This window comes from Vibrio sp. R10-SG3-ISO10 (genome assembly GCF_059834185.1).
In genome coordinates this window covers 57,672-170,847 of record NZ_JCBDHG010000018.1, presented here as the reverse complement: position 1 = coordinate 170,847, position 113,176 = coordinate 57,672, and the positions used below count along the sequence as shown (strand labels likewise).

Here is a 113,176-nt window from a genome sequence, read left to right as displayed (position 1 = left end):
CACCCGACAGCGGAAACTACTACTCGACTGGGCATGATCTTTTAGATCAAAAGCTGGAAGGCGGCTTTCCTAAGCATGGGGTTGTCGAGCTGCAAGGTGACGCCAGTATTGGTGAATTACGCCTACTTTTGCCGCACCTAAAAAACACCAGCCAAGAGAGGTTATCTGTTTTCATTCAGCCTCCTGGTTACCTGTGTGCTGAGCAGATTAATAATGAAGGTCTAGATAACAATAAAGTCCTCCTCATCTACCCACAAAATGATAAAGAAGCACTTTGGGCTGCCGAACAATGTTTACGCAGTGGTGCATGCAGCAATGTATTGCTTTGGCATCCCGAATTAGAAGTTCATCAAGCAAGACGCCTACAGGTTGCTAGTGAACATGGAAACTGCCTGCACTTTATCTTTAAAACGGCCCAAAAGAGTCTGTTTTCACTGCCTGTCAGTTTAAGTATGACACTCCTTCCACACGCATTGGGAGTAGAAATTACCATCACCAAACGTAAAGGTGGTTGGTCGCAAGGCAGCTTTGTGATTGATATGAGTGCAGCTTGGCCTAGCCTGACATTACAACCTAAACCGCCTGTAATTATCCCTTTCCCAATTCGTCAGCAAGGGTAGTTATGCAAAGCTGGATCTACCTACACTTTCCAACTCTACAACTTGATGCACTTTTCTCAGAGCAGGCATCTTTGCCACTGGCGATTGTTGAATCTAAGCGCTTTAAGATCGTCCAATGTAATGAAATCGCCCGTCAACAAGGGGTACAAACGGGCATGGGTTTAGGCAGTGCGAGTGCGATGTGTCACCAGCTTCAAGTTCACCCTTATGATGAAAAGGTTGAGCAACAAACTCTGCTTGATATTGCCCAGTGGCTATATATGGTCACCTCAGATATTTGTCTGTTGCCACCGCAAGGCGTGTTACTCAAAGCCACCAATATGTTGTCACTCTACGGTGGGCTAGAACCCTATTGGCAGCGCGTTTCACAGCATTTAACGCAACTTCAGCTTAACTACTCTTATTCGAGCGGCTTCTCTCCTTTCTCGGCTATCGCCTTAGGAAAAGCCAATGCTGCCCTACTGACTCTAGAGAAAGAGCAACTCATCCAGATCATCAAACCTTTTCCTCTTAGTGCAACCGAGCTTGATAGCAAGACGGTGGAAAAGCTCCAACGGGTTGGCATCACGACACTCAGCGATTTGCTCGACATCCCAATCAAAGATCTCGCTCGACGCTTTGATATTGATTTGGTCAACTATGTGGGCAAATTGATGGGGCAGTTTAAGCACCCTATTGATTTCTACCACCCACCAGAGCACTTCGAAAACTATCAAGAATTACTCTTTGATATTGAAAACATTCAGTGGCTAGAAAAACCGCTCGCTAAACTACTCACCAAGCTGGAATGGTTTCTGACACTACGTAACCAAGTTGGCTATGAGTTAGAGCTGATCTTACATCAAAGAGACAAAGACGATGCGTCGGTGACATTTTACTCTGCCAGTGGCGATTACCTTGCTACACGTTGGATGACGCTCTGCCAACTCACAATGGAATCATTAAAGCTCGATGCTCCCGTGCAGGGGCTGACGCTGCGTTTGATTCGCAGTGGAGAGCTTGAGTCCACCAGCGCAGATCTATTTAAAGGCTTTCAAGGCGAGCAAACTGAGTTAGAGCTAATTGGCTTACTACAGGCAAAATTGGGCAAAGATAAGGTGCGTAAAGTGGCGCATAGTCACGACCCTCGTCCAGAAAAAGCCACCTTTCTCTGTGACCCTACCCTGCCTATTCCAACCAAGGCAGCAAGCCAAAGACTGCGACCGAATATTGTTTTGCCTACGCCAGAACCTTTACAAGAGAAAGTCTCCATCATGCAAGGCCCTGAACGCTTCGTAACAGGCTGGTGGGACGGTGATGATATGACCCGCGATTACTTTGTCGCTCGTAGTGAGCAAGGGCGCTGGTTATGGGTATTTCGTAATCAAGACAAGCACTGGTTTGTCCATGGATTGTTTTGTTAGTCCGGAGCGAATGTGATGTCTTACGCTGAGCTTTTTTGTCAAAGTAACTTCTCTTTTCTCACTGGCGCCTCACATGCTGAAGAGCTGATCTTGCAAGCAGATTTTCTGCGTTATCACTCCTTAGCGATCACAGATGAATGCTCAGTTGCTGGTGTGGTACGTGCTTACACGGCAAGCAAGAAGCATCAGCTTAATATTGAGCTTATTGTCGGCAGTATGTTCTGGCTTAACCAAGAGTGTCAGGTCGTGTTGTTGTGCCCAAACCGAGAGGCTTACGCTGAGCTCTGCCGTATCATCACCAATGCGAGAAGGCGTTCCGAGAAAGGCAGCTATCAACTTTCTGAATGGGACTTAATGTCCGCCAAGCACTGCCTCATCCTCTGGTTACCCAGTCATACATCCAGTGACCATAAATGGGGAAACTGGCTTGCTCAGCATCATCAACACCGACTGTGGCTAGGTATTCAGCGCCACCTCAAATCTGATGATAAACAATACCTTGAACACTGCGAGCAGCTCGCTCAAGAGATACAACTACCGATTAGCGCCTGTGGTGGCGTGCTCATGCATACTGCAACCCGTTTGCCTCTACAGCATACGCTGACCGCTATTCAGTCCGGGTGTAGCGTTAATGAATTAGGCGAACAGCGACTAACCAATACAGAGAGAAGCCTGCGTAGTCAGGAAAAACTCGCCAAGCTATTTAAACCTGAATGGCTGCGAGAGAGCGTAAAAATCGCCGAGCGCTGCGAATTTAGCTTAGGTGATCTGCAATACGAATACCCTAGCGAGCTGGTTCCCGATGGCTATACTCCAATGAGCTACCTCACCGCTTTGGTCGAATATGGCAAGAAACTGCGCTTTCCTGAAGGCGTTCCAAGCGATATTCAGGCAACAATAGACAAAGAACTTAAGCTGATTGATGAGCTTAACTACCCGTTTTATTTTCTCACCATCCACGACATTGTGATGTTCGCTAAACGTCACCGAATCCTCTACCAAGGGCGCGGTTCTGCGGCCAACTCCGTGGTGTGCTATTGCCTTGAAATTACCTCTGTAGACCCTAGACAGATTTCGGTGCTATTCGAGCGATTTATCAGTGCCGAACGCGATGAGCCACCCGATATTGATGTCGATTTCGAGCATGAACGCCGTGAAGAAGTCATCCAGTACATTTACCAAAAGTATGGTCGAGAGCGTGCGGCTCTAGCCGCAACCGTGATCTCTTATCGCTTCAAAAGCGCGGTGCGTGATGTAGGCAAAGCGCTAGGCATTGAAGAGAGTCAGCTCGATTACTTTATTAAAAATGTTAATCGCCGTGACCGAGCACTCGGTTGGCAAGCTCAAATCGTCGAACTCGGGCTACAGCCTGACTCTCTCAAAGGCGAGCAGTTCATCAACCTAGTCAACGAAATTCTTGGCTTTCCTCGTCACCTTTCACAGCATGTCGGCGGTTTTATCATTGCTGCTGGGCCCTTGTATGAACTGGTTCCAGTCGAGAATGCGTCAATGCCCGATCGCACCGTCATTCAATGGGATAAGGACGATCTCGAATCGCTCAAGCTGCTTAAAGTCGATGTACTGGCTTTAGGCATGCTCACTGCGATTCGTAAGTGCTTTGATTTAGTTGAGCGACTGCATAACCAAACACTAACGATTGCTGAGATTACTCGCCGCCAAGATGACGAGCAGGTGTATAAGATGATCCAACGTGCAGACACGGTCGGCGTGTTTCAAATAGAGTCACGAGCGCAGATGAGCATGCTGCCACGCTTAAAACCCGCCACTTACTATGACTTAGTGATTCAAATCGCCATTGTCCGCCCAGGCCCGATTCAGGGGGACATGGTGCACCCATTTCTGAAGCGGAGAAATGGAGAAGAAGCGGTCGATTACCCTTCCGAAGAGGTTCGTGCCGTGCTAGAGCGCACCCTTGGCGTACCTATTTTCCAAGAACAAGTGATCAAGATAGCCATGGTTGCTGCCGGTTTTAGTGGCGGTGAAGCGGATCAACTGCGCCGAGCGATGGCAGCTTGGAAAAAGAGTGGCGACCTAGTCAAATTCAAAACCAAGCTGGTAGAAGGCATGCTCAGCCGTGGCTATCAACTGGAGTTTGCTGAACGCATCTTTGACCAAATCTTAGGCTTTGGTGAATATGGCTTTCCAGAAAGTCATTCCGCTTCCTTTGCCGTGCTCGCTTATTGCTCTGCCTGGCTCAAGCACTATTACCCTGAAGCTTTTTACACTTCACTGCTCAATAGCCTACCGATGGGTTTTTATAGTGCCTCACAGCTGGTACAGGATGCGCGGCGACATAGGGTCATCGTGTTACCTGTTTGCGTTAATGCTTCCATGTACGACCACCAAGTTGTCCATCATCAAGATAAACTGGCTATCCGGTTGGGTTTAAGACAAGTGAAAGGACTCAGTCAGCAGAGCGCACAGCAATTATTGCACGCCAGAGACAAGGGCCAATTTACCCATTCAGGACAGATCAAACATATCGGCTTATCAAAGCGAGATGTCGAATTGCTCGCTTCAGCCAATGCCATGCATATGCTCAGCCATAACCGTTATCAGACTCGCTGGGCAATGATGGATTCGCTTTCGGATTTACCTCTGTTTCAAAACATCGAAGAGCCTGAAAGCCAAATCATTGCCACCCCCTCAGAGAGCCAAACATTACTTGAAGATTATGCAGCCACTGGATTGTCACTCGCTAAACACCCCATAACTTTGCTCGATGACGCCGGTGAGCTGGGGCGATTTACACGGATGAAAGATTTGATACAAAAAGATCACCAATCTTTGGTCACAGTGACGGGGGTGGTAACAGGGAAACAGGCGCCGGGAACCGCCGCTGGCGTGACATTTTTCACGCTAGAAGATGATACTGGCAACATCAACGTTGTGGTGTGGAAAGCGACAGCTCGGGCGCAAAAGGAAGCCTATCTAACTGCCAAGATCTTACAGGTAAAAGGAATATTGGAAAAAGAAGGCGAGGTTCATCATGTGATAGCAGGAAGGTTGATTGATATGACAGATAAATTGCAGGGGCTTAGAAGTAAATCACGCGACTTTCACTAAAGCCATGTAAGCAAAAAAGGGAGCACAGGCTCCCTTTTGAATTAACGCTGACAAGTTACAACTCGTCTTCAGCTTCCATACTTCTTTTCTTGTATTCCCTGTACAGTAACATGCATAAGGTCATAACAACCTTAGACGTAAACCATATCATGAATAGAAACAACCTTAAGATTCTGATGAACAGTTGTATTTAATCGTTCTAGTCATTTCGCACTGCAAAATAACTTGGTTACTATAGCAGCAATGCAATAAATAAGCATCAGCAATAAGTGTTAACAAGTATTATCAGGATAATATATCTCTTAATCGATCCTGAGCGACTTCTACAAGCAAGTCTGGCTGGAATTTCGAGATAAAGCGATCACAGCCTACCTTCTCTACCATCGCCTCATTAAAGCTGCCACTCAGTGACGTATTGAGCGTAATGTAGAGATCTTTCATTCTTGGGTCTGAGCGCACTTCATGAGTCAGCTTATAACCATCCATTTCTGGCATTTCGGCATCTGTGATCATGAGCAGCAATTCTTCAACCACATTCTTCCCTTCATCACTCCAAGACTTAAGCAAATTCAGCGCTTCAAGACCATCTCGGCATTCAATGATATTCAGCCCTAACTGTGAAAGCGTGCCCTTAACCTGAGAACGCGCCGTTGAAGAATCATCAACGATAAGGACATTACGCCCCACCATCTCATTGACTAAGTTGTTGTCTAAAACACCTTCAGAAATTGAAATATCGTAATCAATAATCTGTGCGAGTACTTTCTCTACATCAATAATCTCGACGATTTCAGAGCCTTTGCCATCTTTAATTTGCGTAATTGCAGTGAGATAGTTCGCTCTTCCTGCTGTTTTCGGCGGCGGCTGGATCTCTGTCCATGCAGTATTGATGATGTTTCGAACCTGACCCACAAGAAAGCCTTGAACAGTACGGTTGTACTCAGTGATGATGAGGTTCTCTTCTTGGTTATCAAGGCGAGATGGAGGGAAACCAATTGCTGCACGTAAATCAATCACAGGAACAGAAACACCACGCAAAGAGGCAACACCGGTGATATGGTGGTGGGAGCCTGGCATTTTAGTCAGTGGTGGAACTTTAATGACCTCACGCACTTTAAACACGTTGATGGCGAAGACCTGTCGGCTATTCAAACTAAACAGCAACAACTCTAACCGGTTTTCACCGACAAGATTAGTTCGCTGATCGACGGTATTTAATACTCCAGACATACTGCTTCCCAACAAATGTGTATATAACAAAAATAGTCTATAGCAAGACTAAGATAAAAATAAACCCATATATCATTCAAGATTATATGGGTTTACTAGAAAGATAAAGGAGAGCAACAGCTCAGAAAACACTATCCTTCTATTACTTTCATCAATAGCAGGCCGTCATACAAGGCTTGCTTAATCAATGCAGCGCCAGGCATAGTAGCTTGCTTGTAGAAACGCGACTCCACCAGCTCTAAGTCTTGATGGTAAACGGGTAAACATTGCTCTTCGATGCAAGTTTGAATCGCAGGATAAAGCACCTCTTTGGCCTGATTAATCGCGCCGCCGATCAACACTTTCTCAGGGTTAAAAAGATTAATCACAATCGCAATCGCCGATCCTAAGTAACCACCGAGTTTTTCAATCACATTGACCGCTAAAGGATCGCCATTTTCAGCAGCTTCACAGATATCTTCCACCGAAATTTCTTCAATGTCAGACAATGATGAGGCTTCCCCCTGAGCGATTCGTTCAGCAACTTCATTGCGAATCGCTTGCGAACTTGCCACCGTCTCCAAACAGCCACGATTACCGCAGTGACACTGCTTACCATTAGGATCGATCTGGATATGTCCGAGTTCGCCAATATTACCATGGCGACCTTGCAGAACACGTCCATCAAGAATGATACCCGCCCCTAAACCATGGTGTATTGAGATGAGAACCGAGTTTTCGTTCTCTTGAGAATGCCCAAATAAACGCTCTGCTAGTGCCCATGCGCGCGTGTCGTTAGCAATAAAGACCGGAAGCCCGGTCGCTTTATAAATCTCAGGGCCAAGTGGTAAGTTTTCGACATTGTAGTGAGGCATTTGCAGCACAACCCCACTTTCCGAATTGACCAAGCCAGGGAGCGTGATTGCAATACTGGTCACACGGTCAAGCTGCTCAGAGTAAGTTTGGAAAAACTCATCGATTTCATGCAATAGGCGGGCTAACACATCGTCTTGGTCGACTTCATGGATATCGATTTTGGTATCAATCAGGACATCACCACCAAGTTCGTGCAGTGCAATCGTCAGATATCCGCGCCCCAGACGCATCGACAAAAACTGCCAACCTTCGTTATTCACTTGTAAACCGACAGCAGGACGGCCACGACTGGTCGCTTCCTGAACCGTCGTTTCATGAATAAGGTGTGCCTCAATCAGCTCTCGGGTAATTTTAGTAATACTTGCAGGCGCAAGCTCACTCTGCTTCGAGAGATCGATACGAGAAATTGGGCCTTTTTGATCAATGAGTTTATATACACGGCCAGCATTGACCTGCTTGATATGATCAATATGGCCAGGTTGAGCCATGTACATGGAGTGCTCCGAATATCAACAACATGGTAATTTTTTTACTTTGCGAAGTAATTGTGAAGAGCTTTGATAGATTGCCGTGACAAGTGTCACGTATAAACATGTTTGTTTGTGTACCTAATCAAATAGCGAAGGATTTATCACAAATCCATTCCTATTTTTTTGCATAAATAAATATGTCTTCCATCACCTTTTCAAAGTCGTACACAATATTGTCATCTGAATTATCAGCACAGATGCTAGGCCTGTATATACTTAATACTAATGCATTTGGGAATGGAAACTGAATCATAATACCAATCGGGATAAATAGCTGATCAGATAATTGCGCAGGAAAAATCGCTTAGAGCAAGGTATAGATTGCAGATAGCTAGTTGCTCTACCTACAAAATCTATAACACCGCTATCAGTGATTTTAACCAGCAAGAATGACCAGATATTTGTTCTGGTTGGTATAAATGCCGCATACAATTCATCTTGCGGCAACATCAATCAAGGAGCTCCGAATGACCTCAATCCAAAGAAGAACAAAAATTGTCTCTACTCTTGGACCTTCTACCGATAAACCTGGTGTACTTGAAGCAATTCTAGAAGCTGGCGTCAACGTGGTGAGAATGAATTTCTCTCACGGAACCGCAGATGATCATAGAGAGCGCGCTACTCGAGTTCGTAACATCGCCGCAAAATTGGGCACTCATGTCGCCATTCTTGGCGATCTGCAAGGCCCCAAAATCCGCGTCTCTACTTTCAAAGAGGGCAAGGTTCAACTCAGCATCGGTGATATTTTCACCCTAGATAATAAACTCGAAGCGGGTCAAGGTGATAAAGATGCTGTCGGGCTTGACTATAAAGAGCTACCGAACGATGTATCTGCAGGTGATATTTTATTACTTGATGATGGCCGTGTTCAGCTACAAGTCATGGGCGTTAACGAGTCGCAAGTAAGAACTAAGGTGATTATTGGTGGGCCTTTGTCGAATAACAAAGGCATCAATAAAAAAGGTGGTGGCTTGTCCGCGGAAGCCCTGACCGAAAAAGATAAAAATGACATTAAACTCGCGGCTGAAATCAAAGTTGACTATTTGGCCGTCTCTTTCCCACGAAATGGCGAAGACATGAAATACGCGCGAAGGCTCGCGACAGACGCAGGGCTACAAACGCGCTTAGTGGCGAAAGTAGAACGCGCAGAGACCGTAGAAAGCCAAGAGAACATTGACGACATTATTCTTGCCTCAGACTCCGTGATGGTTGCGCGCGGCGACTTGGGGGTAGAAATTGGTGACCCAGAACTTATCGGGGTGCAGAAACAGCTGATTCGCCGCGCACGCGCCCTCAATCGAACTGTCATTACCGCAACACAGATGATGGAGTCGATGATGGAAAACCCTATGCCGACTCGTGCAGAGGTTATGGATGTAGCCAACGCGGTATTAGACGGCACTGATGCAGTGATGCTCTCTGGTGAAACGGCAGCGGGTAAATACCCATTAGAAACAGTGCGCTCTATGGCTGAAGTCTGCTTAGGTGCAGAAAAGATGTCGGCGGTTAACCGCTCTGGTTATCGTATGGACTCCGTGTTTGAAACAGGCGAAGAGACCATTGCCATGTCAACCATGTTTGCAGCCAACCACATGCGCGGAGTCAAAGGGATTGTCACTCTCACCGAATCTGGCCGTACCGCGCTAATGATGTCGCGTTTAAGCTCTGGGCTACCTATCTTCGCTCTTTCTCGTAATGAGAGCACGCTGAACCTCTCAGCGCTTTATAGAGGCGTTTTCCCAGTGTTTTTTGATGACAAGTCAGATATCGGATTAGAAACTGCGGAAGCGGCTGTGGCAACCTTAAAACAGAAAGGACTTCTTGATGATGGCGATCTGGTGATCATCACCCAAGGAGATGTGATGGACGTCGTCGGCTCGACTAACTGTATGCGAATTCTTGCAGCGTAAGTTAAGGCCTCAAGACAACAAAGGGAGCATTGTGCTCCCTTTAGCATTTTAGGGAGAAAGTGGATTTAGCAATACATTGGGAAAAGGTATCGACGAAACGAAAGCCTGCATCGAGCCCAATTTGATAATCATGGAGCAAATCCTCTCGTTCACTCATCAAGGAACTAGAACGCAAAGGTTGATCGGGTTTAATCTGGATGATGAAACAATCATCCGGCGGTGAGTGCAAAAAGTCTTGAGTCAATGAATAAGTCTGATAATGCACCATCAGCATATCTGCTAATCCCGAATCAAACTTATCTCCCAGCAGATGACTCAAGCGATAAATATCATCAGCACCAAACAACCAGCGTCCACCGTTTAGGGCTTCTAAGTGCGTTTGTTCAGTTTTTTCCTGCCGAGACTTCTGCACTTGATCGCTAAAAAACGAACTCCAGTCTTGCTTCCACCGAGTTAATTTTTCTTGCCAGTGATCTTGGATCACATTGAATGAATCACGCAACCACTCGACGGGAGGCTCTTGATTAACCTCAAGCGTATCCGTCGTCAAATCTTCTCCCTCGGTACGAATCACGACAATACAACGGGCTTCTTTTCGCCATGCCTCCTGAACAGGGATCGAAGCAGAAACACCACCATCTACATACTCCCCATGAGCAAACCGTACAGGTTGATCGTACAAACGGGGAATCGCACAGGTAGCGATCAGCACTTTTTTCCAGTCATCTTGCAACATAGGGAGGTAATGGTCAGACAGCCTATTGGTCTCTGTGACTGCAGCATAAGCCTGACGATTAGCGAGCACTTTCTTTCCCATGTCAATGTCAAGTCGATAGGGATACTCGCAGATCTTATCGAGTGCCCAGTCTAACCCCATGTATTTTTTATGTCGGATATAACGAAACAAATGGAAGAACTCTGGATCTGTCGTAAGATCAAGAATAAAGGATTGCCCTATTCCTCTTTGGCGGCATAGGAATGCGCACAAGTTAAGAGCACCTGCCGAAGTGCCATAGAAAGAATGAAATGGGTCAAAATTAGATAGAAGGAATGCATCAAGCACACCAGACGTAAAAATCCCTCTTTGGCCACCCCCTTGAGCAACCAATGCATTTTTACCGCCGGTGTACTTTTTTAGTCGTTGAGCGTCAAGTTGTACAGCAGCGTTGGTAATAACACCGCAATTCTTCATTGATAGGCTACGCAGTAGTAATTGCTGTAATACCAAAACCTAGCAAAACAGCAAAGATAACAGCCGTAATCACTAGCGCAAATTTTAGATTGTGTTCCATAGACACCTCCTTATTGTGTAACAAAGTAATAACATCCTTGTGAGATATCTTCAATTAATACCTATTTTTCGTGCGGAATTATGACGTTAGCGTCACAATTAGTAGCATATGGTTACCAAATGAAGGATAAAAAATGAACGCTATGAAAATAATACCTTTGATGTTGTTTTTGTCTGTCCTTAGCACTTCTGCAGTTGCAGAGGTTTACCTTTCCCCTTGGGTTGGATACACAGCAGGTGGTAGCGTTGAAGACCAAAATCAACAAGAGCTCGACCTGAAAGGCTCTGAGAGTTTCGCGCTCTCGGTTGAAACTGATTTTGACACAGGACGACTTGGCTTATTCTACTCAACGCAAAGCACAGACGTAGAAAACACCAATGCGAGTAGTACCATCCATTACTTACATTTTCAGAGTAGTGTTTACTACCCCATCGAAGATAAGTTTTCTTCTTACTTAGGGATTGGTTTGGGGGGATCGTATATCGACGCAGATTGGATTGATAAGGAGCTAGGGTTTTCAGCGAGTATATTTGGCGGCTTTGAATACAAGTTCTCAAATACTGTAGCACTCAATACCCAGCTTCGCTGGTTGGGGACGGTCGTTGACAACGACACCAGTGGTGTATGCAATTTGACAGCCGGAGAGAACTCGTGCGTGATCAAATTCAAAACTGACTGGATGAATCAGTTTTCTGCAAACCTAGGCCTAACAGTCCGCTTTTAAGTTTCCTATCATCCGACTGTTAAGCCTAAGCTAGGCATAGCGATTAAAACGAGTATTTCACACCTAGTGCACCACCAATTTGCAGCTCTGGGCCGCCATATAGGTTTAGTTCTGGGTGCACTTGGCCGTACATGTTCCAGCCTTTGCTCAAATTCCAATTCAATCCTAGCGGGACGCGAGCACCAAACTCTTTACCATCCCACTCACTCCAGGCACCAGCACCAACATACCAAGTCACAGGGGTATTCGCATCGAACTCGCCGCGAGCAAGAATGTAATCAAATGCACCTCCGTCATTACCTGCAATAAAGCGGTACTGATTATCTAGTTCTACAACAACACTCAAACCTTGGTCCAAGGCCATACCTACCGACAGATCTGTCGATTTAGGCTCTTCCGCCGCTACAGCAACACCACTCACCATCGCTATAACGCCAACTAAACTGGAGATTCCATATTTCTTCATGCTTATGCCATTTACTACAAAATAAAACAGCGTGCAATTATCCGTATTTGTAGGGAAAAGATGTCAGAGAAAGGTGAGGATAAGGACAGAAGGTGAGATGCGGGATGCGGGATGATTTTGCTATTCAGGAATAGTTAGTGTCAACAACTTGAGATAAGACACCAACAACCTCCTCTCGGAGGACGAAGTCCGTTCCCAGTTCTCGAAACGCAGTGTTCTCGCAGGGCGAAGCCCGTTCCATAAGCGAAGCGCTCCCGTTCCAAAAACAAAAAGGAGGCCGAAGCCTCCTTTTTCAAATTAGATGAGTCAGTGGGAATTAACCGTGGTTACGGATCCACTCATCCATTTCAGTTTTCAGGTTGTCAGACTTAGTACCGAAGATAGCCTGAACACCACCTGCTACAACTACTACGCCTGCAGCGCCTAGCTGTTTTAGTTTGTCTTGGTCAACAGCTTCTGTATCAGCAACTGCTACACGTAGACGAGTGATACATGCGTCTAGGCCAGTGATGTTTGCTTTGCCGCCGAATGCTGCAACAAGCTCACCTGCCATGTCTGAACCAGCAGCAACAGCAGCTTCTTCAGATTCGTCTTCACGACCAGGAGTCTTAAGATCCATTGCTTTGATTACAGCGCGGAATACTACGTAGTAGATTGCAGCGTAAACAAGACCAACAGCGACCATTAGGCCCATTTTCTGAGAGTTACCAGACAGAACTAGGAAGTCGATTAGACCGTGTGAGAACGAAGTACCGTGTACAAAACCTAGAGTGTTAGCAACAACGTATGCAGAACCCGCTAGAAGAGCGTGGATACCGTATAGTAAAGGAGCAACAAATAGGAATGAGAATTCGATTGGCTCTGTGATACCTGTTAGGAATGAAGTCAGTGCAGCAGAAGCCATGATACCCATTACTTTCGCGCGGTTCTCTGGTTTAGCAGAGTGAGCGATAGCGATAGCAGCAGCAGGTAGACCGAACATCTTGAACATGTATCCACCAGCTAGCTGACCGAAGCCATTACCAGCAGCACGAGATGCTTCATCAGCAACTAGGTAACAAGTAAGTACGCCGTTTTGAGTTTCGCCTGCAGCGTTAACACAAGTACCCGCTTCGAAGAAGAATGGTACGTTCCAAACGTGGTGTAGGCCGAACGGGATTAGAGAACGCTCAACGATACCGTAGATACCGAATGCAACTTGTGGGTTCTGGTGAGCAGCCCAATCAGAGAAAGATGCAATCGCGCCGCCAATTGGTGGCCAAACGATAGAAAGAACGATACCAAGACCGATAGCAGTGAAACCAGTGATGATTGGCACAGCACGCTTACCAGCGAAGAAACCAAGGTATTCTGGAAGTTGGATTTTGAAGAAGCGGTTGAATGCCCAAGCAGCCACACCACCGACAAGGATACCACCTAGTACACCTGTATCGATTTTTTCAACACCCATAACACCAGCCATAACGCCTAGCGTTGCAGTCATGATGCCGTAACCAACAATAGCAGCAAGACCTGCTACACCGTCGTTGTTAGTAAAACCAAGTGCAACACCCACAGCAAATAGCAGTGCCATTTGACCGAATACTGAACCACCCGCTTGTTCCATTAGGTTCGAAACGATCTCTGGAATGAAGCTTAGGTCGGCAGCACCGACACCTAGTAAAATACCTGCAACTGGTAGAACCGATACTGGTAGCATCAGAGCTTTACCAACTTTTTGCAGGTTAGCAAAAAGATTCTTAAACATGTTTATGCTCCTGAAAAGTTATAAGAATTATTGGGCTCTAACGGCACACCCCCGTAGCCTTAAATGTTAGCACCCAGAAAAAATGTAACCACTTATGTCACTATATTTTCTGCCTCTAAATATATCTTGTTGGTGATCAATCTTTCTACCGAGTTACGAAATTTAGTTTCAAACTAATAGCTAGATCACAATCAAAAGCGCTGTCTGAAATGCATTTCAATTCTTCAACATACTGTTTTTATTGATAATATTAAATCTATCGATTAATTTTGATGGGTAAATAAAATAGATACAGTTGTTATTTTATGTAACAAAATTACATAGGTAGTTTTTTTAGCTCTCAACTTCAACATTTTTAGTAAACAACGGCCAAAAAACGTTTGCCTGTGACGCTGATTACAAAAAAAAGGAGCCGAAGCTCCTTTTTTATACAAAACTCATTTTCTATCTCAAAAAAAGATTTCTAAAGTTATCGCTGGTCTTTTCTCCAACTTCGCCCAATGAACACCCTTTAAGCTGTGCAATGTAGGCGGCAACCTCGACAACATACGCAGGTTGGTTCTGTTTTCCACGATGAGGCACGGGTGCGAGATATGGCGAGTCAGTTTCAATAAGCAATCTTTCAAGCGGTAGTGCTTTTACCACTTCTTTCAGCTCTGTAGCTTGCCTAAAAGTGACAATCCCAGAAATCGAGATATAAAAACCAAGATCCATCGCAGCTTCAGCAAACGCTAAGTCCTCTGTAAAACAGTGGATCACACCGCCGCATTGGTCAGCTTTACCATTTTTGAGAATATCCAACGTATCTTGTCGCGCGTTACGCGTATGTATAATCAGCGGTTTATTCAGCTTAACCGCCAATTCAACTTGTTGCTCAAACCTCAGCTTTTGCAGCTCAGCCGTTTCAGGCTGGTAATGGTAATCGAGCCCAGTTTCACCAACCGCCACCACCCTTGGATGTGATGCATACTCGTGTAGGCGATCGAGAGCGAAGTCACTCTCTACATCTAATGGATGGACACCACAAGAAGCGTAAATGTTGTCATAAGGCTCTATCATCTCCAACATATTAGGAAAAGAGTCCAGAGTAACACCGACTGAGAGCAACTCACTCACGTTAGCTGCTTTAGCTTTAGCAACTACATCGTCAATACCTTGGTGAAGATCATGATAGTCTAATTTGTCTAGATGACAGTGAGAATCTACAAACATGTTTCCCCGTTAAATTTGAAAAGCCAATCCAAAATCAGAAGCTCAGCATTTAGCCCGGTATGTGTTCTTAATTGTTCGGAGAGTTTTAATAACTCCTGAGACTGAACATACATAGATTGGTAACCCACAACCTTCGCTAACTGCGCAGCACCAGGCGTAAAGAAGGGCATCGCCAAACCGTAATGCACTTTCTGCGCATCAGTGAGCAGGTACCATAACCAACTTAAGTATTCAGTCGGCTCTGACGCTAACTCTTTAGCAAGCTTAGTCACATCCGCTTGATTCTGACAATGTGCGATGAGCTGCGATTCTATTGATAGATACTGCGACACTTTATCTTGATTAACGAAATCAAGCGTGGCTAACGGGGCATTACCATTTATGTGAGACGCGTAAGCAGGCACTGGCTTATTTGCTTGCTCACTTAACCAACCAGCCACCAATGAAGACTCGGGCGCAGTAAGGTGCCATTGTTGGCATCGGCTAGTGATAGTTGGCAGCAAGGCGTTGTTACGGTGGGAGACCAGCAAGAACATACAGGTTGCAGAGGGCTCCTCAAGCGTTTTCAGCAAGGCGTTCGCAGCCGATTCGTTCATGGCTTCTGCAGGTTCAATAACAAATAACCTTAACCCGGAAAGCTGTGAAGATTCCTGAGCGATTCGATTACACTGGCGAATTTGTTCGACTGTAATAGCCTTACCCTGCTTCTCTGGTTTAACAACATGGAAATCTGGATGACTTTCAGATTCCATCAGTTGGCAACCATGGCAAAAGCCGCACGCTTCTGCGGGATAGTTCTGACACATCACCGCTCGGCTAAAATGCTCTACTAAGCGCTCAGAACCCATCCCTTCTTCAGAAATCAATAAAGCGGCATTTGAAAACCGATCCGCTTGAAGGTTTGATTGCCACTCTGTCCATAATGGAGAGAGCCACGGGTATAGCTCATTCATGCTATGCGCTCACCCAATTGCTCACTAATGCCGAGATGTCTGCAGCGACCTTGTCAATACTTTGCTCTGCGTTGACCACAACGACTGACTCATCATTCTCTGCAAGTTCAAGGTAACGCTCACGCGTACGGTCGAAAAAGCTCATGTCCATTTTCTCTATGCGATCCAATTCTCCGCGACCACGAGCACGTTCAAGGCCAACTCGCGGATCAAGATCAAGATAGATCGTTAGATCAGGCTTAAATTCACCTAAGGTCGTTTGCTTAAGCGCAGTCATGGTTTCACGCGGGATCTGACGCCCGCCGCCTTGATAAGCTTGCGAAGACATATCGTGTCTATCCCCCACAACCCAACTACCAGAAGCAAGTGCAGGTTTAATCACGTTCTCAACTAGCTGGACTCGCGCTGCGTACATCAGCAGCAGCTCCGTCATATCTTGCAGCTCTTCACCTTCGTGCTCTTGTTTAACCAAAGTACGTAACTGTTCAGCCAAGGCCGTTCCACCTGGCTCACGTGTATTTTGGATGCGCTCAACACCGGCATTTGTTAGCGTTTCAAGTACCGCCTTAATCGCTGTACTTTTACCTGCGCCTTCTAGGCCTTCAATGACGATAAATTTGCCGTTTTTCATTTCTTACTTCTTAATTGCTTTAAATATGCTCGAACTGCTCGATTATGTTCAGCCAATGTTTTAGAAAATACATGTCCACCATTACCACTTGCGACAAAGTAAAGGTAATTACTGTCTTCTGGGTTAAGAGCAGCTTGAATAGAAGCTTCCCCTGGCATTGCGATAGGTGTTGGTGGCAAGCCGAAAATCGTATAGGTATTGTATGGTGTTGGCGTTCGAAGATCTTTCTTACGAATATTCCCATCGTACTTATCCCCCATCCCGTAGATGACGGTTGGGTCGGTTTGTAATCGCATCCGTTTGTTTAAACGATTAACGAATACTGCCGCAACACGCTCACGTTCAGACTCTACCGCGGTTTCTTTCTCTATAATTGAAGCCAAGATAAGCGCTTCATATGAGGATTTTAGTGGCAACTTCTCTTGGCGAGTTGCCCAATGCTCATCAAGCACCATTTGCAGTTTGTCAGCAGCGCGCTTCAAAATATCGAGATCAGATGCACCGAAGGTGTAGTGATAGGTTTCTGCTAGCAATAACCCTTCTAACTTTTCGTGTGGCACGCCAAGTTTTTGCGCAATCTGAGCTTCACTTAATCCATCTAACTCATGCTCCAAATATGGTGCATTGTCGATGATTTGCTGCCACTCTTTAAACGTAGAGCCTTCGACGAAAGTTATCGAAAATTGGTGTTCCTTACCCTGCTTAAATTGCTCTAACGTCGATTTGAGAGTAGAACCTGAGTCCAATAAATAGGTTCCGGCGCGTAATTGTGTCAGTTCAGGGTGGAATCGACGAACAAGTTTAACCACATCACTACCAGTGACCATTTTAGACTCGGTAAGCTGTTCCAGGACACGATTAAAGCTCGTTCCGGAAGCGATGGTAAATATCTGTGACTGCTCGATTTGAAGAGGCTGGTTTACGTACTGCTCTACTTGTTTAGCGACATACACATAGCCGCCCGCTGCCAATGCAGCCACTAACAACAAAAAGAGCGTGATTTTTTTAATCACGAGTCGATCATCTCCTGAATTCGTTTAGTTGTTTTTCCAATATCAAACTGGTGTGAATCAATAGCACAAATCGGCGCTGCGCCTAAGATGGAATTGGTCATAAACACTTCATCAGCATTACGTAAATCAGAGAGTTTATACTCCCCTATTTGAGTCGCAATCCCCTCTGCCTGCGCCCATTCCAATACAACGCGTCGTATAACTCCGCTGACACCTGCTTTATCTAAGCTGGGGGTAAACAGTGTTGCCCCCTTTACCCAAAATAAGTTTGCCATGGTGGTTTCAATCACGTTGCCATCAATATCAAGCGCGATCCCGTCAGCAAACGAATGCTGCTCTAGCTCAGCTTTAAGTAACACTTGCTCAAGACGGTTGTTATGTTTGTGCCCCGCCAATAAGGGGCTATGACCAAGTCGTCGCTCACAGATACCCAGTTCAATTCCTTGCTCACTCCATTGTTCATAGTAAGCAGGATAAATAAAGTCGCTAATAGTAACATTTGGTGAGGCTACATGAGTAGGGCTATATCCCCTTCCCCCTGTACCGCGACTGATATGCAGTTTTAACCCCGCTTTTCGGTCGTTGCGAACTGCCTGAGCCAACCAACTTTCAACTTGAGTCCAATCAGGGCGGGATATCTCTAACACATCCAAACAAGCATTCATACGGTCAACATGCTTTGACCAATGAGCGATGTGCCCTTCTCGTGTCAGCATAGTGGTAAAACAGCCGTCACCATATTGAAACGAACGATCTGTCACCGCGATTGACTCACAACAGACACCATTGACTATGAACATGCGAAATCCTTTTTATCACCTATGCTTGAGCGCCAAGTTTTAAGAGACCATTAAATAACAAAACGGCTTAATGCCAAAGCATTAAGCCGTTTATTTAGTCTAATTCAGGCGCTTGTTTAGATTTTTTTAAACACTAGTGAGCCGTTAGTACCACCGAAGCCGAATGAGTTACAGATAGCGTAATCCATTGAAACTTCTTTAGCAGTATGCGGAACTAGGTCAATATCTAAGCCTTCTTCAGGGTTGTCTAGGTTGATTGTTGGTGGAACCATTTGATCAACCAGAGACATCACCGTAATGATCGCTTCTACAGAACCCGCAGCACCAAGCAAGTGACCAGTCATAGACTTAGTTGAAGACACTTTAACTTGCTTAGAACCTTCTTCGCCTAGCGCACGTTTAACGCCTTTAATTTCAGCGACATCACCAGCTGGTGTAGAAGTCCCGTGAGCATTCACATAGCCTACTTGAGTACCTGTGATACCTGCATCACGCATTGCCGCTTCCATAGCTAGTGCACCACCTGAACCGTCTTCACTTGGAGACGTCATGTGGTAAGCATCACCAGACATACCGAAACCGACAAGCTCAGCGTAGATTTTTGCACCGCGAGCTTTTGCGTGCTCGTATTCTTCAAGAACCATCATGCCTGCACCATCACCAAGAACAAAACCATCACGGTCTTTATCCCATGGACGAGAAGCTTTTTGTGGTTCGTCGTTACGAGTAGAAAGTGCTTTCGCAGCACCAAAGCCTGCCATACCTAGAGGTGTAGATGCTTTCTCTGCACCACCTGCAACCATAGCTTCTGCATCACCGTATGCAATCATACGAGCCGCATGGCCGATATTATGTAGACCTGTTGTACACGCCGTCGAGATCGCGATGTTTGGACCGCGAAGACCACGCATAATAGATAAGTTTCCTGCAACCATGTTTACGATGGTTGATGGTACGAAGAACGGGCTCACTTTACGTGGACCTTTCTCAACAAGCGCAGTATGGCCTGCTTCGATAAGGTCTAGGCCACCAATGCCTGAACCGATTGCTACGCCAACACGAGCAGCGTTTTCTTCGTTAATTTGTAAACCAGAGTCATCTAGAGCTTGGATACCAGCTGCAATGCCGTATTGGATAAATAGATCCATTTTACGTGCATCTTTTTTAGACATGTATTCAGTACAGTCAAAACCTTTTACTAGACCCGCAAAACGAGTAGAAAAGTTTTCAGCATCAAAGTGCTCGATATTCACGATACCGCTTTGACCTGCTAGCAGGGCTTTCCAAGATGATTCTACGGTGTTGCCTACCGGTGACAACATACCCATGCCAGTGACAACAACACGACGCTTGGACACGATATTATTCTCCGGAATTGAAATGATTCTATGGAAGGATAGAAGGGTTAAAGAGAACACAGGCGGCCAGAAGGCCGCCTGGGAGAGATATTACTGAGCGCTGTTTACGTAGTCGATTGCAGCTTGAACAGTAGTGATTTTCTCAGCTTCTTCGTCTGGAATCTCAGTGTCAAATTCTTCTTCTAGAGCCATTACTAGTTCAACAGTGTCTAGAGAATCAGCACCTAGATCGTCAACGAATGAAGCTTCGTTCTTAACTTCAGCTTCGTCTACACCTAGCTGTTCAACAATGATTTTCTTTACGCGTTCTTCGATGTTGCTCATTTTTTCTTTTCCTTTACAGATTTCGCCTAATGCGATGATTCAGTAGTTTATTCGAACTACCAAAAGTTGCAAGAGGGACCTTGCTGGTCAAACCACAATTTTAGCGATTTTAACCGAAATTCAATACATTTTTGACTTAAATCATGCACAAATCTTGCGCACGTTCATATCAAGAATCTCAAACTATAGGCCATTTTAATGACAATAAATAGCCAAGTTGGTGACATTAAGTGCAAATTCACTCTGCCCGCAGAAATTTGAATGAAATTTAATGAAAAAGTTCACTAATTCTGCAAGGTAAGCGATTTACACCATGTACATGCCGCCATTTACATGCAAAGTTTCGCCAGTAATGTATGCCGCTTCAGGAGAAGCAAGGAATACTACTGCCGATGCAATTTCACGTGGATCACCTAAACGACCTGCAGGGACTGCAGAAAGAGTCGATGCACGTTGCTCTTCGTTTAACGCTTTAGTCATGTCTGTTTCGATAAAGCCAGGTGCAACGGTGTTAACAGTTACACCACGAGAAGCAACTTCGCGTGCCATAGATTTAGTGAAACCAATTACGCCCGCTTTTGCTGCAGCGTAGTTTGCTTGACCCGCGTTACCCATAGTACCAACAACAGAACCTACGTTGATGATACGACCAGCGCGTTTCTTCATCATACCGCGAAGCACAGCTTTAGACATACGGAAGATAGGCGTTAGGTTGGTATCAATGATGTCATCCCACTCTGAATCTTTCATACGCATCAGTAGGTTATCACGAGTAATACCTGCGTTATTCACTAGGATATCAATCGCACCAAACTCATCGTTGATGGTCTTTAGTGTCGCTTCAATCGACTCAACGTCAGTAACGTTAAGTGCTAGACCTTTACCATTTTCACCAAGGTACTCGCTGATTGCAGCCGCGCCGCCTTCAGAAGTCGCAGTACCGATTACTGTCGCGCCACGCTCAACCAATAGTTCAGCAATTGCACGACCAATACCACGGCTTGCGCCAGTGACTAGAGCAATCTTACCTTCTAGGTTCATCATGTTCTTTATTCCTATGTTCTTTAATTACTTAGCAGCTTCTAGAGATGCAGCATCATTCACTGCTGCGCCACTTAGTGTCTTAACAATTCGTTTTGTCAGGCCAGTTAGAACCTTACCAGGGCCAAGCTCTAGTAACTTCTCTACGCCTTGCTCGCTCATCAGTTGCACGCTCTCAGTCCAACGAACTGGGCTGTGTAGTTGACGAACAAGCGCATCTTTGATTTTCGCAGGATCAGTTTCCGCGGCTACGTCAACGTTGTTGATAACAGGGAATTGAGGTGCGTTGAATTCAATCTCTTCTAGTGCCACTGCTAGCTTGTCTGCTGCAGGTTTCATCAATGCACAGTGAGAAGGTACTGAAACCGGAAGTGGAAGCGCGCGCTTAGCACCGGCTTCTTTACATAGTGCGCCCGCGCGCTCTACTGCATCTTTACTACCTGCAATCACAACTTGGCCAGGCGAGTTGAAGTTTACCGGTGAAACCACTTCGCCTTGCGCTGCTTCTTCACAAGCTTTTGCGATAGCGTCATCATCAAGACCGATGATCGCGTACATTGCACCTGTTCCAGCCGGAACCGCTTCTTGCATTAGTTGACCACGTAGTTCAACCAGTTTGATCGCTTGCTTAAAGTCAATCACGCCAGCACATACTAGTGCAGAGTATTCACCTAAGCTGTGACCCGCTAGATTAGCTGGTTGCTCTAGGCCTTGCTCTTGCCATACACGCCAGATCGCAACAGATGATGCCAGCAGTGCCGGTTGAGTACGGTGTGTTTGGTTTAGATCTTCTGCAGGGCCATTCTGAACTAGAGCCCATAGGTCGTAGCCTAGTGCTTCCGATGCTTCTGCAAATGTTTGTTTAACGACTTCAAACTGTTCGCCAAGTTCAGCAAGCATACCCACAGCTTGTGAGCCCTGACCTGGAAATACGATAGCAAACTTGCTCATTTTCTTTTCCTTAAAACCGTTTCTTTATTAAAAGAAGAAAGAAAAGATGCCTATCAAGGCATCTTAATTTTGAATTCTATAACTTAGAACTTAACGAGAGCTGAGCCCCAAGTAAAGCCACCACCAAATGCCTCAAGCAACAGTGTTTGACCACGCTTAATTCGCCCATCACGTACCGCTTCATCAAGTGCTGTTGGCACTGTTGCCGCAGACGTGTTGCCATGGCGATCCAATGTAACGACTACTTGTTCCATCGGCATCGCAAGCTTCTTAGCTGTCGCGGAAATAATACGTAGATTTGCTTGATGAGGAACTAGCCAGTCTAACTCTGACTTGTCCATATCATTCTCTTTTAGTGTTTCTTTTACTAGACGAGAAAGCTGAGTAACGGCGACTTTAAATACTTCGTTACCAGCCATATGCAGCCAGCTGTTGATATCTTCGCTATGCTCCGACTCACTTGGCACTTTCTCATGGCGGTCTGGGAATTTGAGGCTTAATAGCTCACCAAAACGGCCATCAGAGTTAATCGTTGTTGATAAGATACCTGGTTCTTCACTCGCACCAACGACAACGGCACCCGCTGCATCCCCGAAAAGGATAATCGTTGAACGGTCGTTAGGATCACAGGTTTTAGACAAAGCGTCGGCACCGATCACTAGGATATTCTTACAGTGACCTGTTTTGATGTACTGATCAGCAACAGACAAGGCATAAACAAACCCTGAACATGCCGCAGCCATATCAAACGCAGGACAATGCTTAATACCGAGAAGCGCTTGGACCTGACATGCTGCTGATGGGAAAGCGTGAGAACCACTAGTCGTCGCTACAAGAATCATATCGATATCGTTCTTATCGATACCTGCCATCTCGATAGCATTTTTGGCTGCTTGATAACCCATGTCTGCAACTGTTTCGTTTTCAGCTGCAATGCGTCGCTCTTTAATACCCGTACGAGTTACAATCCACTCATCACTTGTATCTACCATTTTCTCTAAGTCTGCGTTTGAACGCACCTGAGATGGCAGGTAGCTGCCAGTACCTAAAATTTTGCTATACATGAAGACTAATAATGCCTCTCGAGTAAAACCGCTTCCAAACGATCGCTAATACGGCTTGGTACTTGTCGTTTGACCTCATGTAGTGCCTCACCAATTGCATTGATGACTGCGTCTACATCAGCACTTCCGTGGCTTTTTATGACAATGCCGCGCAATCCTAGCAAACTTGCGCCGTTATACTGGTCGGGGTTCAATGTTTTTAGTTCATTAAATAGTCCGGAAAACAATTTTCTTGCAATCCAACCCTTTATAGATGAGGTCATCATACTCGATTTCAACTTATCGATAAAAAGTTGCGCGGTGCCTTCACATGCTTTTAGACAAACATTGCCCACAAAACCGTCACAAACAACAACGTCTGCGGCATCATGGAGTAATTGGTTACCTTCAATATAGCCAACAAAGTTCACCGAACGAGTATTTTCCAACATTTCTGCACAGCGCTTGACGAGGTCATTACCTTTTATTTCTTCAGCGCCTATGTTGAGAATGGCTACTCGAGGTGGCTTGTCCACATACTGCTCTACAAGCGCACTGCCCATTACGGCAAATTGAAACAACGAATCCGCATCACTTGATACATTGGCCCCTAAGTCCAACATCCAAGTTCTACCACCTGAAGCGGTCGGTAATGCAGAGATAAGCGCAGGGCGTTCTATACCCGGTAACAGTTTCAACTTAAATCGCGATAAGGCCATCAAAGCACCCGTGTTTCCACAGCTAACACATGCATCGGCTTGACTGTCGGCGACAAGATCAATCGCCATGCCCATAGAGCTGCCTTGATTGTTACGGAGTGCGAGGGAAGGTTTTTCTGTGTTGGAAATCACTCGGTCAGCGTGTTCAATACTCAAACGAGCATCTGGCTGGTAACCAAGAGAAGATAATTGAGATGTGATCGCGTTTTGATCACCAATAAGGATCACTTTTAGCTCTGGGAAATGCGACAGTGCCTGCACGGCGGCAGGCACTGTGACGCGAGGACCGAAATCCCCGCCCATTGCATCAAGTGCAACGGTTATATTTTGCAAAGGTCAACCTTACTTGTTGATAACCTTTTTGCCACGGTAGTAACCTTCAGCAGTTACGTTGTGGCGCAGGTGAGTTTCACCTGAAGTTGCGTCTACAGAAAGTGCAGCTGTAGTTAGGGCATCGTGTGAACGACGCATACCACGCATTGAACGAGATTTCTTGCTCTTTTGTACGGCCATTGACCCTACTCCTATGTAAGTATTAAAGAATTACTTCTTTAAGCTTTTTAAAACGTCAAATGGATTCGGCTTCTTTTCTTCTTCCACAATTTCTTCTGGAAGTTCACCAAACACCATATTATCTGAATCAACGCTACAGTCCGCTTCATCGTGCATTGCTATTTGAGGCAAGTTTAGAATGAACTCGTCTTCAACTAACTGTATTAGGTCTAACTCACCGTACTCGTTCAGATCTACCAAATCGTACTCTTCCGGTGCTTCCTCTTCAGTCTTTTCACCTTTGTAAGGTGTATAAGTGAATTGGACCTCGCACTCATGTGCGAAAACCTCATTACAGCGCTGACACTCTAAGTCGACTTCGATGTTAGCTTTACCAGAGATAACAACGAGTCGCTGCTCATCTAAGTCAAATGACAGTGACACTTGGGCGTCGCGTTTAACGCCTTCAACTGATTCATCTAAGCGCTTGAAGAGACTAACTTGAATAATACCTTCAACATCTAGTCGCTTCTGAGCAGCGCGTGACGGATCAATCGTACGCGGTATTTTTACCTTTTGCATAGGGCGCGAATTCTATCTTCCAAATCGTTTATAGTCAAAGAAAAAGGGCAAAAAAATGTACTTTTTTTCCTTATCAGCTTGAGAGCTAGTATCTAAGACGTAATATACATTAAGCTCTCACCAACTCTTGTTTTGATTGTAAAGAAAAATGCCGAATTACCAACTAGTTTTAGCCTCTACATCGCCATATCGTAAACAACTGCTCAATAAACTAGCAATAGAATTTGAGACAGCTTCTCCCGCTTTCGATGAAACTCCGTTAGAGAATGAAGCGCCAATTGAGTTGGTTAAAAGGCTAGCCAAGGGTAAAGCCGAGTCTTGCTCAGTGAGTCAGCCAAGTTTAGTCATTGGTAGCGACCAGGTTTGCGTAATTAACGGCAACATCATCGGTAAGCCTCATACACGCGAAAAGGCGATTGGTCAGCTGCTTGATCAAAGCGGTCAATCTATTCAGTTTTATACCGGCTTAGCTCTGCACAATACTCATACCGGGCTCACCGACATCAAGGTCGATACCTTTACGGTCCACTTTAGAGCTCTAAGCAAAAAGCAGATCGAAAATTATGTAGATAAAGAGCAACCTTTTTACTGTGCGGGAAGCTTTAAAAGCGAAGGCTTAGGTATCGCTCTGTTTGAACGATTGGAAGGTAAAGATCCAAACACCTTAGTTGGACTGCCACTGATTGATTTGATTGATATGCTCACAGCACAAGGAGTTGAGGTGCTTTAGCGAGATGCGAGATGCGAGATGCGAGATGCGAGATGCGAGATGCGAGATGCGAGATGCGAGATGCGAGATGCGAGATGCGAGATGCGAGATGCGAGAAAAGTTTAAAGGGTTGGCACATAGCTTCAACCCATTATTTTAGTTTTAGATTATTACGCTAAAACAGAAGCCAACACTGTCAGCAACTCTCGACATATTCGCCACGAAGGAATCTCGAAGGACGAAGTCCGCTCTCGATTCTCGAAACGCAGTGTTCTCGTAGGGCGCAGCCCGTTCCCATTCCTATAGCTTACGCAGCCCCGCTAGCGCTTTTTCCAACTTTGGCTCCATCGGCGCATTAATTTCCATCCACTCATCATTTGATGGGTGTTGGAACTTAATGTTAGCCGCATGAAGGAATAAGCGGTCTAAGCCAACTTTGCCCATGTAGGCATCAAAACGTCGGTCGCCATAGCGATCATCCCATGCAATTGGGTGACCCGTGTATTGGGTATGAACGCGAATTTGGTGCGTACGACCTGTAATCGGACTCGCCTGAATCAGCGTTGCATTGGCAAACTTCTCAATGATCTTAAATCTTGTTTCCGAAGGTTTACCGTTGGGGTTTACTCGCACAATACTGTTCACTTCGTTCTTAAGCAAAGGGGCGTTAACCTTTTTACAGCTCGCTTTCCATTCGCCCATCACCAGTGCAAAATAGTACTTCTGTACTGTCTTTTCACGAAACTGGGCTTGCAAATGACGCAATGCCGAACGTTTCTTTGCCACCAGTAAAATGCCAGACGTGTCTCGGTCAATACGATGCACTAATTCTAGAAACCTTGCTTGAGGGCGCAGAGCACGAAGTGCTTCAATCGCACCAAACTTTAATCCGCTACCACCGTGAACGGCGGTTCCTGAAGGTTTGTTAAGGATTAACATATGGTCATCTTCATGGATGATCATATTTTCAAGCTCTGCGACCTTATTTAGCTTGGTACTCGGTGCAACTTCTTCAGGCTTATCTTCAATAGTAACCGGTGGAATCCGGACAAGATCGCCAGCCTGGAGCTTATATTCCGCTTTTACGCGCTTTTTGTTCACTCGTACTTCGCCTTTACGCAAAATACGGTAAACCATACTTTTAGGGATACTTTTCAATTGGTTGCGTAAGAAGTTATCAATACGCTGCCCTGCCATGTCGTCGTCAATGTCGACGAATTGGACTTTTGTTCTAATTTCACTCATGAACTTATTCTAACACTCTAAGTTGCGCAGATTCACATTTTCTTCGCAACAAAATGGAAAATTGCTCGATAAGAGTGGATTCAAATTCTGCTACGAATAAAAATCCATCAGTTTTATTACAATTTTCAAAAATATCTCTAATTAAACCTATAAAACAGTTACTTACAAAAAATAAAATCAGCTTTTTTAGCGTTTTATTATAAAGCAGATTGCTGAGTTTAGTGGGTACTGCTATAGTTCACACCTGCAATATATGATTTGGTTGCATTTTATACAAACCACCTCATATTTGAGCAATAAATTGAGTAGCCCGTTAATTTACCAAAATGCAGCACACGGCGTAAGACATTTTCGAGATTAACAAACTTGTCACCCTACTCGTCGCTCATCATGTTGAGTGTTTACCGCCGCCGATGCGGCGCACAAGCTGAACGAGAAAAGTTTGTGAGACTGAAGTGCCCCAGAGCATCCCTCCAGCCGGGAGGCTGCACCGATTAAGCCATGGGATCAGGCACCTTGAAAGCGATCGAAGTGACAAGAAAAACAAAAGAATGACAACGAGATTTATCAATGAAAAGAATGTTAATTAACGCAACTCAAAAAGAAGAGTTGCGTGTTGCTTTGGTTGATGGTCAGCGCTTATATGATTTGGATATCGAAAGCCCTGGACATGAATCTAAAAAAGCAAATATCTACAAAGGACGTATCACTCGCATCGAACCAAGCCTAGAAGCGGCTTTTGTTGACTACGGTGCAGAAAGACACGGTTTCCTCCCTCTTAAAGAAATTGCCCGCGAATACTTCCCTGAAGGTTACACCTACCAAGGCCGTCCTAGCATTAAAGAAGTGCTAACTGAAGGCCAAGAAGTAATCGTACAAGTTGAGAAAGAAGAACGTGGTAGCAAGGGCGCAGCTCTAACTACGTTTATTTCTCTTGCGGGTAGCTACCTTGTTCTTATGCCTAACAACCCTCGTGCCGGTGGTATTTCTCGCCGTATCGAAGGCGACGAGCGCACTCAACTTAAGGCAGCTCTAAGCACATTAGAACTACCTCAAGGTATGGGTTTGATCGTACGTACTGCAGGTGTTGGTAAAAGTGCCGAAGAGCTAGAGTGGGATTTAAACGTACTTCTGAACCACTGGGGCGCAATCAAGCAAGCTTCTGACTCAAACGCTGCACCTTTCTTGATTCACCAAGAAAGTAACGTGATTGTTCGTGCAATTCGTGACTACCTACGTCGCGATATTGGCGAAATCCTTATCGACAGCAACACAATTTACGAGCGCGCACTAGACCATATCCGCCTAGTTCGTCCTGATTTCGTAAGCCGTGTGAAGAAATACGATGGTGAAGTACCGCTGTTTAGCCACTACCAGATTGAAAGTCAGATCGAATCCGCGTTCCAACGCGAAGTTCGCCTGCCTTCTGGTGGTTCTATCGTTATTGACCCAACAGAAGCCCTGACTTCTATCGATATCAACTCTGCCCGTGCAACTAAGGGTGGCGATATCGAGGAAACCGCTTTAAACACCAACCTAGAAGCAGCAGAAGAAATTGCTCGTCAACTTCGCCTGCGTGACTTGGGTGGTTTGGTGGTTATTGACTTCATCGATATGACGCCAGTTCGTCACCAACGTGAAGTTGAAAACCGCTTACGAGATTCTGTTCGTATGGATCGCGCTAGAGTACAAATTGGTCGAATTTCTCGTTTTGGCCTATTAGAAATGTCTCGTCAGCGTCTAAGTCCATCCCTAGCAGAAGCGAGCCACCACATCTGTCCACGTTGTAGTGGTACTGGTGTTGTTCGTGACAACGAATCTCTGGCACTTTCTGTACTTCGCTTGATCGAAGAGGAAGCACTGAAAGACAACACAGCGCAAGTTCTTGCTGTTGTGCCTGTGCCGATTGCTTCTTACCTGCTTAACGAAAAACGCCGTTCGGTTAACCATATTGAGCGTATCCAAGAAGTTAAGATCACGGTTGTGCCAAACTCAGACATGGAAACACCGCATTTCGATGTGATTCGTGTCCGTGAAGGCGAAGAGTTCGACTTACTTTCTTACCTACTTCCTAAGAAGCTAGAAGCGATGAAGGAAGCAGAAGGTAAAGAGGTAGCGGTCGAAACTGAAGCCAAACCTAAGAAGATTGAAGAGCCAGCTCTGAAAGGCTTTGCGTCTCCAAGCAACTCTGCACCAGCGCCTGTTAAACCAGCGCCGAAAGCACCAGAGAAGAAGAAAGAATCACAAGAACCTCAAGCAGGTCTCGTAAGTCGATTCTTCAAAGCTCTAGGTGGCTTCCTATTTGGTTCTGCTAAAGAAGAAGAGAAGCAAGAAGAGCAAAAACCGAAAGAGCGTAAAGAAGGTAACCGCAACAACCGCAATCGTCGCAACCGTAACGATAACCGCCGTCGTGGTAATCGTGACAACCGCAACGACAATCGTGAAGACAAACGCGATAACAAGCGTAAAAACACGCGTGATGAAGCAGCAACTGAAGCGAAGCCTAACGAACGCAAACAGCAAAATCGCAAACCTAAGCAAGATCGCCGTAATAAGCGTGACGAAGCTAAGCCTAGCAAGGTAGCTGAAGAAGGTCTTAAGTTAGCGGCTGACGCTCAGCAAGGCGACAAACCTGAAGCACGCAAAGAGCGTGCGGAAGAAAAAGCGGCAAAAGTAAAAGAGCGCCGTCAACGTCGCAAACTGTCTAAGCAGGTTCGAGTTAAAGACCAAGCTGCAAAAGCTAAAGCTGATGAAGAAGCAAAGCAAGTTGCAGTAGAAGCTAAAGCAGAAGCGGTTGAAGAAAAAGCACTGGATACTGAAGCGGATAACGCTGAAGAACAGCCGAAACAACGCCGCAACCGTCGTTCTCCACGTCACCTACGTGCAAGTGGTCAACGTCGCCGTCGTGGTCGTGATCGTCGCCCTAACCCATTCCGCCTACGTAAAGGTGGTGTTGCATCTCCTGAAATGGCGATGGGTAAAGTGATGCCAAGTTACGGTATTGCTAAACCAGCACCGAAGCAGCAATCAAAAGCTGACAAGGTAGAAGCGCCAGTAGAGACTACAGTGACTTCATTGGGTGGTTTTGCATGTCCAGAAATGGCGATGGGTAAAGTGATTGTCCGTCGTGAGCAGCCTGTCATTGAAGAACCAGTAAAAGAAACTGCAGTAGCAGCTCAACCTGAACAAGTAGAAGTACCACAAGCGGCAGTTGTCTCAGAGCCTGTTGCAGCGGTAGCTGAAACCGTTGAGCAACCAGTTCAAGCTGAAGTTAAAGTTGAAGCACCTGACGTTAAGCAGCCTACTGAAGAAGTAAAAGCTGAAACTTCAGACATTGTTGTTGCACAGAGCTTTAAAGGTCACGCGTCTGCCGCTATGGCAAAAGCGCCTGGTAGTACAGAAATGAAAGAAATCACTGTAATAGCAGCTCCGTTTAAAGCACAGCGTTACGAGTCTCGCGGCGCTGGTAGCCAAGTCGCTCGCAACCAAGCTGGTGCAGCAATGACTAAACCTCAGTTTTAGCCATTCGCTTTTCGAATAAAAACAGCCTCCTCGTGAGGCTGTTTTTTTATGTCTATTTAAAACAATTAAGTAAACACACCGTTATCACGCTGCTAGTTTTATTGAGAGCAATTATTTGTCACAAATATTAGTCAATATCTGTATCAATCTTGAACTTAATCACACTTTTCGGTAGCATGCGCCGACTCGATCTGAATTGTTATATCGACTCCCTCTGCTCTTTTACATTGCATTTTTGCCCGGTGGCGACTAAATACAATTCAGAATACTTTTAAACACTTAGCCAAACTGAGCAAATATGTTTGAATTTCCCCAATTTTCTAAACACTCTGTGAAGAACGATGTGTTGTCAGGTTTGACCGTTGCACTCGCTCTCGTCCCTGAAGCCGTCGCTTTTGCCTTCGTTGCTGGCGTTGACCCTATGGTTGGTCTGTACGCAGCATTTATTGTAGGTTTAATTACCTCAATCTTCGGTGGTCGCCCTGGTATGATTTCAGGTGCAACGGGTGCCATGGCTGTAGTTATGGTGTCACTGGTTGCTTCACATGGCGTACAGTACCTGTTTGCTGCCATCATGCTTGCCGGTATCCTTCAGGTCGCTGCAGGTATATTTAAACTGGGTAAGTTCATCCGTATCGTGCCTCATCCGGTTATGATTGGCTTCGTTAACGGCTTAGCGATCGTTATCTTCCTCGCTCAATTGGGCCAATTTAAAGCACCAGACTTAACTGGCGCATTAACATGGCTGCCAACAGACCAGATGATGCTGATGCTGGGTCTCGTTGCTTTAACCATGGCAATCATCCACTTTTTGCCTAAGTTCACGACTGCTGTACCGTCATCTCTTGTCGCTATCGTAACCGTCACCGCGCTAGTGGTTGGTTTAGATCTAGAAACTCGTACGGTGGTTGACTTCCTACGCACTATGTCCGGTGACGAGGCTGCAACACTTGCGGGTTCACTGCCTACTTTCTCTATTCCTACCGTTCCACTAACACTTGAAACGCTACAGATCATTCTTCCGTACGCGATTATTCTTGCTGCAATCGGTTTGATTGAGTCTCTATTGACTCTAACGGTGCTTGACGAAATGACTAACACTCGTGGTCAATCGAACCGCGAATGTATCGGTCAGGGCATGGCAAATATGACGTGTTCTGTGTTTGGTGCTATGGGTGGTTGTGCGATGATTGGTCAATCAATGATCAACGTAAACTCGGGTGGTCGTGGTCGTCTATCTGGTATCGTTGCCGCTGTGGCACTACTGATGTTCATCTTGTTTGCCTCTTCGTTGATCGAAATGATCCCTCTGGCAGCACTAGTAGGCGTAATGTTCATGGTCGTGATTGGTACCTTTGAGTGGGCAACATTTAAACTGGCACGCCGCGTACCAAAACAAGATTTCTTCGTTATTGTTCTAGTAACGGTAGTAACGGTTCTTACCGACCTTGCTATTGCCGTATTTGTTGGTGTTATTGCCTCTGCACTTATGTTTGCATGGCAACACGCTAAGCACATCTACGCAGATACCAGCATCAATGAAGAAGGCTCAAAAGAGTACAAAATCCATGGTCCAGTTTTCTTCGGCTCGGTTGCTAACTTCTTAGAGATCTTCGATGCACACGGAGACCCAAGCGATGTGATTGTCGATTTCGCTGATTCTCGCGTAACTGACCACTCAGCCATTGAAGCGATTGAAACACTTGCAGAGCGCTACTCAGCTCAAGGTAAGACACTTCACTTGCGCCACCTAAGTCCAGACTGTCGCAAGCTACTCGACAAAGCAGGCAGCTTAGTAGAAATTAACGTTAAAGAAGATCCAAGCTACAAGGTAGCGACTGACGTTCTAGCGGGTTAATTTGACCGAACATAAAACGGGCTTCCAATTGGAAGCCCGTTTTTTGTTTTCTAGAGAAGCTTGTTTAGCTTTTCACCAAACAGTTCTAGTCGCCAGCTTTGCATAACATCGGGTAGCTTGGCGGGATCTCTGTCTTTTTTCCACACCCAAGTCATTAGCTGATTAAGCTGCTTCTTAGAAGCTAAGAACTCTGTGGCTAACCCGCTAGCCTGCGAAGCGCGTTTTACTTCATCTTTTAGCACTTTGAATTTCTGTTTGTAACCCGGCATATCCATTAGGCGTTCAATCTTCTCTGGATACTCATCGACGGGTGTCTTCTTGGCCGATTTTACGATCGAGATAATGCGTGCGCTGTGGCGTTGTACCGAGCGATAATCCATGCCCTCTTGTTCCATCTGGCTATGGTTTTGAATACCCAAACGCGCAACAGTGAGTAGGTCGTTTTCTTTAAAGATAAAGTTAAGTGCTAAATCTCGACGTAATGCTTCTTTCAAACGCCACGTAGCTAAAGGCTTAAGAATTGAAAGCTCTTTTGGCTTGAGTTGCCAGGCGCCCTTCACATCAAGATACGCCATCTCTAGGTTGACAGTTTTAATGCGTTTGGAAGCGAGTAAATCACTCTCTTGCTGCGCGGCATCCCACCAGCCAGCTTGAGTAATTTTCTCAAACAGTTGTTCATACAATGGCTGTAAGTAGTACACATCCGCAGCTGCGTATTCGAGCTGTTTATCAGTCAGTGGTCGCGCCAACCAATCGGTACGAGACTCACTCTTATCTAGCTCAACACCTAAATAGCTTTCAACTAAAGCCGCAAAACCTGTCGATAAACCATGACCAAGGAAAGCAGCCATAAGTTGGGTGTCGACCATAGGATATGGCAAACACTCAAAGCTGTTATGGAACACTTCTAAGTCTTCACCACAGGCATGAAGCACCTTTAATACGGACGTATCTTTAAGCAGTTCAACAAACGGAGCCATATCTTCTATTACCGTTGGATCGATAAGAGAAAGGTTCTGTCCATCAAAGAGCTGAATAAGACCAAGCTGCGGATAGTATGTACGGGTACGGACAAACTCTGTATCCAACATAACAACATCAGCTTGTCGTGCACTTTGACAAACGGTATCGAGCTGCGCCGTTTGAGTAATAATCTGATAATTCACTAACTTCTCACCATGAGCGATTTCTTGCGGCCATAAAAAATGCCGACTAAGTATAGTCGGCATTCTACCATCAAACACTTAACTGTGCTTAACTCTCATCGAGTTACTTTGACTTGGCTAGGTTTGCGTCGTTTTCTTCACGCAATACGCGGCGCAGGATCTTACCAACGTTGGTCTTCGGTAAGTCTTCTTTAAACTCGACAAGTTTTGGTACCTTGTAACCCGTTAAGTGTTCACGACAGTGAGCAATAATCTCTTCTTTAGTTAAGCTAGGATCGCGCTTAACTACATAAATCTTAACTAGTTCACCCGACACTTCATGTGGCTGACCGATCGCTGCCACTTCAAGGACTTTACCGTGAAGCGCGACAACATCTTCGATCTCGTTTGGATAGACGTTAAAGCCAGAAACAAGAATCATATCTTTCTTGCGATCAACAATGTGGAGCAAGCCTTCGTCGTCAAACTTAACAATATCACCCGTAGATAACCAACCCTCAGCATTGATCACCTCTTTAGTCGCTTCTGGACGCTGCCAGTAACCTTGCATAACTTGCGGACCACGAACCTGAAGTTCACCCACTTCGGTATTTGCCACTGGATTACCTTCGTCATCAACAATACGAACTTCGGTAGAAGGAACCGGCAAGCCAATTGCTCCCGTGTAGTCAGTAAGATCGTACGGGTTACCTGTAACTAATGGAGAACATTCTGTTAGCCCGTAACCTTCAAGTAAGTGAATCCCTGTGGTCTTTTTCCACTGTTCTGCGACTGCACGCTGCACAGCCATACCACCGCCCACAGAAAGTTTGAGTTTGCTGAAGTCGAGCTCTTGGAAATCTTCGTTGTTCACAAGTGCATTAAACAGGGTATTAACGCCGGTAATTGCCGTAAACGGGTATTTCTGTAGCTCTTTAATAAAGCCAGGAATATCACGAGGGTTAGTGATCAGCAGGTTCTGCCCACCCATCTCAATAAACAGCAAACAGTTTACCGTCAGTGCAAACACATGGTAGAGCGGTAATGCAGTAACAACCAGTTCACGACCTTCAGATAGAACAGGGCCATAAGCGCCTTTTGCTTGTAAAACGTTAGCAATCATATTGCGATGAGTCAGAATCGCGCCTTTTGCGACCCCTGTTGTGCCACCGGTATACTGCAAGAAGGCGATATCATCACCAGACATGAAAGGCTTTACATACTGTAGACGACGACCATTGTGAAGTGCCTTACGCATGGAGATTGCGCCAGGTAGGTCATACTTAGGCACCATGCCTTTAACATACTTAACGACGAAGTCGACCAAGGTCCCTTTTGCACGAGGCAACATCTGCCCTAGACTGGTTAACACCACATGCTTAACAGGCGTGTTATCAACAACTTGCTCAAGCGTATTGGCAAAATTCGATACTATTACAATCGCTTTTGCGCCGGAGTCATTTAGCTGATGCTCTAGCTCACGCGGGGTGTATAGCGGGTTCACGTTGACCGCAATTAAACCTGCACGTAGCACACCAAACAAGGCAACTGGATATTGCAGCAGGTTAGGCATCATCAAAGCGACACGATCACCCTTTTGTAACTTCAGTTCATTTTGCAAGTAAGCTGCAAACGCTCGGCTACGCTCTTCCAGTTTGCGAAATGTCATCACCGAGCCCATGTTCATAAAAGCAGGCTGGTCGGCATACTTTTGAACTGACTGTTCAAACATTTCCACTAATGATGGGTATTGATCTGGGTCGATATGCTCTGGCACATCTTCTGGATAGCGTGATAACCAAGGTTTATCCACGGTAAAACTCCTCGAAATTAACTGGCTGTCATCTGAGTGAAAAGCTCTATTTTCAACGTCGTCTATTACAGCACAGGCGAAGCCCTTGAGCACGAAAGTCTCAAACACTTGTTTAAATTTTGTTAACTAAACCAAAAATTAGGTTAGATACTCTAGAAGGAGCTTGCAGATGACAGTGATGACCCCCTTCGATCATCTCAAAATGAGTGGAATCTGAAGCATCATGCTGAAAAGACTGCAAATAAGAAAAACCTTCGTCACCAAGGATGACAAGTTGCGGGCAAGTCACTTGTTGGCGAAAAGACTCGGCATGTTCAAATGACATTCGATAAAGAGACTGGCTTTGCAGCTTTACATCGTGCCGCCATATCCAGCCAGACTGATGAGATTCAAGCCCACGCAGTATAATTGGAGCAATTAACTCAGAATCTATCTGATTTACCTTTGCTCGCCTCTCTATCGCTTCTTGTTCGGACAACATAACGCGAGTTGGCTTTCTACGAATTCTTTGACGACTCAGCACGCCTTCTCTTAAACGAGAAACCGTATCTTGCGCTTTTTCAGCCAAAGGTCCGTATCCTTCTATCTGAACCAAGCCACTGACTTGTTCAGGAAAGGCGGCACTATAGCAACTTGCAATCAAAGCACCAAGAGAATGCCCTACTAGCACCAGTCTGTTTGGTGATAAGTTAACCAAAAACTGATAAACATCGTCAATATAGTCGTGAAAAGGATAGAAATTACTGGCTTCCTTGTGACTAGAAAGGCCGTGACCAGGTAAATCGATTGCGCATAAATGACAATCGGGATTGAGAGCGTGAAGAGAGGCCATCACGGATTCAAAACTCGCCGCGTTATCTAACCAGCCATGCAAAAAAACGACCGAAAGTTCGGCCGTTTCACTGTGTCCATATTCAATTGTAGCGATATGTCCATTAAGGATCTCGCGTTTTCGTTCGTCGCGCATTACTTCACTTCTTGAATCACTTTGCCCTGTCTGGTTCCATAACGAACATCGCTACAGTAGAGACCGCGACAAGGATAGAGGTAGCTGTCGAAATCATGGACTATGATACGCTCTTCAATACGCCATAAATGAAAACCACTCGCCTTCATTACTGGGAAGTCATAAGAATAGTCACCAACTTTACCTTGTTCTCGGCCTTGGCTTTTTCCAAGTAACGAGATAAGACGTCCCTCAGACAATGTCACTGGATCAGCAAAACCGTCGACATACGCGACAAAACGGCCTTCAGGCTCTTGGTTGATATCCGGCTTACCCGCAGACCCAATAGGTAGGTTGACCACTTCAATACGGGTTTGATCTTTAAGATTCTTTACATCAGCGATCAATCCACCAAGTCTTACTTCAGCGTTGGCTTGAGCCTCTGGTTGCCACTCTTGATAACGGGTGACAACATCTGGGTTTTCGGTTTTGAGGTTTTCAGGTAAAGAACTGCAAGCGGAAAGCAAAACTACGCTAGCCAGCGCACACAAAAAGCGAAAAGGTCGTTGAGTCATAACGTCACACAAAGTCTTAATTTAGATATAGATATCGACACCCAGCAGCTGTGAAAGTTCCTCGCGCTTAGCTTGGTTCATCACGTCCATATACTCTTCCATCGCTTTACGGCTGCGGCCTTCAGGAAGATCATATTGGACTTGCGCCTTATGAATCTCAGACTCATTGACATGACGGATAGAATGCGCCACCGCGTTAGCCACCTTAGTAGGTTGGCTAACCGCAGCTTTATCGCCAGATTTTTTAACCTCGTTCTTCTTATTGGCTTTGTTGGCCCTATTTGGTCCAGGAACCGAAGGAGGTAATCCGTTGATTGATACCATACTTTCCGCTTATGCCTTATTTATCCTGTATGAACTACTCTCTACCTGGTAGTTTTTTCCAAGCAACCGTATCACGCAGATAGACTGGGCTCGCCTCTTCCGCATCAACCGTATTGCCTTTCAATAGTTCAAACTTCGCCAGTTGAACAATGTCTTCCGCGTCTGGGAATAAAACATCACTCTTCTCTGTCGTAAATTTTACGCCAGCAAGTTGTTCTGTATACGCATCCCAACCTGTACCTGCCGTCAACCATTGCTGGTCATCCGCGGCGCTGTTGTCCGAAACTAATTGAGGGGGAGTGACACATTCAGCATCTACAGCATGCCAAGTGCCATCTTCTTGACGAGTAAAACGTCCCCAGTAAACCTCACTCATTCGCGCGTCAATCGCTGTCGCGACATGGCTTACACCGTGTTTTCGGTATACACCTTGTGCCATTGCTTCCAACGTAGACACGCCAATCATTGGTAAATCTGCACCGAACGCTAAACCCTGTGCAATACCAATGCCAATTCGAACACCCGTAAAGCTGCCAGGACCGCGACCAAATGCGAGCGCGTCCAAATCAGTAAGGTTAACCCCAGCTTCTTTTAGTACTTCATCCACCATCGGCAGTACTTTTTTAGTGTGGTCTCTAGGTGCGACTTCACTGCGCACGTAAACTTTATCGTCAACTAAAAGAGCAACAGAACAGTTCTCGGTTGCTGTATCTAGAGCAAGGATCTTTACACTCATTGATATCTCTGGTTATTCGTTTGTATTGGTTGTCAGCTTGTGGGAACAAACGGCTCAAGCGAGTCGTTAGCTTGTCACAAACCATCATTGATTATGTTCGAGAAAATCCTGCACCAAAGCTAAGTCTCGGGTACGAGGTATCGGTGGTAAACTCGCTAGGAAAACGCCACCGTATTCACGGGTCACTAATCGATTATCGCAGATAATCAGTGCACCTTTATCGTTCTTATCTCGAATGAGTCGCCCTACTCCCTGCTTCAAAGTGATGACCGCATCCGGAATTTGAACCTGAGAGAACGGGTCACCGCCTTTAAGCTGACAATCTTCAATTCGCGCCTTTAACAGCGGGTCATCAGGAGCAGTAAACGGTAATTTGTCGATGATAACACAGCTCAGCGCATCACCTCTAACATCAATCCCTTCCCAAAACGCCCCCGTCGCAACAAGCAAAGCATTACCTAGTTCCATAAACTCAGCGAGGGTTTTCTGTTTGCTGGTTTCCCCTTGCATCAATACAGGAACGCTTAAGCGCTCTCTAAATCTTTCTCCTAGCTCTTTCATCATGCTGTGGGAAGTACAAAGGAAAAAACAGCGTCCTTGGTTTTGCTCAATCACTGGCGTCAGCATATTAACCAGTTTATCCGCCATACCCGGACTATTAGGCTCTGGGAGATACCTTGGTACACATAAGCGCGCTTGAGTTTGGTAGTCAAAAGGGCTTGGCAGTGACATTTGCGCCTGAGGTTTCAAACCTAAACGGGACGTAAAATGGCCGAAGTCATCATTCACAGCAAGCGTCGCCGAAGTAAATACCCAAGCCCCCTGCTTTAACTCAATCTGTTCATGGAACTTATCGGCAACCGTAAGCGGCGTAATGTGTAAGGTGAAATGGCGCGGTGTTGTTTCGTACCAGTATGAATATCCTGTAATGGAGACGTCACATACTCTATCTAGTCGTGCCTTAATGGTATTGGCTCTTTCAAAAGCGCTATCGAGTAACTGGCTACGACCAAGAGCGAGTTTGACTACTTCAATAACAAAATCGAGCGAGTCTTCTAAGCGTCGTAACTCACGTCCGATAGATGGAGAAGTGACCGCCTCACGCCAATTGCCACGAAATCCAGGCTCTCCCAGTACGATTCTCAAATCCATTGCGGTTTGATAAAGCTTTTCTCCCGCTTTTTGCAATTGACGCATGTCTTTTGCTTCCGTGCGATAAGCAATTTCAATATCTTTGCATAACTCTTGAATCTGGCGGCTAGACAGCGACTGACCGAAGTACTGGCTGGCAATATCCGGGAGCTGGTGCGCTTCGTCGAAAACAAACACTTCAGCTTCAGGAATCAACTCACCAAAGCCGGTTTCTTTAATCGCTAAATCTGCAAGAAACAAGTGGTGGTTGACCACAACTACATCAGCATCCATCGCCTTTTTTCTCGCTTTAAGCACAAAGCAATCTTGGTAGCTCGGGCAATCCTTACCTAGGCAGTTGTCGTTGGTTGAGGTAATGGTTGGAATAACCGGACTGTCTTCAGCAATGGCATCACAATCACCAAGGTCACCAGTTTTTGTTTCTGACGACCAACTGCGCACCTTTACCAATTGACTTAGCAATGTCGGATCCGCGCTTTGATTGTGGCTTTCAACCATCTGGCGACTCAAACGGTCTAAACAAAGGTAGTTTGCGCGACCTTTCAATAACGCGACCTGACCGTAAAAACCTAACGCATTGGTCATTAACGGCAAATCACGGTGAAACAGTTGTTCTTGGAGGTTTTTCGAGCCCGTGCTGATGATGGTTTTCTTACCACTTAACAAAGCTGGCACTAGATAGGCAAAGGTTTTACCTGTCCCTGTTCCGGCTTCAACGACCACCTGACTTTGGCTTTTGATTGCACTTGCCACCGCTTCAGCCATATCGAGCTGAGCTTGACGCGGTTGAAAGCCAGGTATTGCTTTACCTAGCGCTCCCTCAGAGGAGAAGGTCTTTGAAATCATGCACAACAGAGAGTTAATAAAGGGGGGAGAGATTATGGCAGTTTTTGCACCAAGGCGCGAATGAGATTTTCGCGCCTAAGCAGCCTCAGATATTAGCGTTTATTGAGGTAACGGTTTAACCAAGCAGGTCCAGAAAAGCCATCTTGTTGGTCATCCATCATGGCACGTGCAGCTTCACTTGGGGAGGCACGGTTTTCCCACATTTCATCTAAGATTTCTTCGTCTAGTTCTTTTCCGCCAGTTAAGGCGCTTACTCGTTCAGAATACAATTTACGGGCTAGAAGCTCTTTATCCATACATACCACCTAAAAGACACGCTAAGAGAACAAACACTCTTCAAATAACCTCAGCCAATCGGTTAACTCAGATTATTTGTTGAAACCAACTCGATATTAGTTTAATTGTAGCTTCAATACTGCGGGTGAGCTCACCGTTCGGTTGCCCGTAAAAATTTCACAATACAAAAAAAATAATTCACGGAAGTTTGAACCTAATGGAAAAGAAAACACTACTGACACACTGCACTGACGCCCCAGGTCTTATTTCAAAGATCACCAACATTTGTTACAAACACCAACTCAATATTATTCACAACAACGAGTTCGTAGATAACACAAGCGGTCACTTCTTTATGCGTACCGAGCTTGAAGGTTACTTCAATGATCAGACCTTTTTAGCTGACCTCGACCAAGCTTTACCTGAAGGTGCTAAGCGTAAATTGATTGGTTCAAATCGCAAACGAGTCGTCATTCTTGTCACCAAAGAGGCACACTGCTTGGGTGACATCTTGATGAAAAACTATGACGGCAGCTTGGATGTCGAAATCGCTGCTGTCGTGGGTAACTACGACACTTTACAAAGCCTAACTGAGAAATTTGATATCCCTTATCACCACGTTTCTCATGAAGGATTGAATCGTGAAGAGCACGAAAAGAAAATGCTGGAAGTCATCGACCAGTACCAAGCGGACTACTTAGTTCTTGCTAAATACATGCGCGTATTGACGCCATCATTTGTCGAGAAGTACCACCATAAGATTATTAATATTCACCATAGTTTCTTGCCTGCTTTCATTGGTGCTAAACCATACCAGCAAGCTTATGAGCGCGGTGTAAAGATCATTGGTGCCACAGCACACTTTGTAACTAACGATCTCGATGAAGGCCCAATCATCAAGCAAGACGTTATTCCTGTTGATCATAACTTTAGCGCCCAAGATATGGCACAAGCGGGCCGTGACGTTGAAAAGAACGTATTGAGCAAAGCTCTCAACAAAGTGCTCAATGATCACGTCTTTGTTTACGGCAATAAGACCGTAATCCTTTAAGACGCACAGATACGAAAAAGGTCTCTTCGAGAAGAGACCTTTTTTATGATAATCAGATCGTAAATTACAACTTAACTGCCAGTTCTACACCTTGCTTAATCGCGCGCACCGCATCCAGCTCACCAGCGTAGTCAGCACCACCGATCACATGGAGTTTATCGCCTAGCAGATGCCATTGATTCTCGAACGGTCGAACTGATTCCTGACCTGCACAAATAATCACAGTATCCGCATCGAGCAATTGCTGCTTGTCATCTACAGTGATATGTAAGCCTTGTTGGTCTATTTTGTCATAGCTGACACCGCCTAGTAGATTCACGCCACGTTTCTCTAATGTACGTTTATGTATCCAACCTGTGGTTTTGCCCGGCCCTTTACCTACGCGACCTTTGCGGCGCTGGAGCACCCAAACGGTTTTATCACTCATTGAGTCAGGATAAGGGAATAGTCCCCCTGGGTGAGAAATCTCTTTATCAATACCCCACTCATGCAACCAATCATCCAGATTATGTCCAGCAGGTTCAGTCAACATGGTCGCCACATCAACACCGATACCACCAGCACCAACAATCGCGACTTTGTCACCAACATAAGTTTTTTCTTTAATCAGAGTTTGGTAATCGACCACTTTTTCTGGCGTTTCGATACCATCAATATTTACTTTACGAGGCTCTACCCCTGATGCCATCACCACTTCATCATATTCAGCTAGAAGATCATAGTTTGCATCCGTTTCTAGGTGTAGCTTCACCCCTGTTTCATCAATTCTATTGGCAAAGTAGCGAATCGTTTCTCTGAACTCTTCTTTACCCGGAATCTGCATCGCTAAGCGGAACTGGCCACCAATTCTGTCATTACGCTCAAACAGATCTACATGATGCCCTCTTTCAGCTAATGTTGTCGCACATGCCAAGCCTGCAGGCCCTGCACCAACAACCGCAATATTCTTTTTCAGATCGGTAGGGATAACCGTCAATTCAGTTTCTCGACACGCGAGTGGATTGACTAGACAGCCTGCACGTTTGCCTTTAAACACATTGTCTAGACACGCTTGGTTACAACCGATACACGTATTAATCATTTGAGAGCGATTTTGCTCAGCTTTAATTACAAAGTGAGGATCCGCAAGGAACGGACGTGCCATCGAAACCATATCAGCATGGCCACTGGCGAGAATATTTTCGGCTTCTTCTGGAGTATTAATACGGTTACAGGTCACGATAGGCACATTGACATGAGGGCGTACCTTTTCTGTTACCCATGTAAAAGCCCCGCGAGGTACCTGGGTAGCGATTGTTGGAATCCGTGCCTCGTGCCAACCAATGCCCGTGTTGATAATCGTCACACCTGCATTTTCTAGCTCTTTTGCCAGCATAACCACTTCATCAAAAGTACTGCCTTCCTCAACAAGATCAAGCATGGAAAGACGGAAAATGATGATGAACTCTTTTCCTGCTGCTTGGCGTATCGCTTTCACCACTTCAAGAGGGAAACGAATACGATTTTCATAACTACCGCCCCATTCGTCATAACGTGTATTAGTACGCTTACAAATGAACTGGTTCAGCAAGTAACCTTCTGAGCCCATGACTTCAACGCCATCGTAACCTGCTTGCTGCGCAAGGGCGGCGCTGTTGGCGAATGCATCAATGGTCTTTTTGATTTGACGAGTGCTCATTTCACTTGGGGCGAAGCGAGCAATTGGGGCCTTAATCGAAGACGCGCTTTGGGCAAAAGGATGCATCGCGTATCGGCCCGCATGAAGTAACTGAAGCGCGATTTTACCACCATGTTGATGCACGGCTTCAGTGACAACTTTATGTGCTTTTGCATGTTTCGCTTTACTAAACTCAGCACTAAATGGATGTAATCGACCACGTAGATTCGGTGAAAATCCGCCAGTTACAATGAGCCCTACACCACCCTTCGCACGTTCTGCATAAAAGGCTGCGAGCTTACCCAGTCCTTCTTTATGTTCTTCTAATCCGGTGTGCATAGAACCCATTAGCACTCGATTGCGAAGTTGGGTAAATCCTAGATCCAATGGCTGAAGTAAATTCGGGTACATGGTAGACATCACTTTACTCTTTTATTGTTGTGGTCTGACCACAATATGAAGAGCTTCAACAAAAATCAAACACCCGTTTACATTTTTGTAACACCGATCAATCTTCTGGTTGTTTGGGTATACTAGTTTAAGTAGGATGGAACTTATCTGAACTTAAATGCTCATAGAGCGGATAAGCCTTAATCTGCGGTTTCCGTAGCGGAGAAAAAATGAAAAAAATATTTAAATTTGTTGGCCTGTTTTTTAAAGGGATTTGGAAGCTCATCACTTTCATTCGACTTGCCCTAGTCAACTTGATCTTTTTGGCGAGTATCGGTGTCATCTATTTCATCTACACCAGCGCTGACACCCCAACGCCTACCGTGCCAAAAGAGTCGGCACTGATTCTGAATATTTCAGGGCCAATCGTTGAGCAGCCAACCTACGTTAACCCTATGGACTCGCTAACAGGCTCTTTCTTCGGCCAAAGCCTGCCTAAAGAAAATGTCTTGTTCGACATTGTCGATACCATTCGTCACGCCAAAGATGACAACCAAGTGAGTGGTATTGTCCTAGCACTGCGTGATATGCCAGAAACAAACCTCACTAAACTGCGTTACATAGCTAAAGCATTAAATGAGTTTAAAGCCTCAGGCAAGCCTATTTATGCTGTCGGCGATATGTACAACCAAAGCCAATACTACCTTGCAAGCTACGCAGATAAAATCTACCTCGCTCCTGACGGCGCTGTAATGCTTAAGGGCTACAGTGCCTATACTCTGTACTACAAAACCTTGCTAGAAAATCTGGATGTGAATACACATGTCTTCCGAGTTGGTACTTACAAATCAGCTATAGAACCGTTTGTCCGCGACGACATGTCTAAAGAAGCCAAAGCTTCAGCCTCGCGTTGGCTTGGTCAACTTTGGGGAGCCTATGTAGATGACGTCGCAACAAATCGTCAGCTCTCTGCTGATGCGCTTACTCCAGATATGGATGAGTTCCTAGCTCTACTCAAAGAAAACCAAGGCGACCTTGCTGCTCTTTCATTAAACGTCGGCTTAGTTGACGAGCTCGCAACACGCCAGCAAGTTCGTAAACAGCTAATCGATGTCTTCGGTAGCAATGGAGAAGACAGCTACAACTACGTTGATTATTACGAGTATCAATCAACCATGAGCCCAAGCTTTGACCTAGCAGCGGACGACATTGCTATTGTTGTCGCAAGTGGCGCTATTATGGATGGTTCCCAGCCACGCGGAACCGTGGGTGGTGACACGGTTGCGGCACTTCTGCGCCAAGCTCGTAACGATGACAAAGTTAAAGCCGTAGTGCTACGTGTAGACAGCCCTGGAGGCAGTGCATTTGCCTCTGAAGTGATTCGTAATGAAGTTGACGCGCTCAAAGAAGCAGGCAAACCGGTTGTTGTATCGATGTCTAGCCTTGCTGCCTCTGGTGGTTACTGGATTTCGATGAGTGCTGACAGCATTGTTGCACAGCCAACCACGCTAACCGGCTCTATTGGTATCTTTAGTGTTATTACTACCTTTGAAAAAGGGCTCAACAAGCTAGGTATCTACACTGACGGTGTGGGCACATCACCATTCTCTGATGTTGGTGTTACCACCGGACTTTCGAAAGGCGCTTCGCAAGCATTCCAAATGGGCATCGAGCATGGCTACAATCGATTTGTCGGCTTAGTTAGTCAATCGCGTGAAATCCCTCTCGATAAAGTGGATGGCGTTGCTCAAGGCCGAGTTTGGACAGGACAAGATGCGTTAGAGCTTGGTTTAGTTGATAAAATTGGCGACTTCGATGATGCCGTTGCCTTAGCAGCAAAAATGGCAGAAGTAGAAAACTACAACTTGTACTGGGTTGAAGAGCCACTTTCGCCTGCGCAACAATTTGTGCAAGACTTCATGAATCAAGTTAGCGCATCATTAGGAATCAATGCCACAGCGTTATTGCCAGCTGCATTACAACCTGTAGCGACACAAGTGATTCAAGATGCCAATATGCTGCAAAGCTACAACGACCCTAAAGGTCAGTATGCTTTCTGTTTAAACTGTCAGGTTCAGTAGTCAGTAACTCTGGTCAGACCTAGATTAGTTTCGCAGCGGCTACAATGCTAAGTATCAAGATAGGGGGATTCCTGTGCGGGAGCCCCCTTTTTATTGGCTTGGATTGATATATAATCCCACGCTCTGTTCCCCCTACAATTAACTGGTTTCAAAGCAATGGCAAGAAAACATATTTATATCGCCTACACTGGCGGTACCATTGGTATGCAAAAATCCCATGATCACGGTTATGTCCCAGTCGCTGGCTTCATGGAAAAACAACTAGCAAGTATGCCAGAGTTCCACCGTCCAGAAATGCCTGAGTTTACCATTCATGAGTATGACCCACTTATCGACTCATCGGATATGACACCAGCAGATTGGCAGCAAATTGCTGACGACATCCGCGCTAACTATGATAAGTACGATGGTTTTGTCATCTTGCATGGCACCGATACCATGGCGTATACCGCCTCTGCACTTTCGTTCATGCTCGAAAACCTTGGCAAGCCTGTTATCGTCACTGGCTCGCAGATTCCTCTGGCAGAACTTCGTTCTGATGGTCAAGCAAACCTGCTTAACGCGCTGCACATTGCTGCTAACTACCCGATCAATGAAGTGACCTTGTTCTTCAACAATAAGCTTATGCGTGGTAACCGCAGTACTAAATCTCATGCTGATGGTTTTAACGCCTTTACGTCACCAAACCTTCCACCACTGCTTGAAGCGGGTATCAACATCCAAATTAGTAGTGAGATAGAAGTGGGCGCTAAGCCTGAAGGTGGGTTCAAAGTTCATGACATCACACCGCAGCCAATCGGTGTCATTACTATGTACCCTGGCATTTCGCACGAAGTCATTCGCAACACACTACTGCAACCTGTTAATGCCATGATTCTCTTAACGTTTGGAGTAGGTAACGCACCGCAGAACCCTGAGCTGTTAGGGCACCTGAAAGATGCGTCTGAACGTGGTGTTATCGTCGTCAACCTCACTCAATGTTTGGCGGGTAAGGTTAACATGGGTGGTTATGCAACAGGCTGTGCTCTTGCAGAAGCAGGGGTTATCAGCGGCTACGACATGACACCAGAAGCTGCGTTGGCAAAATTGCACTTCCTACTCAGCCAAGGACTTAGCTACGAGCAAGTTAAAGTTAAGATGCAGCAAGTTCTGCGCGGTGAAATGAGTATTTAGGTACCAAGTTCTATAAAAAAACCGGCGACTATGCCGGTTTTTTTGTAGTTAGGTCAACTCGATACTAGAAAGGAAATACCGTATTCATATTGGATGACATTAAATCTCTTAGCTTCAAGAGCCCTTCCTCTAAACGTTCATCAGTACTGACCGACATCAGTGATAAACGTATATGGTTTGTCCCCTCTCCACTCGCGTCAAAGTAACTTCCACTGCTAACAATAACACCACGATTTTTGGCTTCCATCATAAACCTTTCCTGTGGCCACGATTTTGGCAAAGGAACCCATAGATGATACCCCGCCGCCGAGCTATCAACGTCAGTCAAAATTTCTCGTGCTATTTTTTGCCGCCTCTGGGCAACGCTTCTTTGAGTTGCAGCGATTTCGAACGCCTCGCCAGAGTCGATCATATTTGTGGCAGCAATATAATTAATCGGAGAAGACAACCAGATGTTTGCGCGTATATGAGCATTGATCAACGCCACCTGTCTATCGGGCACTTTGACATACCCACAACGCATTGCGGGACTAATTGCTTTGGACAATCCCGAAATATGAAAGGCATAATCTGGTGCAAAGTTACTCACTGCTGGCAAAGTCATTTGATCCAGAAAACAATAAATATCATCTTCTATAAGCCAAACTTCATTGTCTTTGACTACTTTAGCAATCTCTTTTCGGCGAGACTCTGGCATTGTTATCCCTGTCGGGTTTTGGTGAGAAGGAACGACAATAACAGCCTTAATATCATGCTGAAGAATTGAATTCTCTAGTTCCGTAGGCGACATCCCTGCTTCATCCATAGGTATGGCGACTACTTGTCTTCCAGACAAACTGGCAATCGCTAAAATCCCCGGATAAGTAAGCGCCTCAACAGCAATTGCATCACCAGGTTTCGTTAACGCGTTTATCAGTAAAGATAAGGCGTGTTGCGCCCCATTAGTGAGCAGAGTATTTTTCGTGTTTCCACCCTCAAGCCCAAAGTATTTAGCCCATTCAACACCTGCTCGCCTATGTTCTTCATGTCCCGAGTGCTCCGTATAACCAATCAAATCAGCAGACAGCGTTTGACTCGCCACTTCTAGCGCCTTCTTTAGTTGTGGAACATTTTTGTATAGACAAGGCTGAAGAATCGAAAAGTTGTAATCCTTCTCATCTTCTGGCGGTTGAATCGCTTGATTTAGCGTTACATCACCACACACAAATGTGCCTCTTCCTACAAAAGACTCCACTCTTCCTTTTTCAGCAAGCAACTTGTAAGCCTTCGCTACTGTCGCTGGCGTGGTATCAAGTTCATCAGCAAGAGTACGATGCGGTGGCAATTTAAAGTTAACTGGATATTCACCTCGGTCAATTCTTAGCTCAATTGCCTCGGCTATCTGATTAAACTTATTCTCACTCACCTTGAATTCCTCTCTGTCTCACGGTTAAGAACATTATGACCTAGTTTAATTGGTATTGAAATTCAATTAACATTTTAAAACAAAAATATTGACATATGTCATTACAAACAATTACATTAGCCAAATAAATAATAACAACGTCAAACTAGGCATACGGAAAATGTTACATTTACAAAAAGAGCCCCAAGAAACGCTCGAAATACAGGAAATCTACATCCCATACGACTCTGCTCAGAGGTTAAAAAGCGCATTTTCACATCTACGAATGAGTGATGATAGTGCATGGTTAAATTCTAAAGAGTGGTTAGGAAGTACTGTTAAACACAGCCTCCCCAATAATATTGTGGAGACCATTGAAGATTTCACCCGCTCAGAACAGCAGTCAGCGTTAATCATTCGAGGGCTTCCTGTCGATGCTGACCTGTGTTCAACTCCTTACCAAGGCTACCTACCTCCAAGTAAAACGCCTTTAGCAAGCGCCTGTCATATTGGCATATATCAATTGGCCAAAATCGAACCCATTGCTTATAAGACCGAAAACAATGGATTTCTATTTAGGCATGTTGTTCCTTCCATTCATTCTAGGAACGAAAAATCTTCTCACGGTTCAACACATACTTTTGGCCATCATGTAGACAATCCAGACCTACCCTTATTGAGTGAAAACATAAGTCAGAAAAGTGGTTGTCCTGAATACCTATCACTTATGGCCCTTCGCACAGATCTAAGAGTTCGCTCTAACTTCGTGCTGTTAGACGACATCCTGAGCAACCTAAGTCAAGGAGTCATTGAGGCACTGAGCTTACCTCAATTCCAGATAGCTCGACCTGATTCATTTGGACAAGACATTCGCACTGTATTGCCTCTCCTCACTTATGATAAGTCTGGGATCGCACTTTGCCGTTACGACAAGGAAAATACAACGCCGCTCAATGAACAAGCTGCTGCAGCATTGGTGATGCTAGATGCACAGCTGAAAGAGACTAGCTTGCAAAATTCAATTACTTATCAGCCAGGAGACCTACTGATTATTAAGAATCAAAGATTGCTTCATAGCAGAGAAGGATTCTCTCCACGTGACGACGGTACCGATCGCTGGCTAATGCGTCTGTTTGGTATGAAGTCACTATCACGACTAGTGCAAGCCTACCCTGACGTAAAACACATAGGAAAAGACTAAAAAGGAAAATTATCATGGAAATAAAAAATGTAGCGTTTGTTGGCTTAGGTGTTATGGGTTACCCAATGGCCGGGCATATTTCTAAAGCCGGATTTAACACTCGCGTTTTTAACCGTACGGAAACCAAAGCGAGAAAATGGGCGACTGAATATTCTGGTGAATTTGCCATTACACCCGCTGCGGCTGCGAAAGGCTGCGATGTGGTTGCAATCTGTGTAGGGAATGACGACGACGTTCGAAGTGTAGTCTTTGGGAAAGATGGCGTACTAGTCAGCATGGAAGCTGGGGCAGTGCTGGTTGACCATACAACCACTTCTGCTGAGTTAGCCCTTGAACTCGCAGACGCCTGCTCGGCTAAAGGAGTACAGTTCATTGACGCTCCTGTTTCAGGCGGTCAAGCAGGTGCAGAGAACGGTGCGCTGACCATTATGTGCGGAGGAGATTCAAATACGTTCAAAAGCCTATCTCCCTTACTTAATACATACGGCAAGCAATCTGTGTTGCTAGGAGAAAATGGGCAAGGTCAGCGTTGCAAAATGGTGAATCAAGTTTGTATCGCTGGGATATTGCAAGGCTTAAGCGAAGCACTTCAACTTGCTCAATCGTCAGATTTAGACGTAAAGCAAGTCGTCAATGTACTCAAGCATGGCGCTGCAGGTTCTTGGCAAATGGAAAACCGCGCAGTCACCATGTCTAAAAATGAATTCGACTTTGGCTTTGCCATTGACTGGATGCGCAAAGATTTAGGCATCTGCCTAAACGAAGCAAAGAAAAACGATCTTCGCCTCCCAATGACTAAAGAGGTGGACGGTATGTATCAAACACTTCAAGAGCAAGGATTTGGTCGAATGGATACATCCGTTTTAATACAAGCATACCAAAAATAATAAGGAGCAAAATACTATGGAATGGCTAGGTAATGATATTACCCTTTGGATCTTACTTGCTCTGATGATTTCAGCGTTCGCTGCTGGTTTCATTGACAGTGTGGCAGGTGGTGGTGGTCTTATATTAGTTCCATCTTTCATATTGGCAGGGTTGCCGCCTCAAATTGCTTTGGGTCAAGAGAAGATTGTCAGCACTCTAGGCACTATCGCTGCAATACGTAATTTCATGCGAAATAAATGTGTTGTTTGGACTGCCGTTGCGACGGGTATCCCTGCAGGACTCACCGGAGCTTACTTCGGTGCTGAGGCTATACTATATTTCGAGCCAGATACTATTGGTAAGATCATTTTGGGAATGCTGCCTATTGGTATCGTGTTATCGTTTATTCCAAAGAAAAGCAACGCTTCATCTGAAGAGAAACCACTCAATAAGCATGTTATTTTGTTCGGCGTGCCATCAGCTGTTTTTGTGATTGGTTTTTACGATGGCTTCTTCGGACCAGGGACCGGGAGCTTCTTAATTCTTGCTCTGCATTACCTTTTAAGGTTTGACTTAGTCTCTGCATCGGCAACATCGAAACTGTTCAACTTTGCTTCCAATATTGGTGCGCTGATTGCCTTTATGCTGGCGGGGAACGTCCTATATGCGTTGGCTTTGCCTTTGGTTGCAATGAACTTACTAGGAAATCACTTTGGAAGCGCTTCTGCAATGAAATATGGTGCAAAGCTTATCCAACGAACAATCTCACTCTCGTTGACGCTTCTCATGTGCTCACTTGGCTATAAATTTTTAGTCGCGTAATCCATGTATAAGGTTCGCGTCAAACTAAGCGGCCCATCGGCCGCTTATAATTTGAAACTAGTTTGAAGATGCCTGAAGCGTCACACCAGTATAAGCACTGTAAGCATCAAGCATGACATGGTAAGTGCCTGGCGCAGCTTGGTCGAAGCGACAAGTCTCACTGTTGCCATTGCGATAAGGTCGACAATCCCAATTTGACTTCGATGCAGGAGAGCCGTACTTAACATAGAGGTCAACGTCACCGCTGCCTCCTTGAGTTGTAAAGGTTAAGCTCTTTTGAGTGGCAAGTGCGAAGGTGTAACTTTGCTGACTTGAGCGTGCTCCAGACAACCCTGTTTTCGGCACGCCATCTTTTAGTACATTGTCAACGGGAGGCTCAATATCGGTGGCATTCGCTAGTTCCACCACATACGACAGTCCAAGCTTTGTAAACTTCACCGCGTGACCACCCGTTGGGTCGGAATTCTCTAATGTATCTTGAGAAGTATGAATCTTAGGGTTGTAATCATTGAACTTAGATTCAAAAGGCATTGCCGCAGAGTAACCCGCATTGTGCCAAGAGGCATGATCTGAACATGCGTAACCACATCGATCATATCCATAAGTCAGATTTGGAAGATAGGTATCAATTAAGCTAGCTAAAAACTGAGTCAGGTTACTGTCGGTGTAGTCTGTAATAAAGACGATGTCCTCTGCAGATCCTTTGTAGTTAGTCATATCCAGTTGCAATACAGAGACGACATTTTTGCCCTGAGCTTTATAGCGATTTGCAATATCTTGCGAGCCTCTTAAACCAACCTCTTCTGCCGCATATGCCATAAAGGCAACGGAACGTTTGGGCTTGAAGTTGTTCTCAGCTAACACTCGAATAATTTCACTCACACTAGCGATCCCCGAAGCATCATCGTCCGCCCCTGGAGCAATTGTATGTTCATCGGTGTGCGAGCCAATTGTAGAATCTAGATGTCCACCAACGATCACCCACTCATCTGGCTTTTCACTACCTTCGATAGTTAGAACAACCGATTTTTGGTTGTATCCTGAGTGAGCAACTTGCTCTACGTTTGCCTTTGTCATCGACGAAGACAAATTACGCCATTCATTGGCTATCCAATCTGAGGCTTGTGCTCCTGATGTTGTAGTGTAAAAACGGTTATTGAAGCTTGTTAAAGAACGGATTGTGTTAGTGAGCTGCGATGCACTGACTAATGGTATCCAAGCATTAAGGGTCGACTGCTGAGAAGGCTTGGGTAATATGAACTGAGCCCTGCTTTGTGGCATTGCGCTCGCGGCCATGGCGCTTTGCGCTGAAGCATGAACCATATAGCCGCCACATCGGTGATGCTCTTCATGCATGTTATGCGAAAGCTCAGCCAGTTGAGCAGTCTCAACTTGACCAACCCACACGTCACCACTACTCGCAATTGAGTGAGGCAGAATAGATTCCGCTTTCGCTTTCGCGACGGTACTAGCAGCATCGGCACCAATAGAAATCCAAACTTTATCTTCTGCATAAACATTTAAGCATGCCGTAGTTAATGCCATCGCCAACAGCGTTTTTGTATATTTCATTATCCTCTCCAAAGGGGTTTTAAGCCCTAAAAAGTTAGAATAATTATTCAAACATTGAGAAATATTGCTTTTTCATCAGTTTGTAGAGAAAAGTTGTCACCGTTTTATCAATAGATAAGTTAAATGATTAACATGAAATAGATACAAAAAAGGCGACTCATTGAGCCGCCTTTCATTACTCACTTTGGCTATTAGCCGATGTGCGTTGCGCCGCCCATGTACTTCTGCAGTACAGCAGGGATTGCGATACGACCATCTGCTTCTTGGTTGTTTTCTAGAATAGCAACCATTGTACGACCTACTGCTAAACCTGAACCGTTTAGTGTATGCACTAGCTCTGGCTTCTTCTCGCCCTTACGGCGGAAACGCGCTTGCATACGGCGAGCTTGGAAGTCCCACATGTTTGAACACGATGAGATCTCACGGTAAGTCTCTTGAGCTGGAACCCAAACTTCTAGGTCGTAAGTCTTACGCGCGCCGAAGCCCATGTCACCCGTACATAGAACCACTTTACGGTAAGGAAGCTCTAGAAGTTGCAGAACTTTCTCAGCGTGACCAGTTAGCTCTTCAAGTGCATCCATTGAATCTTCTGGCTTAGTGATTTGTACTAGCTCAACTTTGTCGAATTGGTGCATACGAATCAGACCACGAGTATCACGACCGTAAGAGCCCGCTTCAGAACGGAAACATGGCGTATGCGCCGTCATCTTCAGTGGCAAGTCTGCTTCATCAGAAATAGTGTCACGAACCATGTTCGTCACTGGCACTTCAGCAGTAGGGATTAGAGACAGTTTACGTGGCTCTTCATCGTTTACTTTCTCTTCTAGCGGCTCAGTGTGGAACAGGTCTTTACCAAACTTAGGTAGCTGACCAGTACCAAATAGGCTGTCAGAGTTCACTAGGTATGGCATGTACATTTCTGTGTAGCCATGCTCATCTGTGTGAAGATCAAGCATAAACTGAGCGATTGCACGGTGTAGACGCGCAAACTGACCTTTCATCACGATAAAACGAGCACCAGTAATTTTTGTCGCGCTAGCGAAATCTAGACCACCGCCAAGCTCACCTAGATCAACGTGATCTTTCAGTTCAAAGTCGTAAGTTTTTGGCTCACCCCAACGAGAGATTTCAACATTGTCATCTTCGTCTTTGCCTGCTGGCACATCGTCAGCTGGTAGGTTAGGAACAGAAAGAGTGATCTCTTCAAGTTTAGCCATTACTTCATCAAGTTCAGCTTTTTTAGCGTCAAGATCGCTACCTAGAGTACCGATTTGCTTCTTGATCTCTTCAGCGCCTTCTTTGTCGCCAGCCGCCATTTTTTGGCCGATTTGCTTGGAGATGGAGTTACGCGTGGATTGTAAATTTTCAACTTCTACTTGAATCGACTTACGTTGCTCTTCAAGTGTACGGATTGTCTCTACGTCTAGCTTAAAGCCACGACGCGCTAGTTTTGCAGCTGTATCATCCAGCTCTGTACGAAGTAATTTAGAATCCAGCATTGTTAATCCTATGCTTTTTTAGTAGTGAAATCGCGCTTAAGCATCGTGCTCACGCGCTAAAAATATTAACCGAACAAATGTATCTAAAATGGAAGCTTATTCATAGCGCTTTTGTGGGCTTTTTGCGTCTAAACTAGCCAAGTAATCTAACTTTTCGCCAATTTTGGTTTCTAAGCCGCGGTTGGTCGGATAATAGTAGCGCGTTGCTGCCATTTCAGGTGGTAGGTAACGCTCTCCCGCCGCATACGCGCCTGGCTCATCATGGGCATAACGATATTCGGCACCATAGCCTAGATCTTTCATCAAATTGGTAGGCGCATTGCGAAGGTGTGGCGGAACTTCATATTCAGGCTCGTTGTGCGCGTCGCGAAGTGCTTGTTTCCACGCCGTGTAGACCGCATTACTTTTTGGTGCACAGGCAAGGTACACAATCGCTTGTGCAATCGCTCGTTCACCTTCCGCAGGCCCAACGCGGGTAAAGCAATCCCAAGCCGATAGTGCTACCTGCATCGCTCTTGGATCTGCATTACCAATATCTTCTGATGCAATCGCCAGCAAGCGACGGGCAATATAAAGCGGGTCACAACCTGCAGCAATCATCCTTGCTGACCAATAAAGCGCAGCGTCAGGATTTGAACCGCGGATAGATTTATGCACCGCTGAAATCAAGTCGTACCAAATGTCGCCTTTGTTATCAAAACGCGAGACTTTTTCCCCGGCAACTTCAGCCAATAGCTGCAAAGTGATTTCTTTGTCGCCTTGGCCATCTTCTTGAGCCATATCGTATAACAGCTCAAGATAGTTAAGAGACATTCGCGCATCACCATTAACCAGCTCCGCTAGTCTGTCGAGAACGTTATCAGCAAACTTCGCCGAGACTTTGCCTAAACCACGCTCTGAGTCGGATATCGCCTGCTGCAAAGCTAAATGAATATCTGCGGTAGATAAGGAGGTGAGCTTATATACCCGAGCGCGAGACAACAGTGCGTTATTTAGCTCGAATGAAGGGTTTTCAGTCGTCGCACCGATAAAGGTCACCGTGCCATCTTCAATGTGGGGAAGGAATGCATCTTGCTGAGACTTGTTAAAGCGGTGTACCTCGTCAACAAACAAAATAGTCCGACGACCACCCAACTTGTTTTCGCGCGCTTTTTCAATTGCTGCCCGAATCTCTTTAACCCCAGACGTCACAGCAGAGACTCGCTCCACTTCGGCATTGGCGTAGTTAGCAGCCACTTCCGCCAGCGTGGTTTTTCCTGTGCCAGGTGGCCCCCAAAGGATCATTGAGTGAATATGGCCCGCTTCTAGCGCTCGTCTAAGTGGCTTGCCCTCTCCCAGAATATGTTGCTGACCTATGTATTGGTCTAACGTTTCTGGGCGCATTCTTGCGGCAAGGGGACGAAAATCTTCATCCCCAGAAAAATCCAATGAGTAGTTACTCACATTTAATTCCTTTGGTCATCGACCTCAACACCTTCTGGCACAACGAAAGTAAATCGTTCTGGTTTTGGCTTACTGAGAACAATGTTGTTGAAGACAAAGTTACTTTGCTGACCATCTTGCTCTACAACACTAAAACCTTGTACCGCGCCCTTGGCATCAATCTTCAGCTTGAATTGACCTTGATTAGAGTCCACTGCGCTTGGCGTTAGCGTGAATGTATCGCCGTTCTGTTCAACGTTGTAGTTATCCCAGTCGCTGGCACGATTACGAGTCAGCAAAACAAAAGGCGTTTGCTCGGTTGCTTGTTCTTGCCAGTAAATGCTCACTTGCTCGATAAACGGGCTGTAGTACCACAAAGATTTACCGTCTGAAACAAGGACATTTTCGTCAGGCGTTGTTGTTGTCCAACGAAACAAACTTGGGCGAGCAATTTCAACATTGCCCTCACCTTCCATTACGACGTCACCTTCTGGGCTAATTAGCTGCTGAGAAAAGTCAGCGCTAAAACCTTCATTTTTCTGTAATCGTTGGCTCAATTCGTCTTTTGGCGCTGCCATCACTGAAAAACTCATCAGTAGTAATGCGGCAAATTTTTTCATTAAAACTCTTCCTAGTTGTGCGCGTTTAGCTTTGTTATATCGCAATTGAATAACGAGTTTGACCGAATAAAGTTAACTTGGTTCGATTTAAGAATTCAATAACTTAACAGCCGCAGCACTGTTTGAACTTCTTACCACTGCCACACGGGCAAATATCGTTACGGCCAATGTCTTTGTACGGGTTAACGCTTTGAGATTTAGCCCCCATCATTGCTTCGTCTGCCGCTTGCGCGACTTCAGATATCATCAAGTCAATTTGCGGAGACATCTCTTCAAGCGCTGGTGGTGTTTCTATACCTGACGCTTTCATCTGTTCGTGAGTTTGTTCTTCATCGATGGCTAGCATTAACGTAGTCAGCAGAGCTTGAAGCATCCGCAGTGTACCATCGCCAAGGTTCACCTCTGCCCACTGCTCTTCAACCGTAGGCCAAAGCGTCATAAACCCTTCTGCAAAATCGGCTAACTGGTCTCGCTGGCTCGACTCATCCAACAAAGCGAGAAGCGAGTACTCATTACGTTTTAAATAGCTATATTGCTGGTTAATATGGGTTTCGACATCTGCTCGTGCTTTATCAGCCTGCTCTGCAAACACAGACGGCAGCCATGTTTCAGGTGCTAAAGGCTGAGTTGCGAGGTTTGCGGCCAGCGTAAGACCTTCAATAAACAGTGGTGATTCTTCAGTAATTGAGCCTTCGAGTGTCAGTAATTGATACTTCATTATCTTAATCTAGTTTTAACCATAGTTTGGGCGCATTATACCCCTAAGCAAGGCTTGGGGTCACTTCGATACTTTACTCCCTGATTTGATAACCTCTCCTTGTGGTAATTCGACACTCTTCCCGTCACGGCTAGCTATTTGATTTAGTAACTAGCCCTTTTTCTTACTAGCACTTATTTCTCTTTGAGAATTTGCTCATTAGGTGCATCATTCGCCAATGAAACATTTCCTTACATCCTATTGATAGGTTGCGGTCATCAATATGAAAAGATCTAGAATACGCGGTTTCACGCTGATTGAACTGGTTGTCGTGATAGTGATTTTGGGCGTGCTGGCTGTAACAGCTGCACCAAGATTCCTCAATTATCAGCGTGATGCCCATGTTGCCCGTGCCGATGCTGCGTTTGGCGCTTTTGCGAACTCCGTACAACTCTATCAAGCTAAATGGTTAACTCAGGGTGAACCAGAAACACCTGTTAGCTATGGCTCTGGCACTATTTACCCTTCCACTCCGGGCTACCCAATGTCAGTCGGTAGTGCGCCCATTGACCCAACGGTAGGGCCGGTTCGTGGTAGTGACTGTGTTGCAATGTGGAATGCACTAATGCAAGTCGACCTAACCATTCGTCCGTTAACTGGCACCATACTCCCATCAGATACCGATATCGTCTCTTGGTATACCACCAGCAACCAATGCACTTACTATTACACCACTGGCTATAGTAATGGTGAGGAAATGCCTCTATTGCTTTATTCTCCACTAACTGGTGTTATCGAAAAAACCACCGGCAGAAATAATGCGCCGAGTAATTAGACTTCTGAGTACTAAATCTCTAAAATCACGCCTCTTAATTTGAAGACTGATGTTGTGAGAAGAGCGTTATGCGACTAGTGTTGGGCCCAATGGAGGGCGTGTTAGATCATTTGATGCGCGAAATCTTAACAGATATCAATGACTACGATTTATGTGTCACTGAGTTTGTTCGCGTTGTTGATCAGCTACTCCCAGATCATGTTTTCCATCGCTTATGTCCCGAACTAGAACAAGGCTCACAAACTAAGTCTGGTGTACCTGTTCATGTTCAATTGCTCGGACAAGATCCAAACTGGATGGCAGAAAATGCCATTAAAGCGGCGCAATTAGGCGCAAAAGGGATCGACCTAAACTTTGGTTGTCCTGCTAAGTTAGTCAACAAGAGCAAAGGTGGCGCGGCACTATTGCAACACCCTGAACTGATTCACAACGTCGTAAAAGCTTGTCGTAACGCTGTCCCGTCACACACTCCCGTGACTGCAAAAATCCGCCTAGGATGGGACAACCCTGAAGATTGTTTTGAGATTGTTGATGCTATCCAATCTGCGGGCGCCAACGAATTAACAGTGCATGCTCGAACCAAAACCGGTGGTTACAAAGCGAGTGAAATCAAATGGGAATACATCAATCAAATTCGTGAGCGCTTTTCGATTCCGTTGATCGCCAATGGCGAGATTTGGAATTACCAAGATGGTCAAGCTTGTATGGAGACGACGGGTGTCGATTCACTCATGGTATGTCGCGGCGCGTTCAATGTGCCGAATCTAGGGAACGTGGTAAAACACAACCATACTGTGATGCCTTGGTCTGAAGTTGTTGAGCTACTATTGGTTTACTCACAATATGAGATGAAAGGTGATAAAGGGCTCTACTACCCGAACCGCGTTAAGCAATGGTTTTCTTACCTGCGCCACCAATACCCACAAGCCGATGCCCTGTTTAGAGAGATTCGCACTTTTAATAAGGCAGCTCCGATTGTTGAACACATCACTCGCTATCGTGACGAGCTAGCCGCTTAAAACACCAGCTTGTTTTTACCACTGGTTTTCGCCTGGTACAGCTTTTCATCCGCAGCTTTGAACAATTTATCAAAGCTGCTTTGTACATCTCCCTGAATCAATTCGACACCACCAGATACAGTAAAGCCACCTTCTACAGCCTGATGAGACTGAAAACAAATGGCGTGATGAACTCGGTTGATGCTCTTCTTCAGCGCCTCGATGTTGTTACCAGATAAATAGATAACAAACTCTTCTCCACCAATTCGCGCAGCGGCATCACTATCCCGGATACTGAGTGAAATAGTCTCTGCCATATAGGTGATCACACGATCCCCGACATCGTGCCCATAGGTATCATTGATGGCCTTAAAGTCGTCAATATCGAGCACGGATAAAACCGCATACGAGTCATTGGAGCTACCCTGCAGAAAATCTTCTAAGCCACGGCGGTTAAGTAGGCCCGTCATTGGGTCTTTAGCAGCAAGCTCCTTAAAATAACCGTGCTCGGCTCGTGTATTAATGAAAAATAGAACGATGACCGAAAAAACGTAGATAAATAGAGTGACGATTAAACTATAACGTTCAAATGAAAAAAAGTTGCCAATTTCTTTTGGTAAATCAAGCAAGTAGTACAGTGAGTGCTCGCCAACGACTCCATCAATATCAATCGTTTCTAGCCGTAGTGCATTCTGAGGTGGCGCTAATCTCGCACTATCAATAATACTAAGATTTCCCGCCAGTGTTCCTTGGCTATCAAGCAACTCATCATAAGCGATATCAACAGACAGCATCCCTTGATGAACACCTTTATTGAACACAGGCATGGTCATACTCATCACTAAATCGCTCGTCGTGGCAATGGGGGCTGGACCCGTGAGCGTCACCAAGTCTCGGTTATGAGCCGTTTGATGCCAGAAAGGACGCGCTTTAATGGTCTGGAGTAGCTCTAACGTAATGCTTTTTGCGTAGGTGTCTGGGGAGGACATGATATAGCCCTGTTTATCGATGTAGTGAATCCCCAACAAATAGGAGTCGATATCATGCAAGAAAGAGAGTACGGGCGCTAATGAGACCTGACCTGAGACTCTTTGATAGTCATCGCTTGACGGATCGCACAACGACACATCGCCCACCAACATGTAGTTGATATCTACCGCTGGTATTTCTTGATGACGCCCATCAGAGAGCAAAGCAGCATCGATCGGCCACATCTGACATAAATCACCTTTGATTTGTCGATTATGCTCGACTAACAGAATATAGTTGGATTTTGAGTAGTTGGAAAAGCTGTAATCAAGAGCCGAAATAACTTTCGCCGCTCTGGATAAAGCAGCATTAATTCGCTCATACTCGTCATTAATGTCTCGATTTACTGAGTCGTAGTAGTTTTTGATCGTAAGTGCCAAAACGATCAAAGCGATGACCAAGGGCATCAAGAAGACAAACTTTAAACTGAAATGCCTGTTAACTTGCATTCCCTTACCACTCATATTAGAAATATTAAATTAAAAAGCCCATCAATACTGTATAACAGCAGATAGGCTTAGTAGACAAATTAACGCTAATTGTGTCACAAATCAGCATCATAAGTTGGTTAATGACTGTCAGTAAATACCTAATTTAGTAACAAACTGTCGTCAGCCAGTTCTTCTCCTCGCACTTTGGTGAACATCTCAAGTAGATCAGGTACCTGCATATTGGCGCGCTGTTCACCCGCCACATCCAGCACAATTTCACCTTGATGGAGCATCACAGTACGATCACCACACGCTAATGCATCTTTCATCGAGTGTGTCACCATCATTACCGTCAAATTAAACTCTGCGACAATTTTCTTCGTTAAATCAATAATAAAAGCAGCCATACGGGGATCTAGTGCGGCGGTATGCTCGTCGAGTAACAGCAGTTTACTATCGGACAAAGTCGCCATAACCAAGCTCACCGCTTGACGCTGCCCACCAGAAAGAAGCCCGATACTGTCACCTAAACGATCTTCTAACCCTAACCCCAGGATGCTGATTCGCTCTTGAAACAACTTGCGACGCTTGCTCGAAAGAGACAAACTCCAGCCGCGTTTTTTGCCACGCATATAGGCAAGCGCCATGTTCTCCTCAATGGTCAGATCGCCACAGGTTCCAGCTAATGGATCTTGGAAAACCCGAGCACATTGCTGAGCTCGTTGATCAACCGTACGCTTGGTCACATCTAACTCATCAATAATGACACTTCCCCCCACCATTGGGGTTTCTCCTGTGACCGCCCCAAGAAGTGTGGACTTACCCGCACCATTTGAACCAATTACGGTTAAAAACTGGTGTTCTGGCACCTCTAAGCTGACGCCACGTAAGGCTCTATTTTCTAAAATCGTACCCGGATTAAAAGTCACCTGAATATCTTCCAAACGAATCATGCTACTTCTCCTGACTCTTTATCCTGCTTGATGTCGCTTTTACTGTCAGCAGGAGGACTAAGCTTTTTTGATTTGAGATTTCCTTTAATTTTTGGTGCGATAAGGGCAATCGCGACCAAGACTGCGGTGACTAAATTTAAATCTGACGCTTGTAAGCCAAACATTCCGGTACTTAGTGCAAAGGCAACGGCTAAACGGTAGAGAACTGAACCAACAATAACCGCAACGACTGCAACCCATATTTTTCTGCCAGGTATCAAAGTTTGCCCGAGAATCACTGCAGCTAGGCCAACTACGATAGTACCCACCCCGGAAGTCACATCGGCAAAACTGTTGGTTTGAGCAAACAAAGCGCCTGCAAAACCCACAAAGCCGTTTGATAGCGCTAGACCGAAGTAAGTATAAAACGCAGTGCTCGCCCCTTGAGCCGAGACCATACGCGCATTGACACCTGTCGCTCTAAGCCCTAAGCCAAAATCACTGTTTAGCAGCCTTACCACTAGCCATCCCGATATCAAGACCAAGACTCCAACAATCAATGGGCGAATCAACATAGGATCGCCGATGGCTTCAAACGGGGTCAAAATAGTCTCTTCCCCAAGTAAAGCAACGTTAGGTCTACCCATAATTCTGATGTTGATTGAGAAGGCAGCGATCATAGTTAAGATAGAAGCAAGTAAATGTAGAATACCGCAACGAACAGCTAAGAACGCGGTGACCCAACCCGTTGCGGCCCCTGCTAAAATAGCCATAAGGGTCGCGAGCCAAGGGTTAATCCCTGCAACTATCGCTGTCGCAGCGACAGCCGCTCCCATAGGAAAGCTTCCATCAACACTTAAGTCCGGAAAATCAAGTACGCGAAAGGTGAGATAAACGCCCAGAGCAACAAGGCCATATAGCAAGCCAATTTCTAGAGCGCCAAAAAATGCAAAAGCAGACATACCAACTCCCTTTTCTGCTAGAGATCAAGACGCCTCAAGCATGTTTTGAACACACTTGAGGCTGAGGTTTATTTCACGCTTGTTGCACGATCTAGAACAGATTGAGGAATAGAAATACCTAGTTTAGTTGCTGCGCTCTTATTGACCACAAGATCAGAACCCTTAGCGACTTTTACGTCCAGTGAACCTGGGTTCGAACCTTCTATAATAGCAGCGACATAATCTGCGGTTTGCACACCCACTTGGTAGTAATCAAAGCCTAAGCTTGCAATGGCACCTTTATCAACATAAGAAGTCGCACCACCAAGCACTGGGGTTTTCGCTTGGTTCGCCGCAACAATCATACCTTCGATTGCACTCGCGACAGTGTTATCCGTTGGCGCATAAAGAACATCTGATTTTGCAGCAATGGCTTGAGTCGCCGATTGTACATCAGCACTTTTCAACGCAGTTGCTTCAATCACTTCAATACCCTGCGCAGATGCACTTTGTTTAAGTAACTCGACCAGTGTGACTGCGTTCGCTTCACCTGGGTTAAACACCACGCCGATAGACTTGGTGTCTGGCAAAATTTCTTTGATCAGCTCGACATGCTGACTCACTGGAGAGAGGTCAGAAAGCCCAGTGACGTTTTTGCCCGGTTGCTCTAGTTGTTTAACTAGTTTCGCGCCTACAGGGTCAGTTACCGCTGTAAAGACAACCGGAATAGAGCGCGTTGCAGAAACCAATGCTTGCGCAGTTGGCGTAGCAATACCAACTAAGACATCAGGTTTCTCTCCAACATATTGGCGGGCAATCTGCACTGCAATCGCTGGGTTTCCTTGCGCAGTTTTATAATCAAACTCAAGGTTCTTACCCTGCTCGTAACCTTTAGCTTTTAAGCCATCGATTAGACCTTGGCGTGTAGCATCCAAAGCTGGGTGCTCAACGATCTGTGACACGGCAACTTTCGCTGTTTTCGCCATAATGCTAGCGGATGAGAGTAATGTGACACCTGCAAGAGCGGCTGTTGCAATGACTTTTGCTGCTTTCATCTTAACTCCTTGATGTAATACCAACGTCCTTGTTCGCTCAAACATCTATCTCTAAGCCTGATAGGCGTTAACCCAGTCAGCTGTTTTCTTAGACGCTATAACGTGAGCCCATTCATTGAACTTGGTATAAGCAATAATGTTGTGTGAGGGTATATTTAGTATTGTTGTTATTGCACAAATTATGTGCACATTAATATTATTACCAACATGCTGTTCAAAAGAAAAGCAACTTTTAACATTAAAGCAACAAAAGGAGAGCCGCGTTGTCGTTTACTGTTTCACAGCATGAATCAATAAGTTGCGCGGAGTTGTCTCTCTGGTACAGAACTCCGATAAAGTCACCGTGTAGCCTTGTTCTTGCAGATACAGCGCCTTATCTAGCACTAGCCACAGTTCCAACACGCGGCGAAAAGGTTGCTGTACCAAACTGATACGTTCCATCTGCCAGTATCTTTTTAAGCCCAACTTTTCGTAGTAGCCAAAATCTACTTCGGGCAAATTGATTCCCTTCTGCTCACAGGCCCAGCGACAAAAAGCTTCAAACCCTTGTGCTAACTGAGACTTTTTGATACTAGGAACAGGTTGATACCTGTCAGTTTGCGTGATCTCGCGCGTCAATAGGTCGAAGCCAAGACGAAAAGTCATCTCTTCTATACGATGGCGTTTGACACGCTCACCACCCGTCACCGTTTCCTGTAGAGGGATTCTTAGCTCTTGGCGCGTTAGAGTTAGTATCGAAGCTCGACCAAGCTCAGATAATGCTTGGTAGGTGTCGCAGTTTACCAAGTGATAGCAGCATGGCGATAAGGTAACGGCAGGAAGTTGCTTTCGCGTTGCGTGGTTGATCAGTGAAACATGCAAATCACCGCATGCATGCAAGGCAACCGCATGTTGATTACTGTTGAATGCCGCTTCGGCTTGCTCACTCAGCGCATCACCTTGAATGAATTGCATCGCGAGACCTTGTTTGTCTGCCTCACGTTGGCCAGACTCGCACAACGCTTGCTGATATTCAAAACTAGTGACTTTTTGCTGAGTTTGGCTCGCAAGAATTCGCCCTAGAAACCCCTTGCCTGAGCACCACTCAAGCCACTCACCACCATGATGGTTGTTGATAGCCGCTTCTCCCATTGAGAGAATTTGCGCTAACTTCCGCCCGGGAACGCCACTTTCAACCCCTCGCGCTAACTCAAGACCTTTGCTGTCAATTTGTGGCAATGTTGTCCAGCCACTAATCTGCTCAAGACAAGGTAGGTAGCATGACATATCGTTAAGCAATGAAGCGTTGTCTTGCTTATAGGAAGTAATTTTCTCTGGGGAAAGACTCTCTAACCAGCCGCACAACGCGGAACTTTGACTAAGCCAAGGCAAAGATTGTTGATCAGATAGAAAAAATGGCTCGAAGCGCCAGTAGGCTTGATGCTCAATCAAGAACTGATTGAGTAATTGGAATTGGTTTAACATGGCTTCCCCCTGAATGGGTATTTTAGAGGGAAGCCAATCGAGATGCTAGCGTACCGGTAGATCGATGTCTTTAAACATCTCTTCAATTTCGGCGTTTGATTTAAGTGATAAAGCTTGCTCTACCACAGGTCGAGTCAAGTGAGGGGCAAATCGCTCCATAAAGTCAAACATGTAAGAACGCAAGAAAGTACCGCGCCTAAAGCCAATGCTTGTTGTACTCGCACCAAAGATATGACTTGCATCTATAGCGACTAAATCAGTGTCTTGTTCTTGGTCAATCGCCATACTCGCAATGACACCAACACCAATTCCCATGCGCACGTAGGTTTTAATCACGTCAGCGTCAGTGGCAGTAAACACCACTCGCGGCGTTAGGCCATATTTATTAAAGGCAGTATCAAGCTCAGAGCGGCCGGTAAAGCCAAATACGTAGGTGACAAGCGGGTAGCTGGCTAAATCTTGAATCGTGACCTTCTCTTTTTGCGCCAATGGGTGTGACTTAGGTACAACGATTGAACGATTCCAGTGGTAACAAGGCAACATAATGGCGTCTTGATACAAGTGCAGCGCTTCTGTCGCGATAGCAAAGTTTGCCGTCCCTTTCGCAATGGCCTCAGACATTTGCGAAGGCGTACCTTGGTGCATGTGCAGCGATACTTTTGGATAGCGCGCAGTAAAGCCTTTAATCACATCTGGTAAGGCATAACGAGCTTGAGTATGAGTGGTCGAAATATTGAGAGTGCCCATCTCTGGGTGAGTATGCTCACCTGCAACCGCTTTAATGCTTTCTACACGAGCTAAGATCTCTTGGGAGATACGAATAATATCTTGCCCTGCACTGGTCACTTGGGTTAAATGTTTACCACTACGTTCAAAGATTTGAATACCAAGTTCATCTTCCAATAAACGTACTTGTTTACTGATACCCGGTTGCGAGGTATATAAGCTCTCTGCGGTTGCTGATACATTTAGGTTATGATTAACAACCTCAACAATATACTTCAATTGTTGTAATTTCATTCTCGACCTCGCAATCCCTTATCGACGCCCCATAGTGAGCAAATATAGTTTATAATATTTAGTTATAACGCCAATAGGTTTAAATTGATAGTCCAATCGCGATTAAGGTAAGGAAATACAGGCTGTTTTTGCGCTTGATTGCCCATTTTGCAATCAATTACTCAGAATGAGCTTTTCAATCCGAGTTTTCATTAATAAAATTTATCAATTGGGCGATAATACAAAACAGGTGCAGTAGCTTAGCGGAATCGTGTATGCTTATCTGCTAGCCATTAAAAAACATAAGATACGGAATTTATGAATATTGGTTTAATCATAGCTTTAGTTGCCATCTTACTCGTATTGATCCTTGGCTATAACATTATGCTCCAGTATAAAGTTAAAGCTGAAACAGCACGAAAACAGGAAAGTTCACGCTACTTACAGATCATAGATGCGACCGAAGAACTCATTGGGCATGCACATCATATGCCTTACAGTAAAGAGCTACTGATGTGTCTCAATACCCGTATTCTAGACGCACTGCAGAGTATGCACGAACTCGATCCGAAAAATAAGCAATTAGAACAACGAGTTGAACACGTAAAGCAACAGATCAAGCAGCTTGAAGAGAATTTCAAAGGTGGCGAAAGCGCGACCTTTAAAGTTCCTTCAAGTGATAAGCAAGCGATTGTTATGCTCAAGTTGGTTAAGCGCTTGCGCGATACTATTCGCAGCGAACACAACAAAGGTCGCTTCGAAACTCAAGCGTATGTTGCTGAGAATGCTCGACTAGAAACCATTCAGATTCGCATCAATATTGAGAACGTCATTAAGCGTTCTAATGATGCTATCGTTCGTGGTCAGCCTGGTACCGCTATTCAGTTGCTGAAAAAAGGTCTTGATGCGTTAAGTACCAAGAATGATAGTTACTCAACACAAGCTCGCGAGAAGCTACAGACCATGTACGATGAGCTTGAAACAAAACGTCAAAGTCGCAATGCTGAAGAGCTTCATCAAATTGAAGAAGATCAACGCAAAGACGATATGGATGCGCTCTTTGGCGAAAAGAAAAAGTGGTAATATAATCCCACTCAACCTATCTAAAAAGGTCGCAATTGCGGCCTTTTGTTTTTAAATAAGCTGTAACACAATGATTGAACTAGAACAATATCAAAGCTTACTGGAACCGATTAATGGTTTCCTACAATGCTCAACGCCAGATAAATGGGTAGAAGAAGCTCGCAAGCCTGAAAACCTTAAAGTCGTTTTGATTGACCATTTGCTGTGTGAGCTTAAGGCAGGCCAGTCAGCCATGTACCTGATTCGCAAGTACGCAGTAGATAAACAAAGCGCGCATAGTCTGCTTGATTGGTTTAAACCCTATGAAGACTTTGCTTATCGTAAGACGGGCAGCCTAGAAACGCTCAAAGGTAAGAGCAATATCTCTAAAGCGATAATGGCGAAATCTGACTCGCCATATAGCCAAGATCTGATCGATAAAATGGTTTTGTTGATTAAAGAAGAGCTCCACCACTTCTATCAGGTACTCGAAATCATGGACAATAGAAATATCGCCTATGAGCCAGTTCAAGCTAGCCGTTATGCCAAAGGCTTGATCGCTAAGATGGCTACTCACGAGCCACAAACCCTGATTGATAAGCTTATTATCGGCGCCTACATAGAAGCTCGTTCATGCGAACGCTTTGCCAAGCTGGCACCACATATGGATGAAGACATCGCTAAATTCTACGTATCCCTATTACGCTCAGAGGCTAGGCACTATCAAGACTATCTCACACTTGCTGAAGACATCGCCGGTGAAGATATCAGTGAACGCGTTGACTACTTCGGTAAACTAGAAGCTGACTTGATTGCTTCACTTGACAGCGACTTTAAATTTCATAGCGGAGTTCCAGCTTAACGCTTGCCTCACCAGACTAAAAAAGGATGCTTGTCAGCATCCTTTTGTCGTTAATTCTAATTGGCATTAGGTATCGAGTAATGCTTCGCCTAATCCAGCCGCATAAAGCTTCTTGCTGATCCGGTTGAGCGCTTCTGCGTGTTTTGGCTCAACCACTAAGGTGCCCTTACTTTTCAGCACATCCATCATGGCTTCAACACAGTTAGCATCATTATCAACACCATCTAGCTTAGAGCGGATAAACTGGAACCAATCTTCATCCATTTTCTTCTTAACTTTATCAATCACTTCTTGGCTTACGACCTCGAACTGTTGGCGATTATCAAAAGAGTCTTGGTTGGTTCGCGCTATATCGTAAACGATGTGTGCCTTCTTCTTCGCAATCAGCATGCCGGGAATATTGAGTTGGAGTTCTGCAATCTGTCCGTTACTCATTTTTAAGAAAAACTTAATATCTTTGTAGCCACTGCTATCAGGGGCTACATTGTGTTGTTCTAGATTACTGCCCCCTCGCGCTAGCTGATAGCGATCTTTCAGCGCTTTTTGGTGAGTAGCGACCGCTTGAAATTCTTCCGTACCACAAATAAACAACTTGGCACTCTGAAGGTCACGAAATCTTTTTACTTTGACTGTGATGCGCGCGCAGTCTTTCAAATCTCCGACATCATTTGCTCGTACTCGTGTGGTGATTTTCGCTAATGCTCCGCTATAGCTTTTAATTCCTCCGTAAGCACCGGGAGGGAAACTCACCTCAGCACCGAATGCTACTTTCAGCCTTTCGGCGAATGTATTGAGCTCGACCTGTGCTTGAATTATCTCTTTAAACATCAAAAATAGTTGCTTGCGTTTCAGTTTGGCGTTGGCAACTTGGTTTTTGCCATGGAAATCCATCGCCTTAGTATTCAATACCTGTTTACCTGCTGCATTGGTTTCTAGGTACTGAGATAGGTCTTCATCTAGGTACTCCACTAAATGAGCATCGTCTGTAAGGATATCGTGCATGAGTTTGCACATTTTGCCTTCTTCCGTCTGTTGGAAGCTCTTAGACTTTAGCTGGGCACGCAACTCAGCCAAGCTCGACTGATATTCGGTTTGATTGACAAGGCGAAACCCTTGCGAAAGATGAGCGGACTGGTTGATTCTTTTTAAAACTTCAGCTTTGACTTTCGCAACATCTCCAACCGTCATTTTTTTCGTGACAGCACCACCTAAAGCTTCACTGCCCACTGATGCGACTAACGTATCTGCCATTAATCAAACTCCTTCTCTAACGTTACGCTTATACGTATAACTTACACTGCAACTCATTCATAATATTGATTAAAGATCATATCTGGACTTGTAGACAGCGCGAGTAATAAGATTGAGATAAAGATCAGCAAATTGATATTCGAATAGAGATAGAGGGTAAAAAAAGCCAGCGAACGCTGGCTTTAGAAAGGGGTTACACGAGAGTCGCGTTAATGTCTGCCAATACCGCTGCTGGTTCAGCGGCCTGAGTAATCGGACGGCCAATAACAAGATAGTCAGATCCCGCTTGAATCGCATCAACTGGCGTCATAACACGCTTCTGGTCACCTACCGCTGCACCTGCTGGGCGAATCCCTGGGGTTACGAGTTTAAACTCTTTACCTAGCTCGCTCTTAAGCATAGAGGACTCCTGCGCAGAACAAACCACACCGTCTAAGCCAGAGTTTTTTGTCAGGTTTGCTAGGCGGATAACTTGCTCTTGTGGAGCGATGTTTAGACCTATTCCGGCTAAGTCGCTCTGTTCCATACTGGTTAACACTGTCACACCAATAAGTAGCGGACGATCTTTACCATAAGGCTCAAGAATCTCACGAGATGCCGTCATCATGCGCTCGCCACCACTGGCATGTACGTTTACCATCCATACACCTAGCTCTGCAGCAGCGCGTACCGCTTTAGAGCAAGTGTTTGGAATATCGTGAAACTTAAGATCTAAGAACACTGAAAAGCCGCGCTTGTGCAATTCTTTGACGAAATCAGGACCAAATAGCGTAAACATCTCTTTACCTACTTTGAGTCGGCATGAGCTTGGGTCAATTCTATCAACAAAAGCGAGTGCATCAGCTTGGTTATCATAATCAAGTGCAACTATTACTTTTTGGTCGATCATTTCATCTCCTAACTTACTTTAAACAAATCGAAAAAAAGCAGCGGGATCACCGCTGCCATTTTGTGATGGGATTACCCCATAAAAACTATTCACCATCCAATCCTCGGATTGGCTTGATCGTCCCCCATCCTTTACATGAAGGACAATGCCAATACATGGAATGGGTCGAAAAACCGCATTTACGACATCGATAGTGAGGCTTAACCTTAAGCTGTTCGCCTACCAGTTTCTGCAACGTGCCAAGGCTGGCCTTCGCTCTACCCTCTTCAGCTTCCGCTAAATGATAGTCCATTAAGCGGTAAAAGCCCTTCATGGTCGGGTTTTTGACCAGTTGGCGAGTCAATAACTCTTGAGCAGCACCAGCGCCATCATGTTGCGCCACAAGTTGAGCAAGCATGAGTTCGGCCGATACACCCGCCTTGTTAACGATACACTGGCGCAAGAAATTTAGTAACTCATCTTCTTGGCCTAGATGATGGTAGCACTCAGCTAAAGTAGGCAAAACTTCGCTAACAAAGTCACTATCTTGCTCTAACACCATCTCCATATACTTGATGGTATTGTTGTAATCTTCGTCATCAAGATACAACTTACCTAAAGCAATACTGGCACGGACACACTTTGGATCTTCAGACAAAGCTCGCTTGAAGTTTTGCATCGCTACTGCATGATTGCCATCTGCTTTTTCTTGCATTGCAAGTTCGCACCAAAAATGGCCAATACTGGTTCGCATTCGCTTGCGCCCCATCTTAACGAGCAAGGAGGCATAGTGGATAGCTTTGTTCCACTCACGTGTCTGCTGATAAATCGCTACCAACTGCTGCAAAGCCGCTTCGCGATGATCGGGCTCGTCAACCAACTGCTCAAAGATTTTTTCAGCGCGATCAAGAAAACCTGATGCCATGTAATCTTTAGCAAGTTGCTGTAAAGCAATATTTTTTTGGTCAATTGTTAACCCAGATCGGGAGATTAGATTTTGGTGGATACGAATGGCGCGATCGACTTCGCCTCTAGAACGAAATAGGTTGCCTAGCGCTAAGTGAGTATCAATCGTTTCATTATCAACTTGAAGAAGTTCGATAAAGTGATCAACAGCTTTGTCAGATTGATCTGACAAAAGAAGGTTCAAACCCGTCACATACTGACGTGATATTTGGTTTGATTGTTTCTGCTTGTCTTGCTGGGCACTTCGATTACCCATATACCAACCGTAAGCGGCGGCAATTGGCAATAACAAGAAGAGAATTTCTAACATCAAGTAACAGCCTACCTAATACAACTTTAAGCTTTACCTTGGCTTGCTTCACTCACTGACGGAGATAACTTATTAAGCTGCTTCTTCAGTTTACGCACCTGCAACTTAGATTTAAGGTGCAAACTGCCGAAAATTATCCATGCTACTGCGAAGCCACCAATAAAGACGCCACCAAGCAGCGTAGACAGATGGAAGTCACCTTGCGCAATTAGATAGTTAAAATTAACGACTGCCTGATTCTGAGAGCCTAATGCCAATGCAATTAAAAATAGGGCCAGTACAAGAACGATTTTTATAATTTTCATAGTCCATCACCTAAGATAAGTTCTGCCGATACGATTATGCAGTAAAAGCTACAAACAAACCATGGTTATCTCTGTAATTCCAATGATAAAAAAGCGGCATACGCTTTGTATGCCGCTTTTTTATCAGTCTTTTACAAATATCTAGCCGATATTGACGCGCTCTCGCAACTCTTTACCTGGCTTGAAGTGAGGAACAAATTTGCCTTCCAACTCCACTTTGTCACCAGTTTTTGGGTTACGGCCGACACGAGGTTCACGGAAGTGTAAAGAGAAGCTACCAAAGCCACGAATCTCGATTCTGTCGCCACTTTCCAGTGTTGACGCCATATGCTCTAAAATGTCTTTTACAGCATCTTCTATCTCTTTCGCTGAAAGGTGCGTCTGCTCTGCGCACAGTCTTTCAATCAATTCAGACTTAGTCATAGTTGCCCTCGTAGAGTAATTTATCACTTATTATAGTAAGTAATACCAGTTCCAACAAACACTTGCTTTCAATTTTAGACAATAATTGAGCAATATGTGTAATGAAAAATTGCTTTTTTTAGAACACTTTGAAGAGATTGGTATTACTACTAGTAATCTTTCGAACATAAAAAAGGAGCCTTTCGGCTCCTTTTTCTTAAAAGCGATTTAATTATTCGCCTTTAGCTGCTTTGAAAGCGTCAGCCATAGCGTTACCGAATGAAGCATCGTCTGCTTTGTTCAGTGAAGCCATTGCTTCTTGCTCTTCAGCTTCGTCTTTAGCTTTGATAGATAGGTTGATTACGCGGTTCTTACGGTCTACACCTGTGAACTTAGCTTCAACACTGTCACCAGCGCTTAGGATTAGAGAAGCGTCTTCTACGCGGTCACGAGAAACTTCAGAAGCGCGGATGTAACCTTCTACGCCTTCTTCAAGCTCGATAGTTGCACCTTTAGCGTCAACAGCAACAACAGTACCGTTAACTAGAGTGCCTTTCTTCTTCTCAGCAACGTAAGCGTTGAATGGGTCGTTTTCCATTTGCTTAACGCCTAGAGAGATACGCTCACGCTCAGCGTCTACTGCTAGTACTACTGCAGAGATTTCGTCGCCTTTCTTGTACTCACGTACCGCTTCTTCACCAGCAACATTCCAAGAAATGTCAGATAGGTGAACTAGACCGTCGATGCCGCCTTCTAGACCGATGAAGATACCGAAGTCAGTGATAGACTTGATCTTACCAGTAACTTTGTCGCCTTTAGCTTGCGCTTCAGCGAAAGATTGCCATGGGTTAGCTTTACACTGTTTTAGGCCTAGAGAGATACGACGACGCTCTTCGTCGATTTCAAGAACCATAACCTCAACTTCGTCGCCAACATTAACAACTTTAGATGGGTGGATGTTCTTGTTAGTCCAATCCATTTCAGAAACGTGTACTAGACCTTCAACGCCTTCTTCGATTTCAACGAAACAGCCGTAGTCAGTTAGGTTAGTAACGCGACCAGATAGTTTGTGACCTTCTGGGTAACGCTTAGCGATTGCTACCCATGGATCTTCGCCTAGCTGCTTAAGACCTAGTGATACGCGAGTACGCTCACGGTCGAACTTAAGAACTTTAACTTGGATCTCGTCACCAACGTTAACGATCTCAGAAGGGTGCTTAACGCGCTTCCAAGCCATGTCAGTGATGTGTAGTAGGCCGTCAACGCCACCTAGGTCTACGAATGCACCGTAGTCAGTAAGGTTCTTAACGATACCTTTAACTTCTGCGCCTTCTTGTAGAGTTTCTAGAAGCTCATCACGCTCAACGCTGTTCTCAGACTCGATTACTGCACGACGAGAAACAACTACGTTGTTACGCTTCTGGTCAAGTTTGATAACTTTGAACTCTAGCTCTTTGTTTTCTAGGTGAGCAGTGTCGCGGATAGGGCGCACGTCTACTAGAGAACCTGGAAGGAAAGCACGGATACCGTTTAGTTCAACAGTGAAACCGCCTTTAACTTTACCGTTGATGATACCAACAACAGTTTCAGCTTCTTCGTAAGCCTTCTCAAGTACGATCCAAGCTTCGTGACGCTTCGCTTTCTCACGAGAAAGTTGAGTTTCACCGAAACCGTCTTCTACAGCGTCTAGAGCTACGTCTACTTCAGAACCAACTTCAACTTCAAGTTCGCCAGCAGCGTTCTTGAACTGTTCAGCAGGGATTGCAGACTCAGACTTTAGACCAGCGTCAACAAGAACGAAACCGTTCTCGATAGCTACTACAGTACCTTTAACGATAGTACCTTGTTGGAATTCAGTCTCGTTTAGAAACTCTTCAAAGAGTTGAGCAAAAGATTCAGTCATTTATTTAATCTTCAATAAATTAAACGTCCACGGGTGTCCTACCGCGTGGGGTTATTAAATTCGCCAGTCATCATCCTTGCGACCAACGCTCTTACCTAGCCGCCTAAGCGACTAGCTTCGATTCGATATATTGTAGTGCTTTTTCTACCACTTCGTCGATACTCATCGTAGTAGAATCCAGCAAAAGCGCATCCTCAGCAGGGCGTAATGGAGCCACTGGGCGGTTACGATCTCGGTCGTCACGCTCTTGGATCTCGCGCAAAAGGTCGTCAAATCTAACATCTAACCCTTTGCCTTGCAACTGTTTAAGGCGGCGCTGCGCGCGCTCTTCTGCGCTAGCGTCTAAGAAAATTTTAACTTCAGCCTCAGGGAAAACAACCGTGCCCATGTCACGACCGTCCGCAATCAAGCCCTGTCCTTTAGCGAATGCTCTTTGACGACGTAATAAAGCCTCGCGCACTCGCGGTAATGCTGCAACTTTTGACGCCGCCATACCGGTTTCTTCTTTGCGTAGCTCTCCGGAGACATCTTCTCCTTCAAGGATCACTTTAACTAGGTCACCTTCAGCAACAAATTGAACATCAAGGTGAGTTGCAAGCGGAACAAGCGCTTCTTCTGACTCTAAGTCCACACCATGGTGAATTGCTGCAAGCGCAAGTACGCGATAGATCGCGCCAGAATCTAATAGGTGGAAGCCTAGCTTGTTCGCTAAAAGCATACAAAGAGTGCCTTTACCCGCACCACTCGGTCCATCAACGGTCACAACCGGTGTATGAGACGACATGTTTTACTCCGTGTTGGTTGCAGATCGACGCTCAAAGCGTAGACCTTAATTCGGCGACAAATTATAGAGGGAAACGCTATTAGGTTCTAGGCGGGAATGACAGTAATTAGAAAAAAGAGCGCTGATGCGCTCTATCGTAACTAAATAGCAAATTAGAGTTGGATCCGAGATTGATTTTTGGCAACAATTGCTGCGCCAATTCCTTTCACTTGCGTTAAAGATTCTGCACTCTCAAACTCACCATGTTGCTCGCGATGTTCAACTATCGCTTGAGCTTTCTTGATTCCAATTCCATTGAGTAAATCTGCCAACTCCTGCGCACTAGCAGTGTTTATGTTCACAGTAATTTCAATGCCATCATATTTAGGGTCGGATTTAGGTTCATTGGCAAAAGAGAACGGCACGACACACATAAGTGCCGCGATGAGAAGGATCTGTTTTAGCATACTGGGCTCCTTGTTTATTGATCAACTCGCTCAGCATACGTTTAAACGCCAACCTGCCTATCTGCAGCAACCGAAAACAAAACGGACTGCTAATGCAGTCCGTTTTAAGATATGTATCAATTACACAAGCTGTGCTTACTGAGTCACAACGTAGTACTCGATATCAATAGTCTTGCGTAAGATATTGATTAGGCCAGATAGGTCTTGCTGAGCATTAACTTGCGTCAATTGAGAACCGATTTGCTGGTTGTATTGAGGGTCAAACTCTGACGCGACTTTTGTCAGTTCAACCACAACAATGTCACCATTAAGATCTTTCGCTTGCGCAAAGCCAACTGTACCTTCTGCTGGTTTCGTCATTGAGAATACAACATCAGCAAGTGGCGAGCTGCGGTCAAGCGTTTCTACTTCACCAAAAGCCAAACCATTTTCACTAAGTAGCTCTTGCTTACCTTGCTTCAGTTCTTCAACCAGATTTTGCGCTAGTTCAATAGCCGTCTGCTCACCCTTAACATTCGCAAGCGCTTTAACCACATCGCTACGAACATCTTCTAGAGGAAGTACTGTTTCATCGCGGCTATCTTCAACACGAACTACCACGATATGCTCAGGAGCCACTTCAATCGCTTCTGAGTTTAGGCCATCTTCTTTCACTTCAGGGCTAACAATCGCTTGCAGTACTGCAGGCGTTTTCAGCAATTCAGGAGCGTCACGCTCTGAAATAAAGTCAGTAGTTTGAATCTTCGCGCTGATAGCTTTAGCCGCATCATCCAGCGAATCTGGGTATTCAAAAGCCACTTTCTCTAGCTCGCTTTGAAGCTCGTAGTACTGATCGATCGCTTGCTGATCTTTAAGCTCTTGCTTAATTTCCGCAGCAACTTCTTGATAAGGCTTAGCGACAGAATCTTTTAGCTCATCAAGCTTGATGATGTGGTAACCGAACTCAGACTTAACTAAACCAGTTGTTTCACCCACTTTAGTCAGAGCAAACGCCGCTTCTTCAAACGTTGGATCCATCACATCACGTTCAATCCAACCTAAAGAACCACCTTCAGAGGCACTTCCAAAGTCATCTGATTTCTCTTCCGCAAGCGTAGCGAAGTCAGCACCAGCATTAAGTTCATCAAGAATTGCTTGAGCTTTCGCTTCGTCATTACCTTCAACTAGGATATGGCTTACACGACGTTGCTCTTCCGAAGAGTACTTATCTAGGTGCTCTTGGTAGTATTGCTTAGCTTGCTCATCTGAGATTTCAATCGAATCTTTAAGCTGCTGCGCTGACAACTCAATGTAGGCTACTTTCACTTGCTCTGGACGCGTATAACGCTCAGGGTTTTGTTTGTAGTAGTCTTTAATCTCTTCTTCAGACAACTCTGCTTTCGCTGCAAAATCCGCGAGAGATAGCGTCACTTTTTTGATGTCACGAGTTTGAGTCAGCAGCTTGCTTTGCGCTTCAACTTCACCCGGTAGAGAAAAGTCACTGCCTTGAATTGCTGTCAGTAGCTGATTACGAACTAGGTCACGACGTAGGTACTCAGCAAAACTCTCTGCCGAAAAGCCTGCACGACGAAGAGCAGTTTGATAAATGTCTTGGTCGAACTTACCGTCAACTTGGAACTGAGGCATTTCTAGAATCAGGCTGCGCACTTGCGTATCACTGACACGCAAGCCTAGTGACTCTGCATGTTGCTCTAGAAGTAAGTCATTCACCATGCGGTCAAGAACAGATTTACGGAAAGATTCTACATAGCTTGGGTCAGCCAGTAGGTTTGAGAAGTAATCGCCCAATTGCGCTTGCATACGATTACGTTCGTTTTGGTAAGCTTGTTCAAACTCACCACGACCAATTTCCACATTGCCTACTTTCGCTGCTGAGTTGTTTGAACCACCAACAATGTAGCTGCCCACACCTGCAAATACGAAAGATAGGATGATAAGTCCTAGGATAATTTTAACCGCGATGCTGTTAACGCCTTCGCGTAATCGGTCCATCATACTTAAACTACTCTCCGCTTATGCACCGTACTTAAGCCCTACAGCTGTGTACGATACACTTCATTAAAATAAAAATTGAATAGCGCGATAATACCAGAAAAAGAAATGCGCATCAGTATGATGCGCATAATTTAAAAAGGTTCGAAAAAATCCGCCTAACTGGCGATTTTTTGATTAGTTACAAGAGTCTTTCAGAGCTTTACCAGCTTTGAACGCAGGAACTTTAGCTTCTGCGATTTGGATCTCTTCACCAGTCTTAGGGTTACGACCTGTGCGCGCTGCACGAGTACGTACGCTGAATGTACCAAAGCCAACTAGAGCAACTTGGTCACCAGACTGTAGAGTGTCACCTACTGCTTCGATGAATGCGTCTAGAGCACGACCAGCAGACGCTTTTGATAGATCTGCATTTTCTGCGATTTTTTCTACTAATTGTGTTTTATTCACTGTGATTCCCCTTTGTGCCACCTGATTTTATTTTTGTCGGTAGCTTTACGTTCCATTTCATTTCAAATTAGCGACGAACCCTTATATTACAAGGCTTGAAGCTATAGTCGCTAAAGTTAGCGCCCAAAAAAAACGCTGACAAGCCTTTTTATGCTTATCAGCGTAATCTTTTACTTATTTTTGCTGCACATCACTATTTTACGGCTGCAAACTCGACACCTGACGGCTCTTTTTCTAATGCAACTTTCAATACTTCATCGATCCATTGCACCGGAATAACCTTCAGATCTGCAATAACATTATCAGGAATCTCTTCCAGGTCACGTTCATTGTCTTTCGGAATCAGTACCGTTTTGATGCCACCACGGTGTGCTGCGAGCAGTTTTTCTTTCAAGCCACCGATCGGAAGAACTTCACCACGCAGGGTAATTTCACCCGTCATCGCCACTTCGGCTTTTACAGGGTTACCTGTTAAGCTTGAAACAAGGGCGGTACACATCGCAATACCTGCACTTGGACCATCTTTTGGCGTCGCACCTTCCGGCACGTGGACGTGAATATCGCGTTTTTCATAGAAATCTGAGTTAATGCCCAGTTTCTCAGCGCGCGAACGTACCACTGTCATTGCGGCTTGAATCGACTCTTGCATCACGTCGCCTAGAGAACCAGTCTGCGTTAGCTTACCTTTACCCGGCATGGCTTCAGTTTCAATCGTCAGTAGGTCACCGCCTACTTCCGTCCACGCAAGGCCAGTGACTTGGCCAATGCGGTTGCTGTCGTCAGCTTTACCGTAATCAAAACGCTGAACACCCAAGTATTCTTTCAGGTTGTCCATCGTCACTGTCACGCTCTTAAGATCTTTATCTAGCAGGATGTTCTTCACTGCTTTACGACAGATCTTAGAAATCTCACGCTCTAGGCTACGTACACCCGCTTCTCGCGTGTAGTAACGGATAATGCCGATAATTGCTGAGTCTTCGATATCTATCTCGCCAACTTTAAGACCATTGCGCTTAATTTGCTTCTCAACTAAGTGGCGCTTAGCGATATTCAGTTTTTCATCTTCTGTATAGCCAGATAGACGAATCACTTCCATGCGGTCTAGTAGTGGGCCTGGGATGTTCATTGAGTTAGACGTTGCGACAAACATAACGTCAGACAGATCGTAATCCACTTCTAGATAGTGATCGTTAAACGCGTTGTTCTGCTCTGGATCGAGCACTTCTAGTAATGCAGACGATGGGTCGCCACGCATGTCTGAAGACATCTTATCGATTTCATCCAGTAGGAATAACGGATTTTTCACACCGACTTTGGACATTTTCTGGATAAGCTTACCTGGCATTGAACCAATGTAAGTACGACGGTGACCACGGATTTCCGCTTCGTCACGTACGCCACCCAATGCCATACGCGTGTATTGACGACCTGTCGCTGCCGCAATAGAGCGACCAAGTGAGGTTTTACCTACACCTGGAGGACCAACAAGACATAGGATCGGACCTTTCAGCTTGTTGATACGGTTTTGAACCGCTAAGTACTCAAGGATACGTTCTTTAACACGCTCTAGGCCGTAATGGTCTTCGTTTAGAACCTCTTCGGCTTTGGCTAGATTTTTCTTAACTTTAGAACGTTTTGCCCAAGGTACGCCAAGCATCCAGTCGATATAGCCACGTACAACCGTCGCTTCTGCCGACATAGGAGACATCATTTTCAGCTTTTGTAGCTCTTGCTCTGTCTTCTCACGCGCTTCTTGCGGCATCTTAGAATCAACGATTTTCTGCTTCAGAGTTTCAAACTCATCAACGCCATCTTCGCTTTCACCTAGCTCTTTCTGAATTGCCTTCATTTGCTCATTCAGATAGTACTCACGCTGAGATTTTTCCATCTGCTTTTTAACGCGAGTACGGATGCGCTTTTCAACTTGAAGCAAGTCAATTTCAGATTCCATCTGTCCCATTAGGAACTCAAGACGCTCTGTTACGTCTAGAATCTCAAGCACATTTTGCTTTTCTGCCAATTTAAGCGGCATATGCGCGGCAATGGTATCAGCAAGACGAGCAGCTTCATCAATTCCGTTTAGCGAAGTCAGAACTTCTGGCGGAATCTTCTTGTTGAGCTTAATGAAGCCTTCAAATTGGTTGATAGCGCTGCGCACAATAACTTCTTGCTCACGTTCATCTAACTCAGATGTGGTTAGATACTCTGCGTCAGCAAAGAAAAATTCGTTTTCAATAAAGTGGTTTATTTTCGCGCGCTGCTGACCTTCTACCAGCACTTTAACCGTGCCGTCAGGGAGTTTCAGTAGTTGCAGGATGGTCGCTACGGTACCAACTTCAAATAAGTCCGCTTGAGTTGGTTCATCAGTGTCCGCTTCTTTTTGGGCTACCAACAATACTTGCTTGTTGTTGTCCATTGCCGCTTCTAGGCAAGCAATAGATTTTTCACGTCCAACAAACAATGGAATAACCATATGCGGGTAAACGACTACATCTCGTAGAGGTAGTACGGGGATCTCGATACGTTCGGAACGTTCCAAGTTCATATTCTTCTCTCTTCCGCTTTGTCCTATGAGCAGTATATGGGGGCTAATTGGTTGGATTCAATGAAAGAATAAAAAAAAGGGAGTAATTGATTACCCCCTTTCTACGTACATTAATTTATGTGAATCAGATTATGATTCTGCACCTGCTGCTTGGTTGTCAGAGTTGCTGTAAATAAGCAGTGGATCAGATTCACCCTTAATTACTGACTCATCAATCACAACCTTGCTTACGTCATCCATTGATGGCAGTTCATACATGGTTTCAAGTAGAACGCCTTCAAGAATTGAACGTAGACCACGAGCACCTGTTTTACGTTCCATTGCTTTCTTAGCAATCGCACGTAGCGCATCTTCACGGAACTCTAGCTCAGAATCTTCAAGCTCAAACAACGCTGCATACTGCTTAGTTAGCGCGTTCTTAGGCTCACATAAGATTTGAATCAGTGCGTCTTCATCAAGTTCAGTTAGCGTCGTCGTAACTGGTAGACGACCAATGAACTCAGGAATCAGGCCGTACTTAACAAGATCTTCTGGCTCAACTTGAGAGAACAGCTCACCAATAGTGCGTGTTTCGTCTTTAGAGCGAATATCTGCACCAAAGCCGATACCCGTACCTGTCGCAACACGTTGTTCAATCACTTTATCTAGGCCAGCAAATGCACCACCACAAATAAATAGAATCTTAGAAGTATCTACTTGTAGGAACTCTTGCTGTGGATGCTTACGACCACCTTGTGGCGGTACTGAAGCAACCGTACCTTCAATCAATTTCAGCAACGCTTGCTGAACACCTTCACCTGACACATCACGTGTAATAGATGGGTTCTCAGCTTTACGAGAAATCTTATCGATTTCATCGATGTAAACGATGCCGCGCTCTGCTTTCGCTACGTCGTAGTCACATTTTTGAAGAAGCTTTTGAATGATGTTTTCAACGTCTTCACCAACATAACCCGCTTCAGTTAGCGTTGTCGCATCAGCCATTGTAAATGGAACGTCTAGGAAACGAGCTAGCGTCTCTGCTAGTAGCGTTTTACCACTACCAGTAGGACCAATGAGTAGAATGTTACTCTTACCAAGCTCTACACCTTCACTGGTGGTGTCCCCATTACGTAAACGCTTATAGTGGTTATAAACGGCTACTGCTAACACTTTCTTAGCGTAATCTTGGCCAATCACATAGTCGTCAAGGTGTTCACGAATCTCTCTTGGCACAGGTAGTGCTTCAGATTGTTTTTTCGGTAGAACATCTTTGATTTCTTCACGGATGATGTCGTTACATAGATCGACACATTCATCACAAATGTAGACTGACGGACCAGCGATTAACTTGCGAACTTCGTGCTGGCTCTTGCCGCAGAAAGAGCAGTAAAGAAGCTTACTACTACCGCTCTCTTTGCTTTTATCTGTCATTCGCTAACCTCTTATTAGCTTTCACTGTCTTGCTTTGAGTTTATATCAATTTTGACCAAATTTCGCCTGCATCTTTTGGCGATATGGTATTACTCTTGGTGATGAGTTAAAACTGAGTCAACCAAACCGTACTCTACCGCTTGATCTGACGACATAAAGTTGTCGCGGTCGGTATCACGCTCGATAACTTCTAGCGGCTGACCAGTGTGCTCTGCAAGCAACTTGTTTAGCTTCTGCTTAATAGTCAGAATTTCTTGAGCATGGATCTGAATATCCGATGCTTGACCTTGGAAGCCACCTAGCGGTTGGTGAATCATCACACGAGAGTTTGGCAGTACATGACGCTTACCAGGAGCACCACCAGCAAGGAGGAATGCACCCATAGAGCAAGCTTGTCCCATACATACTGTGCTTACGTTTGGCTTGATGTACTGCATGGTGTCGTAGATGGACATACCCGCAGTCACGCTACCGCCCGGAGAGTTGATGTATAGGAAGATATCTTTATCAGGATTTTCTGACTCTAGGAATAGCAGCTGAGCGACAACTAGGTTAGCCATTTGGTCTTCCACTTGGCCTGTCAGAAAGATGATACGTTCCTTAAGCAAACGAGAATAAATATCGTAAGAACGCTCACCTCGGGAAGTTTGTTCAACCACCATTGGTACTAGCGCGTTTAGGATTGGCGACATTGCATTTTTTTCTTGGTAGCTCATATTCTTATGTCCCTAAAATAAATGGCCCGGATGATACTTATCATACGGACCATTGTTAGCAGAATAGTTAACGCTAAGTCAACCTTGTAAGCACTTTATTGCTTATTACGCTGCTGGCTGCTGGTTCATTAGCTCGTTGAAGCTAACTTCTGTTTCAGAAACCTGAGCTTTAGCGATGATTGCATCAATAGCTTGCTCTTCTAGAGCAACGTTACGCATGTTGTTCATCATCTGCTCGTTTTGCTCGTAGTAAGCAACAACTTCTGTTGGATCTTCGTATGCAGTAGCCATTTCTTCGATAAGTGCTTTCACTTTCTCATCGTCAGCTTTTAGCTCTTCAGACTTGATTACTTCACCTAGTAGAAGACCTACTACTACGCGACGCTTAGCTTGCTCTTCGAATAGCTCACGTGGAAGCTGCTCTGCTGCTTCAGGGTTGCCACCGAAACGTTGTGCAGCTTGCTGACGTAGAGTGCCGATTTCTTGATCGATAAGTGCAGCTGGTACGTCGATTTCGTTTTCTTTAACTAGACCGTCAAGCGCTTGCTCTTTGATGCGGTTCTTAACAGCTTGCTTAAGCTCACGCTCCATGTTCTTACGAACTTCAGCTTTAAGAGCATCAACGCCACCTTCAGCAACACCGAACTTAGAAACGAACTCGTCGTTTAGCTCTGGAAGCTCACGCGCTTCAACTTTGTTTACTTTGATAGAGAATTTCGCAGCTTTACCTTTTAGGTTCTCTGCGTGGTAATCTTCTGGGAAAGTTACGTCGATTTCGAATTCCATACCAGCAGTCTTGCCTGCGATACCGTCTTCAAAACCAGGGATCATACGACCTGCGCCCATTTCTAGAGGGAAGTTCTCAGCTTTACCGCCTTCAAACTCTTCACCGTCGATAGAACCAACGAAATCGATAGTAGCACGCTTGCCTTCTTCAGCAGCTTCTTCTACTTCAACCCAACCAGCTTGTTGCTTACGTAGAGTCTCGATCATCTCTTCAACGTCAGCGTCTTGAACTTCAGTTGTTGGTTTTTCAACAGTGATGTTCTCTAGGCCTTTTAGCTCAACTTCTGGGTAAACTTCAAAAGTTGCGTTGAATACTAGGTCTTCACCTTCTTTAGTCTCAACTGGAGCGAAAGTTGGTGCGCCTGCTGGGTTGATTTTCTCTTTAACGATCGCTTCGATGAAGTGACGTTGCATTACTTCACCCATTACGTCTTGACGTACTGCTTTGCCGTACATCTTCGCAACCATTTTTAGAGGCACTTTGCCTTTACGGAAACCATCGAAACGACGGTTTTTTGCGATGTTGCGTAGTTCTGCAGTAACAGCATCTTCGATGTTTGCAGCAGGAACAGTAATGTTTAGACGGCGCTCTAGGCCCTCTAGCGTTTCAACAGTAACTTGCATTATTCATTAACCTCAAAACTGGCTCAGATAACTGAGCGTATGTGCCCTATTCAATATAGAAAGGACCCATCCTTGTTTGTACTCTATGAGTACTCTTGTAAATCGAGTATCGATAATCGAGCAATTCAATCATCGGACTAATTAGCGATATCCTTTCGAGCTAGTTGTTTAGAATCTAGTCCGGTAAAGGTATCTCCGATTAGCCTCAGGATAAAAATTTAGACGCAGCATTCTACCGAGCAGATCGGTAGCTGTCGAGCCGATCCCCACGATCACTGCGGGATTACCCTAAAAACTCACTTAACTGCTAAAAAAAACATCAATAAAGCAGTCTTTGTTTCCAGAAATGGGGACATTAATGCCTTTTTCAAGAGAAACTAATGTTTTTTTTCATTTAAAGATCAAAACAAGATCTAAGTCCGGTTTTATCCCTCAGTTTGCCGCGCAGAGTACACACATTTGTAACAAAAACCTTTACGCTATGGATGTTTAAGGAAGTTTCACAGGAAAAGTGATGTTAACGTTCAGGCGCAGCAAGTTTTATCTGCTCATACTCTACCTGTTCACCGTTCTTGTCGGTTCGAGCTGGATATGGAATTCAAGCGAAAGCCACCAATTTTCGAGACACAAAGAGCAGCTTGAACGTTTTGCAGAATTTATTTCAAGCAAGCTCGATAAGTACGCTCACCTTCCTCAGCTGATAGCCAAAGATAAGGAGCTGATCGCAGCGCTGAAACACCCACACAATAGCGCTCAAATAGAGCTTACCAATCGCTACCTTGAGCAAGTCAACGAAACCATTCAGTCGACAGATGCGTACTTGTTAGACGAATTCGGCAACACCATCGCTTCAAGCAACTGGAATCTTGAGCGTTCGTTTCTTGGCCGTAACTATGCTTGGCGCCCTTATTTTTCCAATGCTATTCAAGGTAAACCTAGTCAGTATTTCGCGTTAGGCTCCAGTTCGAAACAGAGAGGGTATTACTTTTCTTACCCGGTGACTTATGCCGCAGAGATCATCGGCGTTATCGTTATCAAAATGGATCTCACCGCTATCGAAGCTAACTGGCAAAATAGAACCAACACCTTTGTCGCCACCGACAGCTACAACGTAATCTTCATGTCGAGCAATGACGATTGGTTGTTTAAAAGCCTGACGACATTATCAGAAGCGCAGCGACAGTCCATCCTAAACAGTCGCCAATATTTGGATTCTCCCATACGTTCGTTTGGCTTAGATGGCGAGTTGGATTTGCCCCATACCGAGCTTAGTAACCCGCTTGCTTCTGGCTTCGAAAACTCATACTTAGTGTCATCACGCCCACTCGCTAAGCACGACCTGACTTTACGTGTACTAACTCCTAAGGTGACCTTACTTTGGTCAACGTTAAGCTTTTCATTGGTTGTGACACTATTGTTTGTCATTGCTTACCTTTCACTTCAGCTCACTTATCAACGCCAGCTTAAGAAACGCCAATTCGAACAATTGCAGTCAGAGGCAAAGCAAAAACTGGAATTCTTGGTCATGGAGCGGACTTCAGAGCTGCAAGCCGAGATCAATGAGCGCACGAAAACTGAGTACGCTTTACGCCAAACTCAAGATGAACTGATTCAAGCGGCCAAGCTCGCCGTACTTGGCCAAATGTCGGCCAGTATTAGCCATGAGCTGAACAATCCTCTCGCGGCAATCCGTAGTTTTGCTGACAATGGCCGACGCTTTTTAGAGAGAGATAAGTATGACCGCGTCGATGATAATTTATCGCGCATCTCAACGTTGACTGACCGCATGGCAAAAATCAGTAGTCAGCTTCGTTCGTTTGCACGCAAAAGCGACAGTAATGAGGTCAATCAACTCGATGTTGTTCCGCTGATTATCGCCGCCAAAGAGCTATTGGTTCCACAATTTAAATCCAAGCAAGTTGCGCTTGAGACTCAACTCAATCAACCTTTACCAGAGGTAGAGCTGAATCCTATTCAATTCGAGCAAGTTCTTATCAATCTGATGACCAATGCAATGCAAGCTGTCGAAGACCAAGCACAGCGTCAGGTCGCCATTTCTACCTCAGTAGATGAAAAACAGCTGTCCATTTTTGTTGATGACAATGGTCCTGGTATTGATAGTGATAAACAGCAATCACTGTTCGAACCTTTTTATACCACTAAGAAAAACGGATTGGGTCTAGGGCTGTCGATTTCGCAGCAGATCACCCAAGCTATGGGTGGCACACTCAAGGTCTCGACGTCCCCAATGGGCGGGGCGCGATTCACTATCTCTCTGCCAATTAAGGAATAACGAGGAATGCAGATGTACGATGTAATCTTCATTGATGACGAAAGTGATATTCGTTTAGCGATAGAGCAGAGTTTTGAACTAGAAGAAATTCCAGCGCGCTTTTTTGCAAGTGCCGAGGAAGCGCTGCTCGCAATTAAGCAAGACGGTTTGCCAAAAGTGGTGATCACGGATATCTGTTTGCCCGGACTTTCCGGCGAAAACATTTTATCGAGTATTTTGCATCAAGACCCTGATATTCCCGTAATACTCATCACTGGGCACGGTGATATTTCAATGGCGGTAAATGCTCTGAGAAACGGAGCCTATGACTTTATCGAGAAGCCATTTCCAATCGATCGCCTGATTGATACAACGCGCCGAGCATTGGAGAAACGTGACTTAACGATTGAGAACCAAGAGCTCAAACGTAGCCTGAAAGCGAGTCAAACGCTTGGCCCTAGGATTATTGGTGATACGCCCTCTATCCAAGCTCTGCGCGATACCATAGTTCATATCTCTGACACCAATGCAGACATCCTGCTATTCGGAGAGACGGGAACCGGTAAAGAACTCTTCGCTCGTTCTATTCATGAGCAAAGCCCACGTAGAGATAACAACTTTGTCGCCATCAACTGTGGTGCGGTGCCTGAAAATCTAATTGAGAGTGAACTCTACGGTCACGAAAAAGGCGCTTTTACAGGAGCGGATGTTAAACGCGTAGGTAAATTTGAGCATGCTCAAGGGGGAACACTGTTCTTAGACGAAATCGAGTCTATGCCTCTGCAAGCGCAAATTCGTTTGTTACGCGTATTGCAAGAGCGTGTTATAGAGAGAGTTGGCTCCAATGAACTTATCCCGATTGATATTCGCGTCATCGCAGCCACTAAGGTCGACTTAAAACAAGCCGCCGAACAAGGGACATTTCGTGAAGACCTCTACTATCGGCTCAATGTTGTCACCCTAGATTTACCACCCTTGCGACAACGCAAAGAGGATATCCCTACTCTATTTCACCACTTTTTATTGGTTGCGGCTTCGCGCTACGGTAAGTCAGCGCCAGCAATTGAATCACAGCAAATTCATCAACTCATGAGTCATGACTGGCCGGGAAATGTACGGGAGCTAAGAAACGCAGCTGAACGGTTTGTGCTGCTTGGCAGGCTATCTCAATTTGGCTCTGATAGCGCTGAGAATAGCAACCGAGAGTTAGGCTTAGCCCAACAAGTTGCCGAATTTGAGAAAAGCCTGATTGAACAAGCACTCAACCAGAATGAGGGCAGTATTAAGAAGACGATGGATCATTTGCAACTTGCCCGCAAAACCCTGTACGACAAAATGCAAAAATATGGCTTAGATAAAAGTAACTATAAAGGTGAATGAACTATTCACCTTTAGTTCATCTTTGACCGCCTATATTGAACTCATCAAACGGAAGTGATGAATGGAGTTGCTGTCTTGTTAACTCCACTGTCCATAAATAGAAATGTCCTAAAAACAAAAGCCCCAGATAACTGCCTATCTGGGGCTTTTTATGTTCACTACTTTATTCGGTTACTTGGTTATGATCTCTGGTCCCATCAGTGTGGTCGGAAGCCATGTCGAAACCCAAGGCACGTATGTCACGATAATGAGGAAGAGGAACATCACCGCTACCCAAGGCAGTGCAGCTTTAACAACTTGCATCATCGACATCTTGGCTACCCCAGCGGTCACAAATAGGTTGAGCCCGACCGGAGGAGTAATCATACCTATCTCCATGTTCACCACCATCATGATACCTAGGTGGATTGGGTCGATACCTAGCGCGATAGCGATCGGGAACACTAAAGGTGCAACGATAATCAACAGACCCGATGGCTCCATGAACTGACCGCCAATCAGCAATAGAACGTTAACCACAATCAAGAAGGTAATCGGGCCAAGACCTGCTGATAGCATAGACTCGGTGATCATTTGTGGAATGCGCTCTTCCGTTAGTACATGCTTTAGAATCAGAGCGTTAGCAATGATAAACAGCAGCATGATGGTCAGCTTACCTGCTTCATACAAGGTATGCTTTGTGTCTTTATGGACAAACGCTTGGAAGATTTTCACTAATGCAGGTTTGGTGTTTTTCTTATCGGCAAACGGCCCCATATCTTTGTAGATAAAGTTGGCGATAAGGAAAGAGTACACAGCGGCTACTGCTGCCGCTTCTGTTGGTGTAAAGATACCGCCATAGATACCACCGAGGATGATAACCACCAGCAATAGACCCCAGCTCGCATCTTTTGCCGCTGCAAACATTTCTCCCCAACCAACGAATGGCTGTTTAGGTAGATTCTTCACCCGCGCTGCAATGTAAATGGCAATCATCAACATCACACCTGCAAGAAGACCAGGAATCACACCACCAAGGAACATACGCCCTACAGACACATCCGTCGCCGCGGCGTAGACAACCATTACGATTGAAGGCGGGATCAAGATACCCAATGTACCAGCGTTACAAATAACCCCAGCCGCAAAATCCTTTGAATAGCCGTTTTTGATCATACCAGCGATAACGATACTACCGATGGCCACTACCGTTGCAGGTGATGAACCAGATAGCGCGGCGAACATCATACACGCCACAACCGAAGCCATGGCTAGACCGCCGCGGAACCACCCCACCATTGCGATAGCGAAACGAATAATACGTTTTGCTACCCCACCGGTAGACATAAAGCTTGAAGCGAGAATGAAAAACGGGATTGCCAATAAGGTGTAGTGCCCAGCAAAGGCATTAAATAGAGTTTGAGCGACAGAGGCTAACGACGCATCTGAATGCATCATCAAAAAGACAATACTTGATAGGCCCAGTGAAATTGCGATTGGCACGCCAACAAGCATAAAACCAATCACCATGACGAATAAGAATAAGATTTCCATGGTTTAGCTTTCCTTGTTCTGGTTATTGTTGTTCTTCGGCTCCATCGCTTCACCAGCATCCTTGAGCTCTTCTTTTAGCGCTTCTAACTCTTCTTCCGCTTCATGACCAGCAATTAAGCGGTCCAACTTACCTGAGATGATTTGTAGCGTAATTTGAGCAAAACGGAATGTGAGTAGCGCCATGCCAATCGGCAGCGCCATATAAGGAATAAAGCGCGGCATTTTTTCGTAACGTTCACCTTCATTGAGCCAATCAGCAAGGAATTGCAGCATTTCTGGCATTGGAATATCGTCTGTTTCATACCAAGCGCGCTCGGTTGCAAACGGATACCAGTAGTTCCATGAACCAATCAACAGCAGAATTGAGAAAGCCAAACAACATGCCGCAGCAACCAAGGCATAGATTTTACGTAGTTGCTCTGGAGCAAGGTTAATCACCACATCGACACCGATGTGAAAATGCTTTTTAACACCGTAAGAAGCGCCGACAAGAACCATCCAAGCAAACATGAACACGGTAAGCTCCAGTGCCCATAAAATGTTGTCGTTAAAGACATATCTAAATACAACGTTGGCGAACGTGAGCAAGGTCATTGCTCCCAAAAAGAACGCAATCAATGTCTCTTCAATTGCGTCTGTCACCTTCCCAATTCTGGCAAAAATTGACTGTTCCATAAGTTACTTCACTATATCGCAGGTAAAGAAAGGCCCTCCTCCCGACAAGAGGGCCAATGTTTTTCTAGGTTTTAGTTATTATTTGTTTGAAGCTAGAGCCGCTTCAATGAGGTCAGAGCCAATGTCTTTTTCAAACTTCTTCCAAACTGGTTGAAGCGCAGTCACCCACTGCTGACGTTGCTCTGGTGTTAGCGTACGAACTTCACCACCAGCTTCGATGATGTTGTTTTTGTTCGCTAGGTTAACTCGTGAAGACTCAGAGTTACGCGTTTCAGTCACTTCTTGGATGATCTTGTTTAGCTGCTTACGCTGGTCATCCGGTAGACCTTTCCAGAAGTCTTTAGACGTCACCACTAGGTAATCGAGAATACCGTGGTTCGTTTCGGTAATACCGTCTTGAACCTCGAAGAACTTCTTACCATAAATGTTTGACCAAGTGTTCTCTTGTCCATCGATAACTTTAGTCTGAAGACCACCGTATACTTCTTTAAACGACATTTTCTGTGGGTTAGCACCAAGCTGTTCAAATTGAGCAACCAGTACGTCAGAGGCTTGTACACGGAACTTAAGACCTTTTGCGTCATCAGGAGAGATTAGCGGCTTGTTCGCTGACATCTGCTTCATACCATTGTGCCAGAACGCTAGGCCTTGCAGACCACGGCGGCGCATTGCGTTCTTAAGCTTTTCACCAGCCTGAGAGTTTTGGAAACGGTCAACGGCTTCTACGTCTTCAAATAGGAATGGCAGGTCGAAAATACGGTATTTCTTGGTGAACTTTTCAAACTTTGATAGAGAAGGGGCAGCAAGTTGCACGTCGCCGTTAAGCAGTGCTTCTAGAACCTTGTTATCATCATAAAGAGTCGAGTTAGGGAAAACCTGCATACACACTTTTCCGTTCATCTCTTCATTAACACGTTTTTCCAGTAATGAAGCCGCGATACCTTTCGGGTGTTTATCTGTATTCGTTACGTGACTGAACTTAATCACTGTCTCGCCCGGATCACAGTTCGCCGCAGCGTTAAAACTGGTCACAGCAAGAATCGATGCAGATAGTAGGGTCAATGGCTTAAACATTATTATTCTCCTTGTTAAATGAACAACCCCATCACTGGGTGTTGATACATTGATAAGGGCAATAACCACGCCACATTAAAACATTTAGTAATATTGCTTATTTTTCATATAGTTAGAGTGAGAGGCTATGAGCTGACGTTATCGAGTTCACATAAAGTTCTTTTGAATGGGTGGAATCCCACCCATCATAAATATCAATACGGGTGAATTTACACATATTTAACAAGCACGCAAAAATAGAAAAACAAATGGCAGCTATAATAGCTGCCATTTTCGTTACTAGAGATGAGGTGAGCAATAAGGAGACATGACTGCCCACTTCGACTCACACTGCATGAAACTCACTTCATGCTATGCTACTAAGCTTAGTCGAGATCACCCATAGTTACTAATAAAGGAATCAATTAATTCACCCATTAGTGAAATTCGATACGTTGCTCGGTGGCCGCATCAAAGAAAACCGCTTTGGATAGATCAAAGTGCAAAGGCGCAACTTGACCCGCTGTCACATCGAACTCCGGAGAAAGACGGCACGCCACTTCTTGTTCGTTCACCTTAATCATCGCGATCGTATCTGGGCCGGTTGGTTCAAGCACTTCTAAGGTTAAATCTAACTGAGTCGTCGCATCAGATTCTTGGTTTTCACTGTCAGTAATATGCTCAGGGCGAAGACCAATCACCACTTCTTTGCCATCTTGCTCACGCATTGAAGCAGGTAAGTTAATGTGGTGTTCTTGCCCGTTACTGCCTTTCACTTTGATTACCGGCTTGTCTTCGCCATCGAGATCCACCATGGTCTTAATAAAGTTCATCGAAGGAGAACCCATAAACCCAGCAACAAACATGTTGTTTGGCTTATTGTAGATTTCTTGCGGTGTGCCTAACTGCTGCAGTTCACCATCTTTCATTACCGCGATTCTGTCCGCCAGTGTCATCGCTTCAATCTGATCGTGAGTCACGTAGACAATCGTGGTGTTGAGCTGCTGGTGCAGACGTTTGATTTGATGACGCATTTCAACACGCAGTTTCGCATCAAGGTTGGATAGTGGTTCATCAAACAAATAGAGCTTAGGTCGACGAGCTAAAGCGCGCCCCATCGCCACACGTTGGCGCTGACCACCGGATAGCTGCGAAGGTTTTCTATCTAGCAGGTGATCAATTTGCAACATTGCCGCAACGCGCTCGACTTCTGCATCAATCTCCGGCTTTGGCATTTTACGTATCTTGAGGCCAAACTCGATATTGCCACGCACCGTCATATTGGGATAAAGCGCGTAAGACTGGAATACCATCGCGATATCGCGATCTTTCGGTTCAACTTCAGACACGTCATTGCCATCAATCACAATTTCACCTGAGCTGATGTTCTCTAGCCCTGCAATGGTATTCATCAAAGTCGATTTGCCACAGCCAGACGGCCCAACTAAGATCAGGAACTCTCCTGAGTCGATATTGATGTCGATGCCTTTCAGCGTCTCTTGTTCCGCCTTTGGATAGGTTTTACGGATTTGTTTAAGTTCTAGTGTTGCCATAATAATTATCCTTTTACCGATCCAGCCGTTAGGCCGCGAACGAAGTATTTCCCTGCTAATACGTAAACTAATAGTGTCGGCAGTGCGGCTATAATCGCAGCTGCCATATCAACGTTGTACTCTTTCACCCCAGTACTGGTGTTGACTAAGTTATTGAGTGCCACCGTAATCGGTTGAGTTTCTGAACCTGAGTAGACGACGCCAAATAAGAAGTCATTCCAGATTGCGGTGAACTGCCAAATGACGGTCACCATGATAATCGGTGTCGATATCGGCAGTAGAATCTTGAAAAAGATGGTAAAGAAGCCAGCACCATCAAGTTTGGCCGCTTTAACCAGTTCATCTGGAATACTGATATAGAAGTTACGGAAAAAGAGCGTAGTAAATGCCATACCATAGATAACGTGAACAATCACAAGTCCAGCGGTAGTGTTCGCCAAGCCAAGCTTACCTAGTACCGTTGCCATTGGTAAAAGAACGACTTGGAACGGAATGAAGCAGCCAAAAAGTAGCAAACTAAAGAAAAGGTTTGAGCCACGGAATTGCCATTTGGTCACAACGTAACCATTGAACGCGCCAAGCAAGGTAGAGATAGCTACTGCAGGTATCACCATTTGAAACGAGTTCCAAAAATAACCTTTTACCCCTTCACACTTCACACCGGTACAAGCACTGTCCCAAGCTTTAAACCAAGCATCGAACACCCACTCGGTCGGTAAACTCATTAAGTTACCGGCTTTAATGTCTGGCAAAGTTTTAAAAGAGGTAATCACCATCACAAACAGCGGCATCAAGTAAACCACACAGAAAAATGCCAGCGTTGAGTAAATAAACAGTCGAGAGAAATTGATTCCTTGCATCATGATTTTTTCTCCCTAAGTTCTGAATAGAGGTAAGGCACCAAAATCGCGAGTATTCCCGCTAACATCATCATCGCACTGGCGGCACCTAAACCAATTTGACCACGAGTAAATGAGTGCGCGTACATAAACAGCGCTGGAAGGTCGGAAGAGTACCCTGGCCCACCCGCTGTCATTGCTGTGACTAAGTCAAAACTCTTAATCGCAATGTGGGAGGTAATAATCACGGCGCTAAAAAAGACCGGTCTTAGACACGGCATAATGATACGCCAGTAGATGGTTGGTAAGTTCGCACCGTCAATCTGCGCCGCTTTGATAATTGAAGAATCAATACCGCGTAAACCTGCAAGGAACATTGCCATGACGAAACCTGAAGATTGCCATACAGCCGCAATCACTAAGGTGTAAACCGCCATATCGGAGTTCACCAGCCAATCAAATTTAAAGTCAGTAAAACCCCAATCTTGCATCAGTTTATCGATGCCAAGACCTGGGTTAAGAATCCATTTCCACGCCGTACCTGTAACAATAAACGACAAGGCCATTGGGTATAAATAGATGGTACGAATCGCACCTTCCTGACGGATATTTTGGTCAAGAAGAATCGCTAGACCAACGCCGAGTCCAATCGCAACTAGCATGAACAGCAGGCCAAAAACACCTAGGTTAGTAATAGAAGTGATCCAACGGTCGTTATCCATCAGTTTTTCGTATTGGGCGAAGCCAACAAAATTAAAACTAGGTAGAAAACGGGAGTTGGTCATTGAGAGTGCCGCTGTCCAGAAAATATAACCATAGATACAAACCACAGTTACAAGAACGGTCGGGGCAAGAACGATTTTCGGCAGCCAATGTTGAAGTCGGTCGGCCAAACTGGCCTTAGTTGTCGACTTCTTTTCATACCGATTTACAACATGCTCCATAACGAGTCCTTACGTCATAACGCGCCGATCAACATCCTGATCGGAAATAGAGGAAAGGGCGAACAGGCTCCCCACAAGCCTGAACGCCCTTTGGGGGTGTGATTTAACTACCAGAAGTTAGATCGCAGCTTTAACTGCTTTCGCTAGCTTTTGTGCTGCCTGTTGTGGATCCGCTTTGTCGTCATTGAAGAAGTTAGTAACAACGTCATAGATCGCGCCTTGAGCGTAGCTTGTAGTCGATAGACCATGCGCCATACTTGGCACTAGGTCACCTGACTTAGCACTCGCTTTGAAGGTCGCCATAGAGTCCAATGCACATTGGTCAAACTTCGACATGTCCATATCTAAACGTACTGGAATTGAACCTTTGTTTAGGTTGAACACTTCTTGGAAGTCTTTGGTTAGGATGGTGCGCGCTAGATCTTGCTGCGCTTTTTGGTTTGCTTTGTCGCTCAGTTCAAAGAACGCAAAGCTATCAATGTTGAACGTGAATTGGCCGTTAGTACCTGGCGCTGGTGCACAGATGTAGTCTTTACCTGGGACTTTACCCGCAGCGGTAAACTCACCTTTCGCCCAGTCACCCATGATTTGCATTGCCGCTTCACCGTTGATGACCATTGAAGTGGCTACGTTCCAGTCACGGCCCGGAGAGTTGGCGTCAATGTAGTCGCGAATTTTCTTAAACTTAGTGAACACTTCAACCATTTTGTCGCCAGACAGTGTATCCATATCAAGTTCAACAAATGCCTTGTTGTAATCTTCACTGCCTAGAACGTCTAGTGCTACGGCTTCAAATACCGTTGCGTCTTGCCATGGTTGACCACCGTGCGCTAAAGGCACGTAACCTGCTGCTTTAATTTTGTCTGCGGCTACGAAGAACTCATCAAGGGTTGTTGGTAGTTCTACGCCCGACTTCTTAAGTACTTCTGGGTTTGCCCAAATCCAGTTTACACGGTGAACGTTAACAGGAACCGCTACATACTCGCCGTCAAACTTCATCACTTTAGTTACAACAGAAGGAAGGATTTCATCCCATTTCTCTTGCTGACCTGTGCTGTCTAGTGAGGTAAGGAAGCCAAGACCGCCCCACTCTTGAATATCGTGACCTTTGATCTGCGCTGCAGACGGTGGGTTACCTGATACGGCACGCGTTTTCAATACAGTCATTGCCGACTCACCGCCGCCACCAGCAACCGCGAAATCTTTCCAAGTATGGTTTTGCTGCTCTAGCATATCTTTAAGTACAGCGGCAGACTTTGCTTCGCCACCGGCTGTCCACCAGTGAAGAACTTCAACTTCACCAGCGTTAGCAAAATTAGCAGCAGAAAGTAGAGAGAGGGTAAGTAGGGTTTTATTAAGTTTCATTATTATCTTCCATGTATTGGATTAGACATTCAGGCCAACTGCTTAATGACCCCAAGCGTTCTTGCTTGTACATAAGGGAGTCTATCCAATTAGAATTTTTTGATTGAAACAAACCGTAAAACCAATGTAACAACAATGTTACATTACACCTCAAGACTCGGTGGGATAAAGACTTGCGCTCTTAAGCCTCTATTTGGCAAGTTGTCAATAATGAGATCTCCGCCATGTCCATGGAGGATATTACGGCAGATTCCTAAGCCTAAACCGTGCCCATCTTCATCATTTGCCAAGCGATAATAAGGCTCAAACACAGCTTCCAGCTTTTCTTCAGGAATACCGGGACCGTGATCGCAGATGACCACTGTTATCCATTCATCGTCAGCCATGACGTTTACTTCAGCACGTTGACCATACTTGACCGCATTTTCGATCAGGTTGCTTAGTACGCGTTTCATCGCAAGTGGCTTGGCGACAATCGGTTCCATCTCTTTTGGTTTAAACTCGACTTGGGTTTGATACTGGTTATAAGGCTCAACCACGCTTTGTATCATTTCACTTAAATCAATATAGGCGTTGTTTTCATGCAGATCGGTATCACGGACACATTGCAGCGCACCCTTCACCATCATCTCTAACTCATCGAGGTCACGATTAAACTTTTCGCGCTTGGTATCACTTTCCAGAAGCTCAGCGCGCAACCTCAAGCGTGTGATAGGCGTTTTTAAATCATGTGAAATGGCCGAAAAAAGATGTTCACGATCGGCAACATAGCGTCGGATGCGTTGCTGCATACGATTAAATGCTCGGGTGGCAGTAATAAGCTCACTTGCCCCCTCTTCTTGCAGCGGCGCCTGTTCAATATCCATGCTCATTTCATTGGCGGCCTTGGCTAATCGCTTAAGCGGTTTGACTTGGCGGCGAACCAATAGATACGTCAGAGCTAGCAAAATCGTGGTCGAGAAAATCAGAAACAGAATCTGCTCACGGCCAATTAAGGTGTCATCTAGCGTAACGTAGGGAGCAGGCAACAGAGCCGCTATATAAACCCACTCATGCGAGGCAAGCTCGATCTGCACCACTAAAATTGGCGGGTCGATAGGATTTAACGTCAGGGTATGGTGCGCCCATGACTTTGGTAGATCATGCAGGTAGATATCGTTTTTCAATAAACGTAGGTTATCTGGATGGGAGAAATCGACCGAGATACTTTCTGCTTTACGCAGTTTGTTTTGCAATACTCCTTCAATCGCCTCGATTGAAGCTAGCTTCAACGGCGTATCTTCGATCGGCTCAACAACAAGTTGCTCTTTATTGAAAGAAACGAAAAAGCGCGTTCCCCCCATATTGCGAATTTGGTCCAGCACGATATGACGGTAGCGAACGGGGAGAGATTGAAAAAAGGTCACTGTAGACGCGAACATGTTGGCCATGCTTTCAGAAGCGTCACGAATCCCTGCCAACTCTTTGTGTTTCGATTCCGTATACCAGATGCTGGTAGCAACGCCTTGCGCGAGAATCACTGCCAGTAAGGTTAAGCCTAAAGTTCGGCTGACTAATGAATTGGGCTTAAACTGTCGAAACCAGTTCCAAACACTAGCTCTCATAGCTCACCGGTACTGCCAACAAATAGCCATTACCACGCATCGTTTTAATATAATGAGGAAACTTGGCACTATCGCCCAGTCTCTGTCTTAATCGACTCAGCTGAACATCTATCCCGCGTTCAAATGGGAGCGCTTCGCGTCCACGAGTCGCAAAAGAGATCGTATCGCGATCTAACACTTCATTAGGACGCTTGAGAAATAGCATCAACAAAGCAAAATCACTACCAGACAAATCATGAGATTGATGAGTTTCTAAGTGGGTAATTCGGTGCGCTAACGGATCAAGCTGCCAATCACCAAACACAATCGACTTAGCATTGGCGCTGGCTGGGATTTCTTCCGTTACATTGACGCGGCGCAATACCGCTTTGATACGTGCGTTAAGGTGTCGAGGGTTAAATGGCTTGGCGATATAGTCATCTGCGCCGATCTCTAGACCAATAATCTGGTCAGTATCATCGGACACCGCCGTAAGCATAATAATAGGCACAGACGAGTGACGGCGCACTTGCTGGCACAAGGTAAATCCATCATCTCCAGGCAACATCACATCGAGTAAAATCAAGTCGGGATAGCCTTGTTGCTCTATATAGGCTTTCATTTGCTCACCATCATTAACGGCCGAAACCTGATAGCTTTGCTTGGTCAGATACTCTTCCAATAACTCACAAATTTCTTGATCGTCATCGACAACGAGAATTTTAGCTGACATACCCTTACCTATTACTGCACCGTATTGATAGAGCGAGTGTAATCACTTCTTATAGTCGTAATGAATGAAGATTCCAAAGAATTTGAACCTCTTGCGGACACACATCACATCTTATTAACAAAACAACGATTAACAATCATTCAAAGGCGCTAAAGGTTATATAGCCGAAAGATTGATCTCGTTGAACAACATGAAATCAAGCAGAGCAGTCATGCGAGGTAAAAAGGATTTGGACGTTGCACAAGAGTGAGAGCGCCTTGGAAATACGCAAACATAAATAAGTAGTCATTTACAAACCAAGGCATGCCTCTGGGCTTATTTCTATAACAAGGTAAAAACGCTCACAATGCCGATCAAAGAAAATAAGCAAGTACGACCTATTAGGCCAAAGTTGGAAGGTTGAATCATTTCTTGGTGCTGCATAGGCACTCCTCTCTTTTGTTACATAGTCATTACAATATGATGAAATTTCGATACTTTCTCAATGCATACTTAGATTAAATTTTTATGACAGCGCTAAGATTTATTTCTATTTCCCTTAATAAAGCTCCGGGTTTATCACAGACAATATGGCTTTGGTCACTCAACAGGGAAATCATTTCAACTATTATCAATGCATCATAATTATAAATTTAACGTTAGGAGGCCAATTATGCGTTCGCTCATAAAACGCTTTTCACTTCACCATATCTTTACCGCCTTAGCCGGTATTCCATTACTCTTAGCTATGCTAATGGCAGTTGAGCTTGCAGCTACTCAAAACAACACGGTAGAACTGGCTAATCGAGACCAAGAGATCATCAAGTTAACACTGCTCTACGATAACTTAGCGCATAACCTCGCCGTAGAACGAGGATTAACGGCAGGGGTACTCGGTAGCAAGGGTGCGCAAGAACAAGTCGCTAAACTTAAAGAACAGCGCAAAAATGCCGATCAACACATCGCAGCTTTTAACGCATTCAAACCTGAATACATCTCCACAGAACTGGCAAATAAGCTTAAACAGTCCCTTGATACTCAGCTCGCCGATATCAATCAAGTTCGAAACCAAGTAGACCAACTCTCTCCTAAACGCTCTCCTTTTGCTTACTACTCCAATCTCAACCAGTTAGCGATTGACAATGCGGTTCTGCTGGTTTCTGGCGTAAACAACCCAGAGATTATAAGACTAGGCAACTCTTTAACCTCGGTGATGATAATCAAAGAAAGGGCCGGACAAGTTCGAGGAGCACTTAATGGGGCTTTTGCTCGTAAAAACTCCTCTCTTGGTCAATACACCGCAATAGAGAATTATCTGAAGTCAGGGGAGTACGCAGAAAGATTGGCCAACTTATCCATGCCAAGTAAATTCTTAAACCAAATTGAGGCCGCAAAAAACAGCCCAACATGGAAACAGGTTGTTGATATTCAAGATCAATACCTAGCTCAGAAAGACCAGTTAAAAGCTCTGCAAGGTCCTTCCGCATTGGACTGGTTTGGCTTAGCCACAGAACGAATCAAACTGGTCAACAAAATTCGCAACCAACTGGCAGCCACGATGACTGATGTAGTTTCCACTCAAGCAAGCTCTGCGCAGTGGTTACTCAGTATGATGATCGCTGTAATTGTCTGTTTGGGCGCTATTTTGGTCGGAGGATTGGTTATCAGTCTTTCAAGCCTTAAAAACCGAGTTGGTGAACTCACTAACAACTTAGCGAATATGTCAAAATCCAACGACCTGAGCATGGTGCTCAAGGATGAAGGAAAAAACGAACTGTCGCAAATTTCGTCAAGCGTAAATGGCTTGGTAACAAGCATTAAGCACCTGATAATGAACGTCACTGAAACCAACGACCACAGCCATCAACGACTCGACCAAATGGTTCAAGGTGCCAATGATTTAGGTGACAGCAGTCGAGCAACGTCCGACAAGTGTGGCAACATAGCCGCCGCTATGACTCAGCTATCTCAATCAAGTTTAGAAATTGCCTCCTCTTCGGAGCGCGCATTAGAAGAAACTGAGCAAATGACCAATAAGGTTCTCACTTGCCAGAAACAAAGCCAAGACTCTTATGAGATTGTAAAAGCACTAGTAACTCAAATAGAGCAGACTCAGGAGTGCATGTCACAACTAGAGCAAGACGCACAAAGTGTCAGTAAAATTGTTGAAACGATTAACGGCATTTCCGAGCAAACCAATTTGCTAGCATTAAACGCTGCCATTGAAGCAGCCCGTGCAGGTGAACATGGCCGCGGCTTCGCCGTTGTCTCTTCTGAAGTTCGAGATCTTGCTCAGCGCAGTAAAGAAGCAACCGAACATATCTCCCAATTGCTTTCCAATATTACTAATAATACTCAAACTGCCGTTAGCAATATGGATAAAAGCCGAGAGGCGACCGACTCCACTTTCAATTCCGTTTCTGAAGTCACCAACAGTGTCTCTCAACTTGAAGTATTGATTGAAACGGTTAATGAACACATCACTAGCATCGCCAACTCTACGGTTGAGCAGTCAAAAGCCAGTGAAGCGGTTGACCAAGATGTCGATGTACTCTCTGACATTGCACAAAATACCGGGCAACTCGCCGATAGCATGAACCACATTGTTACTAGCTATCGCCATGAAGTGAGCGAAGTGAGCGACCATTTAGAGAAATTTAAACTGGCTTAATCGTAGACAAACAAAAACGCCAATCAGTTTGCGCTCCATAGAGGTTTCTCCTCGGGTTCTTGGAGCGCTGAATGCTTCTCACAGAAAAATAAGCACAACGACATTTGAGCAATAAACGATTCAATAGGTCGCGGGATTAATTAGGGGTACAAAGTCCCTAATGAGCGAGTTGATAAACTTTGGATCTATTGGAAACTGAAAGTGGGAATTAGCGAAGTGAGAGTGTGATTCTTACAAAGTCACCATCTTCAAACTCAACGTGGTGATCAAATAGAGACGAAGAATATATTGTGCGTAAGAAAGAGTGCTTTTCTCCGTGAGTGCCACGAAACAACATCGAGATGTTGGCAACTAGACGGTTGCGGTTGTTGAAATGAGCATGAAGGTCGGCAGAAAGCACACACAGCAAGCACCCTTTGCTATTGTGTTGCAAGTCTACTGCTTCAGGACTTGAGACAAGCACTGTGGTATTGAGCTCTTTTTCAAGAGTGTTAACTAGCAGCAAAAAGCTATCAAGGTGTGGCAGTTCATCCCCTTCGACAGGTGTCAGCAAATTGCCCAACATGGCTTCCATGTCCAGTCGCTGAGAACGCGCATGACTGACCAGCGATTTTACCTTCTTTTTGAAAGGCTTATATTTCTTACTGTTAGCGGCTTTGTTTAGCCACGCTGAAAGAATATCGTTGATTTGAGAGCGAGATTTGCTCGCTATAACGATCGCAGTATGGTTAGTACGCAAATGGAGTAAAGCATGAAGAGCGAGCTCAGCCAGGAGCGGCTCGAATTCAGGTTTAATTTTGGTATGGATGCTGCGCATGTTCTCTGAGCGTAAGGTGCCAAGCTTGAGCTTAGTCTATTAGGATTTCTTAAAGGAACGACATGCTACCGAAAAGCATTACGTAAGTACAGTATTCAATCTATGTCTGGTCAACTATTCACCAGACATCAAGTCTAAGCGTGAACTGGAGTCTGGAGGCGTTTCTGCACAATACGTTTTGCCTTTTGGATCTGTATAACCTTCGGGTGCTGCGGGTCTTGTTTTATCAAATTCTCGATTACAATCCCGACACTCACAGGGAATTGCTCTTTAAGTAACTCAATATTGCTGCTATCAGACACCTTAAACTTGAGCATGGCGTTAATAAAATGGGAATGGTGGTTGATAAAATAAGGGGCTTCTTTGGCCTTTATCGCTAACGCATCAATCACACGGCCTAGTGATGCCTTTTCTGTTGCTTGCTGCATAGCTTGGGCTTTAGTTCCAAGTATTGCCTCCGCTTTATCGAGAACAATGCAGCTAATCGTCATCGCGATATCTTTCTTACCCGAATTGAGTTCCCTTAATTCATCTAACCATGTTTTTGCCAAGTCTAAACAGCCAATATGAAGCGCTACAGCGAGCAAGGCAAACTTGCGATGTTCCAGCTTCGTCTGGCTGTACAACAACTCAAGACGCTTTGGCGAGCAAACAGGGTTCACTCCATTGACTTGTAACAGCAGCTGATACAGACCTTTTGAGAACTTATGGCTGTCTATCAATTCATTCTCTTGAATGGCCAAGATCCCCTTTAGAGATGCTTTCAATGTCGCAGGATTCATTTTATTGCGTGTTTTGAGAGCGATAAGTGCTTCGAGAAACAGTCTCAGTTCCTCAATCAACACCAACTCTTCGTCATCTAGCACCGAGTCATAGTCAATTTTGGCAAGAAACATCGACGCTTTTCGGTAGTCCGAGAGCATGATACACAGCATCACACATTTAAGCGTTAGATGAACAATATGTGGGTAGCGGATTGAAAGTTTGATCATTACCCGAACGGCTTTATCTAAATCACAATCAAGCAATGAATGACGAGCTGTGATTTGAGAAACCAAAGGGTCATCAGGATAGCCAAGAAGCTCATATTCGTGAGCTAAGGTTAGCGCTTCCACCTCATTTCCCAGTTCATTGTGAAGTGAAATCTGTTTTACAAGTGGCCAACGATGTTTTACTTTTTTGCTTAGCTGGTTAAGAACAAGTAGCGCTGAGTCATATTTGTTCTGTTTTACGTAGCAATCAATAACGACTTTGTGAAAGTCTAACCACTCTATCCCCTTGCGCTTTGATTGTCGGTTGCAAATTTCAATCGCGTCATCATATAAACCAATTTCAAGCTTCTTATGCACAGTCGCCAAAATCGAGCGTTTAATTAAGCTGCTAGCAATAAGGTGCTTAAACTGGTTGTAATTAAAAGGGTGACCGAGAATATTGTCCGGCTCTAACTCTTCGGCTCCTCGGATGTGATCATCATCGCCACTGTTGGCAATAACAACAAACGAGCAGTCACGAGAGTAAGCTCGGCTTTGCTGATACAAGTAGTGATATTTAGGGCCGACTATTTTTTTCTTACTCGCGTAAGAACAGATGATCAGATCAAAGCGATGCTGGTTAACAAGCTGCTTAAAGGTCATGACATTTTGTGCCTTGTGCAACTTTTCTTCTGCACCACCCATTTTTTTCAGCATGTTTTTTATCGATGAGGACAACATACTGTTCTCTTCTACGATAAGTATTCGCTTGTCACTTAAATCTTTTTTTTCCGCCATCTAACTACATCTGTCATCTAATTTTCGATTGGATGCTAGAAGGCCGACACATTAAAGCCTATCACTAGCCGCAAACCTAGATACACAAGCCTAAACGCAGTTACAAATTAATCATTATAAAAATCATTTTTATATTTATATATCAATAAGTTAAAACCCAAAACAAACCCTAAATTACATTTACAAAACAAACTATAAAAGAGAGTTTATTCATACAAAGAATGAGATTGAACAATAATCAAGCAGATAACTAAGGTTAGAGCAGTCACGCCTTAATATTGGACCGATATCAAGTACTGAAAATTGGCAATAATTGACGACTTAATGACGTGAGGTAAACAAGTTAGAAAAGCACCAAAACGAAAAAACCCGACAACTCAATGAGCTATCGGGTCTCTAGAATAAATGGCACGCCCTGTAGGATTCGAACCTACGACCACATCCTTAGAAGGGACGTGCTCTATCCAGCTGAGCTAAGGGCGCGCTACAGGGAAAGGATTATACGAGTTCGAATTCTTAAAACAAGGGCTTTTAGTAACATTATGATCTGACTGACTAAAAAAAGGTCACAGAATTCTATTTTGATTAAAAACACCACAAAGCAAACGTTTGCTTATAGATGTTCGTCAAATAATTTGCGACAATGCGCTGCAAATAATTCGCCATTCTTATTAAAGGAAAGTCATGACCGCTCAAAATATTGATGGAACTCTAATTTCCCAAACTGTTCGCTCAGAAGTTGCCGCCCGCGTAAAGGCTCGTAAAGAAGCTGGCTTACGTGCTCCTGGCCTAGCAGTGGTTCTTGTCGGCGAAGATCCGGCTTCTCAAGTTTATGTCGGCAGTAAACGTCGTGCATGTGAAGAAGTTGGCTTTGTCTCAAAATCTTTTGACCTTCCTGCAACGACGACAGAAGAAGAGCTACTGGCTCTTATTGATGAGCTTAATGGTGACGCCGAGATTGACGGTATTCTTGTCCAGCTACCGCTTCCTGCTGGTATTGATGCAACACATGTCCTTGAGCGTATTCACCCTGAAAAAGACGTCGATGGTTTCCACCCATACAATGTAGGTCGTTTGGCTCAACGTATTCCTAAACTCCGTTCTTGTACGCCTAAAGGCATTATCACACTATTAGAGCGCTACAACATTAACCTACGTGGTATGCATGCGGTTGTGGTGGGTGCGTCAAACATTGTCGGCCGCCCTATGACGCTTGAACTACTACTTGCAGGCTGCACGACCACCACCTGTCACCGCTTCACTAAAGACCTTGAAGGTCATGTTCGCCAAGCTGACTTAGTTGTGGTTGCAGTAGGTAAACCAAACTTTATTCCTGGCAATTGGATCAAAGAAGGTGCAGTAGTGGTCGATGTAGGTATTAACCGCTTAGATTCAGGCAAGCTAGTTGGTGATGTTGATTATGACAACGCAAAAGAGCGCGCAAGCTTTATTACCCCAGTACCAGGCGGTGTGGGACCAATGACGGTAGCAAGCCTAATTGAGAACACCATGCTTGCTTGTGAGCAGTTTCATACTAAGAAATAGTACGTAGGTAGACACCACAAATAATCAAAGGGCAGATATCGAGTGATATCTGCCCTTTTTGATTTGGATAACTGGATAACTGGATAACTGGATAACTAAAGTTGATCCGCTGTGGTTAAGAAGTCCAGTCTAGTTTTCCACAGGGCGAAGCCCGATCCCGCTTTCCATAGGGCGCAGCCCGTTCCAGAAAGACAAAGTCCACTCTCGACTCTTAAAGGCTGAGAATCACACCAGCAATTGACGCGCTCATAAGGTTTGCCATTACACCTGCCGCAATGGCGCGGAAGCCATATTTGGAAATGAATGGGCGCTTTTCAGGCACTAAGCTTCCCAATCCACCAATGAGCATAGCCATAGTTGAAATGTTCGCGAATCCACATAGTGCGAAAGTAACAATAGCTTGTGAATGTTCACTTAGTTGGTCTTTAACATCCATTAATTGTATAAAAGCAACAAACTCGTTCACTACGATCTTATTACCAATTAATGAACCTGCCGTGATCGCTTCACTCCATGGAACGCCAACTAGCCATGCTACTGGAGCAAATACATAACCCAGAATAAGTTCAAAGCTAAGCTCAATTCCTACTAATCCGCCGATCCAGCCTAGCATGCCGTTAAGCATTGCAATAATACTGATAAAGGCCAGTAGAGTTGCTCCAACCGCAACCGCAATACGTAAACCAGACAGGGCACCATCTGCCATAGCTTCAACAACATTCGTTGCTCTTGGCATATCAGCATTATCTAGTTCAGAAGTCTGATTAATCGACTCTGTTTCTGGTACCAACATCTTCGCCATTAATAGGCCAGCTGGTGCAGACATAAACGCCGCCGCGATTAGGTAGTTTAGATCCACACCTAACGATGCGTAACCGACCAAAGTACCACCCGCGACTGATGCTAAGCCACACGACATTACTGCAAAGAACTGAGAATCTGTCATTTGTTTCAGATAAGGTTTTACAACTAATGGAGCCTCAATCATACCAACGAAAATATTCGCAGTTGCAGACAAAGATTCTGCGCGGCCAATACCAAGTAATTTCTGAAGTGCACCACCAATCAGGTTGATCACTTTAGGCATTAAACCAATATGATACAAACCCGAAATCAACGCAGAGAAGAAGACAATTATACCCAACACGTTGATCGCAAAAGTGAAGCCACCCGTGGCTAAACCACCAAACAAGAAAGCAATACCTTCTTGGCCATAGTTGATTAGATTTGATACCGCACCTGTTACACTATTCAGTACTTCTTTACCCGCAGGGACATAGAGTACTAGTAGCGCGAAAGTAATTTGCAGAGCAAACGCCAGTGACACTGTTTTAAAGTTGATTTTATTTCTATTTGTAGACAGCAACCAAGCCGTGAACAAGATAGCTACTACACCGAGAATTGAGTTCATAACATGAATCCGACAAAGGAGGAACAAGAATGGCGTCGGAGTTTAGTGATATAAAAGTGAGATGCAAATCACATTTGTTAATTGAATGTATTTTGTAGAGAGCAAAAAAATACCACCAGACTAAGTGATTGATTTTAATAAGTATAAACGTTTGCTTAAACTTTATTTTTCCAACTGGAAAATATGTTTACAGACTAGGAAAAAATCATTTGCTCTAATTTCAAGGTTGCGACCTTTGAACATAAGGCGCTAGTTTCTTATCCCAGTGGCAAGGGTTACCAATTTTCTGCTTAATAAAATCGATCACGGCTACCGTCTTCTTAGGCAGATATCGACGACTTGGGTAAACGGCATAAAAAGGCATACTCTGTGATGCCCGCCAATCAGGAAGCAGTTGAATGAGTTGACCATTCTTAAACTCATCTCTGATCAAGTAGGTAGCCAGATACGCAATACCCCACCCTGCAACGGCTGCATCACGGACGGCCTCCGCCAAATCGACTGAGTAATTACCTGAAACTTTAATATTCAGTTGCCCTGTTTTATGACTAAATGCCCAACGCGTGTAATCACGCTCCCAGCTGCGATATATCAAGCAATTGTGGTTAAGTAAGTCACTTGGATGCTGCGGGGTCTGGTGTTTCATTAGATAATCAGGAGAAGCGGCAACTACAAACTGTGAATCAACTAAACGCTGAGCCACATAGCCTTCAGGTAGATGCTCATTGTTGGTAATCCACAGATCCAATCCCTCTTCAAGCATATCCACTTTGTAGTCGAACAAATGAACTTCAACCTGAAGATTAGGATATTGTTGGCGAAGCTCATCAATCGCAGGAATGATATGCAAAGTACCAAAAGATTGCGACAGACCAATTTTAACTAACCCTGCCACCTCATCGCGCTGACTTTCAACCTCAAGCTGAGCCTCATCTACTATCGAAACCAACTGAGCACAATGTTCATAAAATCGTTGCCCAGCCTCCGTTGGAGTAAAGCTGCGCGTCGTACGCTGTACAAGCTTCACGCCCAGCGAGGATTCAAGCTGAGCTAATTGCTTACTGACATGAGATACCGAGACATTTAAGCTCTTCGCAGCCAAAGTAAAGTTCTTATGTTTGAGTAAAGCGGCAAACACCACCATTTGTGCAGCACGTTCTGAAAGCACACGATCTCCAAAATGAAAAAGGAGCTCCATTGAGCTCCTTTAGTATCAGTGGGTTATCTACAGAGTAATTCTATCAGCAAGGTGGCTGACAGCTAACGCGAAGTAGTAAGAGCGATTCCACTTCATCAATACATTGTAGTTGTTGTAAACCAGATAGACGCGGCCATTGGCATTATCAGGGGCTGTCAACCAGGCATCCACATCGACTTGAGGCAGTGAGCTACCATCGTAACGAGTGATGCCAAGTTGATTCCATTCGGCGAGGGTTTTCTCTTTACCTTCAATGCGCCCTTCTAGGTTCATGTCAAAACCTTGCGGTAGCTTAACCTGACGCCCCCACGTAAACTTGTCATTCCAGCCTGACTGGCTCAAATAGTTCGCGGCTGACGCGAACACGTCCGCTTCGGTATTCCAAATGTCTTTCTTACCATCGCCGCTTCCGTCAGCAGCGTAAGAAAGAAACGAGCTTGGCATAAACTGGCATTGCCCCATCGCCCCAGCCCAAGAGCCTTTAAAGTCGCTGACTGAGATATGTCCTTCTTGCAATATTTGCAGCGCGGCCATGGTCTCTTTACGGAAAAAGGCCTCTCGACGACCATCATAGGCGAGCGTCGACAGTGCATCGATCACTGGGTAGTTACCAGTGAACTTACCAAAGTTACTCTCAACTCCCCAAAGCGCTACAATAAAACGTGGCTGTACACCGTATTCTTCACCAATTCGGCTTAACTCAGCATAATGCTCTTTGTATAGCGCTTTAGCTTGCTTTACCTTCCAATCGGGTACAGCACGAGGAATGTACTCATCCAGTGTTAATTTCTTTTCCGGCTGGTTTTTATCTGCTTTTACCGCACGAGGCTTATGAGTCACATTGTCAAAAGCCTGATTAATAATCTGCTCCGAAATACCATTGCTTCGAGCTTCTTGTTTTAAGCCTTCAACATATTGCTCAAAGCTGACCTCATTCGCATAAACAGAGGTAGTAAGTGTTAATCCTAGAACGACTGACAGTAGTTTTTTCACATTGCCCTCCTTGAGCAATCGAAACCAACAATCTAATTATTATTTACTCTTCAGATTGCTGACGAGCTTGTTTTTGCTCTTTATATTCATCGAGTAGGTTTTTTGGCGGCGGTGGCAACTGCAAGAAAAAGCCATCATCTGTAAGCGACTGTTTTACTTTTTCTACATCAACTTGTGCCAGAGTACGCCCTTCCAGTTTGACCACCATAACCATAATAGGTTTGCCAAACATCTGCATTAAAGTGTCAGGAACTTGTGAAAAATCATCCTTTTTCGGGATATATAAGTAAGCGCCTTCTTTTTTAGAACTTTTGTAAATTGCACAAAGCATTGGAAGCCTTTTGTCCGTTTAATCGTTGGAACGTCAATGTTTCGCTATTTTTTCAAGCAAAACACTCAATTGAGCGCAAGATAACTTGCTGTGCTTATTCTGGGAATATAACATGACACCCCTAGTCTCAGGCAACGCCCTTAAGAGGTTGTAAGTAAAAGATGTCAAAGACCCCAGACCTAAAAGGCAGCAGCTTTACTTTGTCAGTTTTGCACCTTTCTGACAACAATATTGATAAAACTATTCATTTCCTACAAGAAAAGGTAGAACAAGCGCCGGCATTTTTTGCTCATGCACCTGTTGTCATCAATATTTCAAAAGTCGATGGTGACATTGACTTTATGAGACTGAAAGAAGGTATTTCCCAAGCTGGTATGATTCCGGTAGGCGTCACAGGATGCAAAGACAAGCGAACACAAAACTTAGCTTCTGAAGCAAAGTTTGCCGTGATGTCGGCAAGTAAATCGCCAGCTCAAGCTCCTGCGAAAATGGCACCAACCAAAATCATTCGTACTCCGGTGCGTTCTGGGCAGCAGATATATGCCAAGGACAGCGATCTTGTGGTACTCAATCATGTTAGCGAGGGAGCTGAGGTCATTGCAGATGGATCTATTCATATCCACGGTACTCTACGCGGCCGCGCGATAGCAGGGGCGAGTGGAAACACTGGCGCAGTCATCATCTGCAATAAGCTCAATGCCGAACTTATGTCGATCGCAGGACACTACTGGCTCACTGAGCAGTTCGCCGACGAGTTCTGGCAGCAAAAAGTTATGTTCAGCTTGCAAAACGACTCACTTAAGTTCGAGTTGTTAACGATTTAATCTTATAAGGAACACATAATGGCACGCGTTATTGTTGTCACTTCAGGTAAAGGTGGTGTGGGTAAAACCACTTCAAGCGCCGCAATCGCTTCAGGCCTTGCTGTAAAAGGAAAGAAAACCGCAGTTATCGATTTCGATATTGGTCTGCGTAACCTCGATCTTATCATGGGCTGTGAACGCCGCGTGGTCTACGACTTCGTCAACGTAATCAACGGCGAAGCGACATTGAACCAAGCGATGATCAAAGACAAGCGTACTGAGAACTTGTTCATTCTTCCTGCCTCTCAAACTCGCGATAAAGACGCCCTGACTAAAGACGGTGTTCGTCGCATCTTAGACGAGTTGGACGAGATGGGCTTTGACTTTATTATCTGTGACTCGCCAGCGGGCATCGAGCAAGGCGCATTAATGGCGCTATACTTTGCAGATGAAGCCATTGTTACCACTAACCCTGAAGTTTCTTCTGTACGCGACTCTGACCGTATCCTTGGCATCTTAGACTCTAAGTCTCGCCGCGCAGAAGAAGGTTTAGAGCCAGTAAAACAGCACCTACTATTGACACGCTACAACCCAGCGCGAGTGAATCAAGGTGAGATGCTAAGCGTCGAAGACGTAGAAGAGATTCTACATATCTCTCTACTAGGTGTTATCCCTGAGAGCCAAGCAGTACTGAACGCTTCTAATAAAGGCGTGCCAGTCATCTTCGACGAGCTGTCTGATGCAGGTATGGCTTACAACGATACTGTTGAGCGCCTGCTTGGTCAGCAAGTGGACTTCCGCTTTCTGACTGAACAGAAAAAAGGAATTTTTAAACGACTATTCGGAGGCTAAATGTCACTACTTGAGTTTTTCCGTCCGCAGAAAAAAAGCTCTGCGAACTTAGCCAAAGAGCGTTTGCAAATTATCGTAGCTGAACGCCGCAGTCAAGGTGACCCAGCACCTTCTTACCTGCCTCAGCTTAAAGAAGATATTCTAAAAGTGATAGGCAAGTATGTGGAAGTTGACCCTTCGATGGTTGATTTGTCATTTGAGCACAAAGACGACGATATCTCAGTTCTAGAACTTAACGTTAAGTTACCAGAAGACGAGCGCTAGCGAGAAGCGAGAAGCGAGAAGCGAGAAGCGAGAAGCGAGAAGCGAGAAGCGAGAAGCGAGAAGCGAGAAGCGAGAAGCGAGAAGCGAGAAGCGAGAAAAGTTTGAAGGGTTGGTACGTTGTATCAACCCTTTTCTTATTATTTGAGATACTTACGCTAAAACAGACGCCAACACTGCCAGCAACTTTCGACAAACTCGCTATGCACGCATCTCGAAGGGCGAAGCCCGATCCCGAATCTCGGAGCGCAGCGTTCTAACCTCTCGCAGGACGAAGTCCATCCTCGCTCTTACACCTTAAACTGGTTAACGAGACGTTTCAGAGATTCAGCCTTCTGCTCTAGAGTTTGAGCTGAACTAGCGGCCAAGTTAGCTTGTTCATTGGCAGCAACAGACACTTCAGACACGCTTTCAACGTTCTTTGAGACTTCCCCGCTGGCTACTGATTGCTGTTCGGCAGCCGCCGCAATACTATCGATCATATTAGCCACGGTTTGCGCCCCTTCGACAATCTCATCAAGGCTGACCCCAGCTCTTTTGACTAACTCTAGTCCTTCAGTGACTTGTGTCGCCCCTACCTCCATGCGTTCAACCGCAAGTGAGGTTTCGTTTTGAATCGCTTCAATCGATTGTCCGATCTCTTTCGTTGCTGATGTGGTTCTATCTGCCAATGCACGAACTTCATCTGCAACTACAGCAAAACCTCGCCCAGCTTCACCAGCTCGTGCAGCTTCTATTGCCGCATTAAGTGCCAACAAATTCGTTTGCTCAGCAATTTCATTAATCACGCTGATAATTTCGCCAATTTCAGAACCGCGTTTTCCTAGTTCTGCAACGCTATTCGAAGACGCTGTAACCGCCTCATTGATGGCGTTCATTCCCTCAATGGTATTTTGAACAACTTCACCACCTGAGTTAGCGGTAACACCTGCAGCTTGTGCATTTGCCGTGGCTTCTGAAGATTTCGTCGCCACCTCTTGAATGCTGTGGCTCATCTGTTCAATAGATGATGAAATATGAGCAATCTTCTCAGATTGAACCCCTAACTCATGTGACATGTTGGTATTGGCCTGCGTGATCGACATTGTGCCGTCAACTACCTCGTCCGTAGTGCGCAATACTTCGAGAATCGCCCCATTGGTTTTTTTCACAGCCTGATTGTAGCTAGCGGCCATCGCGCCTAATTCATCTTTAGAATCGATATCGATAGTATTGGTTAAATCCCCCTCGGCTAAACGCTCAAGACCGGTTGCTACTTGTCTAACCGGGACAGTTATCGCTTTAAGCACCACCCAAGCAATTACAGAACCTAAACCAATCGCTATCAACGTACCAAGCATTAAAGTCGTTTCTGTTGTTTTAGCAGCCGACTCGGCCGCCGCTTGACGCTCATCCATCAAGCCATCTTCCATTGCAACAAACTCAGCAATTTGGCTACGAAATTGATCGAAATAGACCTTGCCTCGCGCTTCACCGACAAGCTTTGCCATATCATTCATCGTTTTGGCGTCACCAATCTCTCGTCTCAAATTGATGATGGGGGTAACAACCTCAGCTTGCCATTCACTGATGGTCTCGTTCATCTCTTCTAACAGCTTAACTTGCTGAGGGTTATCGCTGACGGTTTGTTTAAGTTTAAACATCAGTTGCTTAAACTTTCCACTGCCTTGGTTATACGGGGTGAGAAAATCATCTCTGCCCGCGAGCAGATAACCGCGCATTCCGGTTTCCATATCAACAGCGGCCGCAAGAACGTCTTGGGCAGAAGCCATCACTTTATAGGTATGGTTGACCCAATCTGTAGATTCACTGAGTTGGGAAAACGAACTAAGCAGCTCTTCTGTTTCTGACTTTTCTAGATAACCTTGCTCATTCAAGGTAACGAGGGAGAAAACACTTTTATCAAACTTATCTTTATTGTTTTTTTGTCGCTGCTCTAAGAGCTCAGCCTCGCGCTCCGTAAACAAAGCAATTTGTCCGCGAAACTTATCGAAATAAACTTTTCCGCGTGCCTCTCCGACGAGGTCTGACACGTCATCCATGGTTTTAGCGTGCCCAATCTCACGCCTAAGTTCGATGATGGGTTCAGTGACATTGACTCGCCAATCATTGATCGTTTGCTCAATATCCTCTAAACGCTTGACCTGAACTGGGTTGTCATTAACCGTGTTCTTAAGCTCAGCCACCAGCTTAGTGAATCTCTGTTGACCATTCAGATAAGGAGCTAAAAAGTCCTCCTTACCTGCGAGAAGAAACCCACGCATACCTGTTTCCATATCCACAGCAGCCGCTTCAATCCTCATCGCCTGCTGAATAACATTGTGAGTATGGTCAACCATGGCATTAGTTTGGACCTGGGAACGTGAACTTGTGATTGCAACAAAGGCCAAAAACACGAGGAGAATGAGCGGAGCCCCTGTACCTAGCGCGATTTTGAACTTTAAGGGAATATTATTAAAATTCATGGTTCTATCCTTGACGAGTAATCTTCTTCCATATGGAGCGTTACTTAACTATAGGTATAGACATAAATAAAAAGTTTATCGAACAATTAACCCTAACCAAGTAGACGAAAAAAGCCCCAGTCTTTCGACTGGGGCTTTGGTCTTTTCCCGATAGATAAGTGTCGTGCTAGCGAAAACTTATCTCATGCTGAATCTTACTTATTATGCTTCAGCTTTTGCTTTCTTAGCTTTTGGTGCTGCTTTCGCTGCTTCTTGGTCTGCTTTCTTCTTGATAACTGTAGTACCTTCGAAAGTTTCACCTTCAACGAACGCTTTACCGTAGTAAGAAGCAAGTAGAACTTCTTTCAGCTCAGTGATTAGAGGGTAACGTGGGTTAGCACCTGTACACTGGTCATCGAACGCTTCAACAGCTAGCTCGTCTAGTTTCGCTACGAAATCAGCTTCCGAAACACCCGCCGCTTGGATAGACATTGGAATGTCTAGGTTACCTTTAAGCTCATCCAACCATGCTAGTAGACGTTCAATCTTCTGAGCAGTACGGTCACCAGCTTGGCTTAGGCCTAGGTGGTCAGCAACTTCAGCGTAACGACGACGTGCTTGTGGGCGGTCGTATTGAGAGAACGCAGTTTGCTTAGTTGGGTTGTCGTTCGCGTTGTAACGAACAACGTTAGAGATTAGTAGTGCGTTCGCCAGACCGTGTGGTAGGTGGAACTCAGCACCAATCTTGTGAGCCATTGAGTGACAAACACCTAGGAATGCGTTCGCAAATGCCACACCAGCAATAGTAGCTGCGTTGTGTACTTTTTCACGAGCGATTGGGTCGTTTGCACCGTTCGCGTAGCTTGATGGTAGGTATTCCTTAAGCATCTTAAGCGCTTGTAGAGCTTGACCATCTGAGTATTCGTTCGCTAGAACAGATACGTAAGCTTCTAGAGCGTGAGTTACTGCATCGTAACCACCGAACGCTGTTAGAGACTTAGGCATGTTCATTACTAGGTTCGCATCTACGATAGCCATGTTTGGCGTGATTTCGTAGTCAGCTAGTGGGTACTTAGCACCAGTCTTGTCGTCGGTAACAACAGCGAATGGAGTAACTTCTGAACCCGTACCTGAAGTTGTAGTGATACAAACAAGCTCAGCTTTTTTACCCATTTTAGGGAACTTGTAGATACGTTTACGGATATCCATGAAGCGCATTGCTAGTTCAGCGAAGTGC

General features: G+C 45.1%; 97 protein-coding genes and 1 tRNA gene (1 of these 98 running past the window's edge). 25 read left to right on the top strand and 73 right to left on the bottom strand.

All coding sequences use genetic code 11. From position 1 onward, the window contains the following. The 3 genes from imuA to AC6R16_RS09985 all read left to right on the top strand — a co-directional run. On the top strand, positions 1 to 620 hold a 620-nt coding region (gene imuA, locus AC6R16_RS09995), incomplete at its 5' end, for a translesion DNA synthesis-associated protein ImuA (RefSeq protein WP_500674290.1). 2 nt (positions 621 to 622) lie between these two features. Further along, positions 623 to 2,023, top strand: a complete 1,401-nt coding sequence (locus AC6R16_RS09990) for a Y-family DNA polymerase (RefSeq protein ID WP_500674289.1) — start codon at positions 623 to 625, stop codon at positions 2,021 to 2,023. 15 nt (positions 2,024 to 2,038) lie between these two features. After that, on the top strand, positions 2,039 to 5,110 hold the full coding sequence (locus AC6R16_RS09985; RefSeq protein ID WP_500674288.1) for an error-prone DNA polymerase: 3,072 nt from the start codon (positions 2,039 to 2,041) through the stop codon (positions 5,108 to 5,110). 285 nt (positions 5,111 to 5,395) lie between these two features. Here the strand turns inward: AC6R16_RS09985 and AC6R16_RS09980 are convergent, their stop codons facing one another. Both AC6R16_RS09980 and mlc read right to left on the bottom strand, forming a co-directional pair. Then, positions 5,396 to 6,340, bottom strand: coding sequence for a chemotaxis protein CheV (locus AC6R16_RS09980; RefSeq protein ID WP_004746626.1), 945 nt, complete (start codon positions 6,338 to 6,340; stop codon positions 5,396 to 5,398). 131 nt (positions 6,341 to 6,471) lie between these two features. Further along, complete coding sequence (gene mlc, locus AC6R16_RS09975; RefSeq protein ID WP_500641779.1) at positions 6,472 to 7,689, bottom strand: sugar metabolism global transcriptional regulator Mlc; 1,218 nt, start codon at positions 7,687 to 7,689, stop codon at positions 6,472 to 6,474. Between the two features lie 503 nt (positions 7,690 to 8,192). On the opposite strand from mlc, the gene pyk reads away from it, so the two are divergent. Then, positions 8,193 to 9,635, top strand: a complete 1,443-nt coding sequence (gene pyk, locus AC6R16_RS09970; protein ID WP_004746621.1) for a pyruvate kinase — start codon at positions 8,193 to 8,195, stop codon at positions 9,633 to 9,635. A 40-nt stretch (positions 9,636 to 9,675) separates the two neighbouring features. Here pyk and AC6R16_RS09965 read toward each other — a convergent pair whose 3' ends face one another. Both AC6R16_RS09965 and cydH read right to left on the bottom strand, forming a co-directional pair. Continuing rightward, entirely contained in the window at positions 9,676 to 10,827 is a 1,152-nt protein-coding gene (locus AC6R16_RS09965) for a patatin-like phospholipase family protein (protein WP_500674287.1), read from the bottom strand. Positions 10,828 to 10,834: 7 nt separating this feature from the next. Continuing rightward, a complete protein-coding gene (gene cydH / locus AC6R16_RS09960; protein ID WP_004746619.1) occupies positions 10,835 to 10,927 on the bottom strand; it encodes a cytochrome bd-I oxidase subunit CydH in 93 nt (30 codons plus the stop codon). 133 nt (positions 10,928 to 11,060) lie between these two features. On the opposite strand from cydH, the gene AC6R16_RS09955 reads away from it, so the two are divergent. After that, complete coding sequence (locus AC6R16_RS09955; protein WP_500674286.1) at positions 11,061 to 11,651, top strand: outer membrane protein; 591 nt, start codon at positions 11,061 to 11,063, stop codon at positions 11,649 to 11,651. A gap of 43 nt (positions 11,652 to 11,694) precedes the next feature. Here the strand turns inward: AC6R16_RS09955 and AC6R16_RS09950 are convergent, their stop codons facing one another. The 15 genes from AC6R16_RS09950 to yceD all read right to left on the bottom strand — a co-directional run bounded on the left by AC6R16_RS09950 (position 11,695) and on the right by yceD (position 24,983). Further along, a complete protein-coding gene (locus AC6R16_RS09950) occupies positions 11,695 to 12,117 on the bottom strand; it encodes a hypothetical protein (RefSeq protein ID WP_500674285.1) in 423 nt (140 codons plus the stop codon). A 316-nt stretch (positions 12,118 to 12,433) separates the two neighbouring features. Further along, positions 12,434 to 13,864 carry a PTS glucose transporter subunit IIBC gene (gene ptsG / locus AC6R16_RS09945; RefSeq protein WP_500641775.1) on the bottom strand — a complete coding sequence of 477 codons (1,431 nt, stop codon included), beginning with the start codon at positions 13,862 to 13,864 and terminating at the stop codon, positions 12,434 to 12,436. A gap of 444 nt (positions 13,865 to 14,308) precedes the next feature. Then, on the bottom strand, positions 14,309 to 15,076 hold the full coding sequence (locus AC6R16_RS09940; RefSeq protein WP_500674284.1) for a TatD family hydrolase: 768 nt from the start codon (positions 15,074 to 15,076) through the stop codon (positions 14,309 to 14,311). Next, complete coding sequence (gene holB, locus AC6R16_RS09935; RefSeq protein WP_500641773.1) at positions 15,067 to 16,029, bottom strand: DNA polymerase III subunit delta'; 963 nt, start codon at positions 16,027 to 16,029, stop codon at positions 15,067 to 15,069. Before holB ends, AC6R16_RS09940 begins: the two co-directional genes overlap by 10 nt. 1 nt (position 16,030) lies before the next feature. Next, complete coding sequence (gene tmk / locus AC6R16_RS09930; RefSeq protein ID WP_500674283.1) at positions 16,031 to 16,660, bottom strand: dTMP kinase; 630 nt, start codon at positions 16,658 to 16,660, stop codon at positions 16,031 to 16,033. Next, complete coding sequence (gene mltG / locus AC6R16_RS09925; RefSeq protein WP_500674282.1) at positions 16,657 to 17,673, bottom strand: endolytic transglycosylase MltG; 1,017 nt, start codon at positions 17,671 to 17,673, stop codon at positions 16,657 to 16,659. The genes tmk and mltG overlap by 4 nt, the downstream gene beginning before the upstream one ends. Then, positions 17,670 to 18,473, bottom strand: coding sequence for an aminodeoxychorismate lyase (gene pabC / locus AC6R16_RS09920; protein ID WP_500674281.1), 804 nt, complete (start codon positions 18,471 to 18,473; stop codon positions 17,670 to 17,672). Before pabC ends, mltG begins: the two co-directional genes overlap by 4 nt. A gap of 116 nt (positions 18,474 to 18,589) precedes the next feature. Continuing rightward, entirely contained in the window at positions 18,590 to 19,831 is a 1,242-nt protein-coding gene (fabF, locus tag AC6R16_RS09915) for a beta-ketoacyl-ACP synthase II (RefSeq protein ID WP_500641769.1), read from the bottom strand. Between the two features lie 90 nt (positions 19,832 to 19,921). Then, a complete protein-coding gene (gene acpP / locus AC6R16_RS09910; protein WP_004406112.1) occupies positions 19,922 to 20,155 on the bottom strand; it encodes an acyl carrier protein in 234 nt (77 codons plus the stop codon). Positions 20,156 to 20,461: 306 nt separating this feature from the next. Next, complete coding sequence (fabG, locus tag AC6R16_RS09905) at positions 20,462 to 21,196, bottom strand: 3-oxoacyl-ACP reductase FabG (RefSeq protein ID WP_004746550.1); 735 nt, start codon at positions 21,194 to 21,196, stop codon at positions 20,462 to 20,464. A gap of 27 nt (positions 21,197 to 21,223) precedes the next feature. Beyond that, positions 21,224 to 22,147 carry an ACP S-malonyltransferase gene (gene fabD, locus AC6R16_RS09900; RefSeq protein ID WP_500641768.1) on the bottom strand — a complete coding sequence of 308 codons (924 nt, stop codon included), beginning with the start codon at positions 22,145 to 22,147 and terminating at the stop codon, positions 21,224 to 21,226. Positions 22,148 to 22,230: 83 nt separating this feature from the next. Beyond that, the gene (locus tag AC6R16_RS09895; RefSeq protein ID WP_500641767.1) at positions 22,231 to 23,211 is read right to left on the bottom strand and encodes a beta-ketoacyl-ACP synthase III; all 981 of its coding nucleotides are present in this window, start codon (positions 23,209 to 23,211) and stop codon (positions 22,231 to 22,233) included. 5 nt (positions 23,212 to 23,216) lie between these two features. Next, the gene (gene plsX, locus AC6R16_RS09890; protein ID WP_500674280.1) at positions 23,217 to 24,242 is read right to left on the bottom strand and encodes a phosphate acyltransferase PlsX; all 1,026 of its coding nucleotides are present in this window, start codon (positions 24,240 to 24,242) and stop codon (positions 23,217 to 23,219) included. A gap of 9 nt (positions 24,243 to 24,251) precedes the next feature. After that, positions 24,252 to 24,422, bottom strand: a complete 171-nt coding sequence (rpmF, locus tag AC6R16_RS09885; RefSeq protein WP_004414666.1) for a 50S ribosomal protein L32 — start codon at positions 24,420 to 24,422, stop codon at positions 24,252 to 24,254. A gap of 30 nt (positions 24,423 to 24,452) precedes the next feature. Continuing rightward, entirely contained in the window at positions 24,453 to 24,983 is a 531-nt protein-coding gene (yceD, locus tag AC6R16_RS09880) for a 23S rRNA accumulation protein YceD (protein WP_004746543.1), read from the bottom strand. A 148-nt stretch (positions 24,984 to 25,131) separates the two neighbouring features. On the opposite strand from yceD, the gene AC6R16_RS09875 reads away from it, so the two are divergent. Further along, the gene (locus tag AC6R16_RS09875) at positions 25,132 to 25,713 is read left to right on the top strand and encodes a Maf family protein (protein ID WP_500674279.1); all 582 of its coding nucleotides are present in this window, start codon (positions 25,132 to 25,134) and stop codon (positions 25,711 to 25,713) included. 279 nt (positions 25,714 to 25,992) lie between these two features. Here AC6R16_RS09875 and rluC read toward each other — a convergent pair whose 3' ends face one another. After that, positions 25,993 to 26,937: a 23S rRNA pseudouridine(955/2504/2580) synthase RluC gene (gene rluC / locus AC6R16_RS09870; protein ID WP_500674278.1), complete on the bottom strand. Its 945-nt coding sequence runs from the start codon at positions 26,935 to 26,937 to the stop codon at positions 25,993 to 25,995. A 570-nt stretch (positions 26,938 to 27,507) separates the two neighbouring features. Here rluC and rne point away from each other — a divergent pair. Together rne and AC6R16_RS09860 are read left to right on the top strand one after the other, a co-directional pair. Next, positions 27,508 to 30,459 (top strand): ribonuclease E, encoded by a 2,952-nt coding sequence (rne, locus tag AC6R16_RS09865; protein ID WP_500674277.1) that lies wholly within the window; start codon positions 27,508 to 27,510, stop codon positions 30,457 to 30,459. 298 nt (positions 30,460 to 30,757) lie between these two features. After that, positions 30,758 to 32,317 (top strand): SulP family inorganic anion transporter, encoded by a 1,560-nt coding sequence (locus AC6R16_RS09860; protein WP_500641762.1) that lies wholly within the window; start codon positions 30,758 to 30,760, stop codon positions 32,315 to 32,317. Positions 32,318 to 32,367: 50 nt separating this feature from the next. On the opposite strand, the gene rnd is transcribed toward AC6R16_RS09860, so the two are convergent. The 8 genes from rnd to AC6R16_RS09820 all read right to left on the bottom strand — a co-directional run bounded on the left by rnd (position 32,368) and on the right by AC6R16_RS09820 (position 40,150). Next, positions 32,368 to 33,483, bottom strand: coding sequence for a ribonuclease D (rnd, locus tag AC6R16_RS09855; protein WP_500642216.1), 1,116 nt, complete (start codon positions 33,481 to 33,483; stop codon positions 32,368 to 32,370). Positions 33,484 to 33,586: 103 nt separating this feature from the next. Next, a complete protein-coding gene (fadD, locus tag AC6R16_RS09850) occupies positions 33,587 to 35,275 on the bottom strand; it encodes a long-chain-fatty-acid--CoA ligase FadD (RefSeq protein WP_500641761.1) in 1,689 nt (562 codons plus the stop codon). 112 nt (positions 35,276 to 35,387) lie between these two features. Beyond that, positions 35,388 to 36,242, bottom strand: a complete 855-nt coding sequence (locus tag AC6R16_RS09845) for an alpha/beta fold hydrolase (RefSeq protein WP_500674276.1) — start codon at positions 36,240 to 36,242, stop codon at positions 35,388 to 35,390. Further along, positions 36,242 to 36,796: a Slp family lipoprotein gene (locus AC6R16_RS09840; protein WP_500674275.1), complete on the bottom strand. Its 555-nt coding sequence runs from the start codon at positions 36,794 to 36,796 to the stop codon at positions 36,242 to 36,244. Before AC6R16_RS09840 ends, AC6R16_RS09845 begins: the two co-directional genes overlap by 1 nt. Before the next feature lie 21 nt (positions 36,797 to 36,817). After that, positions 36,818 to 37,120, bottom strand: coding sequence for a hypothetical protein (locus tag AC6R16_RS09835; RefSeq protein WP_004746527.1), 303 nt, complete (start codon positions 37,118 to 37,120; stop codon positions 36,818 to 36,820). 34 nt (positions 37,121 to 37,154) lie between these two features. Next, positions 37,155 to 37,856: a tRNA (adenosine(37)-N6)-threonylcarbamoyltransferase complex dimerization subunit type 1 TsaB gene (gene tsaB / locus AC6R16_RS09830; protein WP_500674274.1), complete on the bottom strand. Its 702-nt coding sequence runs from the start codon at positions 37,854 to 37,856 to the stop codon at positions 37,155 to 37,157. Positions 37,857 to 37,940: 84 nt separating this feature from the next. Continuing rightward, positions 37,941 to 39,854: a DNA repair helicase YoaA gene (gene yoaA, locus AC6R16_RS09825; protein WP_500674273.1), complete on the bottom strand. Its 1,914-nt coding sequence runs from the start codon at positions 39,852 to 39,854 to the stop codon at positions 37,941 to 37,943. A gap of 92 nt (positions 39,855 to 39,946) precedes the next feature. Beyond that, positions 39,947 to 40,150, bottom strand: coding sequence for a hypothetical protein (locus tag AC6R16_RS09820; protein ID WP_004746521.1), 204 nt, complete (start codon positions 40,148 to 40,150; stop codon positions 39,947 to 39,949). Between the two features lie 197 nt (positions 40,151 to 40,347). Here AC6R16_RS09820 and purU point away from each other — a divergent pair, with 197 nt between their 5' ends. Further along, the gene (gene purU, locus AC6R16_RS09815) at positions 40,348 to 41,181 is read left to right on the top strand and encodes a formyltetrahydrofolate deformylase (protein ID WP_171321097.1); all 834 of its coding nucleotides are present in this window, start codon (positions 40,348 to 40,350) and stop codon (positions 41,179 to 41,181) included. A 64-nt stretch (positions 41,182 to 41,245) separates the two neighbouring features. Here the strand turns inward: purU and AC6R16_RS09810 are convergent, their stop codons facing one another. Then, positions 41,246 to 43,258 carry a 2,4-dienoyl-CoA reductase FMN-binding domain-containing protein gene (locus AC6R16_RS09810; RefSeq protein ID WP_500674272.1) on the bottom strand — a complete coding sequence of 671 codons (2,013 nt, stop codon included), beginning with the start codon at positions 43,256 to 43,258 and terminating at the stop codon, positions 41,246 to 41,248. Positions 43,259 to 43,458: 200 nt separating this feature from the next. On the opposite strand from AC6R16_RS09810, the gene sppA reads away from it, so the two are divergent. Together sppA and ansA are read left to right on the top strand one after the other, a co-directional pair. Beyond that, on the top strand, positions 43,459 to 45,309 hold the full coding sequence (sppA, locus tag AC6R16_RS09805; RefSeq protein WP_500674271.1) for a signal peptide peptidase SppA: 1,851 nt from the start codon (positions 43,459 to 43,461) through the stop codon (positions 45,307 to 45,309). A gap of 156 nt (positions 45,310 to 45,465) precedes the next feature. Beyond that, positions 45,466 to 46,482: an asparaginase gene (gene ansA, locus AC6R16_RS09800; RefSeq protein ID WP_500674270.1), complete on the top strand. Its 1,017-nt coding sequence runs from the start codon at positions 45,466 to 45,468 to the stop codon at positions 46,480 to 46,482. A gap of 64 nt (positions 46,483 to 46,546) precedes the next feature. On the opposite strand, the gene AC6R16_RS09795 is transcribed toward ansA, so the two are convergent. Then, a complete protein-coding gene (locus AC6R16_RS09795; protein ID WP_500641754.1) occupies positions 46,547 to 47,887 on the bottom strand; it encodes an aminotransferase-like domain-containing protein in 1,341 nt (446 codons plus the stop codon). A 160-nt stretch (positions 47,888 to 48,047) separates the two neighbouring features. Between AC6R16_RS09795 and AC6R16_RS09790 the strand changes: the two genes are divergently transcribed. From AC6R16_RS09790 to AC6R16_RS09780, 3 genes are read left to right on the top strand one after another with little or no spacing between them, the layout of a single operon-like run. After that, positions 48,048 to 49,067 carry a TauD/TfdA family dioxygenase gene (locus tag AC6R16_RS09790; RefSeq protein ID WP_004748906.1) on the top strand — a complete coding sequence of 340 codons (1,020 nt, stop codon included), beginning with the start codon at positions 48,048 to 48,050 and terminating at the stop codon, positions 49,065 to 49,067. A 14-nt stretch (positions 49,068 to 49,081) separates the two neighbouring features. Further along, positions 49,082 to 49,954 (top strand): NAD(P)-dependent oxidoreductase, encoded by an 873-nt coding sequence (locus tag AC6R16_RS09785; protein WP_500674269.1) that lies wholly within the window; start codon positions 49,082 to 49,084, stop codon positions 49,952 to 49,954. Positions 49,955 to 49,970: 16 nt separating this feature from the next. Beyond that, positions 49,971 to 50,756, top strand: a complete 786-nt coding sequence (locus AC6R16_RS09780; RefSeq protein WP_500641752.1) for a sulfite exporter TauE/SafE family protein — start codon at positions 49,971 to 49,973, stop codon at positions 50,754 to 50,756. Between the two features lie 57 nt (positions 50,757 to 50,813). Here the strand turns inward: AC6R16_RS09780 and AC6R16_RS09775 are convergent, their stop codons facing one another. The 5 genes from AC6R16_RS09775 to AC6R16_RS09755 form a co-directional block, all read right to left on the bottom strand. Beyond that, positions 50,814 to 52,301 carry a M28 family metallopeptidase gene (locus tag AC6R16_RS09775; protein WP_500674291.1) on the bottom strand — a complete coding sequence of 496 codons (1,488 nt, stop codon included), beginning with the start codon at positions 52,299 to 52,301 and terminating at the stop codon, positions 50,814 to 50,816. Positions 52,302 to 52,519: 218 nt separating this feature from the next. Further along, positions 52,520 to 53,827, bottom strand: coding sequence for a serine--tRNA ligase (gene serS / locus AC6R16_RS09770; RefSeq protein WP_367938289.1), 1,308 nt, complete (start codon positions 53,825 to 53,827; stop codon positions 52,520 to 52,522). A gap of 96 nt (positions 53,828 to 53,923) precedes the next feature. After that, positions 53,924 to 55,270 (bottom strand): AAA family ATPase, encoded by a 1,347-nt coding sequence (locus AC6R16_RS09765; RefSeq protein ID WP_171321090.1) that lies wholly within the window; start codon positions 55,268 to 55,270, stop codon positions 53,924 to 53,926. Between the two features lie 2 nt (positions 55,271 to 55,272). Further along, positions 55,273 to 55,869 carry an outer membrane lipoprotein periplasmic chaperone LolA gene (gene lolA, locus AC6R16_RS09760; protein ID WP_004748912.1) on the bottom strand — a complete coding sequence of 199 codons (597 nt, stop codon included), beginning with the start codon at positions 55,867 to 55,869 and terminating at the stop codon, positions 55,273 to 55,275. A 103-nt stretch (positions 55,870 to 55,972) separates the two neighbouring features. Next, a complete protein-coding gene (locus AC6R16_RS09755) occupies positions 55,973 to 56,587 on the bottom strand; it encodes an SEC-C metal-binding domain-containing protein (RefSeq protein WP_004748913.1) in 615 nt (204 codons plus the stop codon). Between the two features lie 262 nt (positions 56,588 to 56,849). Here AC6R16_RS09755 and AC6R16_RS09750 point away from each other — a divergent pair, with 262 nt between their 5' ends. Beyond that, positions 56,850 to 57,401, top strand: a complete 552-nt coding sequence (locus tag AC6R16_RS09750) for a prepilin-type N-terminal cleavage/methylation domain-containing protein (RefSeq protein ID WP_004748914.1) — start codon at positions 56,850 to 56,852, stop codon at positions 57,399 to 57,401. 68 nt (positions 57,402 to 57,469) lie between these two features. Further along, the gene (gene dusC / locus AC6R16_RS09745; protein WP_004748915.1) at positions 57,470 to 58,420 is read left to right on the top strand and encodes a tRNA dihydrouridine(16) synthase DusC; all 951 of its coding nucleotides are present in this window, start codon (positions 57,470 to 57,472) and stop codon (positions 58,418 to 58,420) included. Here the strand turns inward: dusC and AC6R16_RS09740 are convergent. From AC6R16_RS09740 to cysB, 6 genes are all read right to left on the bottom strand, one after another. Beyond that, positions 58,417 to 59,877 (bottom strand): GGDEF domain-containing protein, encoded by a 1,461-nt coding sequence (locus AC6R16_RS09740; protein WP_500674268.1) that lies wholly within the window; start codon positions 59,875 to 59,877, stop codon positions 58,417 to 58,419. The two genes, dusC and AC6R16_RS09740, sit on opposite strands and share 4 nt — an antisense overlap. Before the next feature lie 140 nt (positions 59,878 to 60,017). Further along, a complete protein-coding gene (locus AC6R16_RS09735) occupies positions 60,018 to 60,812 on the bottom strand; it encodes an ABC transporter ATP-binding protein (protein ID WP_500641749.1) in 795 nt (264 codons plus the stop codon). After that, entirely contained in the window at positions 60,809 to 61,753 is a 945-nt protein-coding gene (locus AC6R16_RS09730) for an ABC transporter permease (RefSeq protein ID WP_500674267.1), read from the bottom strand. Before AC6R16_RS09730 ends, AC6R16_RS09735 begins: the two co-directional genes overlap by 4 nt. Before the next feature lie 68 nt (positions 61,754 to 61,821). Next, positions 61,822 to 62,787, bottom strand: coding sequence for an ABC transporter substrate-binding protein (locus AC6R16_RS09725; RefSeq protein ID WP_004748919.1), 966 nt, complete (start codon positions 62,785 to 62,787; stop codon positions 61,822 to 61,824). Between the two features lie 270 nt (positions 62,788 to 63,057). Continuing rightward, entirely contained in the window at positions 63,058 to 64,251 is a 1,194-nt protein-coding gene (locus AC6R16_RS09720) for a methyltransferase (RefSeq protein WP_500674266.1), read from the bottom strand. 45 nt (positions 64,252 to 64,296) lie between these two features. After that, entirely contained in the window at positions 64,297 to 65,271 is a 975-nt protein-coding gene (gene cysB, locus AC6R16_RS09715; RefSeq protein WP_004749651.1) for an HTH-type transcriptional regulator CysB, read from the bottom strand. A gap of 297 nt (positions 65,272 to 65,568) precedes the next feature. Here cysB and AC6R16_RS09710 point away from each other — a divergent pair, with 297 nt between their 5' ends. Next, entirely contained in the window at positions 65,569 to 66,333 is a 765-nt protein-coding gene (locus AC6R16_RS09710; protein ID WP_004743671.1) for a hypothetical protein, read from the top strand. Positions 66,334 to 66,403: 70 nt separating this feature from the next. Beyond that, the gene (miaE, locus tag AC6R16_RS09705; RefSeq protein WP_500674265.1) at positions 66,404 to 67,174 is read left to right on the top strand and encodes a tRNA isopentenyl-2-thiomethyl-A-37 hydroxylase MiaE; all 771 of its coding nucleotides are present in this window, start codon (positions 66,404 to 66,406) and stop codon (positions 67,172 to 67,174) included. Between the two features lie 66 nt (positions 67,175 to 67,240). Here miaE and AC6R16_RS09700 read toward each other — a convergent pair whose 3' ends face one another. The 14 genes from AC6R16_RS09700 to tig all read right to left on the bottom strand — a co-directional run bounded on the left by AC6R16_RS09700 (position 67,241) and on the right by tig (position 82,935). Continuing rightward, a complete protein-coding gene (locus AC6R16_RS09700) occupies positions 67,241 to 68,425 on the bottom strand; it encodes a hypothetical protein (RefSeq protein ID WP_500641745.1) in 1,185 nt (394 codons plus the stop codon). Between the two features lie 193 nt (positions 68,426 to 68,618). Continuing rightward, positions 68,619 to 69,314 carry an orotidine-5'-phosphate decarboxylase gene (gene pyrF, locus AC6R16_RS09695; protein WP_500674264.1) on the bottom strand — a complete coding sequence of 232 codons (696 nt, stop codon included), beginning with the start codon at positions 69,312 to 69,314 and terminating at the stop codon, positions 68,619 to 68,621. Positions 69,315 to 69,399: 85 nt separating this feature from the next. After that, the gene (gene lapB / locus AC6R16_RS09690; RefSeq protein WP_500641743.1) at positions 69,400 to 70,569 is read right to left on the bottom strand and encodes a lipopolysaccharide assembly protein LapB; all 1,170 of its coding nucleotides are present in this window, start codon (positions 70,567 to 70,569) and stop codon (positions 69,400 to 69,402) included. 26 nt (positions 70,570 to 70,595) lie between these two features. Then, positions 70,596 to 70,874, bottom strand: a complete 279-nt coding sequence (locus AC6R16_RS09685; RefSeq protein WP_004743675.1) for a LapA family protein — start codon at positions 70,872 to 70,874, stop codon at positions 70,596 to 70,598. Positions 70,875 to 71,015: 141 nt separating this feature from the next. Next, on the bottom strand, positions 71,016 to 71,297 hold the full coding sequence (gene ihfB, locus AC6R16_RS09680) for an integration host factor subunit beta (RefSeq protein WP_006881264.1): 282 nt from the start codon (positions 71,295 to 71,297) through the stop codon (positions 71,016 to 71,018). Between the two features lie 211 nt (positions 71,298 to 71,508). Further along, the gene (gene rpsA, locus AC6R16_RS09675) at positions 71,509 to 73,179 is read right to left on the bottom strand and encodes a 30S ribosomal protein S1 (protein ID WP_004748546.1); all 1,671 of its coding nucleotides are present in this window, start codon (positions 73,177 to 73,179) and stop codon (positions 71,509 to 71,511) included. Between the two features lie 103 nt (positions 73,180 to 73,282). Beyond that, positions 73,283 to 73,963, bottom strand: a complete 681-nt coding sequence (cmk, locus tag AC6R16_RS09670; protein ID WP_500641742.1) for a (d)CMP kinase — start codon at positions 73,961 to 73,963, stop codon at positions 73,283 to 73,285. Positions 73,964 to 74,115: 152 nt separating this feature from the next. Further along, complete coding sequence (locus AC6R16_RS09665) at positions 74,116 to 74,409, bottom strand: ComEA family DNA-binding protein (RefSeq protein WP_500641741.1); 294 nt, start codon at positions 74,407 to 74,409, stop codon at positions 74,116 to 74,118. A gap of 135 nt (positions 74,410 to 74,544) precedes the next feature. Next, positions 74,545 to 76,404, bottom strand: a complete 1,860-nt coding sequence (gene ppiD, locus AC6R16_RS09660; protein ID WP_239825373.1) for a peptidylprolyl isomerase — start codon at positions 76,402 to 76,404, stop codon at positions 74,545 to 74,547. 174 nt (positions 76,405 to 76,578) lie between these two features. Beyond that, positions 76,579 to 76,851, bottom strand: a complete 273-nt coding sequence (gene hbs / locus AC6R16_RS09655; RefSeq protein WP_004414742.1) for a non-specific DNA-binding protein Hbs — start codon at positions 76,849 to 76,851, stop codon at positions 76,579 to 76,581. A gap of 193 nt (positions 76,852 to 77,044) precedes the next feature. Then, positions 77,045 to 79,396, bottom strand: a complete 2,352-nt coding sequence (lon, locus tag AC6R16_RS09650) for an endopeptidase La (protein WP_500641739.1) — start codon at positions 79,394 to 79,396, stop codon at positions 77,045 to 77,047. A 129-nt stretch (positions 79,397 to 79,525) separates the two neighbouring features. After that, positions 79,526 to 80,809 (bottom strand): ATP-dependent protease ATP-binding subunit ClpX, encoded by a 1,284-nt coding sequence (gene clpX / locus AC6R16_RS09645; protein ID WP_004748541.1) that lies wholly within the window; start codon positions 80,807 to 80,809, stop codon positions 79,526 to 79,528. Between the two features lie 89 nt (positions 80,810 to 80,898). Then, positions 80,899 to 81,525 (bottom strand): ATP-dependent Clp endopeptidase proteolytic subunit ClpP, encoded by a 627-nt coding sequence (gene clpP, locus AC6R16_RS09640; RefSeq protein WP_239825371.1) that lies wholly within the window; start codon positions 81,523 to 81,525, stop codon positions 80,899 to 80,901. Between the two features lie 105 nt (positions 81,526 to 81,630). Next, complete coding sequence (tig, locus tag AC6R16_RS09635; RefSeq protein WP_004748538.1) at positions 81,631 to 82,935, bottom strand: trigger factor; 1,305 nt, start codon at positions 82,933 to 82,935, stop codon at positions 81,631 to 81,633. A 514-nt stretch (positions 82,936 to 83,449) separates the two neighbouring features. Between tig and AC6R16_RS09630 the strand changes: the two genes are divergently transcribed. Continuing rightward, positions 83,450 to 85,228 (top strand): ATP-binding protein, encoded by a 1,779-nt coding sequence (locus tag AC6R16_RS09630; protein WP_500674263.1) that lies wholly within the window; start codon positions 83,450 to 83,452, stop codon positions 85,226 to 85,228. 12 nt (positions 85,229 to 85,240) lie between these two features. Then, positions 85,241 to 86,587 (top strand): sigma-54-dependent transcriptional regulator, encoded by a 1,347-nt coding sequence (locus AC6R16_RS09625; RefSeq protein WP_500674262.1) that lies wholly within the window; start codon positions 85,241 to 85,243, stop codon positions 86,585 to 86,587. Positions 86,588 to 86,758: 171 nt separating this feature from the next. Here the strand turns inward: AC6R16_RS09625 and AC6R16_RS09620 are convergent, their stop codons facing one another. The 9 genes from AC6R16_RS09620 to AC6R16_RS09580 all read right to left on the bottom strand — a co-directional run bounded on the left by AC6R16_RS09620 (position 86,759) and on the right by AC6R16_RS09580 (position 96,865). Beyond that, positions 86,759 to 88,120, bottom strand: coding sequence for a TRAP transporter large permease (locus AC6R16_RS09620; RefSeq protein ID WP_171321070.1), 1,362 nt, complete (start codon positions 88,118 to 88,120; stop codon positions 86,759 to 86,761). Positions 88,121 to 88,123: 3 nt separating this feature from the next. Continuing rightward, positions 88,124 to 88,795, bottom strand: coding sequence for a TRAP transporter small permease (locus AC6R16_RS09615; RefSeq protein WP_500674261.1), 672 nt, complete (start codon positions 88,793 to 88,795; stop codon positions 88,124 to 88,126). A 78-nt stretch (positions 88,796 to 88,873) separates the two neighbouring features. After that, a complete protein-coding gene (locus AC6R16_RS09610) occupies positions 88,874 to 89,869 on the bottom strand; it encodes a TRAP transporter substrate-binding protein (RefSeq protein WP_004748532.1) in 996 nt (331 codons plus the stop codon). A 416-nt stretch (positions 89,870 to 90,285) separates the two neighbouring features. Next, positions 90,286 to 91,401, bottom strand: coding sequence for an ABC transporter ATP-binding protein (locus tag AC6R16_RS09605; RefSeq protein ID WP_500674260.1), 1,116 nt, complete (start codon positions 91,399 to 91,401; stop codon positions 90,286 to 90,288). Positions 91,402 to 91,406: 5 nt separating this feature from the next. Further along, on the bottom strand, positions 91,407 to 92,264 hold the full coding sequence (locus AC6R16_RS09600; RefSeq protein WP_069666844.1) for a carbohydrate ABC transporter permease: 858 nt from the start codon (positions 92,262 to 92,264) through the stop codon (positions 91,407 to 91,409). After that, complete coding sequence (locus tag AC6R16_RS09595) at positions 92,261 to 93,184, bottom strand: carbohydrate ABC transporter permease (RefSeq protein ID WP_500674259.1); 924 nt, start codon at positions 93,182 to 93,184, stop codon at positions 92,261 to 92,263. Before AC6R16_RS09595 ends, AC6R16_RS09600 begins: the two co-directional genes overlap by 4 nt. Positions 93,185 to 93,301: 117 nt before the next feature. Next, entirely contained in the window at positions 93,302 to 94,549 is a 1,248-nt protein-coding gene (locus AC6R16_RS09590; RefSeq protein WP_004748526.1) for an ABC transporter substrate-binding protein, read from the bottom strand. A gap of 143 nt (positions 94,550 to 94,692) precedes the next feature. Then, the gene (locus tag AC6R16_RS09585; RefSeq protein WP_500674258.1) at positions 94,693 to 96,153 is read right to left on the bottom strand and encodes an ATP-binding protein; all 1,461 of its coding nucleotides are present in this window, start codon (positions 96,151 to 96,153) and stop codon (positions 94,693 to 94,695) included. Further along, positions 96,143 to 96,865, bottom strand: coding sequence for a response regulator (locus AC6R16_RS09580; RefSeq protein WP_004748522.1), 723 nt, complete (start codon positions 96,863 to 96,865; stop codon positions 96,143 to 96,145). The genes AC6R16_RS09585 and AC6R16_RS09580 overlap by 11 nt, the downstream gene beginning before the upstream one ends. 652 nt (positions 96,866 to 97,517) lie before the next feature. Here AC6R16_RS09580 and AC6R16_RS09575 point away from each other — a divergent pair. Then, positions 97,518 to 99,515, top strand: a complete 1,998-nt coding sequence (locus AC6R16_RS09575) for a methyl-accepting chemotaxis protein (RefSeq protein ID WP_500674257.1) — start codon at positions 97,518 to 97,520, stop codon at positions 99,513 to 99,515. A 208-nt stretch (positions 99,516 to 99,723) separates the two neighbouring features. Here AC6R16_RS09575 and AC6R16_RS09570 read toward each other — a convergent pair whose 3' ends face one another. The 3 genes from AC6R16_RS09570 to AC6R16_RS09560 form a co-directional block, all read right to left on the bottom strand. Then, positions 99,724 to 100,332 (bottom strand): DUF2913 family protein, encoded by a 609-nt coding sequence (locus tag AC6R16_RS09570; RefSeq protein ID WP_500674256.1) that lies wholly within the window; start codon positions 100,330 to 100,332, stop codon positions 99,724 to 99,726. A 134-nt stretch (positions 100,333 to 100,466) separates the two neighbouring features. After that, complete coding sequence (locus AC6R16_RS09565; RefSeq protein ID WP_500674255.1) at positions 100,467 to 102,101, bottom strand: response regulator; 1,635 nt, start codon at positions 102,099 to 102,101, stop codon at positions 100,467 to 100,469. Positions 102,102 to 102,507: 406 nt separating this feature from the next. Beyond that, positions 102,508 to 102,584, bottom strand: a tRNA-Arg gene (locus tag AC6R16_RS09560). A gap of 201 nt (positions 102,585 to 102,785) precedes the next feature. Between AC6R16_RS09560 and folD the strand changes: the two genes are divergently transcribed. After that, a complete protein-coding gene (gene folD, locus AC6R16_RS09555; protein WP_004748512.1) occupies positions 102,786 to 103,646 on the top strand; it encodes a bifunctional methylenetetrahydrofolate dehydrogenase/methenyltetrahydrofolate cyclohydrolase FolD in 861 nt (286 codons plus the stop codon). Positions 103,647 to 103,857: 211 nt separating this feature from the next. On the opposite strand, the gene AC6R16_RS09550 is transcribed toward folD, so the two are convergent. From AC6R16_RS09550 to AC6R16_RS09535, 4 genes are all read right to left on the bottom strand, one after another. After that, a complete protein-coding gene (locus AC6R16_RS09550; RefSeq protein WP_500674254.1) occupies positions 103,858 to 105,057 on the bottom strand; it encodes a NupC/NupG family nucleoside CNT transporter in 1,200 nt (399 codons plus the stop codon). Positions 105,058 to 105,277: 220 nt separating this feature from the next. After that, the gene (locus AC6R16_RS09545) at positions 105,278 to 106,225 is read right to left on the bottom strand and encodes a LysR family transcriptional regulator (RefSeq protein WP_500674253.1); all 948 of its coding nucleotides are present in this window, start codon (positions 106,223 to 106,225) and stop codon (positions 105,278 to 105,280) included. Between the two features lie 57 nt (positions 106,226 to 106,282). After that, the gene (locus AC6R16_RS09540) at positions 106,283 to 107,248 is read right to left on the bottom strand and encodes a lytic murein transglycosylase (protein WP_500674252.1); all 966 of its coding nucleotides are present in this window, start codon (positions 107,246 to 107,248) and stop codon (positions 106,283 to 106,285) included. Between the two features lie 43 nt (positions 107,249 to 107,291). Continuing rightward, positions 107,292 to 107,579, bottom strand: coding sequence for a YcgL domain-containing protein (locus AC6R16_RS09535; protein WP_272785412.1), 288 nt, complete (start codon positions 107,577 to 107,579; stop codon positions 107,292 to 107,294). A 161-nt stretch (positions 107,580 to 107,740) separates the two neighbouring features. On the opposite strand from AC6R16_RS09535, the gene minC reads away from it, so the two are divergent. The 3 genes from minC to minE are packed head-to-tail and all read left to right on the top strand — an operon-like array spanning position 107,741 to position 109,498. Continuing rightward, the gene (minC, locus tag AC6R16_RS09530) at positions 107,741 to 108,403 is read left to right on the top strand and encodes a septum site-determining protein MinC (RefSeq protein WP_500674251.1); all 663 of its coding nucleotides are present in this window, start codon (positions 107,741 to 107,743) and stop codon (positions 108,401 to 108,403) included. Positions 108,404 to 108,421: 18 nt separating this feature from the next. Next, positions 108,422 to 109,234 carry a septum site-determining protein MinD gene (gene minD, locus AC6R16_RS09525; RefSeq protein WP_500674250.1) on the top strand — a complete coding sequence of 271 codons (813 nt, stop codon included), beginning with the start codon at positions 108,422 to 108,424 and terminating at the stop codon, positions 109,232 to 109,234. After that, positions 109,235 to 109,498, top strand: a complete 264-nt coding sequence (gene minE / locus AC6R16_RS09520) for a cell division topological specificity factor MinE (protein WP_500674249.1) — start codon at positions 109,235 to 109,237, stop codon at positions 109,496 to 109,498. Positions 109,499 to 109,785: 287 nt separating this feature from the next. Here the strand turns inward: minE and AC6R16_RS09515 are convergent, their stop codons facing one another. Together AC6R16_RS09515 and adhE are read right to left on the bottom strand one after the other, a co-directional pair. Next, complete coding sequence (locus AC6R16_RS09515; protein WP_500674248.1) at positions 109,786 to 111,960, bottom strand: CHASE3 domain-containing protein; 2,175 nt, start codon at positions 111,958 to 111,960, stop codon at positions 109,786 to 109,788. A 201-nt stretch (positions 111,961 to 112,161) separates the two neighbouring features. Next, positions 112,162 to 113,176, bottom strand: the final stretch of a protein-coding gene (adhE, locus tag AC6R16_RS09510; protein WP_004748499.1) for a bifunctional acetaldehyde-CoA/alcohol dehydrogenase. 1,688 nt of this gene lie beyond the right edge of the window; the window shows 1,015 of its 2,703 coding nt (coding positions 1,689–2,703); its start codon lies off the right edge, out of view; it ends in the stop codon at positions 112,162 to 112,164.

Excerpts from the sequence above, each read along its gene's own strand:
- pyk (WP_004746621.1), top strand. The coding sequence starts at position 8,193 with ATGACCTCAATCCAAAGAAGAACAAAAATTGTCTCTACTCTTGGACCT.
- AC6R16_RS09840 (WP_500674275.1), bottom strand. The coding sequence starts at position 36,796 with ATGACTCAACGACCTTTTCGCTTTTTGTGTGCGCTGGCTAGCGTAGTT.
- AC6R16_RS09550 (WP_500674254.1), bottom strand. The coding sequence starts at position 105,057 with ATGAACTCAATTCTCGGTGTAGTAGCTATCTTGTTCACGGCTTGGTTG.
- ihfB (WP_006881264.1), bottom strand. The coding sequence starts at position 71,297 with ATGACTAAGTCTGAATTGATTGAAAGACTGTGCGCAGAGCAGACGCAC.
- rne (WP_500674277.1), top strand. The coding sequence starts at position 27,508 with ATGAAAAGAATGTTAATTAACGCAACTCAAAAAGAAGAGTTGCGTGTT.
- AC6R16_RS09535 (WP_272785412.1), bottom strand. The coding sequence starts at position 107,579 with ATGCTTTGTGCAATTTACAAAAGTTCTAAAAAAGAAGGCGCTTACTTA.
- AC6R16_RS09955 (WP_500674286.1), top strand. The coding sequence starts at position 11,061 with ATGAACGCTATGAAAATAATACCTTTGATGTTGTTTTTGTCTGTCCTT.
- purU (WP_171321097.1), top strand. The coding sequence starts at position 40,348 with ATGGAAAAGAAAACACTACTGACACACTGCACTGACGCCCCAGGTCTT.
- AC6R16_RS09600 (WP_069666844.1), bottom strand. The coding sequence starts at position 92,264 with ATGATGCAAGGAATCAATTTCTCTCGACTGTTTATTTACTCAACGCTG.
- ptsG (WP_500641775.1), bottom strand. The coding sequence starts at position 13,864 with ATGTTTAAGAATCTTTTTGCTAACCTGCAAAAAGTTGGTAAAGCTCTG.
- AC6R16_RS09895 (WP_500641767.1), bottom strand. The coding sequence starts at position 23,211 with ATGTATAGCAAAATTTTAGGTACTGGCAGCTACCTGCCATCTCAGGTG.
- AC6R16_RS09810 (WP_500674272.1), bottom strand. The coding sequence starts at position 43,258 with ATGTCTACCATGTACCCGAATTTACTTCAGCCATTGGATCTAGGATTT.
- tmk (WP_500674283.1), bottom strand. The coding sequence starts at position 16,660 with ATGAAAAACGGCAAATTTATCGTCATTGAAGGCCTAGAAGGCGCAGGT.
- AC6R16_RS09565 (WP_500674255.1), bottom strand. The coding sequence starts at position 102,101 with ATGGCGGAAAAAAAAGATTTAAGTGACAAGCGAATACTTATCGTAGAA.
- cysB (WP_004749651.1), bottom strand. The coding sequence starts at position 65,271 with ATGAAATTACAACAATTGAAGTATATTGTTGAGGTTGTTAATCATAAC.
- AC6R16_RS09750 (WP_004748914.1), top strand. The coding sequence starts at position 56,850 with ATGAAAAGATCTAGAATACGCGGTTTCACGCTGATTGAACTGGTTGTC.
- AC6R16_RS09570 (WP_500674256.1), bottom strand. The coding sequence starts at position 100,332 with ATGCGCAGCATCCATACCAAAATTAAACCTGAATTCGAGCCGCTCCTG.
- AC6R16_RS09575 (WP_500674257.1), top strand. The coding sequence starts at position 97,518 with ATGCGTTCGCTCATAAAACGCTTTTCACTTCACCATATCTTTACCGCC.
- cydH (WP_004746619.1), bottom strand. The coding sequence starts at position 10,927 with ATGGAACACAATCTAAAATTTGCGCTAGTGATTACGGCTGTTATCTTT.
- folD (WP_004748512.1), top strand. The coding sequence starts at position 102,786 with ATGACCGCTCAAAATATTGATGGAACTCTAATTTCCCAAACTGTTCGC.
- AC6R16_RS09605 (WP_500674260.1), bottom strand. The coding sequence starts at position 91,401 with ATGGCAACACTAGAACTTAAACAAATCCGTAAAACCTATCCAAAGGCG.
- yoaA (WP_500674273.1), bottom strand. The coding sequence starts at position 39,854 with ATGATTTCAAAGACCTTCTCCTCTGAGGGAGCGCTAGGTAAAGCAATA.
- clpX (WP_004748541.1), bottom strand. The coding sequence starts at position 80,809 with ATGACAGATAAAAGCAAAGAGAGCGGTAGTAGTAAGCTTCTTTACTGC.
- AC6R16_RS09740 (WP_500674268.1), bottom strand. The coding sequence starts at position 59,877 with ATGCAAGTTAACAGGCATTTCAGTTTAAAGTTTGTCTTCTTGATGCCC.
- AC6R16_RS09845 (WP_500674276.1), bottom strand. The coding sequence starts at position 36,242 with ATGCGCGACGAACGAAAACGCGAGATCCTTAATGGACATATCGCTACA.
- AC6R16_RS09785 (WP_500674269.1), top strand. The coding sequence starts at position 49,082 with ATGGAAATAAAAAATGTAGCGTTTGTTGGCTTAGGTGTTATGGGTTAC.
- dusC (WP_004748915.1), top strand. The coding sequence starts at position 57,470 with ATGCGACTAGTGTTGGGCCCAATGGAGGGCGTGTTAGATCATTTGATG.
- sppA (WP_500674271.1), top strand. The coding sequence starts at position 43,459 with ATGAAAAAAATATTTAAATTTGTTGGCCTGTTTTTTAAAGGGATTTGG.
- minE (WP_500674249.1), top strand. The coding sequence starts at position 109,235 with ATGTCACTACTTGAGTTTTTCCGTCCGCAGAAAAAAAGCTCTGCGAAC.
- AC6R16_RS09940 (WP_500674284.1), bottom strand. The coding sequence starts at position 15,076 with ATGTTTGTAGATTCTCACTGTCATCTAGACAAATTAGACTATCATGAT.
- AC6R16_RS09685 (WP_004743675.1), bottom strand. The coding sequence starts at position 70,874 with ATGAAAATTATAAAAATCGTTCTTGTACTGGCCCTATTTTTAATTGCA.
- AC6R16_RS09610 (WP_004748532.1), bottom strand. The coding sequence starts at position 89,869 with ATGTTTAAGCCATTGACCCTACTATCTGCATCGATTCTTGCTGTGACC.
- yceD (WP_004746543.1), bottom strand. The coding sequence starts at position 24,983 with ATGCAAAAGGTAAAAATACCGCGTACGATTGATCCGTCACGCGCTGCT.
- AC6R16_RS09615 (WP_500674261.1), bottom strand. The coding sequence starts at position 88,795 with ATGGAACAGTCAATTTTTGCCAGAATTGGGAAGGTGACAGACGCAATT.
- AC6R16_RS09735 (WP_500641749.1), bottom strand. The coding sequence starts at position 60,812 with ATGATTCGTTTGGAAGATATTCAGGTGACTTTTAATCCGGGTACGATT.
- AC6R16_RS09730 (WP_500674267.1), bottom strand. The coding sequence starts at position 61,753 with ATGTCTGCTTTTGCATTTTTTGGCGCTCTAGAAATTGGCTTGCTATAT.
- pabC (WP_500674281.1), bottom strand. The coding sequence starts at position 18,473 with ATGTTCATAGTCAATGGTGTCTGTTGTGAGTCAATCGCGGTGACAGAT.
- AC6R16_RS09700 (WP_500641745.1), bottom strand. The coding sequence starts at position 68,425 with ATGGCAGATACGTTAGTCGCATCAGTGGGCAGTGAAGCTTTAGGTGGT.
- rpsA (WP_004748546.1), bottom strand. The coding sequence starts at position 73,179 with ATGACTGAATCTTTTGCTCAACTCTTTGAAGAGTTTCTAAACGAGACT.
- AC6R16_RS09665 (WP_500641741.1), bottom strand. The coding sequence starts at position 74,409 with ATGCTAAAACAGATCCTTCTCATCGCGGCACTTATGTGTGTCGTGCCG.
- lon (WP_500641739.1), bottom strand. The coding sequence starts at position 79,396 with ATGAACTTGGAACGTTCCGAACGTATCGAGATCCCCGTACTACCTCTA.
- minD (WP_500674250.1), top strand. The coding sequence starts at position 108,422 with ATGGCACGCGTTATTGTTGTCACTTCAGGTAAAGGTGGTGTGGGTAAA.
- miaE (WP_500674265.1), top strand. The coding sequence starts at position 66,404 with ATGATTGAACTAGAACAATATCAAAGCTTACTGGAACCGATTAATGGT.
- fabD (WP_500641768.1), bottom strand. The coding sequence starts at position 22,147 with ATGAGCAAGTTTGCTATCGTATTTCCAGGTCAGGGCTCACAAGCTGTG.
- clpP (WP_239825371.1), bottom strand. The coding sequence starts at position 81,525 with ATGAGCTACCAAGAAAAAAATGCAATGTCGCCAATCCTAAACGCGCTA.
- AC6R16_RS09775 (WP_500674291.1), bottom strand. The coding sequence starts at position 52,301 with ATGGCATTAACTACGGCATGCTTAAATGTTTATGCAGAAGATAAAGTT.
- AC6R16_RS09990 (WP_500674289.1), top strand. The coding sequence starts at position 623 with ATGCAAAGCTGGATCTACCTACACTTTCCAACTCTACAACTTGATGCA.
- AC6R16_RS09755 (WP_004748913.1), bottom strand. The coding sequence starts at position 56,587 with ATGAAGTATCAATTACTGACACTCGAAGGCTCAATTACTGAAGAATCA.
- mlc (WP_500641779.1), bottom strand. The coding sequence starts at position 7,689 with ATGTACATGGCTCAACCTGGCCATATTGATCATATCAAGCAGGTCAAT.
- acpP (WP_004406112.1), bottom strand. The coding sequence starts at position 20,155 with ATGAGCAACATCGAAGAACGCGTAAAGAAAATCATTGTTGAACAGCTA.
- AC6R16_RS09720 (WP_500674266.1), bottom strand. The coding sequence starts at position 64,251 with ATGTTAAACCAATTCCAATTACTCAATCAGTTCTTGATTGAGCATCAA.
- ppiD (WP_239825373.1), bottom strand. The coding sequence starts at position 76,404 with ATGATGGACCGATTACGCGAAGGCGTTAACAGCATCGCGGTTAAAATT.
- AC6R16_RS09860 (WP_500641762.1), top strand. The coding sequence starts at position 30,758 with ATGTTTGAATTTCCCCAATTTTCTAAACACTCTGTGAAGAACGATGTG.
- AC6R16_RS09965 (WP_500674287.1), bottom strand. The coding sequence starts at position 10,827 with ATGAAGAATTGCGGTGTTATTACCAACGCTGCTGTACAACTTGACGCT.
- tig (WP_004748538.1), bottom strand. The coding sequence starts at position 82,935 with ATGCAAGTTACTGTTGAAACGCTAGAGGGCCTAGAGCGCCGTCTAAAC.
- AC6R16_RS09590 (WP_004748526.1), bottom strand. The coding sequence starts at position 94,549 with ATGAAACTTAATAAAACCCTACTTACCCTCTCTCTACTTTCTGCTGCT.
- ansA (WP_500674270.1), top strand. The coding sequence starts at position 45,466 with ATGGCAAGAAAACATATTTATATCGCCTACACTGGCGGTACCATTGGT.
- AC6R16_RS09710 (WP_004743671.1), top strand. The coding sequence starts at position 65,569 with ATGAATATTGGTTTAATCATAGCTTTAGTTGCCATCTTACTCGTATTG.
- AC6R16_RS09515 (WP_500674248.1), bottom strand. The coding sequence starts at position 111,960 with ATGAATTTTAATAATATTCCCTTAAAGTTCAAAATCGCGCTAGGTACA.
- lapB (WP_500641743.1), bottom strand. The coding sequence starts at position 70,569 with ATGTTAGAAATTCTCTTCTTGTTATTGCCAATTGCCGCCGCTTACGGT.
- AC6R16_RS09620 (WP_171321070.1), bottom strand. The coding sequence starts at position 88,120 with ATGGAAATCTTATTCTTATTCGTCATGGTGATTGGTTTTATGCTTGTT.
- AC6R16_RS09790 (WP_004748906.1), top strand. The coding sequence starts at position 48,048 with ATGTTACATTTACAAAAAGAGCCCCAAGAAACGCTCGAAATACAGGAA.
- AC6R16_RS09875 (WP_500674279.1), top strand. The coding sequence starts at position 25,132 with ATGCCGAATTACCAACTAGTTTTAGCCTCTACATCGCCATATCGTAAA.
- AC6R16_RS09820 (WP_004746521.1), bottom strand. The coding sequence starts at position 40,150 with ATGGATAAAGAGCTTCTAGCCCGTAAATTGTATTCTGAACGAGTAAGC.
- AC6R16_RS09595 (WP_500674259.1), bottom strand. The coding sequence starts at position 93,184 with ATGGAGCATGTTGTAAATCGGTATGAAAAGAAGTCGACAACTAAGGCC.
- minC (WP_500674251.1), top strand. The coding sequence starts at position 107,741 with ATGTCAAAGACCCCAGACCTAAAAGGCAGCAGCTTTACTTTGTCAGTT.
- holB (WP_500641773.1), bottom strand. The coding sequence starts at position 16,029 with ATGAATGAGCTATACCCGTGGCTCTCTCCATTATGGACAGAGTGGCAA.
- pyrF (WP_500674264.1), bottom strand. The coding sequence starts at position 69,314 with ATGATCGACCAAAAAGTAATAGTTGCACTTGATTATGATAACCAAGCT.
- tsaB (WP_500674274.1), bottom strand. The coding sequence starts at position 37,856 with ATGAGTGTAAAGATCCTTGCTCTAGATACAGCAACCGAGAACTGTTCT.
- AC6R16_RS09980 (WP_004746626.1), bottom strand. The coding sequence starts at position 6,340 with ATGTCTGGAGTATTAAATACCGTCGATCAGCGAACTAATCTTGTCGGT.
- AC6R16_RS09780 (WP_500641752.1), top strand. The coding sequence starts at position 49,971 with ATGGAATGGCTAGGTAATGATATTACCCTTTGGATCTTACTTGCTCTG.
- AC6R16_RS09630 (WP_500674263.1), top strand. The coding sequence starts at position 83,450 with ATGTTAACGTTCAGGCGCAGCAAGTTTTATCTGCTCATACTCTACCTG.
- cmk (WP_500641742.1), bottom strand. The coding sequence starts at position 73,963 with ATGTCGTCTCATACACCGGTTGTGACCGTTGATGGACCGAGTGGTGCG.
- lolA (WP_004748912.1), bottom strand. The coding sequence starts at position 55,869 with ATGAAAAAATTTGCCGCATTACTACTGATGAGTTTTTCAGTGATGGCA.
- serS (WP_367938289.1), bottom strand. The coding sequence starts at position 53,827 with ATGCTGGATTCTAAATTACTTCGTACAGAGCTGGATGATACAGCTGCA.
- AC6R16_RS09625 (WP_500674262.1), top strand. The coding sequence starts at position 85,241 with ATGTACGATGTAATCTTCATTGATGACGAAAGTGATATTCGTTTAGCG.
- AC6R16_RS09580 (WP_004748522.1), bottom strand. The coding sequence starts at position 96,865 with ATGTCAGCTAAAATTCTCGTTGTCGATGACGATCAAGAAATTTGTGAG.
- AC6R16_RS09585 (WP_500674258.1), bottom strand. The coding sequence starts at position 96,153 with ATGAGAGCTAGTGTTTGGAACTGGTTTCGACAGTTTAAGCCCAATTCA.
- AC6R16_RS09985 (WP_500674288.1), top strand. The coding sequence starts at position 2,039 with ATGTCTTACGCTGAGCTTTTTTGTCAAAGTAACTTCTCTTTTCTCACT.
- AC6R16_RS09835 (WP_004746527.1), bottom strand. The coding sequence starts at position 37,120 with ATGGTATCAATCAACGGATTACCTCCTTCGGTTCCTGGACCAAATAGG.
- AC6R16_RS09950 (WP_500674285.1), bottom strand. The coding sequence starts at position 12,117 with ATGAAGAAATATGGAATCTCCAGTTTAGTTGGCGTTATAGCGATGGTG.
- rluC (WP_500674278.1), bottom strand. The coding sequence starts at position 26,937 with ATGAGTGAAATTAGAACAAAAGTCCAATTCGTCGACATTGACGACGAC.
- fabG (WP_004746550.1), bottom strand. The coding sequence starts at position 21,196 with ATGAACCTAGAAGGTAAGATTGCTCTAGTCACTGGCGCAAGCCGTGGT.
- rpmF (WP_004414666.1), bottom strand. The coding sequence starts at position 24,422 with ATGGCCGTACAAAAGAGCAAGAAATCTCGTTCAATGCGTGGTATGCGT.
- AC6R16_RS09725 (WP_004748919.1), bottom strand. The coding sequence starts at position 62,787 with ATGAAAGCAGCAAAAGTCATTGCAACAGCCGCTCTTGCAGGTGTCACA.